Source organism: Roseomonas sp. USHLN139, from assembly GCF_037145735.1.
Taxonomy (GTDB): domain Bacteria; phylum Pseudomonadota; class Alphaproteobacteria; order Acetobacterales; family Acetobacteraceae; genus Pseudoroseomonas.
This window is the reverse complement of record NZ_JBBCWY010000007.1, coordinates 1-112,904: the sequence shown is the minus strand read 5'-3', so window position 1 is coordinate 112,904 and position 112,904 is coordinate 1. Positions and strand designations below refer to the sequence as shown.

At 72.0% G+C, this 112,904-nt stretch carries 98 protein-coding genes (1 of these 98 running past the window's edge); 53 read left to right on the top strand and 45 right to left on the bottom strand.

Annotated features, from left to right (window positions below):
* From WFI16_RS18885 to WFI16_RS18865, 5 genes are all read right to left on the bottom strand, one after another.
* Positions 1–285, bottom strand: partial view of an ABC transporter permease gene (locus tag WFI16_RS18885; RefSeq protein ID WP_419899403.1) — the beginning only. The gene continues 555 nt to the left of window position 1, outside the view; the window shows 285 of its 840 coding nt (coding positions 1–285); it begins with the start codon at positions 283–285; its stop codon lies off the left edge, out of view.
* Positions 286–525: 240 nt separating this feature from the next.
* Positions 526–1,020, bottom strand: a complete 495-nt coding sequence (locus WFI16_RS18880; protein WP_419899402.1) for an Lrp/AsnC family transcriptional regulator — start codon at positions 1,018–1,020, stop codon at positions 526–528.
* Positions 1,021–1,394: 374 nt separating this feature from the next.
* Complete coding sequence (locus tag WFI16_RS18875) at positions 1,395–3,302, bottom strand: ATP-dependent helicase (RefSeq protein ID WP_419899401.1); 1,908 nt, start codon at positions 3,300–3,302, stop codon at positions 1,395–1,397.
* Positions 3,299–3,751: a hypothetical protein gene (locus WFI16_RS18870; RefSeq protein ID WP_419899400.1), complete on the bottom strand. Its 453-nt coding sequence runs from the start codon at positions 3,749–3,751 to the stop codon at positions 3,299–3,301. Before WFI16_RS18870 ends, WFI16_RS18875 begins: the two co-directional genes overlap by 4 nt.
* The gene (locus tag WFI16_RS18865) at positions 3,748–4,470 is read right to left on the bottom strand and encodes a DUF7168 domain-containing protein (protein ID WP_419899399.1); all 723 of its coding nucleotides are present in this window, start codon (positions 4,468–4,470) and stop codon (positions 3,748–3,750) included. The genes WFI16_RS18870 and WFI16_RS18865 overlap by 4 nt, the downstream gene beginning before the upstream one ends.
* A 424-nt stretch (positions 4,471–4,894) precedes the next feature.
* Here WFI16_RS18865 and WFI16_RS18860 point away from each other — a divergent pair, with 424 nt between their 5' ends.
* Together WFI16_RS18860 and WFI16_RS18855 are read left to right on the top strand one after the other, a co-directional pair.
* Complete coding sequence (locus tag WFI16_RS18860) at positions 4,895–6,049, top strand: AAA family ATPase (RefSeq protein ID WP_419899398.1); 1,155 nt, start codon at positions 4,895–4,897, stop codon at positions 6,047–6,049.
* Positions 6,046–7,119 (top strand): ParB/RepB/Spo0J family partition protein, encoded by a 1,074-nt coding sequence (locus WFI16_RS18855; protein WP_419899397.1) that lies wholly within the window; start codon positions 6,046–6,048, stop codon positions 7,117–7,119. The genes WFI16_RS18860 and WFI16_RS18855 overlap by 4 nt, the downstream gene beginning before the upstream one ends.
* 70 nt (positions 7,120–7,189) lie before the next feature.
* Here the strand turns inward: WFI16_RS18855 and WFI16_RS18850 are convergent, their stop codons facing one another.
* Positions 7,190–8,206, bottom strand: a complete 1,017-nt coding sequence (locus tag WFI16_RS18850) for a replication protein RepA (RefSeq protein WP_419899396.1) — start codon at positions 8,204–8,206, stop codon at positions 7,190–7,192.
* A 1,016-nt stretch (positions 8,207–9,222) separates the two neighbouring features.
* Between WFI16_RS18850 and rpoD the strand changes: the two genes are divergently transcribed.
* On the top strand, positions 9,223–11,058 hold the full coding sequence (gene rpoD, locus WFI16_RS18845) for an RNA polymerase sigma factor RpoD (protein WP_419899395.1): 1,836 nt from the start codon (positions 9,223–9,225) through the stop codon (positions 11,056–11,058).
* A gap of 275 nt (positions 11,059–11,333) precedes the next feature.
* On the opposite strand, the gene WFI16_RS18840 is transcribed toward rpoD, so the two are convergent.
* On the bottom strand, positions 11,334–12,092 hold the full coding sequence (locus WFI16_RS18840) for a 2-keto-4-pentenoate hydratase (RefSeq protein WP_419899394.1): 759 nt from the start codon (positions 12,090–12,092) through the stop codon (positions 11,334–11,336).
* A 128-nt stretch (positions 12,093–12,220) separates the two neighbouring features.
* Between WFI16_RS18840 and WFI16_RS18835 the strand changes: the two genes are divergently transcribed.
* Genes WFI16_RS18835 through WFI16_RS18800 form a run of 8 tightly spaced genes read left to right on the top strand, consistent with a single transcriptional unit; the run spans position 12,221 to position 23,420 of the window.
* Positions 12,221–12,748: a chemotaxis protein CheW gene (locus WFI16_RS18835; protein WP_419899393.1), complete on the top strand. Its 528-nt coding sequence runs from the start codon at positions 12,221–12,223 to the stop codon at positions 12,746–12,748.
* Positions 12,745–14,232: a CheR family methyltransferase gene (locus tag WFI16_RS18830; RefSeq protein WP_419899392.1), complete on the top strand. Its 1,488-nt coding sequence runs from the start codon at positions 12,745–12,747 to the stop codon at positions 14,230–14,232. Before WFI16_RS18835 ends, WFI16_RS18830 begins: the two co-directional genes overlap by 4 nt.
* Positions 14,232–14,813: a chemotaxis protein CheW gene (locus WFI16_RS18825; RefSeq protein WP_419899391.1), complete on the top strand. Its 582-nt coding sequence runs from the start codon at positions 14,232–14,234 to the stop codon at positions 14,811–14,813. The genes WFI16_RS18830 and WFI16_RS18825 overlap by 1 nt, the downstream gene beginning before the upstream one ends.
* Positions 14,814–14,816: 3 nt before the next feature.
* Complete coding sequence (locus WFI16_RS18820) at positions 14,817–16,484, top strand: methyl-accepting chemotaxis protein (RefSeq protein ID WP_419899390.1); 1,668 nt, start codon at positions 14,817–14,819, stop codon at positions 16,482–16,484.
* 4 nt (positions 16,485–16,488) lie between these two features.
* The gene (locus WFI16_RS18815) at positions 16,489–18,723 is read left to right on the top strand and encodes a hybrid sensor histidine kinase/response regulator (RefSeq protein WP_419899389.1); all 2,235 of its coding nucleotides are present in this window, start codon (positions 16,489–16,491) and stop codon (positions 18,721–18,723) included.
* 2 nt (positions 18,724–18,725) lie between these two features.
* Entirely contained in the window at positions 18,726–19,808 is a 1,083-nt protein-coding gene (gene cheB / locus WFI16_RS18810; RefSeq protein WP_419899388.1) for a chemotaxis-specific protein-glutamate methyltransferase CheB, read from the top strand.
* Positions 19,805–21,520, top strand: a complete 1,716-nt coding sequence (locus tag WFI16_RS18805; protein ID WP_419899387.1) for a response regulator — start codon at positions 19,805–19,807, stop codon at positions 21,518–21,520. The genes cheB and WFI16_RS18805 overlap by 4 nt, the downstream gene beginning before the upstream one ends.
* 7 nt (positions 21,521–21,527) lie before the next feature.
* Positions 21,528–23,420, top strand: coding sequence for a response regulator (locus WFI16_RS18800; RefSeq protein WP_419899386.1), 1,893 nt, complete (start codon positions 21,528–21,530; stop codon positions 23,418–23,420).
* A 12-nt stretch (positions 23,421–23,432) separates the two neighbouring features.
* Here WFI16_RS18800 and WFI16_RS18795 read toward each other — a convergent pair whose 3' ends face one another.
* The 8 genes from WFI16_RS18795 to WFI16_RS18760 are packed head-to-tail and all read right to left on the bottom strand — an operon-like array spanning position 23,433 to position 33,290.
* Positions 23,433–25,031 carry a GMC family oxidoreductase gene (locus tag WFI16_RS18795; protein ID WP_419899385.1) on the bottom strand — a complete coding sequence of 533 codons (1,599 nt, stop codon included), beginning with the start codon at positions 25,029–25,031 and terminating at the stop codon, positions 23,433–23,435.
* A gap of 10 nt (positions 25,032–25,041) precedes the next feature.
* A complete protein-coding gene (gene fabG / locus WFI16_RS18790) occupies positions 25,042–25,830 on the bottom strand; it encodes a 3-oxoacyl-ACP reductase FabG (RefSeq protein WP_419899384.1) in 789 nt (262 codons plus the stop codon).
* Positions 25,831–25,840: 10 nt separating this feature from the next.
* Positions 25,841–26,545, bottom strand: a complete 705-nt coding sequence (locus WFI16_RS18785) for an ABC transporter ATP-binding protein (RefSeq protein WP_419899383.1) — start codon at positions 26,543–26,545, stop codon at positions 25,841–25,843.
* A complete protein-coding gene (locus WFI16_RS18780) occupies positions 26,529–28,328 on the bottom strand; it encodes a branched-chain amino acid ABC transporter ATP-binding protein/permease (RefSeq protein ID WP_419899382.1) in 1,800 nt (599 codons plus the stop codon). Before WFI16_RS18780 ends, WFI16_RS18785 begins: the two co-directional genes overlap by 17 nt.
* Positions 28,329–28,333: 5 nt before the next feature.
* Positions 28,334–29,209, bottom strand: coding sequence for a branched-chain amino acid ABC transporter permease (locus tag WFI16_RS18775; protein ID WP_419899381.1), 876 nt, complete (start codon positions 29,207–29,209; stop codon positions 28,334–28,336).
* A 57-nt stretch (positions 29,210–29,266) separates the two neighbouring features.
* On the bottom strand, positions 29,267–30,487 hold the full coding sequence (locus WFI16_RS18770; RefSeq protein WP_419899380.1) for an ABC transporter substrate-binding protein: 1,221 nt from the start codon (positions 30,485–30,487) through the stop codon (positions 29,267–29,269).
* A 29-nt stretch (positions 30,488–30,516) separates the two neighbouring features.
* Positions 30,517–31,560, bottom strand: a complete 1,044-nt coding sequence (locus tag WFI16_RS18765; RefSeq protein WP_419899379.1) for a zinc-dependent alcohol dehydrogenase — start codon at positions 31,558–31,560, stop codon at positions 30,517–30,519.
* Positions 31,560–33,290: an acetolactate synthase catalytic subunit gene (locus WFI16_RS18760; RefSeq protein ID WP_419899378.1), complete on the bottom strand. Its 1,731-nt coding sequence runs from the start codon at positions 33,288–33,290 to the stop codon at positions 31,560–31,562. Before WFI16_RS18760 ends, WFI16_RS18765 begins: the two co-directional genes overlap by 1 nt.
* 80 nt (positions 33,291–33,370) lie before the next feature.
* Between WFI16_RS18760 and WFI16_RS18755 the strand changes: the two genes are divergently transcribed.
* A complete protein-coding gene (locus tag WFI16_RS18755) occupies positions 33,371–34,063 on the top strand; it encodes a GntR family transcriptional regulator (protein WP_419899377.1) in 693 nt (230 codons plus the stop codon).
* Between the two features lie 161 nt (positions 34,064–34,224).
* Here the strand turns inward: WFI16_RS18755 and WFI16_RS18750 are convergent, their stop codons facing one another.
* Positions 34,225–34,536 (bottom strand): HU family DNA-binding protein, encoded by a 312-nt coding sequence (locus tag WFI16_RS18750; RefSeq protein ID WP_419899376.1) that lies wholly within the window; start codon positions 34,534–34,536, stop codon positions 34,225–34,227.
* Positions 34,537–34,681: 145 nt separating this feature from the next.
* Between WFI16_RS18750 and WFI16_RS18745 the strand changes: the two genes are divergently transcribed.
* The 3 genes from WFI16_RS18745 (at position 34,682) to WFI16_RS18735 (ending at position 38,369) form a co-directional block, all read left to right on the top strand.
* Positions 34,682–36,343: a dihydroxyacetone kinase family protein gene (locus tag WFI16_RS18745; protein ID WP_419899375.1), complete on the top strand. Its 1,662-nt coding sequence runs from the start codon at positions 34,682–34,684 to the stop codon at positions 36,341–36,343.
* Positions 36,344–36,453: 110 nt separating this feature from the next.
* Positions 36,454–37,137 (top strand): PRC-barrel domain-containing protein, encoded by a 684-nt coding sequence (locus WFI16_RS18740; protein WP_419899374.1) that lies wholly within the window; start codon positions 36,454–36,456, stop codon positions 37,135–37,137.
* Between the two features lie 11 nt (positions 37,138–37,148).
* The gene (locus WFI16_RS18735; protein WP_419899373.1) at positions 37,149–38,369 is read left to right on the top strand and encodes an MFS transporter; all 1,221 of its coding nucleotides are present in this window, start codon (positions 37,149–37,151) and stop codon (positions 38,367–38,369) included.
* 102 nt (positions 38,370–38,471) lie between these two features.
* Here WFI16_RS18735 and WFI16_RS18730 read toward each other — a convergent pair whose 3' ends face one another.
* Positions 38,472–38,747, bottom strand: coding sequence for a hypothetical protein (locus WFI16_RS18730; RefSeq protein ID WP_419899372.1), 276 nt, complete (start codon positions 38,745–38,747; stop codon positions 38,472–38,474).
* A 375-nt stretch (positions 38,748–39,122) separates the two neighbouring features.
* Between WFI16_RS18730 and WFI16_RS18725 the strand changes: the two genes are divergently transcribed.
* The 4 genes from WFI16_RS18725 to WFI16_RS18710 all read left to right on the top strand — a co-directional run bounded on the left by WFI16_RS18725 (position 39,123) and on the right by WFI16_RS18710 (position 42,218).
* Positions 39,123–39,356 (top strand): hypothetical protein, encoded by a 234-nt coding sequence (locus WFI16_RS18725; protein WP_419899371.1) that lies wholly within the window; start codon positions 39,123–39,125, stop codon positions 39,354–39,356.
* Positions 39,357–39,478: 122 nt separating this feature from the next.
* Positions 39,479–40,447 carry a Bug family tripartite tricarboxylate transporter substrate binding protein gene (locus WFI16_RS18720; RefSeq protein WP_419899370.1) on the top strand — a complete coding sequence of 323 codons (969 nt, stop codon included), beginning with the start codon at positions 39,479–39,481 and terminating at the stop codon, positions 40,445–40,447.
* A gap of 76 nt (positions 40,448–40,523) precedes the next feature.
* Positions 40,524–40,991, top strand: a complete 468-nt coding sequence (locus tag WFI16_RS18715) for a YybH family protein (RefSeq protein WP_419899369.1) — start codon at positions 40,524–40,526, stop codon at positions 40,989–40,991.
* Positions 40,992–41,030: 39 nt separating this feature from the next.
* A complete protein-coding gene (locus WFI16_RS18710) occupies positions 41,031–42,218 on the top strand; it encodes a trans-sulfuration enzyme family protein (RefSeq protein WP_419899368.1) in 1,188 nt (395 codons plus the stop codon).
* A gap of 120 nt (positions 42,219–42,338) precedes the next feature.
* On the opposite strand, the gene WFI16_RS18705 is transcribed toward WFI16_RS18710, so the two are convergent.
* Positions 42,339–43,298 carry an alpha/beta hydrolase gene (locus tag WFI16_RS18705; protein WP_419899367.1) on the bottom strand — a complete coding sequence of 320 codons (960 nt, stop codon included), beginning with the start codon at positions 43,296–43,298 and terminating at the stop codon, positions 42,339–42,341.
* 39 nt (positions 43,299–43,337) lie between these two features.
* Entirely contained in the window at positions 43,338–44,282 is a 945-nt protein-coding gene (locus WFI16_RS18700) for a LysR family transcriptional regulator (protein ID WP_419899366.1), read from the bottom strand.
* Between the two features lie 107 nt (positions 44,283–44,389).
* Here WFI16_RS18700 and wrbA point away from each other — a divergent pair, with 107 nt between their 5' ends.
* From wrbA to WFI16_RS18680, 4 genes are all read left to right on the top strand, one after another.
* A complete protein-coding gene (wrbA, locus tag WFI16_RS18695) occupies positions 44,390–45,001 on the top strand; it encodes an NAD(P)H:quinone oxidoreductase (RefSeq protein WP_419899365.1) in 612 nt (203 codons plus the stop codon).
* A gap of 175 nt (positions 45,002–45,176) precedes the next feature.
* On the top strand, positions 45,177–46,121 hold the full coding sequence (locus tag WFI16_RS18690) for a ring-cleaving dioxygenase (RefSeq protein WP_419899364.1): 945 nt from the start codon (positions 45,177–45,179) through the stop codon (positions 46,119–46,121).
* Positions 46,118–46,744 (top strand): alpha/beta hydrolase, encoded by a 627-nt coding sequence (locus WFI16_RS18685; RefSeq protein WP_419899363.1) that lies wholly within the window; start codon positions 46,118–46,120, stop codon positions 46,742–46,744. Before WFI16_RS18690 ends, WFI16_RS18685 begins: the two co-directional genes overlap by 4 nt.
* A gap of 112 nt (positions 46,745–46,856) precedes the next feature.
* Positions 46,857–48,947 (top strand): TonB-dependent receptor, encoded by a 2,091-nt coding sequence (locus tag WFI16_RS18680; RefSeq protein WP_419899362.1) that lies wholly within the window; start codon positions 46,857–46,859, stop codon positions 48,945–48,947.
* Positions 48,948–48,950: 3 nt separating this feature from the next.
* Here WFI16_RS18680 and WFI16_RS18675 read toward each other — a convergent pair whose 3' ends face one another.
* Both WFI16_RS18675 and WFI16_RS18670 read right to left on the bottom strand, forming a co-directional pair.
* The gene (locus WFI16_RS18675; RefSeq protein ID WP_419899361.1) at positions 48,951–49,925 is read right to left on the bottom strand and encodes a Bug family tripartite tricarboxylate transporter substrate binding protein; all 975 of its coding nucleotides are present in this window, start codon (positions 49,923–49,925) and stop codon (positions 48,951–48,953) included.
* A 186-nt stretch (positions 49,926–50,111) separates the two neighbouring features.
* Positions 50,112–51,086, bottom strand: a complete 975-nt coding sequence (locus WFI16_RS18670) for a P1 family peptidase (RefSeq protein ID WP_419899360.1) — start codon at positions 51,084–51,086, stop codon at positions 50,112–50,114.
* A gap of 146 nt (positions 51,087–51,232) precedes the next feature.
* Between WFI16_RS18670 and WFI16_RS18665 the strand changes: the two genes are divergently transcribed.
* From WFI16_RS18665 to WFI16_RS18640, 6 genes are all read left to right on the top strand, one after another.
* The gene (locus WFI16_RS18665; protein WP_419899359.1) at positions 51,233–52,042 is read left to right on the top strand and encodes an ABC transporter permease; all 810 of its coding nucleotides are present in this window, start codon (positions 51,233–51,235) and stop codon (positions 52,040–52,042) included.
* A gap of 31 nt (positions 52,043–52,073) precedes the next feature.
* Positions 52,074–53,129 carry an ABC transporter ATP-binding protein gene (locus WFI16_RS18660; RefSeq protein WP_419899358.1) on the top strand — a complete coding sequence of 352 codons (1,056 nt, stop codon included), beginning with the start codon at positions 52,074–52,076 and terminating at the stop codon, positions 53,127–53,129.
* Between the two features lie 34 nt (positions 53,130–53,163).
* Positions 53,164–54,204 (top strand): extracellular solute-binding protein, encoded by a 1,041-nt coding sequence (locus tag WFI16_RS18655; RefSeq protein WP_419899357.1) that lies wholly within the window; start codon positions 53,164–53,166, stop codon positions 54,202–54,204.
* Positions 54,205–54,208: 4 nt separating this feature from the next.
* Positions 54,209–55,039: an ABC transporter permease gene (locus tag WFI16_RS18650; protein ID WP_076958803.1), complete on the top strand. Its 831-nt coding sequence runs from the start codon at positions 54,209–54,211 to the stop codon at positions 55,037–55,039.
* A 79-nt stretch (positions 55,040–55,118) separates the two neighbouring features.
* Complete coding sequence (locus WFI16_RS18645) at positions 55,119–56,732, top strand: amidohydrolase family protein (protein WP_419899356.1); 1,614 nt, start codon at positions 55,119–55,121, stop codon at positions 56,730–56,732.
* A complete protein-coding gene (locus tag WFI16_RS18640; protein WP_419899355.1) occupies positions 56,729–57,712 on the top strand; it encodes a CobW family GTP-binding protein in 984 nt (327 codons plus the stop codon). The genes WFI16_RS18645 and WFI16_RS18640 overlap by 4 nt, the downstream gene beginning before the upstream one ends.
* A 13-nt stretch (positions 57,713–57,725) precedes the next feature.
* On the opposite strand, the gene WFI16_RS18635 is transcribed toward WFI16_RS18640, so the two are convergent.
* The 7 genes from WFI16_RS18635 to WFI16_RS18605 all read right to left on the bottom strand — a co-directional run bounded on the left by WFI16_RS18635 (position 57,726) and on the right by WFI16_RS18605 (position 64,805).
* On the bottom strand, positions 57,726–58,496 hold the full coding sequence (locus WFI16_RS18635; RefSeq protein WP_419899354.1) for an enoyl-CoA hydratase: 771 nt from the start codon (positions 58,494–58,496) through the stop codon (positions 57,726–57,728).
* An 11-nt stretch (positions 58,497–58,507) separates the two neighbouring features.
* Positions 58,508–59,461, bottom strand: a complete 954-nt coding sequence (locus WFI16_RS18630) for a Bug family tripartite tricarboxylate transporter substrate binding protein (RefSeq protein ID WP_419899353.1) — start codon at positions 59,459–59,461, stop codon at positions 58,508–58,510.
* A complete protein-coding gene (locus tag WFI16_RS18625) occupies positions 59,458–60,405 on the bottom strand; it encodes an NAD(P)-dependent oxidoreductase (protein ID WP_419899352.1) in 948 nt (315 codons plus the stop codon). Before WFI16_RS18625 ends, WFI16_RS18630 begins: the two co-directional genes overlap by 4 nt.
* 111 nt (positions 60,406–60,516) lie before the next feature.
* The gene (locus WFI16_RS18620; RefSeq protein WP_419899351.1) at positions 60,517–60,957 is read right to left on the bottom strand and encodes a hypothetical protein; all 441 of its coding nucleotides are present in this window, start codon (positions 60,955–60,957) and stop codon (positions 60,517–60,519) included.
* 379 nt (positions 60,958–61,336) lie between these two features.
* Positions 61,337–62,104 carry a GGDEF domain-containing protein gene (locus WFI16_RS18615; RefSeq protein WP_419899350.1) on the bottom strand — a complete coding sequence of 256 codons (768 nt, stop codon included), beginning with the start codon at positions 62,102–62,104 and terminating at the stop codon, positions 61,337–61,339.
* Complete coding sequence (locus WFI16_RS18610; RefSeq protein WP_419899349.1) at positions 62,097–63,263, bottom strand: FIST signal transduction protein; 1,167 nt, start codon at positions 63,261–63,263, stop codon at positions 62,097–62,099. The genes WFI16_RS18615 and WFI16_RS18610 overlap by 8 nt, the downstream gene beginning before the upstream one ends.
* A gap of 81 nt (positions 63,264–63,344) precedes the next feature.
* Complete coding sequence (locus WFI16_RS18605; protein WP_419899348.1) at positions 63,345–64,805, bottom strand: DUF4403 family protein; 1,461 nt, start codon at positions 64,803–64,805, stop codon at positions 63,345–63,347.
* A 93-nt stretch (positions 64,806–64,898) separates the two neighbouring features.
* Between WFI16_RS18605 and WFI16_RS18600 the strand changes: the two genes are divergently transcribed.
* From WFI16_RS18600 to WFI16_RS18575, 6 genes are all read left to right on the top strand, one after another.
* Positions 64,899–65,318, top strand: a complete 420-nt coding sequence (locus WFI16_RS18600) for a MarR family winged helix-turn-helix transcriptional regulator (RefSeq protein ID WP_419899347.1) — start codon at positions 64,899–64,901, stop codon at positions 65,316–65,318.
* Positions 65,319–65,374: 56 nt separating this feature from the next.
* Positions 65,375–66,676 carry an MFS transporter gene (locus tag WFI16_RS18595; protein WP_419899346.1) on the top strand — a complete coding sequence of 434 codons (1,302 nt, stop codon included), beginning with the start codon at positions 65,375–65,377 and terminating at the stop codon, positions 66,674–66,676.
* Between the two features lie 211 nt (positions 66,677–66,887).
* Positions 66,888–68,153 (top strand): glucose-1-phosphate adenylyltransferase, encoded by a 1,266-nt coding sequence (gene glgC, locus WFI16_RS18590; RefSeq protein WP_419899345.1) that lies wholly within the window; start codon positions 66,888–66,890, stop codon positions 68,151–68,153.
* 13 nt (positions 68,154–68,166) lie between these two features.
* Complete coding sequence (glgA, locus tag WFI16_RS18585) at positions 68,167–69,603, top strand: glycogen synthase GlgA (protein ID WP_419899344.1); 1,437 nt, start codon at positions 68,167–68,169, stop codon at positions 69,601–69,603.
* 46 nt (positions 69,604–69,649) lie between these two features.
* Entirely contained in the window at positions 69,650–72,121 is a 2,472-nt protein-coding gene (locus WFI16_RS18580) for a glycogen/starch/alpha-glucan phosphorylase (RefSeq protein ID WP_419899343.1), read from the top strand.
* Between the two features lie 343 nt (positions 72,122–72,464).
* On the top strand, positions 72,465–73,349 hold the full coding sequence (locus WFI16_RS18575; protein ID WP_419899342.1) for a hypothetical protein: 885 nt from the start codon (positions 72,465–72,467) through the stop codon (positions 73,347–73,349).
* Between the two features lie 55 nt (positions 73,350–73,404).
* Here the strand turns inward: WFI16_RS18575 and WFI16_RS18570 are convergent, their stop codons facing one another.
* A complete protein-coding gene (locus tag WFI16_RS18570) occupies positions 73,405–74,133 on the bottom strand; it encodes a hypothetical protein (protein WP_419899341.1) in 729 nt (242 codons plus the stop codon).
* A 246-nt stretch (positions 74,134–74,379) separates the two neighbouring features.
* Here WFI16_RS18570 and WFI16_RS18565 point away from each other — a divergent pair, with 246 nt between their 5' ends.
* Entirely contained in the window at positions 74,380–75,258 is an 879-nt protein-coding gene (locus WFI16_RS18565) for an MBL fold metallo-hydrolase (RefSeq protein WP_419899340.1), read from the top strand.
* On the opposite strand, the gene WFI16_RS18560 is transcribed toward WFI16_RS18565, so the two are convergent.
* From WFI16_RS18560 to WFI16_RS18550, 3 genes are read right to left on the bottom strand one after another with little or no spacing between them, the layout of a single operon-like run.
* The gene (locus WFI16_RS18560) at positions 75,243–76,511 is read right to left on the bottom strand and encodes a Zn-dependent hydrolase (RefSeq protein ID WP_419899339.1); all 1,269 of its coding nucleotides are present in this window, start codon (positions 76,509–76,511) and stop codon (positions 75,243–75,245) included. The genes WFI16_RS18565 and WFI16_RS18560 overlap by 16 nt on opposite strands.
* Positions 76,508–77,674: an amidohydrolase gene (locus WFI16_RS18555; RefSeq protein ID WP_419899338.1), complete on the bottom strand. Its 1,167-nt coding sequence runs from the start codon at positions 77,672–77,674 to the stop codon at positions 76,508–76,510. The genes WFI16_RS18560 and WFI16_RS18555 overlap by 4 nt, the downstream gene beginning before the upstream one ends.
* Positions 77,671–78,708 (bottom strand): pyridoxal-phosphate dependent enzyme, encoded by a 1,038-nt coding sequence (locus tag WFI16_RS18550; protein WP_419899337.1) that lies wholly within the window; start codon positions 78,706–78,708, stop codon positions 77,671–77,673. The genes WFI16_RS18555 and WFI16_RS18550 overlap by 4 nt, the downstream gene beginning before the upstream one ends.
* A gap of 85 nt (positions 78,709–78,793) precedes the next feature.
* On the opposite strand from WFI16_RS18550, the gene WFI16_RS18545 reads away from it, so the two are divergent.
* Positions 78,794–79,264 (top strand): Lrp/AsnC family transcriptional regulator, encoded by a 471-nt coding sequence (locus WFI16_RS18545; protein ID WP_419899336.1) that lies wholly within the window; start codon positions 78,794–78,796, stop codon positions 79,262–79,264.
* Here the strand turns inward: WFI16_RS18545 and WFI16_RS18540 are convergent, their stop codons facing one another.
* Positions 79,265–80,164, bottom strand: coding sequence for a GntR family transcriptional regulator (locus tag WFI16_RS18540; protein ID WP_419899335.1), 900 nt, complete (start codon positions 80,162–80,164; stop codon positions 79,265–79,267). It abuts the gene before it with no gap.
* 248 nt (positions 80,165–80,412) lie between these two features.
* On the opposite strand from WFI16_RS18540, the gene WFI16_RS18535 reads away from it, so the two are divergent.
* The 7 genes from WFI16_RS18535 to WFI16_RS18505 all read left to right on the top strand — a co-directional run bounded on the left by WFI16_RS18535 (position 80,413) and on the right by WFI16_RS18505 (position 87,041).
* Positions 80,413–81,552, top strand: a complete 1,140-nt coding sequence (locus WFI16_RS18535; RefSeq protein ID WP_419899334.1) for a mannitol dehydrogenase family protein — start codon at positions 80,413–80,415, stop codon at positions 81,550–81,552.
* Complete coding sequence (locus WFI16_RS18530; RefSeq protein ID WP_419899333.1) at positions 81,549–82,232, top strand: amino acid ABC transporter permease; 684 nt, start codon at positions 81,549–81,551, stop codon at positions 82,230–82,232. Before WFI16_RS18535 ends, WFI16_RS18530 begins: the two co-directional genes overlap by 4 nt.
* Positions 82,233–82,247: 15 nt before the next feature.
* Positions 82,248–82,901 carry an amino acid ABC transporter permease gene (locus tag WFI16_RS18525; RefSeq protein WP_419899332.1) on the top strand — a complete coding sequence of 218 codons (654 nt, stop codon included), beginning with the start codon at positions 82,248–82,250 and terminating at the stop codon, positions 82,899–82,901.
* Entirely contained in the window at positions 82,885–83,613 is a 729-nt protein-coding gene (locus WFI16_RS18520; protein ID WP_419899331.1) for an amino acid ABC transporter ATP-binding protein, read from the top strand. The genes WFI16_RS18525 and WFI16_RS18520 overlap by 17 nt, the downstream gene beginning before the upstream one ends.
* Before the next feature lie 31 nt (positions 83,614–83,644).
* Entirely contained in the window at positions 83,645–84,430 is a 786-nt protein-coding gene (locus WFI16_RS18515) for a transporter substrate-binding domain-containing protein (protein WP_419899330.1), read from the top strand.
* Positions 84,431–84,501: 71 nt separating this feature from the next.
* Entirely contained in the window at positions 84,502–85,512 is a 1,011-nt protein-coding gene (locus WFI16_RS18510; protein ID WP_419899329.1) for a zinc-binding alcohol dehydrogenase family protein, read from the top strand.
* Positions 85,513–85,517: 5 nt separating this feature from the next.
* Positions 85,518–87,041, top strand: coding sequence for a UxaA family hydrolase (locus tag WFI16_RS18505; protein ID WP_419899328.1), 1,524 nt, complete (start codon positions 85,518–85,520; stop codon positions 87,039–87,041).
* A gap of 16 nt (positions 87,042–87,057) precedes the next feature.
* On the opposite strand, the gene WFI16_RS18500 is transcribed toward WFI16_RS18505, so the two are convergent.
* The 8 genes from WFI16_RS18500 to WFI16_RS18465 form a co-directional block, all read right to left on the bottom strand.
* Entirely contained in the window at positions 87,058–88,410 is a 1,353-nt protein-coding gene (locus tag WFI16_RS18500; RefSeq protein WP_419899327.1) for a hypothetical protein, read from the bottom strand.
* Positions 88,411–88,541: 131 nt separating this feature from the next.
* Positions 88,542–90,035: a glycerol-3-phosphate dehydrogenase gene (gene glpD, locus WFI16_RS18495; RefSeq protein WP_419899326.1), complete on the bottom strand. Its 1,494-nt coding sequence runs from the start codon at positions 90,033–90,035 to the stop codon at positions 88,542–88,544.
* Entirely contained in the window at positions 90,035–90,856 is an 822-nt protein-coding gene (gene phnE / locus WFI16_RS18490; RefSeq protein WP_419899325.1) for a phosphonate ABC transporter, permease protein PhnE, read from the bottom strand. Before phnE (WFI16_RS18490) ends, glpD begins: the two co-directional genes overlap by 1 nt.
* 5 nt (positions 90,857–90,861) lie before the next feature.
* Complete coding sequence (gene phnE / locus WFI16_RS18485) at positions 90,862–91,659, bottom strand: phosphonate ABC transporter, permease protein PhnE (RefSeq protein ID WP_419899324.1); 798 nt, start codon at positions 91,657–91,659, stop codon at positions 90,862–90,864.
* Positions 91,656–92,450 carry a phosphonate ABC transporter ATP-binding protein gene (gene phnC / locus WFI16_RS18480; protein ID WP_419899323.1) on the bottom strand — a complete coding sequence of 265 codons (795 nt, stop codon included), beginning with the start codon at positions 92,448–92,450 and terminating at the stop codon, positions 91,656–91,658. Before phnC ends, phnE (WFI16_RS18485) begins: the two co-directional genes overlap by 4 nt.
* A 14-nt stretch (positions 92,451–92,464) precedes the next feature.
* Positions 92,465–93,562, bottom strand: coding sequence for a phosphate/phosphite/phosphonate ABC transporter substrate-binding protein (phnD, locus tag WFI16_RS18475; protein WP_419899322.1), 1,098 nt, complete (start codon positions 93,560–93,562; stop codon positions 92,465–92,467).
* A complete protein-coding gene (locus WFI16_RS18470) occupies positions 93,559–94,398 on the bottom strand; it encodes an HAD family hydrolase (RefSeq protein ID WP_419899321.1) in 840 nt (279 codons plus the stop codon). The genes phnD and WFI16_RS18470 overlap by 4 nt, the downstream gene beginning before the upstream one ends.
* A 49-nt stretch (positions 94,399–94,447) precedes the next feature.
* Positions 94,448–95,239, bottom strand: coding sequence for a DeoR/GlpR family DNA-binding transcription regulator (locus tag WFI16_RS18465; RefSeq protein ID WP_419899320.1), 792 nt, complete (start codon positions 95,237–95,239; stop codon positions 94,448–94,450).
* A 202-nt stretch (positions 95,240–95,441) separates the two neighbouring features.
* Between WFI16_RS18465 and WFI16_RS18460 the strand changes: the two genes are divergently transcribed.
* A complete protein-coding gene (locus WFI16_RS18460) occupies positions 95,442–96,425 on the top strand; it encodes an NAD(P)-dependent oxidoreductase (RefSeq protein WP_419899319.1) in 984 nt (327 codons plus the stop codon).
* Positions 96,426–96,437: 12 nt separating this feature from the next.
* Here WFI16_RS18460 and WFI16_RS18455 read toward each other — a convergent pair whose 3' ends face one another.
* The 4 genes from WFI16_RS18455 to WFI16_RS18440 form a co-directional block, all read right to left on the bottom strand.
* Positions 96,438–98,522 (bottom strand): HWE histidine kinase domain-containing protein, encoded by a 2,085-nt coding sequence (locus tag WFI16_RS18455; RefSeq protein WP_419899318.1) that lies wholly within the window; start codon positions 98,520–98,522, stop codon positions 96,438–96,440.
* Positions 98,523–98,696: 174 nt separating this feature from the next.
* A complete protein-coding gene (locus tag WFI16_RS18450; protein ID WP_419899582.1) occupies positions 98,697–99,425 on the bottom strand; it encodes a pyridoxine 5'-phosphate synthase in 729 nt (242 codons plus the stop codon).
* A 5-nt stretch (positions 99,426–99,430) separates the two neighbouring features.
* Complete coding sequence (gene pdxA / locus WFI16_RS18445; RefSeq protein WP_419899317.1) at positions 99,431–100,420, bottom strand: 4-hydroxythreonine-4-phosphate dehydrogenase PdxA; 990 nt, start codon at positions 100,418–100,420, stop codon at positions 99,431–99,433.
* A gap of 81 nt (positions 100,421–100,501) precedes the next feature.
* Positions 100,502–101,386 (bottom strand): neutral zinc metallopeptidase, encoded by an 885-nt coding sequence (locus tag WFI16_RS18440; RefSeq protein WP_419899316.1) that lies wholly within the window; start codon positions 101,384–101,386, stop codon positions 100,502–100,504.
* Positions 101,387–101,686: 300 nt separating this feature from the next.
* Between WFI16_RS18440 and WFI16_RS18435 the strand changes: the two genes are divergently transcribed.
* From WFI16_RS18435 to WFI16_RS18400, 8 genes are read left to right on the top strand one after another with little or no spacing between them, the layout of a single operon-like run.
* Positions 101,687–102,460 (top strand): IclR family transcriptional regulator, encoded by a 774-nt coding sequence (locus WFI16_RS18435; RefSeq protein WP_419899315.1) that lies wholly within the window; start codon positions 101,687–101,689, stop codon positions 102,458–102,460.
* A gap of 19 nt (positions 102,461–102,479) precedes the next feature.
* Positions 102,480–106,325, top strand: coding sequence for a hydantoinase B/oxoprolinase family protein (locus WFI16_RS18430; protein ID WP_419899314.1), 3,846 nt, complete (start codon positions 102,480–102,482; stop codon positions 106,323–106,325).
* A gap of 29 nt (positions 106,326–106,354) precedes the next feature.
* On the top strand, positions 106,355–107,914 hold the full coding sequence (locus WFI16_RS18425; RefSeq protein WP_419899313.1) for an ABC transporter substrate-binding protein: 1,560 nt from the start codon (positions 106,355–106,357) through the stop codon (positions 107,912–107,914).
* Between the two features lie 16 nt (positions 107,915–107,930).
* Positions 107,931–108,938 carry an ABC transporter permease gene (locus WFI16_RS18420; protein WP_419899312.1) on the top strand — a complete coding sequence of 336 codons (1,008 nt, stop codon included), beginning with the start codon at positions 107,931–107,933 and terminating at the stop codon, positions 108,936–108,938.
* Entirely contained in the window at positions 108,935–109,786 is an 852-nt protein-coding gene (locus tag WFI16_RS18415; RefSeq protein WP_419899311.1) for an ABC transporter permease, read from the top strand. The genes WFI16_RS18420 and WFI16_RS18415 overlap by 4 nt, the downstream gene beginning before the upstream one ends.
* The gene (locus tag WFI16_RS18410) at positions 109,786–110,808 is read left to right on the top strand and encodes an ABC transporter ATP-binding protein (RefSeq protein ID WP_419899310.1); all 1,023 of its coding nucleotides are present in this window, start codon (positions 109,786–109,788) and stop codon (positions 110,806–110,808) included. The genes WFI16_RS18415 and WFI16_RS18410 overlap by 1 nt, the downstream gene beginning before the upstream one ends.
* On the top strand, positions 110,808–111,617 hold the full coding sequence (locus WFI16_RS18405) for an ATP-binding cassette domain-containing protein (protein ID WP_419899309.1): 810 nt from the start codon (positions 110,808–110,810) through the stop codon (positions 111,615–111,617). Before WFI16_RS18410 ends, WFI16_RS18405 begins: the two co-directional genes overlap by 1 nt.
* Before the next feature lie 49 nt (positions 111,618–111,666).
* Positions 111,667–112,743: a helix-turn-helix domain-containing protein gene (locus WFI16_RS18400; protein ID WP_419899308.1), complete on the top strand. Its 1,077-nt coding sequence runs from the start codon at positions 111,667–111,669 to the stop codon at positions 112,741–112,743.
* Positions 112,744–112,904 lie beyond the last annotated feature (161 nt).

The window sequence follows — 112,904 nt, the reverse complement described above, 5'->3', positions numbered from 1 at the left end:
GATGGCGAGGCCGGCGCCGACCCGGCCGAGCGAGACCAGCAGATGCGACGGCAGCTCGCCCGACAGCGTCAGCTCCCAGGCGCTGGCGAGGATGGTGCTGGGCGCGGCGAGGGTGCGCGGCGCGATCAGCCCGGCCATCGAGGCCGCCTGCCACAGCAGGATGATCGCCAGCGGCGAGAGGAAGCGGCGCAGCTGCGGCGGCAGCGTCAGGCGCGGCCGGAACGAACGGCGCGCGGGGGCGGCGATCAGGGCGTGCGGCAGCCTTGCCGCATGGGTCTCGGACATGCTGGTCCTTCGCGGCGCCAGGGCCGCCTGCGGGCTGGAAGGGAGCGGCCGGGCCGGTGGGCCGCGGCGACGGGCCGGGTCAGGCCCGACAGCAACCGGGCATTCGGCGGGGGAAGGAATGGCGCTGCGTCATCGGCCCCGAAAGTATGAAGCCAGAGGCCGGCGGGAAAGAGTTGTGATTCCCAAACTTCGGCGCCCCGGCAGGATGCCCGTCCTGCCGAAGCCCGGGGCGGCGGAAAACTATTCCCGCGCCGCCTCGGCCATGCGGTCGCGGAAGGCGGCGCCGCCCAGCGGATAGGCGGTGGTGTGCTTCATCCGCTCCATGGCGAAGCGGGAGGTGACGTTGCGCGGCGCGGTCGCCGCGATCAGCTTCTTGTAGAAGGCGTCATAGGCGGCCATGTCGGCGACCGCGACGCGCAGCATGTAGTCGACCTCGCCGGCCATGCGGTAGGCCTCCATCACCTCGGGCATGGCGGCGACGGCCTCGGCGAAGCGGCGCAGCCAGGCCTCGGAATGGTCGCCGGCCTCGATGGCGACGAAGACGCTGAGCCCGAGCCCGACCGCCTCCGGCGAGACCAGGGCGACGCGGCGGGTGATCACCCCCTGCCCTTCCAGCTTCTGCACGCGCTTCCAGCAGGGGGTGGTGGACAGCCCCACCCGGTCGGCGAGCTGCGCCACGGACAGCGTGGCATCGGCCTGCAGCAGGCCCAGGATCTTGCGGTCGATCTCATCCATGCCGGCAGCCTAGCACCGCCCTGCCGCCCGCCGGCAACCCGCGCCGCCGGCCGGCGTTGGCCCTGGCATGAGCAACGCCCTGATCATCCTGCTGGTGCTGGCCGTGGTGGCGCTGCTGCTGCTGGTCGCCGAACGGCTGGAATTCCTGTCGGTCTTCAAGCGGCGCCGCTAGAGCGGGGGGGGGGGGGGGGGGCGGGGGCGCCGGGCCCCCCGGGGCGGGGGGGGCGGGCCGGCTCCGGTGTTGTGTGCGGGTGGGTCCCCGGGGGGCGGGGGTGGGGGGTTCCGGGTCCCCCTGGCCCCCGCCACCGCTCTAGCTTTTCATTCTTGCGAGCCTCTTCACCCGATCGGGTGATTCCACCTGGTCGGGATCGGCTCTAGGCAACCGCGCGGAACAGCTGCGGCGGGATCTCGGCCAGGAAGCGCGAGGGCTTCGCCGCCCAGTCGCGCCGGTGCCGCACCCAGCTGAGCCACAGCGTCTTCCGCGCCCGCGTCAGCCCGACATAGAAAAGCCGCCGCTCCTCATCGAGGCTGCCCTGCGCCTCGGCGCGGAAATGCGGGAAGACGCCATCCTCCAGCCCCGGCAGCAGGACATGGTCGAATTCCAGCCCCTTGGCGCGGTGCAGCGTCATCAGCGCCACGGCGTCCGGCGCCTCGGCCTCGGTGCCGGCACTGCCCAGCGCCAGGGCATCCGCATAGGCGGGCAGGCTGCCGCTGCGGGCGGCGGCGGCGAAGGCGGCCTCCCAGGCGGCGAGCCGGTCCGGGCTCGCCTGGCGCAGCCCATCGGCCAGCCCGGCGCCGATGGCCGCCAGCTGCAGCGCGTCGGCGGGCGATGGGCGCTGGGCCGCCAGCCTGTCGGCGATCGCCCGGGCGGTTTCGGCGACGGCCTGCAGCGGCGCGCGCTCCTCCTCGGTGGCGGGCAGCGACGGGATGGCGGCCGCGAGTGCCAGCCCGGCCCCGGCGGCATGGTCGCGCAGCCGGGCGAAGAGCCGCCCCGAAAGCCCGCGCGCCGGCATGGCGCAGGCGCGTCGGAAGGCGTCGTCGGCCGCCGGGTCCCAGGCGCCGTCACGCCAGCTCAGCGCCAGCCGCAGCCAGGCCTGCGCGGCCAGGATCTCGCGCGGCGGCTCGGGCTCGCGCTCGGCCACCAGCCCGGCCGGGATGCCGGCCTCGCGCAGCCCCTGCAGCAGCGGGTCGGCGAGGAAGCTGGCGCGCAGCAGCACCGCGGCGTCGCGCCAGGCCATCTCCGGCGTCTTCTTCCTCAGCGCCAGCAGGCGGCGGGCGACCGCCCTGCCCTCCTCCTCGGCGGTCTCCAGGATGGTCAGGCTCAGCGGCGGGCCCAGGGCCGAGGCGGCATCGGCCGGGCGCAGGGTCTTGCGCAGCGCCTCCGGGTCGCAGGCGGCCACCGCATTGGCGGCGAGCAGGATGCGGCGGGTGGAGCGGTAATTGGTCTCCAGCCGCAGCGGCGCCGGGGCGGCGGGATAATGCTCGGCGAAGCGGCGCAGCTCGGCGACCGCCGCCCCCCGCCAGCCATAGATCGACTGCGCATCGTCGCCGACGGCGAAGACCCGCCCCCCCTGCCCGGCCAGCAGCTTGACCAGCCGGTGCTGCGCCAGGTTGGTGTCCTGGAACTCGTCGACGAGGATTTCCGACCAGCGCCCCTGCCAGCGGGCGGCCAGGCCAGGGTCGGCGCGCATGGCGCGCACCGGCAGCGCGATCAGGTCGTCGAAATCCAGCGCCGCGCGCTCGGCGAGCGCCTTGCCGTAATCAGGCAGCAGCGCCGCGGCCTGGTCGAGCAGCGCGCCCTCGAAGCGGGCGAAGGCCGGCCCGCGCGGGGTCTTGGCCAGCCGGCCCTTGAGCAGGGAGATCACCTCCTGCAGGGCGGTGCCGGTCTGCGCGTCGCGGAGGCCCGCCACCTGCATCAGCAGGCGCCGGGCCTCGGCCTGCGGCATGATCGAGAAGCCGCGCGGCAGGCCGGGAACATCGCCGCCATCCTCGATCAGCAGCCGGGCCATGGCGGCGTGGAAGGTACCGACCCAGCGTGGCAGCCGGCCGGGCGGCAGGCGCTGCGCCAGCCGCGCGCGCATCTCGGCCGCCGCCTTGGTGGTGAAGGTGATGCAGAGCAGGCGCGACGGATCCTCGCCGCGCCGGCTGATCAGGTCGACGACGCGGCGGGCCAGCGTCTCGGTCTTGCCCGAGCCGGCGCCGGCGATGACCAGCTGCGGCGCCGGGGCCAGGACGGCGGCGCGCTGCGCCGGGTTCAGCCCGTCGAGATGGGAGTCACTCATGCGGCGCCGTCCAGGAAGAGCGGCCGCGCCTCCGGCTGCACGGCGATGCCTTCCGCCGCGAGCGAGGCCAGGAGCGCGTCCCGGTCGAGCCGCAGATAGCGCACCAGCAGTTGCACATAGACCCCGACGAACGCCGCGCCATGGCCGTCGGACCGGCCCTCCGCCGTGCTGGTCAGGCAATGGGCCAGCTCGTGCAACAGCACCCAGGGCGGGCATTCAGGCGGCAGGCGCAGGCGCAGCCGGTCCGCATCGGCGATGCGGCGCCGCGCCTGGTGCGGCAGCTTCTCGACCTTCGGCGGGAAGCGCAGGCCGAGCTCGCCCCAGATCGCATCGACCATCGGCTGGGCGGCGGCGAAGGCGACCATGCCCCCCGCCTGCGGCGCGACCACCCGGTCCTCCCAGGCATAGACGCGCTGGCGCTGGCTGTCCCGCGGAGGCGGCGTGCTCACTCCAGCGCCCCCTGCCCCGTGCCGCGCAGCGGGCGGTCGAGGCTGATGCGGTCGCCGGCGGCATAGCCCTGCCGATAGGCGCCATTGGCGCGCAACCCGCTGCGGCGGGCGCTGACCAGGCGGACGGAGGTTTCCTTGAAGGCATCCTCCACAACCCGGTGCTTCACCACGATCAGGGCGCTGCCGGTGCTGCGCTTCGCCGCGACCTCGGCCTCCCGCTCGGCATGCAGGGTCTCCAGGCGCTCGGCAATGCGGCTGGCCAGGCCCTGCTGGTAGCTGGTCGAGGCCTGCCGCAGCGCGGTCGCCCGCAGGCCAGGATGCGCCGCGCGGAAGCGGGCCAGCTCGGTCTGCATGCCGCGCTCGATGACGGCATAGAGATAGCTGGCCATCGCTGTGTCCTCCTCGAAGCCGAAGAAGATGTAGCGGGGGCGGTCCTCCTCCCGGGTCAGCCAGACCTTGCAGTCGCAGAAGCGGGCGATGGCCGGAACGCAGCCATCGATCGGGCGGCGCTGGCGGCCGGCCAGCGGGATCTCGACCTGCACGCAGCGGGCGGCGCGGATGTCGATCTCCTCCATGCTGAGGGCGTAGCGTTCCAGCAGCCGGCCCGCCATCTCGGCGGCGGCGAGCGCCTCGGCCTCGGTGCAGCCATTCGAGACGGTCTTTTCCGTCAGTGCCTTGATGCGCGCCTTGACCCGCGACAGCTCATCCGCCTGCTGCATCGTCCCGTCCGTCCTGCCCGTCGACATCGCCTGACCGGCCGCGCCTATAGCATGGAAGGGGCCGCGGCGCAGGCGCCGGCGGCAGTGAAAGCCGGCATGACAGGCGGCCGTTGGATGCATCCATCTTCCAGGGAATAGCGGCACGGCCATGCTCCGCATTCCGGCCCCTTCGGCTGCGCCCGGTCGATGTTGGATGCATCCATGGCCAGACCTGCCAGGGCCAGACCTGCCAGGGCCAGACCTGCCAGGGCCATGCCCCGTCTGTTTTCAGGCTCCCTTGTCAAGGAGGCCGCTCCAGACCGCTGCCGGTCTTCAGCAAGGGCGAGCAACCCCATGGATGCATCCAACCTCATTCGCCTCGACAAAGACCTCGCCAGATCGCGGCTTTGCGTTTAGGTAGGCGCCGGGGGACTTCGGGGGTAGCATGGATCAGCTCGACACCTTCCGCCGCATCGCCGAGGTGCTGCGCTCGGCGCAGCGCACCGCGATCGAGGTCGAGAACGCGCCGGACAAGCGCAAGCGGCTGCGCAGCTTCTCGGTGCAGGAGGCGGCCGCGCTGATCGGCGTGACCCCGGGCCAGCTGCGCAAGGCCGGCCGCCTGGCCCCGCAGGGCGGCGGCATCACCCCGCGCGCCCGCCTGGAATTCGAGGAAATCCTTGAGGCGCGGCGGGCGCTGGGCAGGCTGCCGCGCCGGGATCCGGCGCGCGGCGAAGGCCTGGCCAGCATCGTCTTCACCAACTTCAAGGGCGGCTCGGCCAAGACGACGTCGAGCGTGCATTTCGCCCAGTTCCTGGCGCTGGCCGGATACCGCGTGCTGCTGGTCGATCTCGACAGCCAGGCCAGCGCCACGGCGCAGTTCGGCCTGGACCCGGCCAGCGAGATCGGGCCGGAGAAATGCTTCCTGGCCTGGCTGAAGCGGGCAGGGGAGGGGGAGGGGCTCGCCGAGCGGCTCTGCCAGAGGACCTATTGGCCTGGCATCGACCTGCTGCCCGCCGGCGCCGCGCTGGCCGAGGCGGAGGAGCTGCTGGCCGCCCGCGCGGCCGGCGGCACTGCCGAGAAGACGCTGTATTTCGACGAGCTGGCGGCGCTGCTGGCGGCGACCGGCGAGCGCTACGACATCGCCGTCGTCGACACCCGGCCGGACGTCAACATGCTGATGACCACGGCGCTGCACGCGGCGACCGGGATCGTGGTGCCGACCCGGGCGACGATGACCGACCTGGCCTCGACCGGGGAGTTCTTTGCGCATCTGGCCGGCTATACCGGCGACTTCCGCGAGGCCTTCGGTCAGGGGCTGGACTTCGCCTTCAGCCGCATCCTGGTCACCGCCTTCGATCCGACCGACCGCAGCCAGGAGGCGCTGCTCGGCCTGCTGCGCGAGCGCTTCGGCGAGGCCGTGCTGCCGGAGGCCTTCCTGCATTCGCGCATCATGGGGACGGCCGGTTTCGGCAAGGAGACGCTCTACGAATACGAGCCCTCCACCGACCGCGCCGCCTACAACCGGGTGATCGCCAGCGCCAATGCGGTGAACCGCGCGATCCTGGCGCAGGTGCTGCAGCATTGGGGGCGCGCGGCATGAAGAACCGTTTCAGCAAGCTGAGCGAGGCGCTGCACAACGCGACCGCCGAGGTGGCCGCCGCGCCGCCGGCGGCCGAGCCCGCCGCGCAGCACCGCCCGGCCGCCGCACTGACCGCCGCCGCCGAGGGCCTGCGCGAGCGAATCGCCCGGCTGGAGGCCGAGCTTGCCACCAAGGGTCAGGCCGAGGCCGGGCTGCAGCGGGCGCTGGCCGCCGCCCGCGCCGTCGCCGCGAAGGCGGGGGAGGGGGCGGAGGAATTCCTGTTTGTCGATCCGGCCCTGGTCACCGACCGGCTGCCGCGCGACCGGCTGCCGGGCGCCTTCGACGGCGCCGAGTTCGAGGAGCTGCTGGAAGACATCCGCGCCAATGGCCAGAACGATGCCATCACCCTGCGCCGGCAGGGGGAGGGGTTCGAGATCGCGGCCGGGCGGCGACGGCTCGAGGCCTGCCGGCGGCTGGGCATCCAGGCGCTGGCGCGGGTGCGGGCGCTGGACGATGCGGCGATGCTGCGGGTGCAGTTCTCGGAGAATGAGCGGCGCGAGGATATCTCTGCCCTGGAGCGCGCGCGCTGGTTCGCCGAGGTGAGGGGGCGACTGCCGGGGACGGCGCGGGAGATCGCGGCGCAGTTCGGCCTCGATCCCTCGACCCTGAGCCTCTATCTGCGCCTGGCGCGCTTCCCGGCCGAGATCACCGAGAAGCTGCGCGAGCCGCGGCGGCTGGCAATGCTGCGGGCGCGGCGGGTGATGGAGGCGGTGGAAGCCGACGAGACGGCCTTGCCGCGCATCCTCTCGGCGCTCGATGCCCAGGCCCGCGCCGCCGGCAGCACGCTGGATGCCGAAGAACAGATCTCCTTGCTGATGCGCGTGTCGGAGGGCCGCGAGGCGCGTCCCGGCAGCAACCGCCCGACGATGCCGGAGCGCCGCCATATCGTGCATGAGGGCAAGCGCATCGGCACGCTGACGCGCAATGGCGGCCAGTGGGTGTTCCGCTTCGCCACCTCACTGCCCGACGAGACGGTGCAGGCCCTGGCCGACCGCCTGCCCAGCCTGCTGCCCACCGACAGAAAAAGATAAGGGAGGTCTGGAGGGAGAATTCCTTCTCCCTCCAGCCTTGCTCTTCTGGTGCGAACCCTGCCAGCCGCCGTCAGGAAGAGACCGGCGGCGGCGACGGCTCCAGCAGCAGCCCGCGATCCGACACCCGCACCTTGGCGTTCTTGTAGGCCGAGAGCGCCAGGTGCAGCGGCCCCTCGAACTGGGTCTTGAAGTTCTTCAGCGCGCCGACCTTGGAGCCGAACTGCCGCCAGAGCCGATCCCAGCCGATCGGCGTCTCCTTCGGCAGGGAATGCAGCCGGTAGGCGAGCCAGAGATAGATATCGATGGCCAGCGGCGAGGTGGTGAGGTCGCGCACCGCCGCGCGGTCCACCAGCACCGGATGGCGCCGCAGCTCGTCGAAGAAGGCCTGGGACAGCACCACGTGCTCGACCAGGCGGGAGGCCTTCTTGGAGCGGGGGTCGGGCTCGCCGATATAGCTGTAGGCATCGACCAGGCGCTGGTTGACGATGACGCCCTTCTTGTCGTTGCCGAAGCTGAAGTCGACGGCACAGGTGGCGAGGCGCTCCAGCTGCTCGGCCACCTTGCCGTTGCTCGGGCCGCCGCGGCTGATGCCGAGCCGCGCCAGCACGGCGCTGGCCGAGCGGCCCATATGGATCTCGCGCGAGCCGCGTTCCAACGCCTCGGTCTGCCAGTCGATCATCAGCAGCCGGGCATAGCTGCCGAAGGGAACGCCGATGAATTCCTGGCTGTTGTCGTCGCGCAGCCGTACGCCGGGGCGGACCAGCAGCCGGGCGTAATCGGTGTCGATCAGCCAGTTCTGGTCCTTCGGCTGGTCGCGATGCGGCAAGCCGGCCAGGCACCAGGCGGAATAGCTGTAGCCGATCTCGCTGCCGCCCTCGAATTCGCGGACGATGGCGGAGGAGGCGGTGTCGGCGATCTGCCTGCCCATGCGGCCGGCCAGGGCCTTGCTCAGGCTGGGCGGCCGGTTCTCGAGCACCGCCAGCTGCGCCGCCTTCACGGCACCCTTGGCACCCTTGGCCTCGACGATGCCATGCACATTGGCTGCACGGCCGAAGAGATCCCCTTGATCGGTCGCGGGGTGCTTCATCGGGTCATTCGTTCCGGCGGCCGAAGCCTTTGGATTCGCTGGCAGCTCAACCATGGACGGCAAACTGCCCCGGCCCGGCGACGGGTGTCGATGCGAACCTTGCCAACCGGCCTGCTGCCGGCCTGTGAACCTTGCCAGCCCAGGGCAATGGCCAGGAGTGAAGAGAGATTGTTATTGAAGAAGGGCTGGCAGGGTTCCTGTGGATAACCGATTTTCCCGTTCGATATCAGTCTCTTCGGGGAAATCGTCGCTGCTGGCAGGGTTCGCAGTTGACGCGGCCATCGACGATTCCGGCGGCTTGCAAGGTTCACAGCCTGGTCCTGCACAGAATCGGCGGGTGGCGGCGCGGCTGGCAAGGGTCACAAGTGTCTCGAATCCCTCGGCCGAGTCCCGCGGCCCTGCGGTGGCTGGCAAGGTTCACAGCTGGGAAGGTTCACCGGGCAGCGGGCAGGCTGGCAAGGTTCACAGCCCCGCCTCGGGGCGGCTGGCAAGGTTCGCATCCTGACACGACGCGGCCACCGGGGGCGGGCCGAAGCAGACCGCGAAAGCGGTGGTGAACGTCGCAGAGCAGCGCATCCACGGCGCTGCGGCATGACTCATAATCAATGCCGCGCCGGAAAAAGTGGTCGGCATTCGCATTGGGCATGGCGGGGAAGCGCGGGCGTGAGAGCAAAGCCGCTGATTTTTCACCCATTCGTCACGCAATATGCTAGTTGCCCCGTCGCGCGCGCTGCCGTCCCTTTGGCGATCCCGCGCGCCGACCCCCGGGATCAGGATGGTCTCCGCCGGGTATCGGCTCGCGAAGGGGTGTTTGCAGACGGTCAACCTTCCTAAATAGACACGCGGCCACCCTGCGGCGGCCGCCATTCCTTTTGTCACTCCGCTGATCATGCCGGCGCCCTACCAGGCGCGGTGCCGGCATTTTGGCCCCTGAAGGGCGGGCAGCGATGGTGCGACGTAAAGACCTTGTTGGGGCCTCTTCCCTGGTCCCCCAGCACGAACGAACAGGTGGATAGATGGACGGGATGTTTACCTACGGCGCGACGGATCAGGGCGACACCGAGGGTGGCGCTCCGCTCAAGGGGCGGACGGGCGCTTTTGGGGACATCCTGGCCCGCGAGACGCCGGAGGCCGAGCGTCCGGCCGGGTTGAACCGCGGCTGGCGGGCCGAGATGGGCGACGAGTTCGACAGCCCCGAGACGGTCGACGTGCGGGTCGAGGAGCATGCCGAGGAAGAGGAGGAGCGCGAGCCCTCCGAGGCCGAGGAAGGCGAGGAGACGCGCGAGACCCCGGAGGCCGAGGAGGGCGCCGAGGGCGGCAACGTCAACGAGGCCAGCCTGGCGCGTTCCGACGACCCGGTGCGCATGTTCCTGCGCGAGATGTCGGGCACCGATCTGCTGAGCCGTGACGAGGAGATCGCCCTCGCGCAGCGGATCGAGGCCGGGCGCGACGCCATGCTCGCCGGCCTGTGCGAGAACCCGATCACCTTCACCCATCTCGAGGCCTGGCGCACCGCGCTGCAGGAATCGCAGATGCCGCTGCGTGACGTGGTCGAGCTCGAGGCGATGGCCGCCGATGCCGCCCCGGCGCCGGAGCCGGAGGAGGCCGAGGAAGGCGAGGCGGCAGCCCCGCACGCCACCCTCGACGAGAAGATGAAGCCCGAGGTGCTGGCCGCCTTCGGTGCCGCGCTCGAGGCGCATGCCGTGCTGCGCGGCATGACCGCGCGCAGCGGCGACGCCCAGGCCAAGCGGGCCGAGATGGTGGTGCTGTTCGGCGCGCTGCGCCTGCGTCCCGCCCGCCTCGACCTGCTGGTGGCGCAGGTGCGCGACATGCACCGCCGCCTGCTGGGGCTGGACGGCAAGGCGGTGCGCCTGGCCGCCGCCGTCAAGCTGGACCATGAGACGGTGCTGAAGCTGTGGGACGGCAGCGAGGCCGGCGCCGTGCGCGTGCTCGACGCCGCGGCCAAGGTCCGCAGCAATGCGGCGCGCCATGCCCTGGCGCTGCGCGAGCTGCGCGACGGCCTGCCGCCGATCCGCGCCGGCATCGCCAAGCTGGAGGCCGAGAGCGGTCTTTCCGCGCCCGAGCTGCGCCGCGTCTGCGCCGAGGTCGCCCGCGGCGAGCGCGACATGCGCAAGGCCAAGGAAGAGCTGACCCGCGCCAATCTGCGGCTGGTGGTGCACATCGCCAAGCGCTACCGCAACCGCGGCCTGATGTTCGGCGACCTGATCCAGGAAGGGAACATCGGCCTGATGCGCGCGGTCGACAAGTTCGACTGGCGCCGCGGCTTCAAGTTCGCGACCTATGCCACCTGGTGGGTGCGCCAGGCGATCACCCGGTCGCTGGCCGACCAGGCCCGCACCATCCGCGTTCCCGTCCACATGACGGAGACGGTCGGCAAGGTCGCGCGCATGAGCCGCCGCTTCGCCCAGAAGGCCGGCCGTGAGCCGACGCCGGAAGAGCTGGCGGGTGAGCTGGGCATGTCGGTGGACAAGGTGCGCGCCGTGCAGCGCCTGGCGCGCGAGCCGGTCAGCCTGGAGAACCCGATCGGCGAGGATGATGACGGCCGCCTCGGCGACTTCATCGAGGACGAGAACGCGGTGATCCCCTTCGACGCCGCCGCCCGCTCCTCGATGCGCGACGCGACCATGCGCATCCTGTCCGACCTGACGCCGCGCGAGGAACGCATCCTGCGCATGCGCTTCGGCATCGGCGGCGAGAACGACCATACGCTGGAAGAAGTGGGCAAGACCTTCAACGTCACCCGCGAACGCATCCGGCAGATCGAGGCGAAGGCGCTGAAGAAGCTGCAGGTTTCGAAGCGCGGCAAGTCGCTGCGGTCGTTCCTGGCGTAAGAGAAGACAGGGGTAAGGCTGGGGGAATGAATTCCCCCCGCCAACGTATACGTTGGCGCCCTTCTTTTCTGTTCTGCTGGCTGTTGAAAGAATTGCGCCTCGCTGAGCCAGCATTATGGTGGCTCAGCGGGGTGCAGTTTTTTTGTGACGTCTGCGCTCCCTGACAGGTCGCGCTGACGACTGGCCGTTTCACGTCCTGTCGTCACGTGGACACGGCAGTCTGACAGAAAGAAGAAGGGGTCCAGGGGAATTCATTCCCCTGGCCTGTTTCTTTCTTACTTGGAGATTTCGGTCTCCACGACACCGACCCCCGCGAACTCCGCGCGGACGGCCGTCCCGGCCTCGACCAGGATGTTGCCGGTGCAGCTGCCGGTGGTGATGACCATCCCCTTCTTCAGCCCGCCGAAGCGCTTCGCCCCCTTGTTGGCCAGCCACTGGATCAGGCGGATCGGCTCGCCGGCGCTGTTGCCGCCGACATGCTCGACCGCGACCTCTCCGTTGAAGGTCAGCTTCACCGGCAGCTTCGGCGGATCGATCTCCTGCCAGGCGGCGACGGCGGGGCCGACCACCAGGGCGCCGTGGTTCACCTGGTCGGCGGCGTGGCTCAGCGGGTCGCTGATCGCCAGGCGCTCGAAGCGGGTGTCGACAATCTCGATGGTCGGGTTCAGCGTCGCGATGGCGGCCAGCACCTCCTCGCGCAAATAGGGCGCCTCGCGCGGCGGCAGGTCGGCGCCGAGGGTATAGCCGATCTCGGCCTCGATGCCGGTGATGTTGAAACCGGCGGCCGGGAAGGGGCTGGCGTCGAAGCGCAGGTCGGCCTGGTGCAGCGGCACGCCGGAGGGCTCGGCCTCCGGGCTGGCGGCGCCGACCTTCCAGCCGGCGATCGGGCCACGCTCGGCGGCGACCAGAAGCTGGATCTCCACCACCTCCCCGGCGTTCTGCGGGCGGGCGCCCTCGGGCAGGTGGGTCAGCCAGCGGCGGCTGCGGCGGGCTTCCAGCAGGGCCTGGGCGGCGGCGGCGAAATCGGTGGCCATGGCGCGGTGCTCTCTCCGTGTCGGGGGCCGCATCCTGGCGGATCGCCGCGCGTTGAGCGAGAGGGGCAGCTTATGGTCGGCCATTGCATCTGGTGGTAACCAGGGCGGGCGGCTGAGGGATACGGTTCTTGGGTGCGGTTGTCGGCGGTGACGCCTATCTTGTGTTTCGGCTGGGAAGCCGCCGCTGCGCCCTGGCGCGCGCCGCGGTGCGCGAGGTGCTGCCGCTGCCGCGGCTGTTCCGCCCTCCCTCGCTGCCGAAGCCGGTGGCCGGCTTCCTGAACCTGGGCGGCACGCCCGTGCCGGTGATCGACCTGGTGCGGCTGTTCGGCCTGGCCAGTGCCGCCGAGACCGAGCAGGCGCTGTACCGCCATATCCTGCTGCTTGACGATCCGGGGGGCGCCGCGCCGCGCGGGCTGCTGGTGGACCGGGTGACGGACCTGCAGCGGATCGCGCCGGAGCGGCTGCGGCCGGTCGCGGCCGAGGCCTCGCTGAATGGCTGCGCCATCGCCGAGCTGGAGACGGCCGAAGGCTTCGTGCATCTGCTCGACGCCGCCCGGCTGCTGCTGGAGCAGGAGGCGGCGGCGCTCTCGGCGCTGCAGGAGGGGGCGTCGGCGCGGCTGGCCGACTGGGGCCTGGCGGGAGACGGGCCAGGGTGACGCCGCAACCGGGCCGCCTGCCGGCCTTCACCCCGCATTTCCTGCCCGATGTCGACTTCACCCGGCTGAAGCGGCTGGTGATCGCGCGCACCGGGCATTTCTACTACCAGGACAAGGATGAACTGCTCTGGGAGCGGCTGCGGCGGCGGCTGCGCGAGACCGGGCTGACCAGCGCCGGCGCCTATCTGGCGCGGCTGCTGGACGAGGCGGCGGGGCCCGCCGAATGGGCGGCGCTGGAAGCCGAGATCACCATCGGCGAGACCTTCTTCTTCCGCTACGCCGAGCAGTTCGCGGCGCTCGCCGACACCATCCTGCCGGACATCCTGGAACGGCGCGGCGAGGAGAAGAAGATCCGCGTCTGGAGCGCCGGCTGCGCCAGCGGCGCCGAGCCCTATTCCCTGGCCATCCTGCTGCACCGCCTGCTGGGCGAAGATCTGCAGCGCTGGCGCCCGGCGCTGATCGGCAGCGACCTGAACGCGGCGGTGCTGGCGCAGGCGCGGCGTGGCGAATACAGCCGCTGGGCGCTGCGCAGCCTGCCGGCGGAGGAGCTGGAGCGCGACTTCACCACGGTCGAGGATGGCCGCCGCTTCCAGCTGCGCCCGCAATTCCGCGCCATGGTGCAGTTCGAGCGGCACAACCTGCTCAGCCTGCTGGATGGCAGCAGCCCGCTGCAGTTCAGCGAGTTCGACCTGATCCTCTGCCGCAACGTGCTGATCTACTTCCATCCGGAGGTGGTGGAGCAGGTGGTCCGCGCCCTGGCCGAGCGGCTGCGCGAGGGCGGCTGGCTGCTGCTCGGCCATGCCGAGCCCAACCCGGCCTTTGCCGGGTTCCTCGAGGTCGTCCAGCTGCCCGGCACGGTGGCCTATCGGCGCGGCGGCATGCCGCCGCGGCCGCCGGCCGGGGCCGCCCTGCCGCTGCCCCTGCCACTGCCCCTGCCGGTGATCGCGCCGCCGACGCCCTTCGTCCCGCCGCTGCTGCCGGTCGCGCCGCTTCCGCCCGTGCCGCCGCCCCCCTCGCTGTCGCCCCCGCCGCCGCCGGTGGCGGCGCCGGGGGAGACGGTGCCGGACACCAGCTGGCAGGCGGAGCTCGCCATCGCCCGCGACCGGGCGGATGCCGGCGACCTGGAAGGGGCGCAGCGGGCCTGCCGGGCCGGCCTGCTGCTGCAGCCGACCGCCGCGGCGCTGCACTATTATGACGGGCTGATCCGCCGCGCCCTGGGCCAGCCGGGCGAGGCCGCCCAGGCCTTCCGCCGCGCGCTCTACCTGCAGGGTGACTTCGCCATGGCGCATTACCAGCTCGGCCTGCTGCTGCTGGACGAGGGCGAGCGGGCCGCCGGGCGCCGTGCCCTGACCGTCGCCGCGCGCATCGCCCAGGGCCAGCCGCAGGCCGCCCTGCTGGCCGAGGGCGATGGCATGACCGCCGGCGCGCTGCGCGACCTGGCGCGGCTGCAGCTCGAGGCCGCCGAACGGAAGGGCGCCGACTGATGCCGAAGACCCTGCAGAACCTGCCCTCCTTCGCGCATCGGGCGGAGCGCATCCTGGAGGAGCGCACCGCGGCCCTGGCGGCGCGGCCGGCGCTGCGCGCCGCGGAAGCGCCGAAGCTCGCCCTGCTGGCCTGCGCCGTGGGGCCGGAGCTGTACGGCCTGCCGCTCACCGCCGTCGCCCATGCGGTGCCGCAGGGGCCCTGCGCCCGGCTGCCCGGCGCGCCGCCGGCGCTGCTCGGCCTGTTCGGCCAGGCCGGCCAGATCTTCTGCGTGCTCGACCTGGGCACCGCCTTCGGCCATCCGGCCGGGGCCGGCAGCCCGGGCCATTTCCTGCTGCTGCGGCAGGAGCGGGGGGCGACGCGCTTCGCGCTCCGCGCCGACCGGGTGCTCGGCGCGGTCCGCGTCACCCCGCCCGACGAGGCCGACGGGATCAGCCGCCCGGCCGGCAGCCCGGTCGCCGGCCATGCGCGGCTGGAGGACGGGCGGCTGATCGCGCTGCTGGTGCTCGACCGCCTGCTGCAGCCTTATCTTCCGGCGGCGCCCGCCGCGCCGGCCCCTTTCCAGACCCCTCGCGGAGCCTGAGCCTTGAGCATCGCCAATCGTATCCTTCTCGGCTTCGCCGCCCTCACGATGCTGCTGATCGGGCTCGGGGTCTATGGGCTGAACCAGATCAGCGTGGTCACCCGGGCCACCGACACCATCGTCAGCCGCGACCTGCTGATGCTGCGCCAGCTGATGGAACTGCGCGACGCCGAGGCCGACATGCAGGACGCCCGCAGCCGGACCAGCTCGCGCTTCCTGGTGCGCAGCCTGGGCCGCGAGATCTCGGGCGACGATCCGGCCCAGACCTGGCCGGGCCATCTGGCCCGCGCCGAGGGGCTGCTGCAGCAGATGGCGCAGACCGCCAACCAGAATGCGGCGACGGCGCAGAGCAATGATCGCCGCGGCGGCTGGACCCAGATCGGCCAGCTGCTGGCGCAGGCGCAGACGCCGCTGCGGCAGATCCGCGAGGCGACCCAGGCGCAGTTCGCCGCCATCCGCGACAATGACCTGGCGCGGGTGCAGGGCCTCGGCGAGAGCGTCGTCATGGCGCGCACCGAGCTGGGCCGGCTGATCGACCGCCTGCAGGAGGCGGTGAATGGCAGCATCGCCGCCGGCCAGGCGCGCGGCAGCGAGATCTACGAGGAGAGCCGCCTGTCGGTGACGCTGGTGCTGGCCGCCGCCGTGCTGCTGGCCATCGCCATCACCCTGGTGATCCGCCGCTCCATCGTGCAGCCGCTCGGCGCCTTCATGGCCTTCGTCGAGCGGGTCGGCCGCGGCGATCTCAGCGGCGAGGCGGCGCTGACCGGGCGCGACGAGCTCGGCCGCCTCGGCGTCACGCTGAACGCCATGGTCGAGGGGCTGCGCCAGCTCGCCCGGCAGAGCCGCGAGGCGACCGAGAACCTGAACGCCGCCGCCGCCGAGATCCGCGCCTCCACCCAGGAGCAGGCGGCGAGCGTCGAGGAGCAGCTGGCCGCCGTGCAGGAGACCGCGGCGACGGTCGACGAGATCACCCATTCCGGCGTGCAGATCGGCAAGCGGGCGCAGGAGGTGATCGCCTCGGCCCAGGCCACCGCGCAGACCTCGACCGCCGGCCTGCGCGCCGTCGACGAGACGGTGCGCTCGATGGACCTGATCCGCGACCAGGCCGAGGCGGTGGCCGGCAACATCGTCGCGCTGTCGGAGAAGACCCAGGCGATCGGCGAGATCATCGCCAGCGTCAACGACATCTCCGAGCGCAGCCACCTGCTGGCGCTGAACGCGGCGATCGAGGCCGCCGCCGCCGGCGAGCAGGGCCGCAGCTTCGCCGTCGTCGCCGCCGAGATGAAGACCCTGGCCGACCAGGCCAAGGAGGCGACCAGCCAGGTGCGCTCGATCCTGGGCGACATCCAGCGCGGCATCAATTCCTCGGTCATGCTGACCGAGGAGGCGGTGAAGCGCGTCGCCGCCGGCCGCGAGCGCACCGACACCACGCACACGACCATCACTGAGATCAGCAGCCGCATCCAGGAGAGCGTGCAGACCTTCCAGCAGATCGTCGCCAGCACCAACCAGCAGCAGCTGGGCATCGAGCAGGTGATGAGCGCGCTGCAGAACATCCGCCAGGCCAGCCAGCAGACCGCCGCCGGCACCCGCCAGCTGGACACGGCGGCCGCCAACCTGTCGCAGCTGTCGCAGCAGCTGGTCGGCCTGGCCGACCGCTACCGCCTGTGACGGCATGACCGACTTCCGCCAGGAGCTGCTCGCCGCCTTCGGCATCGAGCACCAGGAGCATCTGGCCGCGATCCGCGCCGGCCTGGCGGCGGCCGCGCGCGGCCAGGAATTCGACCTGCGCGACGTCTTCCGCCGCGCCCACAGCCTGAAGGGGGCGGCGCGCGCCGTCGACCTGCCGGTGGTCGAGGAGCTGGCGCACCGGCTGGAGGCGGTCTTCACCGCGGTGGGGGAGGCGGGGCTCGCCCTCGACGCCCCCGCCATCGCCGCCATCCAGCTCGGCCTCGACGGGATCGAGGGCTATGTCGCGGCCCTGGCCATCAGCCCGCAGCCGGCTGCCCCGGAGGCGGCGCTGCGCGCGCTGGAGGGGCTGCTCCCGTCCCCCCCTTCGGCCGCAGGGCCGTCGACGGTGCCTGCCCCGCCCGCTTCCCCGGTGCCTCCTCCGGCGGCGGCCGAGCCGGCCGTGGCGCCGGAAGCGCCGCCGCCGGCCGAGGCGGGCCCGGCGATCGAATATCTGCGCATCCCCGCCACCCAGGTCGAGGCGCTGGGCAGCGCCGTGCATGTCCTGTCCGACAGCCTGGGCCGCCAGGCCGGGCTCGATGCCGGGCTGCACGGGCTGGCGGCGGCGATGCGCGGGCTGCGCCGCGACTTCGACGGCCTCGCCCGGGCCGCGATCAGCCCGGCGCGGGCGGAACACTTCGGCCGCGAGCTGGACCGGGTGGCGCGCGAGCTCGGCCAGCTCGCCCGGGCCCGGCGCGAGGCCGCCTGGAGCGCCGAGGCCGCCGCCGCGCAGCTGCGGCTGGAAGCCGGCCGCATCAGCTTGGTGCCGGCCGAGAGCGTGCTGGGCTCGCTCGGCCGCATGGCGCGCGACCTGGCGCGGGATGCCGGCCAGCCGGTGGCGGTGCGGCTGGAGGGGCTGTCGCTGCAGGCCGATCGCCGCGTGCTGCAGGCGCTGAAGGACCCGGTGACGCATCTGCTGCGCAACGCCATCAGCCACGGGCTGGACAGCCCGGCCGAGCGCGCCCGCCGCGGCAAGCCGGAGACGGCGGAGATCACCCTGGCGCTGACGGCGCGCGGCGGCCTGCTGGTGCTGCGCGTCGCCGATGACGGGCGCGGCCCCGACCTGGCGCGGATCGAGGCGGTGGCGGTGCAGCGCGGCCTGCTTCCCGTCCGCGACCCGGCGACGCCGCCGCCGCCCGCGGAGCAGCTGCTGTCCCTGGTCTTCGAGCCGGGCTTCTCCACCGCCGGGGCGGTCGACCGCCTGTCCGGCCGCGGCATCGGCCTGTCGGTCGTGGCCGAGGTCGCGCGGTCGCTGCGCGGCGCCGCCAGCCTGCGCCCGCGCTTCCCCTGGGGCGCCGAGGTCGAGATCGCCGTGCCCTTCTCCGCCGCCCGCCAGCCGCTGCTGCTGGTGGAGGCCGCCGGCCAGAGCTACGGCCTGCCGAGCCATGGCGTCGAGCGGCTGCTGCGCCTGCCGGCCGCGGCGCTGGAAACCGTCGAGGGCCAGCCGGTGCTGCGCATCGAAACCGAGGGTCGCGACGTTATCGCCCCCGTGATGGCGCTGCCTGTTCTGCTCGGCGAGCCGGCGACACCGATTCCGGTGGAAGCCGGCCATGTGAAGGCGGTGCTGCTGAGGAGCGGCGACCGGCGCTGCGCCGTGGCCGTCGACGCGCTGCACGACCTGCGCGAGCTGGCGGTCGAGGCGCTGTCCCTGCCGGGCGTGGATGCCGGTCTGGTCACCGGCGTCACCCAGCCGGAAGGCGCGCTGCCCGCCCTGGTGCTCAGCCCCGAAGGGCTGGTGGCACGCTGGCTGCGCGATGCCGGGCAGCTGGCCGGCGCCGGCCTCGGCCTCGCCGCCGCGCCGCAAACCCGTCCGGCGGCGACCATCCTGGTGGTCGATGATTCGATCACCACCCGGACCCTGGAGAAGAGCATCCTCGAGGCGCAGGGCTTCCGCGTGCTGCTCAGCGTCGACGGGCTCGACGCGCTCAACCTGCTGCGCGCCGGCGACGCGCCGGTCGACCTGGTGGTCGCCGATGTCGAGATGCCGCGCATGGACGGCTTCGGCCTGCTGCAGGCGCTGAAGACCGATCCGCGCCTGGCCGCCATCCCGGTCATCCTGATGACCAGCCGGGCCGATCCCGAGGATGTCCGCCGCGGGCTGGAGCTCGGGGCCGGGGCCTATATCACCAAGCAGAAGTTCGACCAGCGCGAGCTGCTGGCGACGATCGGCCAGATGCTGTGACCATGCTGCCTCTTCCTGCCCTCGGCGGCGCCGCCGTGCGCGTCATGATCGTCGAGGATTCCCTCGTGGTCCGCCGGCTGCTGGCGCATATCGTCTCGCGCGATCCACGGCTGACCCTGGTCGCCGCCGTCGCCTCGGCCGAGGAGGCGCTGCAGGAGCTGCCGCGCATCCGCCCCGATGTGATCTCGATGGATATCCGCCTGCCCGGCATCGACGGGCTGGAGGCGACGCGGCGCATCATGGCGGAGCAGCCGACGCCGATCGTCGTCATCGCCGACAGCGTCGAGGATGCCTCGCTGCACATCTCGATGAACGCGCTGCGCGCCGGCGCCCTGTCGGTGGTCGAGAAGCCGGTCGGCATGGCCACCGGCGGGCATGAGCGGATCGCCGAGACGATCTGCACGCAGCTCTACATCATGAGCCAGGTGCCGGTGATCCGGCAGCGCGGCGCGGCGCTGGAACGGCCGCTGGCGCCGCGCCCGGCGCCGCCGCGCGCCGACCAGCCGCCGAAGCGGCCGGGCATCGTCGCCATCGCCGCCTCCACCGGCGGGCCGCCTGCGCTGGCCCAGGTGCTGGGCGCCCTGCCGGCCGGCTTCCCGCTGCCGGTGCTGGTGGTGCAGCACATGGGCGGCGCCTTCATGGAAGGCTTCGCCCAGTGGCTCGACGGGCTGGTGCCGCTGCCGGTGGCCATCGCCCGCGAGGGCGAGGTGCCGCTGCCGGGCCGGGTCTATGTCGCGCCGGGCGACCGCCACCTGATGGTCACCGCGCCGGGGCGGCTCCGGGTCAGCGCTGACCGGCCGCTTGGCAGCCAGCGCCCGGCCGCGACGCTGCTGTTCCGCTCGCTGGCCGAGCATTGCGGGCCGCAATCGATCGGCGTGCTGCTGACTGGCATGGGCGAGGATGGCGCGCTCGGCCTGGCCGAGCTGCGCCAGGCGGGCGGCTATGGCATCACCGAGCATGAGAGCACCGCGGTCGTCTATGGCATGCCGGCGGCGGCGGTGCGGCTCGGCGGCTCCAGCCTCAGCCTGCCGCTGCCGATGATCGGGCCGCGCCTGGCGCAGCTCGCCGGTTCCGCCACGCCATGAACCTGCCCCTGATCCTGCTGGTCGAGGATTCCGACACCCAGGCGCTGCAGATGCGCCGCCTGCTGGAGGCGCAGGGCTTCGCCGTCACGCGCGCCGCCAGCGCCGAGCTGGCGCTGGACCAGCTGAACGAGGCGCTGCCGGCCCTGGTCATCGTCGACTACCACCTGCCGGGGATGAATGGCGACGAGCTGGCGCGGCAGATCCGCCTCAGCAGCCGCACCCGCGCCATCCCGGTGCTGATGCTGACCGAGGCGCGCGAGGGCGACCTGGAGCGCCAGGGGCTGGAATCCGGCGCCGATGCCTATGTGCCGAAATCCGCCGATCCGGCGCTGCTGCTGCTGCGGCTGCGCGCCCTGCTGCGCCGTCACGAGGCGGCCGCTCCCGAGGCGCCCGCCGCCACCCCGCAGGCCGATGGCGCCTTCCGCCGCGCCCGCCTGCTGGTGGTCGATGACAGCGCCACCTACCGCGCCTATCTCGCCGGCCTGCTCGGCCGCGACGGCCATGCGGTGCAGGCGGTGGACAGCGCCGAGCTGGCGCTGGAGGCCGTGGCCGCCGGCCCGTCGGCGCCGGACTGCGTCGTGCTGAACGCCTTCAGCCACCGCTTCGACGGCATCGCCCTCTGCGCCCGGCTCAACGCGCTGCGCGGCGCGCCCGGCGAGAGCACCGGCTTCCAGATCGTGGCGCTCGGCCATGAGGGGGCGGCGGGGCGGGAGATGCTGGCCGGCATCTTCGAGGCCGGCGCCGACGACCTGATCCCGGCCACCGCGGAAGCCAAGGTCCTTTCGCTGCGCATCCGCGCCGCGCTGCGCCGGAAGTTCCTGCAGGACGAGGACCGCCGCGCGGTCGCCGAGCGGCGCGAGCGTGAGCTCTCGGTGCGCCATGCCCAGGCCGAGGCCGCCGCCGCCCAGGCCAAGGCGGCGCTGGCCGGGGCGCTGGCCCGCGCCAATGGCGAGCTGGAGGAAGCCAACCGCGCGCTGCGCGACACCCAGACCAAGCTGGTGCAATCGGCCAAGATGGCCTCGCTCGGCGAACTGGTCGCCGGCATCGCGCATGAGATCAACAACCCGCTCGCCTTCATCGTCGCCCACCAGGCGACGGTGGAGCGCCTGCTCGGCCAGGTGCAGCCGATGCTGGCGGAGGGCTCGCCGGCGGTGCCGCTGGTCAACCGCTGCCGCGACCGCTCGCAATCCATGACGCTGGGGCTGAAGCGGATCCAGGACCTCGTGTTGAACCTGCGGAAATTCTCTCGCCAGGACGACGCCTTCCAGCGGGTCAACGTGCCCGATGCGCTGGACACTGTGCTGGCGCTGCTGGCGCACAAGCTGACTGACCGGATCGAGATCCGCCGTGACTACCGGGCGGTGCCCGAGCTGCGCTGCTCGCCCTCTCTGCTGAACCAGGTCGTGATGAACATTGTCAGCAATGCCGCCGACGCGATCCCTGAGCGCGGCAGCATCACCGTGGAAACCGACAACGACGCGAAATTCTACCGCATCAGCGTGACGGATTCCGGCCCCGGCGTGCCGGAGGACTTGCGCGAGCGGATATTCGAGCCATTCTTCACCACCAAGCCGGTGGGCGCCGGGACCGGTCTCGGTCTCGCCATCGCCTATAACGTGATCCAGGCGCATGATGGCACGATCAGCGTCGGCAGCGGCCCGCAGGGCGGCGCCTGCTTCGTGGTGACAGTGCCGATGCAGCCGGGACGCTGAGACGCCGATGACCATGATGCCGGACCCGCCTGCCACCCTGCTGCTGGTCGATGACGAGCCGGAGATCCTCGTCGCCCTGTCCGACCTGCTGGAGGACGAGTTCCGCATCCTGACCGCGAGCTCCGGCGCGGCGGCCCTGGCGCTGCTCGAGCACCAGCCGCCCGGTGCGCCCGAGGTGCATGCCATCCTCTCCGACCAGCGCATGCCGGAGATGACGGGCGATGTCTTCCTCGCCCGCGCCCGCCAGGTCTGCCGCGCCGAGGCGCTGCTGCTGACCGGCTATGCCGACCTCGAGGCGGTGATCAGCGCGGTCAACCACGGCCGCATCGCCGGCTATGCGCCCAAGCCCTGGGAGCCGGCGGCGCTGCTCAGCATGGTGCGCAGCGCCGTCGAGCGCTTCCGCCTGGCCCGCGCGCTGGAGACCGAGCGCGCTTTGCTGCAGGGCCTGCTGGCGTCGTCCGCCGATGCGCTCTCCTTCAAGGATCGCGGCGGCCGCTTCATCCGCCTGAACGCCGCGAAGGCGCAGTCGCTCGGCCGCAGCGTCGAGGCCAGCCTCGGCCTGGAGGAGGCGGCGCTGCTGCCCGAGCCCGGCCGCAGCGCCCTGCACAGCGCCGAGGCCGAGGCCTATGCCGCCGGCCGCGCCACCGAGACCCTGGAGCAGCGCCATCCGCCCGGCGGCGCCGCGCCGCGCTGGATCCGCACCATCCGCATCCCGGTGCATGACGGCGACGGCGAGGCGCGCCATCTCGCCACCATCGAGCACGACATCACCGAGCAGCGGCTGATGGAGGAGCGGCTGCATCAGGCGGAGAAGATGCAGGCGCTGGGCACCATGGCGGGCGGCGTGGCGCATGACTTCAACAACCTGCTGACCGCCATCCTGGGCAGCCTGGAGCTGCTGCTGCACAGCAACCTCGCCGAGCCGCGCCAGGCCCTGCTGGTGCGCAATGCCATCAAGGCGGCGGAGCGCGGCTCGACGCTGACCCAGCGCCTGCTCAGCTTCAGCCGCAAGCGCGAGCTGCAGCTGCGCGCCACCGACGTCAACCAGCTGGTCACCGAACTCGACGACCTGCTGCTGCGCTCGATCGGCCAGGCCAAGCTGCACCGCCGCCTCGATGCCGATCTCTGGCCGGCCATGGTCGATCCCGAGCAGCTCGGCCTGGCCCTGCTCAACCTCTGCATCAACAGCCGCGACGCCATGCCCGAGGGCGGCAGCATCACCATCGCCAGCGGCAACCGCCATATCCTGGAAGACCAGGTGCCCGACCTGGCGCCCGGCGACTATGTCTCGCTGCGGGTGATCGACACCGGCAGCGGCATGTCGCCGGCGGTGCTCGGCCAGGCCTTCGAGCCCTTCTTCACCACCAAGGAGGTGGGCAAGGGCACCGGGCTCGGCCTGTCGATGGTCTATGGGCTGACGCGGCAATCGGGCGGCACCACCACCATCGTCAGCGCGGCGGGGCAGGGCACCACCGTCGAGCTGCTGCTGCCCCGCGCCACCCTGCCCGCCGAAGCCCCGGCCGAGGGCGACCCCACCCCCGTGGCGCCGCGCCGCCAGGCGACCGTGCTGGTGGTCGATGACGATCATGGCGTGCGTGGGGTCACCGCGACCTTCCTCGCCGATCTCGGCCATCGCGTGCTCGAGGTCGCCGATGGCGAGGCGGCGCTCGCCGTGCTGCAGCAGGGGGAGGAGATCGGGCTGCTGGTCACCGACCTCGCCATGCCGCGCATGACGGGCACCGAACTCGCCGAGCGCGCCCGGGTGCTGCGGCCGGCGCTGCCGGTGCTGGTGCTGACCGGCTATGCCGATGCGCTGCCGCTCGCGGCCGGCCAGCCGGTGCTGCGCAAGCCCTTCCGGCTCGGCGACCTCGCCCGCAGCGTCGAGGCGCTGCTGACCTAGCCGGCGCGCCGCCTATCGCTGCAGGATCAGGGCAGCCGCCTTCTCGCCGATCATGATGACGGCCGGCTGGATATTGGTCGACGGCACCAGCGGCATCACCGAGGCATCGGCCACCCGCAGGCCCTCCACCCCGCGCACCCGCAGCGCCGGATCGACCACCGCCTGGTCGTCGCTGCCCATGCGGCAGGTGCCGCAGGGATGATAGACCGTGGTGCCGGCCCGGCGGATATAGGCGAGCAGGCTGTCGTCGTCGTCATGGTCGGCGGGCGGCGCGATCTCCTCCTCCACCAGGTCGACGAAGGGCGCGGTGCGGCCGATCCGCCGCCCCAGCCGGGCCGCCGCCAGCATCGCATGCTGGTCCGAGGGCGCCGACAGGTAGTTCGCCTCGATCACCGGCGGCGCCGCCGGATCCGGGCTGCGCAGCCGGATCTCGCCGCGGCTGTCCGGCCGGCACTGGCCGAAATTGATCATCACCCCGGGATGCTTCGGCAGCACGTAGCCGGTGCTGGCCAGGCTGAAATTGATGAACTGGAACTGCACCTCGGCCTCCTCGGCGCCGGGCGTGACGCGGGCGAAGCTGGTCGCCTCCGTCGCGCCCACCGCCAGCGGCCCGTCGCGGCGCAGCGCATAGCCCATCGCCGTCGCCGCCAGGCGCAGCGGATTGGCCATCACCTCGTTCACCGTCCCGGCCGCGCGCGTGCGGAAGTTCAGCCGCGCGATCAGATGGTCCTGCAGGTTGCGGCCGACGCCCGGCCGGTGCAGCTGCACCGGGATGCCCATCGCCTGCAGCGCCGGGCCGTCGCCGATGCCCGACAGCATCAGCAGCTTCGGCGAGACGATGGCGCCGGCGCTGAGGATGACCTCGCGCCCGGCGAGGAAATGCTCCTCCCCCGCCTGGCCGGCCCGCCGCGCCGCGACGCCGATCGCCCGCCCGTCGCGCAGCAGGATGCGGCGGACATCGACACCGGTCAGCACGCGCAGATTCGGCCGCTTGCGCGCCGGCGCCAAATAGGCCCGCGCCGTGCTGACCCGCCTTCCGCCGCGCACATTCATCTGGATCGGCATGACGCCGTCGATCGGCCCGTCATTCATATCGGCATTGAACGGCAGGCCGGCCGCCTGGCAGGCGGCGATGAAGGCCTGCGCGCCGGGCGACATCCGCTTCACCTGGCCGACGGGCAGGGGGCCGCCCTGGCCGCGCGTCTCGCCGGAGGGGCCGGCCCAGTCCTCCATCTTCCGGAAGAAGGGCAGCACCTCGTCATAGGACCAGCCCCGGGCGCCGGCCTGGGCCCAGCGGTCGAAATCCCGTGGCGAGCCGCGCAGGAAGACCAGCCCGTTGATCGACCCCGACCCGCCCAGCACCTTTCCGCGCGGCCAGTTGATCCGGCGATCCGCCAGCCCGGCTTCCGGCTCGGTCGCGAATTTCCAGTCGTAGCGGCCGCTGGCGAAGAGCCGCGCATAGCCGGCCGGCACATGGATCCAGAGGTCGCGATCCTCCGGCCCGGCCTCCAGCAGCAGCACCCGGTTGGCCGGATCCTCCGACAGCCGCGCCGCCAGGACGCAGCCGGCCGAGCCGCCGCCGACGATGATATAATCCGCCGATCTGTCCACGCTGTCCGCCTCAGGTCATCATCATGCCGCCGGCGACGTCGACGACCTGGCCGGTGACGAAGGAAGCCTCCTCCGAGCTGAGGTAGAGCGCAAGGTCCGCGACCTCGTCCGCCCGCCCGAGCCGCCCGAGCGGCGTCGCCGCCACCTGCCCGGCATTGACCGCGTCCCCCACGCTGCGGATCAGCGGCGTGTCGATACGGCCCGGCGCGATGGCGTTGACGCGGATGCCGTAGCGGCCGAGCTCGCCTGCCAGATGCTTGGTCAGCCCGATCAGCGCCGCCTTGGTCGCCGCGTAATGCGCGCCGACCACGACCGAATAGGTGCGGCCGGCGACGGAGGACATGTTGACGATGGCGCCCTGGCCCGCCTCGCGCATGGCCGGCGTCAGCAGGCGGATGGCGTTGAAGCAGCCATTGAGGTTGACGGCGACGACCCGCTCCCATTCCTCCGGCGCCATCTCCCAGGCCTCATGCGCGCGGCCCTCATGCTTGGGCGAGATGCCGGCATTGTTGACCAGCACGTCGAAGCGGCCGCCCAGCGCTTCCTCCAGCTGGCTGACGGCGACCGAGAGCGCGGTGAAGTCGGCGACATCGGCGGCGGCGGCCGCCGCCCGGCCACCGGTGGCGGCGATCGCGGCGGCGGTGGCCGCGGCGCGCTCGGGATAGGCATCGAGCACGCCGACCGCGGCGCCGCGGCGGGCGAAGGCCTCGGCGATGGCGGCGCCGATGCCCTGGCCGGCGCCGGTGACGAGGACGAACCGCCCGGCATGGCTCGGCCGGGACTGCAGCGCTTGCGTCATGACGCCTCCTTCAGATGCCGAGATAGGCGCGGCGGACATGGTCGTCGCGCAGCAGCGCGGCGCCGCTGTCCTGCATCACGATCTCGCCGTTCTCCAGGACATAGCCGCGATCGGCGATGCTGAGCGTGCGGAACACGTTCTGCTCGACGAGCAGCACGGTGACGCCGGTGGCGACGATCTTCTCGACCACGTCGAAGACCTGGGAGACGATGATCGGCGCCAGGCCGAGCGAGGGTTCGTCGAACATCAGCAGCTTCGGCCGCGCCATCAGCCCGCGGGCGATGGCCACCATCTGCTGCTCGCCGCCGGAGAGCGAGCCGGCATGCTGCTCCAGCTTCTCGCGCACGCGGGGGAAGAGGTCCATCACCTCGTCCATCGTCGCCGCCATCCGGGCGCGCGCCTGCGGCGTATAGGCGCCCATGCGCAGATTGTCGCGCACCGACATGAAGGGGAAGAGCTGCCGCCCCTCCGGGATCAGCGTGATGCCGCGCGCCACCACCTCGTGCGGCGCCAGTTTTTCTATCCGTTCGCCCTCAAAGGTGATGGTCCCGGCAGTTGGGCGAACCAGGCCGGCGATGCTGCGGAGCGTCGTCGTCTTGCCGGCACCGTTGGCGCCGACGATGGTGACGACCTCGCCCTGCCGCACCTCCACCGTGATGCCGTGCAGGATGGTGGTGCGGCCATAGCCGGCCTGGACATTACTCAGCGTGAGCATGGGAAAAATCCTTCCCCAGATAGGCCTCGACCACCACCGGGTCGCGCACCACATCGGCCGGCAGGCCCTCGGCGATGACGCGGCCGGAATTCAGCACGACGACACGGTCGGACAGCGCCATGATCGCCTGCATCACATGCTCGATGGCGATGATGCTGACGCCGCTGTCGCGGATGCTCTCGACCAGCTGGATGGCGCGGCGGACATCGGTCTGGTTCAGCCCGGCCATCACCTCGTCCAGCAGCAGGATGCGCGGCTGCATCGCCATGACGCGGGCGATCTCCAGCCGCTTCAGCCCGCCGATGGTGAGGCTGCGCGCCTCGACGTCGCGCTGCGCCCAGAGGCCCATGCGCTGCGCCGTCTCCAGCGCCGCCTCGCGCGCCGCGGCGCGGCCGGGATGCCTGTGGAAGGCGCCGATCATGATGTTCTCCAGCACCGTCATGGCGGCGAAGGGCTGGACGATCTGGAAGGTGCGGCCGATGCCGGCCTGGGCATAGCCATGTGGCGTGCGCGGTGTGGCGAAGCTGCCGTCCGCCAGCCGCAGTTTGACCAATCCGCTGTCGGGCGCCAGGAAGCCGGAAAGCTGGTTGAACAGCGTCGTCTTGCCGGCGCCGTTCGGTCCGATGATGCCCAGCACCTCGCCCTGCCGCAGCGTCAGGCTGACATTCTGAGTCACCGCCAGCCCGCCGAATTTCTTTTCCAGATTCTCGGCGACGAGGAGGGGCTCGCCGATGGCGCGTGGCTCTGCCGGGCGCGGCGTTGCGGGGAGGGGGGCCGCCGCCTCGACATCCTGGCGCGGCGTGGCGGGGCGCCGCCGCAGCAGGCCCGCCAGACCGTCGGGAACAAACAGCACGATGAGCACCAGTACGGTGCCATAGACGAAGCCGTGCAGCCCGAGCGCCGAGGCGCCGAGCCAGCCGCGCGCCAGCTCGGTCAGCGGCACCACCAGCAGCGTCCCCAGCAGCGGGCCGATCACCGTGCCGATGCCGCCGATCAGCGCGAACATCGCGATCTGCACCGAGAAGGCCAGCGAGAACATCGCCTCCGGCTCGATGAAGGTCAGGTACATGCCGTGGAAGGTGCCGACCATCGAGGTCAGCGCCGCCGACAGCGCGACGGCGTAGAGCCGCATGCGCAGCGTGTCGATGCCGGCCGCGGCGGCGGCCGCCTCGCGCTCGCGCGTTGCCACCAGGTAGTAGCCGAAGCGCGCATGGCGGATCCAGGCGGTGATCCCCACCGTCAGCGTCAGCAGGCCGAGCGCGATCAGCAGCGAGGGCCAGCGCTCGAAGAAGATCATCCAGGCCCAGCCGGTCTGCAGCGGCACCATCAGCCCGACGGCACCGCCGGTGAAGCCGGTGAAATGCAGTGCCAGCAGCCGGATCACCTGCAGGAAGGCGATGGTGGCCAGCGCGAAGAAGGGCCCGCGCAGCCGGAAGCAGGGCAGGCCGATGGCGACGCCGACCATCGCCGAGATCGCCGCCCCGCCCAGCATGCCGAACCAGGGCGAGATGCCGAGCGGCACCAGCAGCCCCGCCGTATAGGCGCCGATGCCGTAGAAGATGGCATGGCCGAGCGAGAGCTGCCCGGCAAAGCCGCCAACGATGTTCCAGGCGGTGGCCAGCGCGCCGTAGAGGCAGATGGTGATGAAGACATGGAAGACGAAGTCGTCGCCGATGGCGTAGGGCACGGCGAAGAGCGCGATCAGCAGCGCGGCGATGCCCAGCGCGCCGGGATCGAGGCGGCGGCGCGGCGGCGTGGGCGCTTCGAGGGTCGTGTCGCTCATGCGCCTCACTCCGAGCCGCGGCCGAGACCGAACAGGCCGGTCGGGCGCAGCAGCAGGATCAGGATGAACAGGCCGAAGATCACCACCTCCTTCAGGTCGGGGGCGATGTAGTAGCCGCTCAGGCTGTCGACCAGGCCGATCAGCAGCGCGCCGATGAAGGCGCCGTGCAGGCTGCCCATGCCGCCGAGCACGACGACGACGAAGGCGGTGAGGACGAAATAGGTGCCGACGGTGGGCGAGGTCGGATAGACCGGCGCCACCAGCGCCGCGGCCAGCCCGACGCAGCCGGCGCCGATGCCGAAGGTCACCATGTAGATGCGGTTGACGTCGACGCCCATCAGCTGCGCCGCCGCCCGGTGCTGCGCGGTCGCGCGGATGGCGCGGCCGAGGAAGCTGCGCTCCATGAACAGGTGCAGCGCGGCGACCACGGCGATGCCGGCCAGGAACATCACCAGCTGGCCCAGGATGATGCGGAAGGGCCCGAAGGTGATCGGGTCGCGCACATGCGCCGCCGGCGTGGCGTAGAGGTCGGCGCCGAACAGCAGCAGGGCGAGGTTGATCAGCGCCGTGGACAGGCCGACGGTGGCAAAGATCTGCACATGCGCGTCGCGCGCCTCCAGCAGCGGCTGCAGGATGAAGCGCTGGACGGCGACGCCGATGACGAAGAGCACCAGCACCAGCGGCGGCGCCAGCACATAGGGGTGCAGGCCGAGCTTGGTGGTGCCGAGCCAGGTCAGGTACATGCCGGCCATCAGCAGCTCGCCATGCGCGAAGTTCACCAGCCGGATGATGCCGAAGATCAGGGTCAGGCCGACGCTGATGATGGCGAAGAGCCCGCCCAGCATCAGTCCGTTCAGCACCAGCTGCAGGAAGGTTTCCATCGATTTCCCCTCGGGCGCGCGGCGGCGGCGGGGGCGTGCCCCGCCGCCCGGGACGCGTCAGCGGCGCAGCCGCATCTCGGCGACGGCGGCGTTCGGCGGGAAGACGGTGACCAGGCGGCCGTCCTGCCACTGCATGCCCATCATCTTGGCGCGCTCGTTCTGCCCGTCGGGGCCGAACTTCACGCCCCAGCCCTCGGCGGTCTGGCCATCGGGCACGTCGACCGCGGCGACGGCGGCGCGGATGTCATCGGCCGAGAAGGACTTCGCGGCGGCGATGGCGTCGAGAAAGACCTTGGCGCCGACATAATTGCCGAGGCTGTGGCCCGAGCGCGGCTCCATGTTGTAGCGGGCGCGATAGGCGGCGACGAAGGCCTCAATGCCGGGCGCGGCGGCCGGGTTGATGGCGAACTGGGTGAAATCGATGTTCAGCGCGCCGTCGATGACATCCTGGCCCACCGCCTGCATGGTCTCGCGCAGGGAGTAGCCGCCGCCGCCGCCGATGATGGCGCGCGGGCGGAAATTGGCTTCCCGCGCCTGGCGGAAGAACAGCACCGTGTCGTTCTGGTACGACGTCTGCAGCACCACATCGACCCGCGCCGCCTGCAGCCGCAGGATCAGCGAGGACATGTCGACGATATTGGCCGGGTAGGGCAGGGTCTCGACCACGTTCAGCCCGTGCTCGCGGGCGAAGCCGGCCTGGAAGCGGCCGACGGTGGTGCCGTAGAGGCTGTCCTCATGGATGATGGCGATGCGCAGCGCCTTCGGCTCAACCGACAGGCCGGGGGCCACGGCATTGACCACCATCTCGATGGCGCGCGCCGCCATGTCGCGCGCCGTCGGATTGGTGCGGAACAGGTAGCGGAACTTGCGGTCGGTGATCGCGTCCGACACCGCGCCCATCTCGAAATAGGGGATGCGGGCCAGCTCGGCGACCTGGCTGGCCACCTGGCTGCGCGCCGAGGAATAGGTGCCGAAGATGGCGCGCACGCTGTTCACCGAGATCAGCCGCCGCGCCTCGGCCACCGCCTGGTTGTTGTCGACGGCGTCGCCGCGCACCAGCACGATCTTCTCGCCGCGGATGCCGCCCGCCGCGTTGCGCTCCTCGACGGCGAGCTCGAGGCCGCGCCAGCTCTCGTCGCCCAGCACGGCGAGCTCGCCGCTGAAGGGGAAGAGCGCGCCGAGGCGCAGCTCCGCCTGCGCGGCCGTTGCGGTCAGTCCGAAGCCAAGTCCAGCCAGAGCGCCGAGCATCAGCCGGCGGCCGCCTTTCCAGTCGATCATCCCACCCTCCCGTTGATTGCGCCGGCGCTTCAAGCGTCGCCTGGTCGCAGCAGTATCTTGATCGCGCCGCGCTGCCGCGCGGTCTCGAAGCCTTCCAGCGCCGCCGAGAGCGGCAGCTCGGCCGAGATCATCGGCGCCAGCTGGGCGCGATGCGCCGGATCGGCCAGCAGCGCCAGCACGCCCGGCCAGGCGGCGCGCACCGTGTCATGCGCCGCGCGCAGCTGCTGCTTGTTGCGGACGAATTCCGTGACCGGCAGCGGGAACGGCGCCGCATGGATGCCGGCGATGGTGAAGACGCCGCTGGAGCGCAGCACCGACAGCCCCTCGGCGATCGAGGCGGTGACGCCGGTCGCCTCGATCACCCGGTCGACCTTCTCGCCGAATGTCTGCTGCACCGCGGCGGCCAGGCTGATGCCCGAGAGGTCGACCAGGTCGCGCAAGCCCATGCGGGTGGCGCAGTCGAGCCGCAGCTTGTCGTTGTAGCCGGCCAGCAGCACACGGGCGCCGCGCTGCTGCGCCATCCAGGCGATGGCCAGGCCGATCGGGCCGGGGCCGAGCACCAGCACCGCCTCGCCGGGCTGCACGCCGGCCACCTCCACCGCGTTCCAGGCGATGCTCAGCGGCTCCGCCAGGGCGCCCAGCTCGATGGGCACGCCGTCGGGCAGCCTGAAGCAGTTCGCGGCCGGCGCCAGGACGACCGACGCAAAACCGCCATCGCAATGCAGGCCCAGGATGCGGCGGGCCTGGCAGTCCTGCGTGCGGCCTTCGCGGCAGGCGCGGCAGGTGCCGCAGCCGATGGTCGGCCAGGCGGTGACGGCATCGCCGACCGCGAATCCCGTCACGCCCTCGCCCAGCGCCGTGACCCGGCCTGCGAATTCATGGCCCAGCGTGAAGGGCATGTGGGGCGCCATGAATTCGTAGCCCGGCGTCCATTCATAGGCATGGATGTCGCTGCCGCAGATGCCGGCGGCGGCGATGCGGATGGCCAGCTCGCCCGGGGCAGGGGGGCCGGGCGGGGCCACCTCCTGCAGGGTCAGCCCCGGCGCCGGGGCCAGCTTGCGCAGCGCCAGCATCAGAAGGGCGAAGGATAGGTGTTGTCGTAGAAACTCACCGGCGGCCGCGCATCCGGGTCGGTGATGACATCGACCAGGCTCGGCCCCTTCTGCGCGAAGGCTTCTGCCAAGGCTTCCTGCAGCATCGCCGGATCGTCCACGCGCAGCCCGTGGCAGCCGCAGGCCTGGGCGATGACGGCATGGTCGACCGGCTGGAAGTAGCAGGCCTCGGTATGGGCGCCGAACAGCACGTCCTCGGCATGCTTCTGGTAGCCGAGGATCTGGTTGTTCAGCACGATCACCGGAATGTCGAGGCCGAGGCGCCGCGCCGTCTCCAGCTCGGCCCAGGTGTGCGCGAAGCCGCCGTCGCCGGCCAGGCAGACGACCTTCCTGTCGGGCGCGGCCATCTTCGCGCCGATGGCCAGCGGCAGGCCCCAGCCCAGCCCCGCCAGCCCGCGCGGCGTCAGGAAACGCTGCCCCGCCGCCCGTGCCGTCAGGTAGTTGGTGATCCAGATGGAAGAGTAGCTGGCATCGGCGACGACGATGGTGTTGGCGTCGATCATCTGGTCCAGCAGCTGCATCACCCGCTCCGGGCGGATCGGCGCGCGGTCGCTCTCGCGGATGCGCTGGGTGAAGCTCTTCCAGTCCTCGACGCCGGCGCGGATCTGGCCTTCGACCGCGGCGCGGGCCTGGGCGCGGCGCTCGACGCCCTCGGCCAGCATCGCCTCGCGCAGGGCAGCGAGCGTCAGCTTCGCATCGCCCATCAGCCGCAGCGCCTCGTAGTTGCGGCCGATCTCGGTGCCGTCGATGTCGATCTGGATGAAGCGCGCGTTGGGCGGATAGAGCTTCCAGCTGTCGGTGCCGTTCTGGTTGGCGCGGTTGCCGACCAGCAGCACGACATCGGCCTCGGTCACCAGCGGCCGCAGCGCCCGGCCGCGCGCGCCATCGCCCATGAAATAGCCGACCACGCCGAGCGAAAGGGCATGGGTCTCGTCGACGGTGCCCTTGCCCATCACCGTGGTGGCGACCGGCAGGTGGCAATCCTGCTGCAGGGCGGCGAGCTCGGCGCAGGCGCCGGAGGCATGCACGCCGCCGCCCGCGATCACCAGCGGCGCCCGGGCGCCCGCCAGCAGCCGCGCGGCCTCGCGGAGGCGGGACGGATCGGCCAGCGACCGGTCAAGCGGGAAATGGCCCAGCTCGGCCTTGCGGGTCTCGGCGGCGGCGGCGGTCTCGGTCAGCAGATCGGCCGGGACGATCAGCGCGACCGGGCCGGGCCGGCCGCTGCAGGCCTGGACGAAGGCCAGGTCGACCATCTCCTCGACGCGCGAGACATGGTCGATGCGCCGCGCCCACTTCGTGCAGCCATCGAACAGCCGCAGATGGTCCAGCTCCTGGAAGGCATTTTTTTCTGTTGTGTTGCGAGCGACGTCCTGGACCAGGGCGACGATGGGGATGGAGGCCTTCAGCGCCTCGGCCAGCGGCGGCACCAGCAGGGTGGCGGCCGGGCCGTTCTGCGCCGTCACCACGCCGACCTTGCCCGAGACCCGGGCATAGCCGTCGGCCATGGTGCCGCCGGCATTCTCGGCGCGGTAGGTGGCCTGGCGGATGCCGGCCTGGGGGGCGGCCAGGAAGAAGGCGCTGGGGATGCTCTGGCCGAACACGGTGTCGACGCCATGCCGGCGGAAGGCATGGGCCAGGCGCAGGGCCACGGATTCGTTCACGCCCCCGCGGGCGTGCACGGCGCTGTCCATCACGTTTCCTTCCCTGGTCACGACGCTTGTTATGCGTCATTTGATATAACACTGCGGATCGAGGCCGGGGCCTGTCAACCATGAACGAAATGATCAAGGCGGCCGGCCTGCAGGAAAGCCCCGGACCGTTCCGCCGCCTGACCCGCGACAGCCTGAGCGAGCGCGCCTACCAGGAGGTGCGCACCGCCCTGATGCTCAGCCGGCTGGCGCCGGGCGAGAAACTGCTGCTGCGGCCGCTGGCGGCGCAGCTCGGCATCAGCGCGACGCCGGTGCGCGAGGCGCTGCTGCGGCTGGTCTCCGAGCAGGCGCTGCAGATCGACGAGCGCGGCACGGTGATCGTGCCGCGCATCGACCGCGCCCGCTTCCTGGAGATCCGGGCCCTGCGCTGCGGGCTGGAGGGCCAGGCCGGCGAGGCCGCCGCGGCGCTGGCGACGGAGGCCGATATCGCGGCGCTCGCCGGCCTGCATGCCCGGCTGGTGGCGGCGGAACGGCAGCGCGATTTCGCCACGGCCCTGCAGACCAACGAGGCCTTCCATTTCGGCCTGTGCCGGCTGGCCGGCATGCCGGTGCTGCTGGGCCTGCTGGAGATCCTCTGGATGCAATGCGGCCCGCTGCTCAGCCATCTCTATGCCGGCGGGCCGGAGAACCCGCCGCGGCACGGCCATCTGGAGGCGCTGGAGGGGCTGCGCCGGCGCGACGGCGCCCTGGTGCGGGCCGCCATCATCCGCGACATCGAGGAAGGCGGCCGGCCGCTGCTCGATTTCCTGCCCTGAGAATCAAAAGCCGAGGCGGCGTCTCAAAAGCCGCAGCCGGCGGCAGCGTCCCTGCCGGCGTCACCGGGGAGCCAGCGGGCAGCAGAAAGCCCGGGGAATCACCGATCCCCCGGGCTTGGTCAGCGCAGATGCCGATCGCCGCCCTTCCGGGCAGCGGAAAATCAGGCCTTGGCGGCCTTGCGCTTGTTCTTCTTCAGCGCGGCATGGGCCGCTTCCTTCAGCGCCGGCGACGGCTTGAAGCGCACCGTGGCGCCGGCCTTGACCGCCACCTTCTCGCCGGTGCGCGGGTTCATCGCCTGGCGCTTCGGCGTGTCGCGCACGATGAAGGCCCCGAAATCGGGGATGGTGAAGCGGCCGGTCTTCACGATCTCGGCCTTGATCGCCTCGATGATATCGCCGGCCAGCGCATTCGCGCCGACGCCGGTGATCTCGATCGAATTCTGGATGGTGTCAGCCAGGAACTTCTTCGACATGATCTTGCCTTTCGCGCAATGCCCCACCCAAAGCACAGGCGGCGGCAAGAGTGAAGTCCTGTTTATGCCTGCGATCAGCAGAAAGCGTCTTGATGTGACCGGAGGGCACCGCCACCCTCGCGCGGCTGGAGGGGAGACGCCCGCAATGAAAAAGCTGATCAACGACCCGCGCGCCGTGGTGCGGCAGATGCTGGAGGGGCTGGTGGCCCTGGCCCCCGGCCAGGCGCTGCTGGCGGCCGAGGATGTGGTGCTGCGCCGCGACCCCGGCCCCGCCGCCACCCGCCGCGTCGCCGTGCTCTCCGGCGGCGGGGCCGGGCACGAGCCCGCCCATGCCGGCTATGTCGGGCCCGGCCTGCTGGCCGGGGCGATCACCGGCGACGTCTTCACCTCGCCCTCCACCGATGCGGTGCTGGCCGGCATCCGCGCCGCCGCCGGCCCGGCGGGCGCGCTGCTGGTGGTGAAGAACTACACCGGCGACCGGTTGAATTTCGGCCTGGCCGCCGAACTGGCCCGCGGCGAGGGCATCCCGGTCGAGATCGTCGTGGTGGCCGATGACGTGGCGCTGCGCGACACCGTGCCGCCCGAGAAGCGGCGCGGCATCGCCGGCACGGTGCTGGTGCACAAGGTGGCCGGCGCCGCCGCCGAGGCCGGCCTGCCGCTGGCGGAGGTGGCCGCCGCGGCGCGCGCCGCCGCCGCCGCGCTGGGCTCGATGGGCGTGGCGCTGGGCGCCTGCACGGTGCCCGCCGCCGGGCGCCCCGGCTTCACGCTGGGCGAGGCGGAAATCGAGCTGGGCCTCGGCATCCATGGCGAGCAGGGGGTGCAGCGGGTCGGGCTGGCCCCGGCGGATGCCCTGGTCGCGCGGATCCTGGAGACCATCAGCGCCGACCTCCGCCTGCAATCCGGCGCCCGCGTCGCCCTGCTGGTCAACGGGCTGGGCGGCACGCCGCCGATGGAGCTGGCCATCGTCGCCCGCGCCGCGCTGGCCTGGCTGCGCGGCCAGGGCATCGAGGTGCTGCGCGCCTGGTCCGGCAACTACCTGACCGCCATCGAGATGCCGGGCATGTCGCTCTCGGTCATGGCGCTGGACGAGGCCCGGCTGGCCTTCCTCGATGCCCCAGCCAGCGCGCCGGCCTGGAGCGGCGATGGCCGCATCCCGGAGGCGCCGGCCATCATCCCCGCGCCGGTGGTGGCCGGGGAGGCCGCCGCGGCGCCCGGGCCGCTGGCGCCGGCGATGCGGCGCCTCGTGCTGGCGGTCTGCGCCGCGCTCGAGCAGGCCGAGCAGGAGCTCACCGCGCTGGATAGCGCCGCCGGCGACGGCGATCTCGGCATCAGCATGCAGCGCGGCGCCGCCGCCCTGCGCGCCCTGCCCGACGGCGCCTATGCCAGCCCGGCCAGCCTGCTGGAGGCCATGGGGCAGGCGCTGCGCCGCGCCATTGGCGGCAGCTCCGGCCCCTTCTATGCGGTGGGCCTGCTGCGCGCCGCCCGGCGGCTGGACGGCGTCTCCCGCCCGACGGCCGCGCAGCTGGCGGAGGCTTTCGCCGACGCCGTCGCCGCGATCGGCGAGCTCGGCGGCGCGCGGGCGGGCGAGCGCACCATGCTGGACGCGCTGCTGCCGGCGGCCGAGGCGCTGACGGCGGGGCAGGGCCTGCCCCAGGCCCTGGCCGCCGCCGAGGCCGGGCTGCAGGCGACCGCCGGCATGCGCCCGCGCCAGGGCCGCGCCGCCTATCTGGGTGAGCGGGCCGTCGGCACGCCCGATGCCGGCGCCGCCGCCGTGGTGGTCTGGCTGCGCGCCCTGGCCACGGCCTGACGCTGCCGCGCCGGGGAGATCGTTCCCCGGCGCGATCTTTTCTCAACCCGGCCCGCCCCCGCGCCGTTAGAGGCGCGGATGGCAATGGCCATTCCCCCGTGGAGAGGCGCATGCACCGCCATGTCACCTGGCGGCCGGCCCTGCTGGCCCTGACGATCACCATGGCCGCCACGCCGCTGGCGGCGCAGGAGGCGCGCGCCCCCGAGGCGGCGCGCGAGACCCTGGCAAAAGGCAGCGTCTTCCGCGTGCTGGGCCAGGAGGTGCGCGGCGTCACCAACATCGTGGTCGCCCAGGTGGTGAACGTGCTGGTGGATGCGCAGGGCGAGCCGCGCGCGGCGGTGCTCGACTATGGCGGCTTCCTGGGCGTCGGCAAGCGGCGCATCGCCGTCGGCTGGCAGGCGCTGAGCTTCGGCCCCGAGGGGATCCGGCTGTCGATCAGCCGCGACCAGATGAAGAATTTCCCGGACTACAAGGAAGGCGAGGAGGTGGTGATGGCGCTGCCCCCGCACGGTCCCGAGGCCGCTTCCGGGGCCTCGCCCGCCGAGGCGCCGCCGGCGGAGGCCGCGCCGGCCGCCGAGCCGCCGGCGGAAGCCCCCGCCGCCCCGCCGCCGGCCGAGGCGCCGGCCCAGATGCCCCCCCATACGCCCACGCCCGCGCCCGCGCCGGCACCCACCCCGCCGCCCGCCGAACAGCCGCCGGCCGCCCCGGCCCCCACGCCGGCCCCCGCGCCGGCGCCCGCTCCGGTGCCGGCACCGGCCCCCTCTGGCGCCGCGGCGCCCCGCCCGGTGCCCTGAAGGATGCGGGCATGACGGCGGGCCGCAGCCGGCGCAGCCTCGACTGGCTGAACTTCTTCGTCGCCGACGTGCAGACGGGGTTCGGCCCCTTCGTGGCCGTCTACCTGACCACCCAGGCCTGGACCGAGGTGGAGATCGGCTTCGCCCTCAGCCTGGGCACGCTGACCGCGATGATCAGCCAGCTGCCCGCCGGCGCGCTGGTCGATGCGCTGCGCAACAAGCGGCTGGCGGCGATGCTGGCCCTGCTGGCGATCGCGGTGTCGGCGGTGCTGCTGGCGGCGCTGCCCTTCACCCTGCCGGTGCTGATCTCGGAGGTGCTGCACGGCTTCGCCAGCTGCGTGCTCACCCCCTCGATCGCGGCGATCAGCCTGGCGCTGGTCGGCCGCGCCGCGCTGGGCGAGCGGCTGGGGCGCAATTCGCGCTACCAGGCGCTGGGTGGCGCGGTGGCCGCCGGCGTCATGGGGCTGGTCGGCACCTATGTGGCGCCGGCCGCCGTCTTCTGGCTGACCGCCGCCCTGACCGTGCCCAGCCTGCTCTGCCTGGCGATGATCCGCGGCGAGGACCTGACCCAGCGGGCGGTGCCGCTGGCGGCCAGGGGCGAGGGCGGCGGGCGGGTCATGGACCTGCTGCGGCAGCCCGGCATCCTGGTCTTCGCCGGCTGCTGCCTGCTGTTCACCCTGTCGAACGCGGCGATGCTGCCGCTGGCGGCCTCGATGGTGACCCGGCAGACCGGCGACGAGGCCAACCTGATCATCGCCGCCTGCCTGGTGGTGCCGCAGCTGGTGGTGGCGGGGCTGGCGCCGCGCTTCGGCCGCCTGGCCGAGACCCGCGGCCGCCGGCTCGTGCTGATGATCGGCTTCGCCATGCTGCCGCTGCGCGGGGTGCTGCTGGCGGTGGTCGGGCATCCGCTGGGGCTGGTGGTGGTGCAGGCGCTGGACGGGGTCAGCGCCGCGACGCTGGGCGTCATGCTGCCGCTGATCGCCGCCGACCTGACCCGCGGCAGCAACCGCTTCAATCTCTGCATGGGGATCTTCGGGCTGGCGGTGGGGCTGGGCGGCACCTTCAGCACCAGCCTGGCCGGCCTGGTCGCCGGCTGGCTGGGGGCGGGGGTGGCCTTCGGCATGCTGGGCGGCATCGGCCTGGCCTGCCTGCTGCTGGCCTGGGCCGCCATGCCGGAGACCCGCGCGCCGGCGCCGCAGCTCGCCGGCGGCGAGGCCGCCGCCCGGGCCTGAAGCCGCCTGGGCCTGACGCCGCGGGGGCCTGAAGCCGCGCGGGCCTGAAAAAGCCCGGCTCCTTGCGGGGCCGGGCCGGTTGGGCGCTGCCTGGAGCGGCGCTTATTCCTTCTGGTTCTTCATCAGGTTGCCGAGCTCGCCCGGACCGGTGGTCTTGCTGCCGGGGCGGGTGGTGTCGGGGTCGCGCGTCGAATGGCCGGTCAGCATCCCGGTCCATTCGCCGATATGCAGGCCGGAATGCAGGCCGCGATCGTCGACCGCCGGGTTGCCGGGCTTGCCGGCGGGCTGGCCCGGGGTCTTGCCAGCAGCCGGGGTCGCGGCCTGGTCTGCCCCGGTCCCCTCGGCCGGGGCGGCGCCGGGATGGCGTTGATCGGTCATCGCACTGTCTCCTTCAGTCGGGGCTGACAAGGCAACGGGGGCCGGCGCCTGCGGTTGCGCTGGCGCTATTCCACGCCCCATCATGGGTTAATATGTATAAAAAATCGTAAAATACTTGATTGCACGCTTTTGATGTGGTGAAAGGGGCGCGTTCCGGGCGGATGGGCCGCCCCGCGGAGATTTGAGATGCAGCTTGCACCGCGTCACGAAAAGCTAAAGCGCCTTGTCCTCCTCTCCGATCGGTCTGCCGGCATGCCCGGCGGCGCGGCGATGCCCGGCTGTCGCTGTCGGCGCTGACGCCTGCCGCCCGCCTGTCCTGACAGCTTCCCCGGTTCCGAGGGTCCGGCGCGCCGCGCCAGGGCCAGGAGAGAGAACATGATCGCTTCCCGTCCCGTCGATATCGGCGGCCGCTTCGTCGGCGTCGCCGTCTCCAGCCATGGCGGCTGGCGCTTCAAGGCGGTCGATCCCGTGGTCGACGACATCGACGGCGCCCGCTTCGACAGTCCCGCCGAGGCCGCCCGCGTCGCCCGCCTGGTGGTGCAGCGCGCCCAGGACTGGCAGCCGCAGCATGGGCAGCCACCGCATGGGCAGCCGGCCCGCCGCGGCTGACGCGCCGGGCGGCATGCCGCCCGGAACCCTCGTTTCCCTTTGCCGGAGCTTCGCCGGGCGCCGCATGATCGCTGTGCTGCCCGGCGGGGTTTCCGCCGCTTCCGATTCTCCGAGGAATTTCCATGCATCGCAGAGAGCTGCTGGCCGCCGGTGCCGCCGCGTCGCTGCTGGCCCGCCCGGCCATCGCGCAGAATCCCTGGCCGAACCGGCCGATCCGCATGGTCGTGCCCTATACGCCGGGCGCCGCGACGGATGCCATGGCGCGGCTGGCGGCCCTGAAGCTGCAGGAGCAGCTGGGCGTCACCGTGGTGGTGGAGAACCGCACCGGCGGCAGCGGCACGGTGGGCGGCCAGGCGGTGCTGCAGGCGCCGCCCGACGGCTATACCCTGATGGGCTCGGCCTCGATCCATCCGATGGCGCGGCATGTGATGAAGGTCGTGGGCTATGACCCGGTCGCCGATTTCCTGCCGATCGCCCGCACCGCGCGCGGCCCCTGCGTGCTGGTGCAGGATCCGCGCCTGCCGCAGCAGACGCTCGCCGAGGTGATCGCGGCGGCGAAGGCGGAGCCGAAGCGCTGGTCTTTCGCCACCTCCTCGCTGGGCGCCGCCGGGCATCTCGCCTCGATCGAGTTCAACCGCCAGGCCGGCACCGAGATCGAGATCGTGCCCTATCGTGGCTCGGCCCCGGCGCTGACCGATGTCGCGGCCGGCAATGTGCAGCTGATGTTCGATCCGGTGCTGGCCACCCTGCCGATGATCCGTGGCGGCCAGCTGCGGGGCTTGGGCATCGCGACGCCGGCCCGCACCGGGCTCGCCGCCGAGTTGCCGACGCTCTCCGAGAACGGGCTGCCGGGCTTCACCTTCTATTCCTGGTACGGCGTCTGGGCGCATCGCGGCATCCCGGCCGAGATCGCCACCCGTCTCAACGCCGCCCTGGTCAAGGGCCTGCACGAGCCAGAGACGGTGCAGCGCCTGGCCGGCCAGGGCTTCGAGCCGGTGCGCGAGAGCATCCCGGAGATCGAGCGCGCCATCGCCGCCGAGGTCGAGCAGAATGCCGCGCTGCTGCGGCTCGCGAAGTTCGAACCGCAATAGCCATGGCGGCCGCGCCCGTCTTCCGCTTCGCCGCCGGCTGGCGCAGGCTGGCGGTTCTTCCGACCGAGGATCTTCCATGACCGTCAAGGCCACCGCGCCCGTCGACCCCGCCGATCACACCCGCATCCAGGACTGGTTCCGCGAGCTGTCCGAGCATGTCCAGGCGGTCGATTTCGCCGCCGCCCGGCATCTCTTCTCCGACGACTTCCTGGCCTTCGGCACCTTCTCCGACTTCGTCTATGGCCAGGCGCCGGCCGAGCAGAACCAGTGGCGCAAGGTCTGGCCGACCATCGACGGCTTCACCTGGCGCCTCGACGACGTGAAGTCGATCGTCTCGCCCGACCGGCTTTTCGCCGTCGGCCTGGGCATCTGGGATTCGACGGGCTATCAGCCGGATGGCATGCCGTTCGACCGCAAGGGACGCGCCACCGTCTCCTTCGGCCGTGACGCGGTGGACCAGCCCTGGGTGGCGACGCACACGCATATGTCGCTGTTCCGCGGCACGCCGGATGTCTCGCACGGCAACAAGCCGTCGCGCAGCTGAGCGGAGGGGCGCTGACCTCTCCGCCGAGAGGAGGGAAGATTGCGCCCCGCCACCCTGGCACTCCATGCCGCCGAGCCGGCGCGCGCCATCGGCGCGCCGGTGACGCCGCCTCTGGTCACCGCGACCAGCTTCCACACCGATCCCGACGCCATCGGCTTCTCGGCCAATGACCTCGGTGCCGATGCGCCGATGTTCTACACGCGCTGGGGCAATCCGACCGTCGCCCTGCTGGAGCAGCGCCTGGCCGCCCTCGAAGGCGCCGAGGCGGCGCTGGGCTTCGCCAGCGGCATGGCCGCCACCGCCGGGCTGTTCCTGCACCGCCTGGCGCCCGGCAGCCACCTGCTGCTGAGCGATGTCTGCTACGCCGGCGTCGCCGAATTCGCGCTGGAGACGCTGGCCCGCTACGGCGTCGCCGTCAGCAGCGTCGACATGTCCGACCTGGCCGCCGTCGCCGGCGCGATCCGCCCCGGGACGCGGCTGCTGCATGTCGAGACCCCCGCCAATCCGATCCTGAAGCTCGCCGATATTGCGGCACTCGCCGCCATTGCCCATGAAGCCGGCGCGGAACTGTCGGTCGACTCCACCCTGGCGACGCCGGTGGCGACGCAGCCGATCGCGCTTGGGGCCGACTGGGTGATCCACTCCCTGACCAAATATGCCTGCGGCCATGGCGATGCGCTGGGCGGCGCGGTGATCGGCCGCGCGGCCCCGATCGCCGCCCTGCGCAAGGAGGCGGTGATCCATCTCGGTGGCGCCATCAGCCCCTTCGCCGCCTGGCTGATCCTGCGCGGCCTGGAGACGCTGCCCGCCCGCATGGCGCTGCACGAGCGCAATGCCCGCAGCGTCGCCGATTTCCTGTCGGCGCATCCGCGCATCCGCCGCGTCTATTGGCCCGGGCTGGAAAGCCACCCGCAGCACGCGCTGGCGAAGCGCCAGATGGCCAATTTCTCCGGCATGGTCAGCTTCAGCGCCGATGACGACAAGAACCTCGCCCGCCGCCTGGCCGAGCGGCTGACGATCTGGAGCTACGCGGTGTCGCTGGGCAAGGCGCAGAGCCTGCTGTTCCACATCCCCGCCGATGACGTGGTGCGCGGCTCCTTCCGCCTGGAAGGCGCGGCCGCGGCGGCCTATCGCGACTGGACGGGGGACGGGACGTTCCGGCTGTCGGTGGGGTTGGAAGATCCGGCGGATCTGATCGAGGATCTGGAGCAGGCTATCAGGGACTGAAGAAGGTCGCGCTGCGCCTTGGCCGTGTCATGTCCCGTCGCCACCTGGACACGGCAGTCTGACAGAAAAAAGAAGGGGTCCAGGGGAATTCCTTCCCCTGGCCTTCACTCTGCCTTCTGCCTACCCGAAAGCTTTCTTCAGAGCCGCCACCACTTCCTCCCGCGCGTCATTGGCTTTCGACAGAAGCGCCGTCTGCCCGATGAAGCCATGCGGCACGCCTTCGTAGAGCGTGGTCGTGTGCGGCACCCCCGCGGCGTCGAGCTTCTTGTCGAGGGCCAGCGTGTCGTCCAGCAGCGGGTCCAGCGCGGCCGCCTGCAGCAGCAGTGGCGGCAGGCCGGCCAGCTGGGCGTACAGCGGCGCCACGCCCGGGTCGCTGCGCTGCGCGGCATCGGGGGCGTAATGCGACCAGAACCAGTCGAGCTTCGCCGTCGACAGGCCGAAGCGGCCGTCGCCGCGCTCGCGGTGCGAGGCGGTGTCGTGCTGGGCGGAAAGCATACCATAGACGATGACGCCGAGTGCCGGCAGGGGCTCGCCGGCGTCGCGCAGGCGGATCAGCGCGTTCAGCGCCAGGTTGCCGCCGGCCGAATCGCCGCCGACCGCCAGGCGCGTGCCGTCGATGCCCTGCGCCGCGCCGTGGTCGCGCAGCCAGCGGAGGGCCGCCAGCACCTGGTCGATGGCGGCGGGATAGGGGTGCTCGGGGGCGAGCGCATAATCCAGTCCGACGACGACGAGGCCGGCCTGGTCGGCGATCTCGCGCTTCCAGCGGTCCAGCGAGTCGATCCCGCCGATGGCGAAGCCGCCGCCATGGATGTGCAGATAGGCGGGCACGGCAGCCGCGCCGGCGCCGCGCGGACGGTAGAGGCGCAGGCGCAGCGGCGGGCTGGTGGTCTCCAGCACGGTTTCCGTCACCGAGGCCATCTCGGGGCCGCCGGCATTGAGGAAGGCCTGGAAGGCGCTGGCCTTCTCGCGCGCCTCGGCGATCGGCTGGGTCAGCACGTCGCCATTGGCGACGCCGGCCTCGCGGCAGCGCGCCTGGGCGGCGGTCACTTCGCTGTCGGGCAGCAGGGGGGCGAGGCTCATCGGGATCTCCCGCATCGGATCGGCATTGTCGTCCGGCAGTCAAGCAGCGGCGTGGCCCAGGGGGAAGGGGGCGTCCCAGTCGAAGGGCTCGCGCAGGCGCGCGGCCAGGTGCTCGATCAGGGTGCGGGCCTTCAGCGGCAGGGCGGCGGCGGGCGGCCAGACCAGCTGGATGGTGTCGGGCTCGGGCATCCAGCCGGGGATCTGCAGCGGCACCAGGGCGCCGGCCCGCACCTCGGCCGAGAGCAGGAAGGTCGGCAGCACGACCAGGCCGATGCCGGCGCGGGCGGCTTCCAGCAGGGCCTCGCCGCTGTTGGCGGTCAGCCGGCCGCCGAGCACCAGGGAGCGCGCCTCGCCGCCGCCATCGGCCGGGATGAAGCGCCAGATATGCCCGGAGGAGGCATTGGCATAGCCCAGGCAGGAATGCCCTGCCAGCGCCTCCAGCGCGCCGGGCGCGCCATGGCGGGCGACATAGTCCGGGCTGCAGCAGAGCGCGCGGCGGCTGGTGCCGAGGCGGCGGGCGCGCAGGGTGGAATCGCCGAGCCGGCCGATGCGCAGCGCCAGGTCGTACTGCCCGGAGAGCAGGTCGACATGCCGGTCGTCGAAGTCGAGCGCCACCTCGATGCCCGGATAGTCGCGCAGGAAGCCGGCGATCAAAGGTCCGAGATGACGCGCCCCGAAGGAGAGCGGGGCGGCCAGCCGCAGCTGCCCGGACAGCGCGCCGGAGCGGGCCATGACCTCGTCGGCCACGGTGTCGAGCTGCGCCAGCAGGGCGCGGGCGCGGGCCACCAGCAGGGCGCCGCTTTCGGTGGGCGTCACCTTTCTCGGCGCCCGGTGCAGCAGCTTCGCGGACAGCTGGGCCTCGAGCTGCGCCATGCGCTTGCTGACCACCGACTTGGCCAGGCCCATGCGGGCGGCGGCGCCGGTGATGGTGCCGCAATCGACCACCTGGATCAGCGTGGCGAGGGCGTCGATATCCGGCCGCATCGTTCGTCTCCGGAGAACGGAAGGTTTCCCAGGCGACGCTTGCCGGAAACGACCGGGCTGCGCAACTCTTCCCCCAGACGAACCCCACCCCGAGACGGAGACCCGCGATGAGCAAGATCCTGGTTCTGTACTATTCCAGCTACGGCCATATCGAGACCATGGCGAAGGCGGTGGCCGAGGGCGCCCGCGCCGTCCCGGGCACCGAGGTGGTGATCAAGCGCGTGCCCGAGACGGCGCCCGCCGAGGTCGCCAAGGCCGCGCATTTCAAGCTGGACCAGGAAGCGCCCGTCGCCACCGTCGCCGAGCTGGCCGAGTACGACGCCATCATCTTCGGCACGCCGACCCGCTTCGGCCGCATGGCCTCGCAGATGGCGAGCTTCCTCGACCAGGCTGGCGGGCTGTGGTTCGGCGACAAGCTGGTCGGCAAGGTCGGCTCGGTGTTCAGCTCGACCGCGACCCAGCATGGCGGGCAGGAGACGACCATCGTCTCGACCATCGTCAACCTGCTGCATTTCGGCATGACGGTGGTGGGGCTGCCCTATACCGAGAAGCGCATGCTGGACAACAGCGCCGTCAATGGCGGCACGCCCTACGGCGCCACGACGATCGCCAATGGCGACGGCTCGCGCCAGCCCTCCGAGGCGGAGCTGGAGATGGCCAAGAGCCAGGGCCGCCACGTGGCCGAGGTGACCGGGCAGATCCTGCGCGGCCGCGCCTGAGGAGTTTTCAAGCGTGTGATCGCCTGAGACGGAATCGTCGACGGCGTGAATCACCCGCTCAAACATGAAGCTGGAGGGTGATCGGCGCGCCTGTCAGCGCTGACCACCCTCCAGCGAGCCCGGCGGGGCGGCGGCAGGGGCCGTCCGTCCCGCGACGAGGGCAAGGACGACGATCATGCAGCTGCATGGCATCCATCACCTGACCGCTGTCTCCGCCGATGCGCGGGGCAACCATGACTTCTACACCCGCGTGCTCGGCATGCGGCTGGTGAAGAAGACGGTGAACCAGGACGACACCAGCGCCTATCACCTGTTCTATGCCGATGGCGAAGCCAGCCCCGGCAGCGACATTACTTTTTTTGACTGGCCCGTCGGCCCGGAGCGTCGTGGCACGCATAGCGTGACCCGCACCGGCCTGCGCGTGTCGGGCGAAGACTCCCTGAAGTTCTGGGCCGCGCGCCTGGCGGAGCAGGGTGTCAAAGCCGAAAAAATCCGCGAGATCGACGGTCGGCTGCAGCTCGACTTCGAGGACCCCGAGGGCCAGCGCCTGGCGCTGGTCGATGATGGCGGCCGCGGCGAATCGCATCCCTGGGCGCGCAGCCCGGTGGACGCCGCGCAGCAGATCCGCGGCCTCGGCCCGATCACCATGAGCGTGCCGGACCTGCGCCGCTCCGACGCTTTCGCGACCGACGTCATGGCCATGCGCCGCACCCGCAGCTATCGCAGCGACGACGCCCGCCCGGTCGATGTCCATGTCTATGAGATGGGCGAGGGCGGCCCGGCGGCCGAGCTGCACATGCGCGTCGAGCCCGGCCTCTCCCCGGCCCAGCCCGGCGCCGGCGGCGTGCACCATGTCGCCTTCCGCGTGCCGGATGCCGATTACGGCGCCTGGGTGGACCGCTTCAACAGCCTGCGGCTGCGCTCCAGCGGGCCGGTCGACCGCTACTACTTCCGCAGCCTCTATGTGCGGGAGCCGGGCGGCATCCTCTACGAGATCGCGACCGACGGCCCCGGCTTTGACGCCGACGAGCCGAAGGACCGGCTGGGCGAGAGCCTGTCGCTGCCGCCCTTCCTGGAGCCGCAGCGGGCGTCGATCGAGCGCGGGCTGAAGCCGCTGTGAGCGCGAACCCGCATGCCGGCCGGCCCCTGCTGCGGGCCGGCGTCGCGGCGGGGCAGGCGCCACGGGCGCTGGTCCTGCTGCATGGCCGCGGTGGCAGCGCGGCCGACATCCTCGGCCTGGGCGGGCATCTGGCGGTGCCGGGCTATGCCCTGCTGGCGCCGGAAGCGGCGGGCAGCAGCTGGTATCCGCACCGCTTCATCGAGCCGGTGGCGCGCAACGAGCCCTGGCTCTCCGGCGCGCTGGCGGTGGTGGAGGCGGCGGTGGCGGCGACCGGCCTGCCGGATGACAAGGTCGCGCTGCTCGGCTTCAGCCAGGGCGCCTGCCTGGCGCTGGACTACGCCTGGCGCAGCGGCCGCCGCTTCGGCGCGGTGATCGGGCTGAGCGGCGGGCTGATCGGCGACCAGCTGCCGCCGGTCACCCCCGGCGCGCGCTTCGACGGCGTGCCGGTGCTGCTCGGCTGCAGCAGGCAGGACGGCCATATCCCGCTGTCCCGCGTGCTGGAGACCGAGGCCCGCTTCAAGGCCGAGGGCGCCACGGTCACCACGCGGCTCTACGAGGGCGGCCATCACGGCGTCACCGAGGACGAGGTGATCCTGGCCCGCCAGCTCCTGGCCGGGATCTGAAGGGCGGGCCGGTGCGGGGTGCGACCCCTCGCACCGGCCGAATGAATAATTCGTAACTATTATAGTATAACATACCAAACTAAGCCTGGGCGCCGCCTTCCGGAGACCGCCCATGCCGTGCCGCCGCTTCCTCCTCTGTGCTTCCGCCACGCTGCTGCCAGGGGTCGGCCTTGCCCAGGACGCCATTCCCCTGGCGCCGGTCGCGGTCACCGCCAGCCCGGTGCAGACCGGCCAGGCCGGCAGCTTCGTGCCGCTGACCATGGTCGAGCAGCCGGCGATCGCCGAGGCCGGCGCGCGCAGCCTGGCGGAGCTGCTGGCGCAGGAGCCGGGCCTCGCCGCCACCAGCTTCGCCCCCGGCGCCAGCCGTCCCATCATCCGCGGCCTCGACAATTTCCGGGTGCGGCTGCAGGAGAACGGCTTCGCTGCCGGCGATGTCTCCGCCTATGGCGAGGACCATGCGCCGCCGCTCGACCCCTGGGCGGCGGAGCGGGTCGAGGTGATCCGCGGTCCCGCCTCGCTGCGCTGGGGCTCGCAGGCGATCGGCGGCGTGGTCAATGCCATCAACAACCGCATCCCGACCGCGCTGCCGGAGCGGGACGTGCAGGGCCGCGCCGGCGGTGGCTGGAGCAGCGGCAGCCGCGGCTGGGATGGCGGCGCCAGCGCCGACATGCGCGCCGGCAACTGGGTGCTGCATGGCGATTTCTCGGGCCGCAAGGACCATGACTACCGCCTGCCCGGCGGCGGGTCGCAGGCCAACAGCTTCGTCCGCAGCGACGGCCAGGCGATCGGGCTGAGCTATATCGGCGAGCAGGGTTTTATTGGTACCTCGATCTCGCGGTTCCGTAGCCTCTACGGCATTCCGGGTGGGGAGGAGGCGGCGCTGGGCACCGCCATCGACCTGGAACAGACCCGCTGGGCCAGCCGCGGCGAATACCGACCCGCCGGCGGGCCACTCCGCAGCATCGCCTATTGGCTCGGCTTCTCCCGCTATCGCCACGAGGAGATCGGGCTGGAGCATGAGGACGGTGAAGAGCAGGGCCAGGCCGAGGGCGGCCCGGTGGTGCATGGCGGCTTCCGCAACATGACCTGGGACGGCCGGCTGGAGCTGCAGCACCAGCCGATCACCACCGGGCTGGGACCGCTGGACGGTACGCTGGGCTTCTCGGTCGAGCGCGAGCGGCTGCGCACCACCGGCGAGTTCCTGGAATTCCTGCCGCCCGCCCGCACCGACCGCTATGCGGCCTATCTGTTCGAGGAGATGCGGCTGACGCCGACGCTGCGGCTGCAGGCGGCGGCCCGCATCGAGGCGGTGCGCATCACCGGCGAGACCGCGGATTTCTCCGGCGGGCTGCTGCCGGCCGATGCCGAGCAGGAACTGGAGAATTCAGGCCGGCGCCGCAATTTTGCCCCCGCCAGCGCCAGCCTCGGCCTGCTGCAGGATCTGCCCTGGGCGATGCAGGCGCGGCTGACCGGCGCCTATGCCGAGCGCGCCCCGAGCGCGGCCGAGCTGTTCTCGCGCGGCGCGCATGACGCCTCCGGCACCTTCGACATCGGCGATCCCGGGCTGCGCAAGGAGCGGGCGATGAGCGCCGAGCTCGGCCTGGCGCGGCAGACCGGCCGCTTCCGCTTCGACACCAGCGCCTTCCTCTCGCATTTCGACGGCTTCATCTATCATGCGCTGACCGGCAATTCCTGTGGTGAGGACTTCGCCTCCTGCTCGGCGGGGGGTGGCGGGGAATTCCTGCAATCCGCCTATGGCCAGCGTGACGCCCGCTTCTACGGCCTCGAGGCCAAGGCGGAGCAGGATCTGTTCCGCCTCGGCGCCGGGCAGTTCGGTGTCTCGGCGCGCTATGACTTCGTGCGCGCCGAATTCTCGGGCGGTGGCAACCTGCCGCGCATCCCGCCGCACCGCCTGGGCGGCGGGGTGTTCTGGCGAGGCGGCGGCTGGAACACCGGCGTCGACTACCTGCATGCCTTCGACCAGAACCGCGTGGCCGAGGCGGAGACCTCGACCAAGGGATACGAGCTGCTGAATGCCCGCATCGCCTATACCGCGGCGCTGGATGCCGATCGCGCGCTGACGCTGGCCGTGCTTGGCAGCAACCTGCTGGACCGCGACATGCGCAATGCGGCCTCCTTCAAGAAGGACGAGGTGCTGCTGCCGGGCCGCGCGATCCGCTTCATGGCCAGCCTCGCTTTCTGAACCCTATTGGGCGGTCGCCCCGGAAATGCGCACCAGCTCGCCGGCCTTCTCCAGCTCGGCGAGCTGGAAGGTGGCGAATTCCTCGGGCGTGCTGCCGACCGGCTGGTAGCCGAGCGCCTCCAGCCGCGCCCGGGTTGCGGGCTGGCGCAGCACCCCGGCGATGGCGCCGGCCATGGCGGCGACGATCGGCGCCGGGGTGCGAGCCGGGGCGAAGACGCCCTGCCAGGTGTTGAAGACATAGCCGGGCACCGCCTTGCCCACCGGCGGCACGCCGGGCAGGCTGGGCGAGGGGTCCTGGCGGGTGACGCCGAGGGCGCGCAGCTGGCCGCTCTGCACGAAGGCCATGGCCTCGACGATCGGCGAGAAGACCAGGTCGATGCGGCCGCCGACCAGGTCGGCGATGGCCGGCGCGCCGCCGCGATAGGGGACATGGGTGAATTTCACCCCGGCCTGCTGCTCGAACAGCGCCGCGCCGAAATGCTGCGAGCTGCCGGGGCCGGCGGTGCCGATGTTGATCGCGCCCGGATTCGCCCGGGCGAAGGCGACCAGCTCGGCGACCGAGCGGCAGGGCGTCGCCGGATGCACCACCACGACGCAGGCGTTCAGCAGGGTCAGGGAAACCGGCGCGAAATCCCGCACCACGTGGAAGCCCATCTCGGGGTAGAGGAACTGGTTGGTGGCGTGCGTCCCCACCGAGGCAGCGACATAGGTGTAGCCGTCGGGCGCGCTGCGGGCGACGAATTCCGAGCCGATATTGCCGGCCGCGCCGACGCGGTTCTCGACCACCACCGGCTGTCCGAGCGGGCCGCCCAGTGCCTCGGCCAGGATGCGGGCGGCGGTGTCGGTGCTGCCGCCGGGGGCGAAGCCGACGACCAGGCGGATCGGGCGGGTGGGGGTCCAGGCGGCGGGTTGGGCACGGGAAGTGGCGGGCAGCAGCGGCAGTCCCGCCAGGGTGGCGAGGATCGGGCGGCGTTGCATGGGCGATTCTTCCGGTTCTGGCTTGGTTGGCTCCCGGCGGCCGGCCTCTGCGGGCCGGGCCACCGGGACCAAGCTTGCCGCCGTGACGCCCGTCTGGCCAGGCATTCGGCCCGTGCCCCGGCGTCCCGCCCCGAAACGGCCCGCGGCAGCACCGACAGAAGGAAAAGAAGGGGGTTCAGGGGGAATTCATTCCCCCTGATACTTGTCCTTCCAGCTCCGGATGGCGCCCGGATAGGGCAGGGCCGTCGCCTCATAGACCCCGCGCGCGATGGCCCGCGCCATGACGATCCCGGCGAGATGCCCGAGCTCGACCAGTGATCCGCCCGGCTTCTCCCCGGTGGCGGCCGCGAAGACGGTGTCGCCGTCATTCGGCGCATGGGCCGGCAGGATGGCGCGGGCCAGGCCGTCATCGGCCATCAGCGCCAGGCGGCGGCATTCGGCCTTGGTCAGGGTCGCGTCGGTGACGACCAGGCCGATGGTGGTGGCGGTGGGCGCGCCGCCCTTGATCCGCAGCCGCAGGTCGAAGCTGCTGGGCAGCCCGAGCCCGCCGAATTCCTGGTCCTGCTCATAGGGGGCGGCCCAGAAATGCGGCCCGTCGCCGACCAGCGGCGAGCCCACCGCATTCACCGCCACCAGCGCCGCGATGACATGGCCGCTGGCGGTGCGCGCGCTGGCGCTGCCGAGGCCGCCCTTGACCAGCGGGGTGGTGGCCCCGGTGCCGGCGCCGACGCTGCCCAGCGCGAAGCCGCCGGGGCGGGCGGCGAGGGCGGCCTGGTAGCCCATCTCGCGATAGGGGGCGAAGCGGCCCCAGTCCTTGTTGCCGCCATTGGCCAGGTCGAAGAGGATGGCCTGGGGCGCCAGCGGGATCGGCATGCCGCCGAAGACCTGGCCGCGCCCGGCCTCGCGCAGCGCCGCCTGGACCCCGCCCGCCGCGTCCAGCCCGAAGGTGGAGCCGCCGGAGAGGGTGATGGCGTCGATCCGCTGCACCGTGGCGTCGAGATCGAGCAGGGCCGTGTCGCGCGAGCCCGGGGCGCCGCCGCCGATCTGCACGGCGGCGGTGGCAGGGGGCTCGAAGATCACCACGGTGACGCCCGAGCCGAGCGCCAGGTCGGTGCTGTGGCCGAGGCTGACGCCGGCGACATCGGTGAGCAGGTTGCGCATGACGGCCATCATGCGCGCAGGGCGGGCGGGTTCAAGCCCGTCATCGCCTTGTTGTTGCGTGGTGGCGGGGCTATCGCTCCCGCACCCGTGAAGGAATTTTGACGTTTGGCCCGCCAGCGGGCAGTTTGCGCGCCGGAGGTCGCCTGATGAACTTGCCCACCCCCAGCCGCCTGCTGTTCCACCTGGCCGTCGCCGCCGCCTTCGCGCTGATCCTGGCGCCGGTGGTGATGGTCATGGTGATCAGCGTCTTCCGCCAGGAGATCGTCAGCTTCCCGCCGCCGGGGCTGACGCTGGACTGGTACGTCAATGCCTGGGACCGGCAGGAATTCGCCCGCGGCTTCGTCTCCAGCCTGCAGGTGGCGCTGCTGGCCACCCTGATCGGCGTGCCGACGGGCACGGCCGCCGCCTATGCCATCGCCCGCGGCTGGCTGCCGGGGAAGGGCGCGGTGAACACCCTGCTGCTCAGCCCGCTGGCGGTGCCGGGCGTGGTGGCGGGCACAGCCCTCTACATGTTCTACCTGCGCGCCGAGTTCTGGGTCGATGCCGACATCACCGCGACCCTGCAGGGGCTGGTCGCGGCGCATGTGCTGCTGACCATCCCCTGGACGGTGCGGCTGGTCTCGGCGAGCCTGGCCAATCTGGACCGCTCGGCCGAGGAGGCGGCGGCCAATCTGGGCGCGCGCCCCTTCACCGTGTTCCGCCGGGTGACGCTGCCGATGCTGCGGCCGGGCATCGTCGCCGCCTGCCTGTTCTCCTTCATCCAGAGCTTCGAGAACCTCGAGCTCTCGCTGCTGCTGGTCGGGCCGGGGCGGACCACGCTGCCGGTCGCCATGCTGAGCTATCTCGAATTCCGCATCGACCCGACGCTTGCCGCCGTGGCCACGGTGCAGATCCTGCTGGTCGCGGGGCTGATGCTGCTGACCGACCGCTTCGTGAAACTGTCGAGGGTCGTGTGACGCGCTTGCACCACGCCGAAGGAGAGCATTGATGGGCAATCTGGTGCTGGAAGCGCTGTGCAAGCGCTATGGCTCCTCCACCGCGGTGGAGCGGGTCGACCTGGAGGTCCGGCAGGGCGAGATGGTGGCCCTGCTCGGCCCCTCGGGCTGCGGCAAGACCACCACCTTGCGCATGGTCGCCGGCTTCATCCCGCCGAGCGAGGGCCGCATCCTGATCGGCGGCCAGGACGTGACGCGCCGCCCGGCGCATGCCCGCGACACCGGCATGGTGTTCCAGTCCTACGCCCTGTTCCCGCACATGACCGTCGGCCAGAACGTGGCCTTCGGGCTGGAGATGCGGAAAGTGGGTCGTGCCGAGCGCGACAGCCGCGTCATGGAGGCGCTGCGCCTGGTGCGCCTCGACCACCTGGCCGACCGGCTGCCGCGGCAGCTCTCGGGCGGGCAGCAGCAGCGCGTGGCGCTGGCCCGCGCCCTGGTGGTGAACCCCGCCGTCTTCCTGCTGGACGAGCCGCTGTCCAACCTCGACGCCAAGCTGCGCGGCGAGGTGCGGATGGAGATCCGCGCGCTGCAGCAGCGCCTCGGCCTGACCACCCTGATCGTGACGCATGACCAGGAGGAGGCGCTGACCATGGCCGACCGCCTGGTCGTCATGGAGCGCGGAAGGGTGCGCCAGGTCGGCACGGCGGAGGAGCTCTACGAGAACCCCAGCGATCCCTTCGTCGCCGGCTTCGTCGGCCGCTGCAACCTGATCGAGGGCCGCATCGAGGCGGCGGGCGGCTTCCGCGCCACCAGCGGCGCCCTGCTGCATTGCGACCCCGCCGCCGTCGCGGTCCGCCCCGACGCGACCCTGCTGGCGCTGCGCCCCGAGCGCATCGCGCTGCAGCCCGACGCCGAGGGCGGCGGCCGTGTCACCGCGGTCACCTATCTGGGCGCGCTGACCGAGTATCTGGTGGAGCAGGACGGCACGTCCCTGTTGATCATCCGCCCGACGCCGACGCTGGCCGACCCGCTGCGGCGGCTGGCCGTCGGCGATGCCGTGACGCTGAGCTGGGAGGCCGCGGCCGCCCGCCTGCTGCCTGCTGCTTGAACCGACCCGAACCCCTCATCCTGGGAGAGCTGGCATGAACATCACCCGTCGCGCGACCCTGGCCGGCGCTGGCGCCGCCTTCGCATCCATCACCGCGGGCCTGCCGGGCCTCGCCCGGGCCCAGGCCAAGCAGGTCGTGGTGGGCACCTGGGGCGGCGATTACGGCGAGCTGCTGCGCGCCAATATCGACCAGCCGATGATGGCGCCGCAGGGCATCGAGGTCCTGCAGGACATCGCCAATGCCGATCCGCGCAAGACCAAGCTGCTGGCCGAGCGCCAGGCCCGCCGCGGCACCTTCGACGTCGCCTGCCTGTCGGACACCGACATGCACATGATCTCGGCCCAGGGCGTCTTCGACAATCTCGACATGGGCAAGCTGAAGCGCGGCGCCGCCATCCTGCCGGCGCTGGCCAAGCCCTATGCCGTGCCGCACATCTATTCGGCCCTCGTCCTGCTCTACAACCCGAACAAGATCACGACGCCGCCCAAGGGCTTCGCCGACATGTTCGACCCGAAGTATCGCGGCCGCGTCGGCTTCTCCGACATCCTCTACAGCACCAACACCTTCGCGGCCGCCATGGCCGGCGGCGGCGCCTTCAACAACTACGCGCCCGCGCAGAAGAAGCTGATGGAGCTGCGCTCGCTCGACGCCAAGGTCTATCCCTCCAACGAGGCGCTGGCCGCCGCGCTGAAGTCGGAAGAGGTCTGGATGACGCCGATGTGGCTGGCGCGCGGCTTCATGTGGCAGAAGGCCGGCATCCCGGTGAAGCATGTCGTCCCGTCGGAAGGCGCCTATGCCATCGTCTTCGAGATGGCGGTGCCGAAGAACAGCCGCAACAAGGACAATGCCTACGCCTATATCGACGCCGCGCTGCAGCCGGCGGCGCAGGCGGCCTTCGCGGACCGCATGGGCTACCTGCCGACCGTCAAGGACGCGCCGCTGCCGGCCGCGATCGCCAGCCAGATCAGCCTGACCGAGGCCGAGCAGCAGCGGCTGCGCGCCCCGGACTACGACTATCTGCTGAAGACCCATTCCGAGATCCTCGACTTCTGGAACAAGCAGTTCAAGGCGTAACCCGATGGCCGCGCTCGTCCTTCCCGCCGGATTGCTGGTGCTGCTGCTGCTGGTCGCGCCCATGCTGCTGCTGGCGCGCATCTCCCTGAACCAGTTCAGCCCCACCGAGATGATGGTGGAAGCGACGACCGCGGCCAATTACCTGCGGGCGATCCAGGATCCCTACTACCAGCAGGTGATGGCGACGACGCTCGGCGTCGCCCTCGGCTGCACCCTGCTGACCCTGGCGCTCGGCTTCCCCGCCGCCTACTGGCTGGCCCGCATGCAGAGCCGCTGGAAGAGCCTGGCCACCATCCTGGTGCTGTTCCCGCTGCTGGTCGGCAACGTGGTGCGCGCCGCCGGCTGGATGGCCCTGCTCGGCAATGAGGGGGCGATCAACGCGGCGCTGAAGGGCCTCGGGCTGATCACCACCTCGCTGCCGCTGCTCTACAACACCGGCTCGGTGGTCACCGGCATCGTCGCCGTGGTGCTGCCCTACATGATCCTGACCCTGGCCTCGGTGATCGAGAGCATCCCGCGCCAGGCGGAAGAGGCGGCGTCCAACCTGGGCGCGAAGCCCTTCACCGTGTTCCGCCGCGTCGTGCTGCCGCTGGCGCTGCCCGGGGTCGCCGCCGGGTCGGTGCTGGTCTTCATCCTCTGCATGAACACCTACGCCTCCGCCGTCCTGCTCGGCGGGCCGCAGTTCAAGATGATGGCCCCCGCCGTCTATGACCAGTTCGTCCGCGGCAACAACTGGCCCTTCGGCGCGGCCCTCGCCTTCATCCTGCTCGGCGTGACCTTGCTGCTGACCGTGGTCGGCAGCACACTGCTCGGGCGCAAGTACAAGACGGCTTGAGAGGGGCGCCGCCCCTCTCAACCTCTCCCCGCCAGGAACCTCAGGTTCCTGGACCTCCCATCCAAGAGGGACCAAGAAGATGGACGCGAAGCCGCAGACGGGTGAGGAAATCACCGGGCGCAACCAGAAGAACGGCATGCCGCCGGTGCCGGCCTCGACCGGGCGCGACTGCGGCTCGGGGCCCTTCAGGCGCCTGGTGCTGCGCGGCGCGACCATCATCGACGGCACCGGCGCGCCACCCTGGGGCCCGGCCGATATCGTCATCGAGAACGACCGCATCGCCGCCATCGTCGCCGTCGGCACGCCCGGCAAACCGATCAGCCCGTCGCGCCGCCCGCCGGCCGGCGACGAGGAAATCGACTGCCACGGCAAGTTCGTCACCCCAGGCCTGATCGACTGCCACGCCCATGCCGGCGTCCCCTACCACGCCCTGCACGGCACGCCGGCCCCGGCCGACTATGTCTACAAGCTCTGGCTGGCGCATGGCGTCACCACGGCGCGCGAGATGGGCGGCTTCAGCGGCCTCGGCTGGATGGTCGAGCAGCGCAAGGCCTCGCAGGAGAACCGCATCGCGGCGCCGCACCTGGTGGTGCATTCCTACTTCCCCGCCGTCAACGACATGCTGAAGACCATCCACACGCCGGACGAGGCGCGCGCCTGGCTGCGCGACCTGAAGTCGCGCGGCGCGGATGGCGTGAAGTTCTTCGGCGCGCCGCCGGCGATCATGAAGGCGGCGCTGGCGGAATGCCGCGAGCTCGGCCTGCGCAGCGGCTGCCACCACGCGCAGCAGGCGGTGACGCGGATGAACGCGCTGACCACCGCCGAATGGGGCCTGACCAGCGCCGAGCATTATTACGGCCTGCCCGAGGCGCTCTACGACAACCGCGTCGTGCAGAGCTACCCGGCCGGCTACAACTACAATGACGAGTATTTCCGCTTCTCCTCCGCCGGCCAGACCTTCCAGCAGGCGGCCGAGCCGGGCAGCGCGAAGTGGAACGAGGTGATGGAGCGCTTCCTGGCGCTCGACTTCACCTTCGTGCCCACCTTCTCGATCTACGACGCCAACCGCGACGTGATGCGCACCCGCCGCGCCGACTGGCATGAGGACTATACCTGGCCCAGCATGTGGCGCTTCTTCCAGCCGGCGCGCGGCGGCCACGGCTCCTACTGGTTCAAGTGGTCGACCGGCAACGAGATCGACTGGAAGCAGCACTACCGGCTGTGGATGGCCTTCATCAACGAGTACAAGAACCGCGGCGGGCGGGTCTGCACCGGCAGCGATTCCGGCTTCATCTTCCAGACCTATGGCTTCGGCTTTGTGCGCGAGCTCGAGCTGCTGCAGGAAGCCGGCTTCAACCCGCTGGAAGTCCTGCGCAGCGCCACCATCCAGGGCGCCGAACTGCTCGGCATCGACGGCGAGACCGGCAGCGTCGAGGTGGGCAAGCGCGCCGACCTGCTGGTCTTCGACGAGAACCCGCTGGAGGATTTCAAGCTGCTCTACGCCACCGGCGCGCTGCGTCTGAACGACGCGACCGGCCAGGTGGAATGGCGCCAGGCGCTGCGCCACACCATCCGCGCCGGCCTGGTCTTCGACATCCCCGCCATGCTGGCCGACATCCGCAGGATGGTCGCCGACCAGAAGGCGATCGAGGCCGAGGCGGCGGCGAAGACCCCGGAAACCGCGCCAGCATGACCGATCCCAAGGCGCCGGCCGAGTTCATCCTGCTCGCCGGCTTCCTGGGCAGCGGCAAGACCACGCTGCTGCGCGACTGGCTGGCCCTGCCGGAGGCCGCGGACACCGCGGTCATCGTCAACGAGGCCGGCCAGATCGACATCGACGGCGCCGTCATCGCCGACAGCGGCCCGCTGCCGCTGGCGATGCTCAGCAATGGCTGCGTCTGCTGCTCGCTGACCAACGACCTGGTCTTCACCGTGCAGTCGCTGCTGGAAGGCCGCGAGAAGGCCGGGCTGCCGCCCTATCGCCGCATCATCCTGGAATGCAGCGGGCTGTCGCGCCCGGGCCCGATCCTGCGCAGCCTCGGCCCGCTGGCGCCGCTTGGCCTGCGGGTGCGCGCCGTGGCCACCTGCGACGCGGCGCAGGCCGAGGCCCGCGCCGCGCATTTCGACGAATTCGCCGCGCAGATCGCCGCCGCCGATGTGGTGGTCATCACCAAGCTCGACCAGGCCGCGGGCGAGGCGGCGGCCGCCCTGGCCGCCGGCATCAACCCGCTGGCCGCCCGCGTGGTCGAGCCCGACCCGGCCCGCCGTGCGCTGGCTGCCTTCACCACCCCGCCCGGCGCCGCCCTGGCCTGGCCCGAGGCCGCCGCGCCGCATCCGCGCATCGGCGTGCATCTGGTGGAGTTCCAGGACGGCGCCAGCTGGGACGACCGCCTCGACTGGATGGAGAATCTGGCCGCCTTCGCCGGCGAGCGGCTGCTGCGGATGAAGGGCTTCCTGCACCCCGCCGATGACCCGGGCGCCGCGCTGCTGGTGCAGGTGGTGGGCACCCTGTTCAGCCCGCTCGCCCGGCTGACGCGGACCGAGCGCACGCCCGAGGCGCTGGTGGTCATCGCCCGCGACCTCTCGGCGCAGGATCTCCGGTCGATGGCGCCCGACGCGCCGGTGCGCATCTCGCGCCCTGCCGGTGGCGCCCGCCGGGCCAGCGCCGCCTGAGCGGAGGCGGCGCTCAGCGCCGCTTCCGCGCCACGAAGGCGCCCAGCATCCGCGCCGGTTCCTCGCCTTCGAAGGCACGGGCGAAGGCCGGGATGCCGGCCTCGGCGCCGTCATCCGGCGTCATCGATTCCCATTGCCGGATCAGCGCCTTCTGCGACCGGATGGCGGCGGGACCGTTCTTCAGCAGCAAGGCGAGCCAGTCCTCCAGCGCCGTGTCCAGTGCCTCGGGGGCAACGCAGCGCTCGACCAGCCCCCAGCGTTCGGCCTCTTCCCCGGTGATCGTCTCGCCGAGCAGCAGCAGCCGCCGCGTCCGCCCCCAGCCGATCAGCCCGGGCAGCAGCGAGGCTTCCACCACCGAGGGGATGCCGACCACCACCTCTGGCATGCCGAGATGCGCGGCGCTGCTGGCCAGGCGCAGGTCGCAGGCGGCGGCCAGCTCCAGCCCGGCGCCCAGCGCCAGCCCCTGCAGGCGCGCGATCGCCGGGACCGGCAGGTCGCGCAAGCTGCGGCAGGCGGCATGCACGGCGGAGATGAAGCGCTGGGCTTCCGCCGGCCCCGCCAGCCCGGCCATGACGCCGATATCGGCGCCCCCGACGAAGGCGCGCTCGCCCGCACCCTGCAGCACCAGCGCGCGAAGCCCCGGATCATCCGCATAGCCGGAGACAATGGAGGCGAGTTGCAGGAACATCGCCTCGGTCATGGCGTTCAGCTTGGCCGGGCGGTCGATGGTGACGCGGGCGATGCCCTGCGCGTCGCGCGCGTGGCGGATCATGCCTTCGCTCATGCCCCCAGGGCTCATGTCGGCTCGATGTTCAGGCGCTTCACCCGATCGCCCCAGAGGTCCAGCTCCCGCCGCATCACCGCGGCGAATTCCAGCGGCGACATGCTGCGCGGCGCCAGGCCCTGCGACGCCAGCCGGTCGCGCAGCTGCGGCTGGGCCAGCACCTCGGCCAGGACGGCATTCGCCCGGGCGATCACCGGCTCGGGGGTCGCGCGCGGCGCCGCCAGGCCGAACCAGACCGACAGGTCGTAGCCCGGCAGGGTCTCCGCCACCGTCGGCGTGTCGGGGGCGAGCGAGAAGCGCTGGCCCGAGGTGACGGCGAAGGCCTTGATGCGGCCTTCCTTCAGCTGCGCCGGGCCGTTGACGAAATCGGTGAAGGTGGTGGTGATGCGGCCGGCGACCACGTCGGTCAGCGCCTCGGCGCCGCCGCGATAGGGCACGCCCAGCATCTGCACGCCGGCCATCTGCGCCATCAGCGCCGAGCAGATCATCGCGCTCTGGTTGCCGTAGCTGTAGGTCAGCTGGCCCGGCCGGGCGCGGGCGATCTCCAGCAGCTGCGCCAGGTTGGCCGCCTGCAGCCCGGGCGTCACCGCCAGCATATAGGGGCAGTCGCAGAGATAGCCGACCGGCGCCAGGTCGCGCAGCGGGTCATAGGGCAGGTTGCGCAGCACATGCGGGTTCAGCGAGGCGGTGGAGACGCTGATCGCCACCATGACGCTGCCATCCGCCGGCGCCTGGATCGCCGCCTGGGTGCCGACCACGCCATTGCCGCCGGCGCGGTTCTCCACCACCACCGGCTGGCGCAGCGCCTGGCCCAGCGCATCGGCCACGGTCCGCGTCATGGCGTCGGTGATGCTGCCGGGCGGGAAGGGGACGATGATGCGCAGCGGCCGCTCGGGCCAGGCCGCGGCGGCGGGCAGGGCGCCCAGCAGCGCCGGCGCCGCCAGCAGGGAACGGCGGGCGATCATGGCGCGGTCTCCTGGCCCAGGAACTGATGGATCGCGGTGTTGTCGACCTGCGGCCCCAGCGCCTCCAGCGCCGCGCTCCAGCGGGCCCGGCAGGTGGCCAGGGCAGCGGCGGGGAAGCTGGTCTCCTCGGCGATGCCGCCCGCGGTCTCCAGGTCCTTGCGCATCAGCCCGAGCTGGAAGCCGGCATCGTAGCGGCGGTTGTTGATGGCCTGGCGCAGCTTGGTCTCGGTGGCGACGTTGCGGCCGGAGGAGGCATTCAGCACCTCGGTGAAGATCGCCGGGTCCAGCCCGAGCCCTTCCGCCATGTGCATCGCCTCGCAGGCCGCCAGCAGCCCGGCGGCATAGACGAAATTGTTCAGCGCCTTCATCGCATGCGCCGAGCCCACCGGGCCGGTGCGGATCACCTGGGCGCCGAGCCGCGCCAGCACCGGCCGGGCACGCTCGCAATCGGCCTCGGCGCCGCCCAGCATGATGGCCAGCGTCCCGTCGCGCGCCTTGGGCACGCTGCCGGAGACCGGGGCATCGAGCAGCGCCGCGCCGCGTGCCGCGACCGCCGCCGCCCAGCGCCGCGTCTCGGCCGGCCGCGAGGAGCCCATGTCGAGCAGCAGCAGGCCGGGGCGCAGATGCGGCAGCAGCCCCTCCATCACCGCCGCGACTGCTTGGCTGTCGGGCAGCATCAGCAGCAGCAGGTCGACCTCGGCCGCCAGTGTCGCCAGATCGCTGGCCAGGCGCGGCGCCCGGCCCGGGGGGGAGGCGGCGGCGAGGCCGGCGAAAGCCTCGGCGCTGCGGTCGGCGACCCGCAGTGGCGGCTCGTCGGCGGCGGCGGTGGCGAGCAGACGCAGCGCCATCGGCCGTCCCATCATGCCGAGGCCGATGAAACCGATTCGCGCCGGGGGGGTGGAGGCAAGGCAGGCGGCGGCCGTGGCCGCAGGCAGGCTGTCCATCGACGTTTCCCTCGCATTCTTGCTTGCGCGGGATGATCCACCCGGTCGCCGCTGCTTGCCAACCGCTTTCGCGCGGGGCCGCCCGGCGTCCGGGTGGCCACGGGCGTGGTGTCAGATGGATTGGCCGGCCGGCGGCCGCGGAGCCTTCGCGTTGCCGGCCGGCGCGGCCCGCTCGCTGCGCGGCGCCAGCGGGGCGGCCGCGTCGCCGCGTCCCAGCTGGCTGGCCAGGCTGACGCCGAGGAACAGGGCGGCCAGCAGCGACAGCACCGACCAGTATTGCATCGGGATCCAGAACAGCGCGTGGCGCGGCCGCAGCAGCACCCGCTGCCCGGTGCGGGCGTCGATCAGCTCCCGCCCCGGCCCGCCATTCAGCCGGCGGCCGACCCACCAGTTGAGCGCGCCGCCGAGCAGCACCAGCGCCAGCGTCGCCAGGGTGAAGGGCAGCGGCGCCGGCCTGCTGCCCATCGCCGCGCCGAGCAGCGCGACGCCCAGCGCCGGCACACCCCCCAGGATCAGCAGCGTCAGGATGCCCCAGCCCTGCCAGATGATCATCGCTTGGTCCTCGCGCTTGCCCCGCCGGCCGTCGCGGCGGGTTCTCCGGCGCCCGTAACGCCTGCCGCGACCGCCGCCCAGGCCGGGCAGGCCCGGTGTCGCGCGCTTGTGCGCTCACGAAATGGCGGGCCGGACGCGGGGTCCTGGCAAAGGAACTGGCGATGGAGGCCATCCTCGCCAGCAGCCAAGCCCAGGCGAAAGGCCGCTGGTGCCTCCGCCACAGCGTCTCGGACAGCAGCAAGGCCGAGCGCCATGCCGTCAGCCATGACAGCGTCGTGCCGCTGCGTCGTGACGCTGGTGCGCGTCGGGCACCCGCCATCGCCCAGGGCAGCGGGGCCCGCGGATCGCCGAGCGGACAATCCAGCCGGGCTGAGGCGCCTCAGGCCGGGCCCGGCAGGGCGCCGCAGGCGAGCGGCGAGGGGGCGAAGCACCAGCCGTTCCGCCCATGCGCCTTGGCCTGGTAGAGGGCGGCATCGGCGCGCGCCATCAGCGCGTCGAGCCCCTCGGGCTGCGGCCCTTCCTGGCGGCTGCTGAGCGCGACCCCGATGCTGACGCCGACAGAGGCGGGATTGCCGGCCAGGTCGAAGGGCTGCGCCACGGCCTCGACCAGGCGCTGGGCCAGCCGGGCGGCCTGCTCGGGGTCGGCGAGCGGCTGCAGCAGCAGGCCGAACTCGTCGCCGCCGAGGCGGGCCAGCAGGTCGCTGCCGCGCAGCTGCGCCCGCATCCGCGCCGCGACCTGCACCAGCAGCGCATCGCCCTGGCCATGGCCCAGCGTGTCGTTGACCTGCTTGAAGCGATCCAGGTCGAGGGCCAGCAGCGCGAAGCCCTGCCCCTCCACCCCCGGGCCGCCACGCGCCCGCAGCGTCGCCTCGGTCAGCTTCTCGCGGAACAGCAGGCGGTTGGGCAGGCCGGTCAGCGCGTCATGCAGCGACTGGTGGCGGAAGCGCTCGGCGAGTTCCTCCATCTCCTCGCACATCAGCTGGGCGACGCGGTCGATGCGGCGGCGTTCGCGATCGGCCTCCTCATAGGCGGCGCTGACCGCGGCCAGCAGCAGGGGGAGGTCGTAGCTGCCATCCGGGCGGCGGGCGCGGCGCAGCTGGCGCGCCAGCAGGCGGTGGCAGCCCTCGATCATCACGCCCTCATCCATCCGCCACCGCCTCACCGAGCAGCAGGACGGTCATGGTCTGGTTGTGCAGCTCGGTCTGCGCCCCGCCGCCGGCGCAGCAGATCTCGCCATAGCTGTAGAAGCCGATCGGCGCCGCGCCCCCGCCCTCGCCCAGGGCCAGCGCCAGGGCGGCATCCTCGACCTCCTCGGCGGTGCGGCCGCCCAGCAGCTGCAGCCGGCCGATGCAGCTCACCAGCAGGGCCAGCCGGTCGCCGGGCAGGGCGGGCAGGCCGGCGCAGGCCTGGCGCGCGGCATCGGCCGCGGCCATGGCGACCCGGTCCAGATTGCCGCGCATCAGCCGCGCCAGATGGCCGGCGGGCACGTTGCCGGCGAAGCGCAGGCTGCCGCGGGCCGGGTCGAAGTGGATCAGCGTGCGCACCACCGCCTGCTCCGGCTGGCCGGGGGGCCAGACCAGCAGCGGAAAGGTCAGCGCCGCGCTGGAGCCGACGAATTCCTCGCCCAGGTAGCGCCGGTAGAGCTCCAGCGCCGGGCGGCCGTCCAGCGCCTGCAGCAGGCTGCCGCTGGCGCAGGTGATCAGGCGGCGCGGCCCGAAGGCGTCGACGCCCGAGGCGGCGCCGGCCGCGATCCGCACCTGCGGGCCGTAGAAGCCGATGGCGGCGGCCAGGCCGTGGCGCGGCGGCCCGTCGATGCCGAGGCCGGGCGGCCCCGGCTCCTCCGGCCGCGCGGTGTCGGACAGCATGCCGCCGAACAGCGCACAGCCCTGGCCCAGCCGGTCGCGCAGCCCGGCCAGCAGCTCGCTGCCATTGACCGTTATGCCGTCGGCCAGCACCAGGATTCCGGCGAGGTCGGGGGCGGAGAGGGCGGCGCCCAGCGCCTGCCCCGCGCGGCGGTCGTCGCCGGTGCCGGCGACCACCTGCTCGACGATGCGGAAGGGCGTGGCCGCGAAGCGCAGCGCCACGGCGACGGCGCCTTCCTGCTGCAGTTCGGCGCCGCGCATCATCGCCTGCGCGCCGCCGGCCACCAGCCGTGCCGCCGGGCAGGCCTGCCGCAGCGGCGCCAGCGCCTGCTCCAGCACGGCACCGCGGCCGAAGCAGAGGATCAGCCCGGGCTCGAAGCCAAGCGACCCCGGCGGCGGCGACCAGCCGCGATCCGGCATCCAGTGCAGCTGGCCAAGGCGCATCGCTCGCGAGGTCCCGTCATGCGCCGCCAGGGAAGCATGCGGGGGCTGAGGGAAGGGTGAAGAGCCGGCGCTGGCCGGCGCTCAGGGCAGCGCCGTCACCTCGGCCTCGATGCCGGCCTCGGCGGTGCCCAGCACGGTCAGCGCGTCGTTCTCCATCACCAGCCGCTCCAGCCGCATCGCCGGGCGGGTCAGCGTCACCCGCAGCCGGCCGGTGACCGCCGGATCGGCCAGGCGGCGGCGCAGTTCCGCCTGGGCGCCGGCGATGATGTCCTTGAGGTCGTAGACGGCGACCTCCGAGAGGGCGGCGCGGATGCGGTCCTCGAAGGTGGCGGTCGCCAGCGACCAGAGCGGGTTGTCGAAGTCGCGCGCGAACTGGATCTCGGTCAGCCGCACCTGGCTGCCGCGCTGCTCGACGACGGGCTTCGCGGTGAAGGTGACGCGGCCGGTGGTGTTCAGCACCCGGCCGGGCAGGGCGGCCGAGAATTCCACGGTCAGCGCGATGTTCGGATCGGAGGGATAGACCGTCAGTGCCTGGATGCGGAACACGGCGGTGAGGCCGCCCAGCGGCACCGGGATGTCCTGGTTGCCGAATTCGCGCATGATCCAGTCGCGGATCATGTCGTAGCCGGCGCGGATCGGCAGGGACAGGGCGATCCGCCCGTCGCGGTCCGGCACCTGGCGCAGCGGGGGCAGGAAGATCTGCCGGGCCGGGGTGGCGGCGGCGCGCTCGGTCACCGCGGTGCGCGCCTGCAGGGCGAGCACCAGGCGCAGATGGTCGGGCTGCACCGCCAGCTCGGAGCTGCCCAGCGCCTGCGGCTCGATCTGCACCAGCAGCGGCGGCGCGGCCGGCAGCTGGACGGGAATGTCGTGCCGGCGCCACTGCTCGGCCGCCGCTTCGCGCAGCCGCTCGCAGGGGATGTTTTCCTTCAAGGTCTGCGGCAGGTTGCGCAAGGCCTCGTCGACCAGGGCGCGCACCCGTTCCTCGATGCCGACCCAGACGCCGCCGATGATCTCGAGGCGCGGCGCCTTGCTCCACTGGTAGCCGATGCGCACGGCGACCGCAGGACACCAGTCGGCATCCAGCGTCGCCTGGATCTCGGCCTCGATATCGGCCGCCGCGTCGAAATTCTTGGCGTCCAGCCCGAGCAGGCTGGCGACCCCCCCGGTCAGCCCGGCCTGGCCATTGACCTGCAGGCTGGTGGTGGCCCGCAGCTGGCCGTCCACCGCGCGGAAGCGGATCGGCGCGGTGCGGCGCAGGGTGAAGCTGTAGCGGGTGCCGTCGCCCTCGCCGCTTTGGCTGAATTCGGCGGGCAGGTCGCGCTCGGCCGCCTGCTGCAGCACGGTGAAGGGGATGCGCAGCCGCACCGAGCCCTCGCTGTCGCGCGGCGGCAGGGCGAGCTGCGCGGCGCGGCGCGGCGGGTCGCCGGTCAGCCGCGCGTCACGCTCCTGATACCAGGCCTGGCCGGTCCAGAGCACGGCGCCCCAGAGCGCCAGCGACACCGCGAGGCCGCTGAACCGGGCCCAGGCTTTCCATCCTCTCATCGCCGCGGTTATGGCACCGCCACCGCCGTGCCGCCGCACACTTTTCTTCCAGTCCGCTTGCGCGACGACCAGGTCCGGGCATATACCCGCGTCATGTCGGCCGCTCCCGCTCCCGCCCGTTCCGCCTGCTACTGCATCACGCTGCGCGGCGCCGCGCGGAAGATCAGCGCCATCTATGACGCGGCGCTGGCCCCGGTCGGCGTCAATATCGGCCAGCTCAGCCTGCTGCGGCGGATCCGCCGGCACGGGCCGGTCTCGCTGACCGAGCTGGGCAGGCTGGCCGAGCTCGACCGCTCCACCATCGGCCGCAACGCCCGGGTGCTGGAGAAGATGGGGCTGGTCGAGGGCCGCAGCGGCGCCGACCAGCGCGAGGCGCCCCTGGCGCTGTCCCCGGCGGGGGAGGCGCTGCTGGAGCGGGCCGCGCCGCTCTGGGACGCCGCCCAGGCCGAGATCGAGCACCGTTTGGGCGCCGAGGGCCTGGCCGCCCTGGCCCGCCTGGCCGAGGATTTCTGACCGGTTTTCTTGCGACGAAATGCGGGCATATACCCGTTTAATGGGGATGAAGGATGATGCAGGCAGCCCTGGCCCGGTGGCTGAGCGACCGGAAGATCTATTACGGCTGGGCGGTGGTGGCGGCGACCTTCGCCACCATGCTGGCCACCGCCGGCGCCATGGGCTCGGCCGGCGTGCTGCTGGCGCCGCTGCAGGCCGAGTTCGGCTGGAGCAATGCCGAGGTCTCCTCGGCCATGGCGCTGCGGCTGGTGCTGTTCGGGCTGATGGGGCCCTTCGCCGCCGCCTTCATGAACCATTTCGGCCTGCGCCGGGTGGTCAGCGTGGCGCTGCTGATGATCGGCGGCGGGCTGGCCGCCTCGATGCTGATGACCGAGCACTGGCAGCTGCTGCTGCTCTGGGGCGGGGTGGTGGGCCTCGGCACCGGCATGACCGCCCTGGTGCTCGGGGCGACGGTGGCCACCCGCTGGTTCGTGCGGCGCCGCGGGCTGGTGGTCGGGCTGATGACCGCCAGCAACGCCACCGGCCAGCTGGTCTTCCTGCCGCTGCTGGCGGCGCTGACCGAGGCGATCGGCTGGCGCGCCGCGCTGGCCTTCGTCGTCGCCATGCTGCTGCTGGCCCTCGCCCTGGTCACCCTGCTGATGCGCGACCACCCGGCCGAGCTCGGCCTGGCGCCGCTCGGCGGGAGCGGGGTCGTGCCGCCGGCGAAGCCCAAGGGGGGGCTGCTCGACCTGCTGGCCTCGCCGCTGCGGGCGCTGCGGGAGGCGTCCGCCAGCCGCGCCTTCTGGGTGCTGTTCGGCACCTTCTTCATCTGCGGCCTCAGCACCAACGGGCTGATCCAGACGCACTGGGTCTCGCTCTGCGGCGATTTCGGCGTGGCGCCGGTGGGCGCGGCGGGCATGCTGGCGGTGATCGGGCTGTTCGACCTGGTCGGCACCGTGGCCTCGGGCTGGCTCGCCGACCGCTACGACAATCGCTGGCTGCTGTTCTGGTTCTACGGGCTGCGCGGGCTGTCGCTGCTCTACCTGCCCTTCACCGAGTTCAACCTGATCGCGCTGGGCTTCTTCGCCGTCTTCTACGGGCTGGACTGGATCGCGACCGTGCCGCCGACCGTCCGCCTGGTCGCCGAGCGCTTCGGCGCCGAGCGCGCCGGCCTGGTCTTCGGCTGGGTCTTCGCCGGCCACCAGCTGGGCGCCGCGACCGCCGCCTTCGCCGCCGGCAGCGCCCGCAGCGCCTTCGACACCTATCTGCCCGCGCTCTTCGTCGCCGGCGGCTTCTGTCTGCTGGCCGCGCTGATGGTGCTGTCGCTGCGGCGGCCGGTGCCGCAGAATGTGACGGAACCGGTTCCGGCGCGCGCCTGAACCGGGCAGACTGCCGCCTCGGCGTGACGCGCCGATGTCACGCCGGGGGGTGAAAGCATGAAAAGCGACAGCGTGGCTGAAACTTTCGCCCCCCTTGCATCGTCTGCCTGTCGCCGGCCATCGGCATCGGCCTATCCTGACCCGGTGCCGTGCCATGGCCTAGAGGGGATCGGGGGAGCCAGCTGCCAATGAACACCAAAGTCACCAGCGCATGCTGAAGCCGCAGACGCCCGCGCCGCTGGCGCGCCACGCCATGGCCTATGTCCTGGCCGGGGGCCGCGGCACCCGCCTGATGGAGCTGACCGAGCGCCGGGTGAAGCCCGCCGTCTTCTTCGGCGCCAAGTCGCGCATCATCGATTTCGCGCTGTCCAACGCCCTGAATTCGGGCATCCGCCGCATCGGCGTCGCCACCCAGTACAAGGCGCACAGCCTGATCCGCCACCTGCAGCGCGGCTGGAACTTCATGCGCGCCGAGCGCAATGAGAGCTTCGACATCCTGCCCGCCAGCCAGCGGGTCGAGGGCAGCGGCTGGTACTCCGGCACCGCCGACGCGGTCTACCAGAACCTCGACATCATCGAGGCCTATGGCGTGCGCTACATGATCGTGCTGGCCGGCGACCATGTCTACAAGATGGACTATGAGGTCATGCTGCAGCAGCACGAGGCCTCGGGCGCCGATGTCACCGTGGGCTGCATCGAGGTGCCGCGGATGGAGGCGACCGCCTTCGGCGTGATGCAGGTCGACGAGGAGGACCGCATCGTCTCCTTCCTGGAGAAGCCGGCCGATCCGCCGGGCATGCCCGACAAGCCGGACTGCGCCCTGGCCAGCATGGGCATCTATGTCTTCTCGACCAGCTTCCTGACCGAGCAGCTGCGCCGCGACGCCGCCGACCCGCAGTCCAGCCACGATTTCGGCTCTGACCTGGTGCCCTATATCGTCAGGCATGGCCGGGCCCAGGCGCACCGCTTCACCGACAGCTGCGTCACCACCGGCGAGGAGGCGTCGTCCTACTGGCGCGACGTCGGCACGGTGGATGCCTATTGGCAGGCCAATATCGACCTCTGCGACGTCGTCCCGCCGCTCGACCTCTATGACCGCGACTGGCCGATCTGGACCCATAGCGAGCTGGCGCCGCCGGCCAAGTTCGTCTTCAACGACGACCAGCGCCGCGGCATGGCGGTGGATTCGCTGGTCTCCGGCGGCTGCATCGTCTCCGGCTCGCATGTCGAGCGCTCGGTGCTCTCGACCAATGTGCGGGTGCATTCCTACTGCGACCTGAACGGCAGCGTGCTGCTGCCCGGCGTCACGGTGAACCGCCACACCCGGCTGACGCGGGCGGTGGTCGACAGCGGCGTCCGCCTGCCCGAGGGGCTGGTGGTCGGCGAGGACCCGGAGGCCGATGCCCGCCGCTTCCGCCGCACCGCCGGTGGCGTTACCCTGATCACCCAGCCGATGGTTGACGCCCTTACCGCGTGAGTGCTGCCTGCCCATGACGTTCACTGTCCTCTCGGTCGCTTCCGAGCTCTATCCGCTGATCAAGACCGGGGGGCTGGCGGATGTCGCCGGCGCCCTGCCCGGGGCGCTGGCCGCCGAGGACATCACCGTGCATTCCCTGCTGCCGGGCTATCCGGCGGTGATGCAGAAGCTCGAACAGGCGGAGCCGGTCCTGCACTGGGACGACCTGTTCGGTGGCGGCGCCCGGCTGCTGGCGGCCCGCGCCGCCGGGCTGGATCTGTTCGTCATCGACGCGCCGCATCTCTATGACCGGCCCGGCAGCCCCTATGCCGGGGCGGAGGGCGACTTCCGCGACAATCCGCAGCGCTTCGCCGCGCTGGGCTGGGTGGCGTCCGAGCTCGGCCTCGGGCGGCTCTCGGGCTTCCGCCCCGATGTCGTGCACGCGCATGACTGGCAGGCCGGGCTGGCGCCGGCCTATCTGCACTATGCCGAGGCCAGCCGCCCCGGCACGGTGATGACCGTGCACAACCTGGCTTTCCAGGGGCAATGCGCGCCGGAGCTGCTCTCGGCGCTGCGGCTGCCGGCCCATGCCTGGGCGATCGACGGCGTCGAGTATTACGGCGGCATCGGCTTCCTGAAGGCCGGGCTGCATTTCGCCGACCGTATCACCACCGTCTCCCCCTCCTACGCGGCGGAGATCCGCACCGAGGAAGGCGGCATGGGCCTGGGCGGACTGCTGCGCGCGCGCGCCGCCGATCTCTCGGGCATCCTGAACGGAATCGACACCGAGGTCTGGAACCCGGAGGCCGATCCGGCCCTGCCAGCGCCCTATTCGGCCGACACCCTCTCGGCGCGCGAGGCCAGCCGCGCCGCGCTGCGCCGCCGCCTCGGCCTGGCCGAGCGGCCGGTCGCCCCGCTGCTCGGCATCGTCAGCCGGCTGTCCTGGCAGAAGGGCATGGATGCGGTGCTGGAGGCGCTGCCGGCGCTGCTCGGCCATGGCATGCAGCTGGCGGTCCTTGGCAGCGGCGACCGCGCCCTGGAAGAGGGCTTCGCCGCCGCCGCCGCCGCACATCCCGGCCAGGTCGGGCTGCATCGCGGCTATGACGAGGCGCTGGCGCATCTGGTGCAGGGCGGCAGCGACGCGCTGCTGGTGCCCTCGCGCTTCGAGCCCTGCGGCCTCACGCAGCTTTGCGCCCTGCGCTATGGCGCCGTGCCCGTGGTCGCCCGCGTCGGCGGCCTGGCCGATACCGTCATCGATGCCAATGAGATGGCGCTCGCCGCCGGGGTCGGCACCGGGCTGCAATTCGCCGCTGCCGCGCGCGCGCCGCTCGAGGCGGCGCTGGGGCGGCTGGCCGCCCTGTGGCAGGATCGCGCCGCCTGGCAGCAGCTGCAGCGCAACGGCATGGCCGCCGATGTCAGCTGGCGCCGCCCGGCCCGTCACTACGCGGCGCTCTACCGCGCGGTCGCCTGACCGCCGGCGGGGCGCCCGCCCGCCACCGCAGAAGGGACCGCGCCGCATGACCGAGGACAGCCTGAACCGGGACGCCGCCGCCACGCCCGGCGGCCCGGCGGCCGATGTCTCGCCCGAGGTGGCGGCGCTGCGCGCGGCGGTGCTGGACAAGCTGATCTACCAGGTCGGCGGCCGCGACGAGCGCGCCAGCCCGCGCGACTGGTTCCTGGCGGCGACGCTGGCGGTGCGCGACCGCATCATGGACCGCTGGCGCGCCGCCAATGACCTTTCCGCCGCCGAGCACCACCGGCAGGTCTGCTACCTGTCGATGGAATTCCTGATCGGCCGCCTGCTGTCCGACGCCCTGGGCAATCTCGGCCTGACCGAGACGATGCGCGAGGCGCTGTCCGGCCTCGGCGTCGATCTCGAGGAGATCTATGCGCAGGAGCCGGATGCGGCGCTCGGCAATGGCGGCCTCGGCCGGCTCGCCGCCTGCTTCATGGACAGCATGGCCAGCCTCGCCATCCCGGCCTTCGGCTATGGCATCCGCTACGAGCACGGGCTGTTCCGCCAGCTGATCCAGGACGGCCGCCAGCGCGAGGTGCCGGAGGACTGGCTGAGCCTGGGCAACCCCTGGGAATTCGAGCGCGCCAACATCGTCTGCGATGTCGGCTTCGGCGGCCATGTGGCGCCGCGCGCGGAGGGCGGCGTGGTCTGGCATCCGGGCGAGGTGGTGCGCGCCATCGCCTATGACACACCGGTGGTCGGCTGGCGCGGCAAATGGGTCAATACGCTGCGGCTGTGGTCGGCGCGCGCCACCGATCCGCTGCAGCTCGACGCCTTCAACAGCGGCGACCATGTCGGCGCCCAGCTGAACCGGGTGCGGGCCGAGGCGATCTCGCGCGTGCTCTATCCCGGCGACGACAGCGCGGCCGGCCAGGAGCTGCGGCTGCGGCAGGAGTATTTCTTCGCCTCCGCCTCCCTGCAGGACATGATCCGCCGGCACAAGCGGCTGCATGGCGATGTCGCGACGCTGGCCGAGAAGAATGCCGTCCAGCTGAACGACACCCACCCCGCCATCGGCGTCGCCGAGCTGATGCGGCTGCTGATCGACGTGCACGACCTGGACTGGGACACCGCCTGGCGGATCGGCGTCGCCACCTTCTCCTACACCAACCACACGCTGATGCCGGAGGCGCTGGAAAGCTGGCCGGTGGCGCTGATGGAGCGGCTGCTGCCGCGCAACATGCAGATCATCTACCTGATCAACGCGCAGCACCTGGAGGCGGCGCGGAAGGCCGGGGCGGATGACGGCATGCTGGCCGCCATCTCGATCATCAACGAGCATGCCGGGCGCCGCGTCCGCATGGGCCATCTGGCCTTCATCGGCTCGCACAAGGTCAATGGCGTCAGCGCGCTGCACACCGGGCTGATGAAGACCACCGTCTTCGCCGAGCTCGACCGCGCCTGTCCCGGCCGCATTACCAACAAGACCAATGGCATCACCTTCCGCCGTTGGCTGCTGCGCGCCAATCCCGGGCTGACGCGGCTGATCACCGACAGCATCGGCCCACGCTTCCTCGACGATCCCGAGCGGCTGGCCGACCTGGTGCCGCTGGCCGGCGACGCGGCCTTCCGCCAGGCCTTCGAGGCGCAGCGGCTGGCCGCCAAGCGCCACCTGGCCGAGGTGGTGCGCGCCCGCACCGGCGTCGCGGTCGATCCGCAGGCGCTGTTCGACGTGCAGATCAAGCGCATCCACGAATACAAGCGCCAGCTGCTGAACATCCTGCAGACCATCGCGCTCTACAACGCCATGCGGGCGCAGCCGATGTCGCACTGGGCGCCGCGGGTGAAGATCTTCGCGGGCAAGGCGGCGCCGAGCTACCACCAGGCCAAGCTGATCATCCGGCTGGCGAACGACGTGGCCCGCGTCGTCAACAGCGACCCGACGCTGCACGGGCTGCTGAAGGTCGCCTTCCTGCCCAACTACAACGTCACCCTGGCCGAGAGCATCATCCCGGCGGCCGATCTGTCGGAGCAGATCTCGACCGCCGGGCTCGAGGCCTCGGGCACCGGCAACATGAAGTTCGCGCTGAACGGCGCGCTGACCATCGGCACGCTGGACGGCGCCAATGTCGAGATCAGCGAGCGCGTCGGCCTGGACAATATTTTCATCTTTGGCCTGAAGGCGGATGCCGCCGGCGCGATGCGCCGGGATGGCTTCGACGCGCGGGCGGCGGTGGCCGCCTCGCCGGAACTGCAGGGCGTGCTGGATTCGCTGATGGGCGGCGTCTTCTCGCCGGAGGAGCCCGACCGCTATTGCGGCCTGGTCGAAGGCCTGCTCAACCATGACAGCTTCCTGGTCACCGCCGATTTCGACAGCTACCAGCGCAGCCAGCGCCAGGTCGCCGAGCGCTGGCGGCAGCCTGAGGCGTGGTGGCGCAGCGCCGTGCTGAACACCGCCCATGTCGCCTGGTTCTCCTCCGACCGCACCATCCGCGACTATGCCGAGGAGATCTGGGCGGTGCCTCTGGGCTGAGCCCGCCCGGGGCGCATCCGTGGTGCGGCACGTCCAGGCCGGCGGCCGCCACCGGGACGCGCAACCAGGCCGGCGGCGATCGCCCGGCGGCTTGCCCTGCCGCGCGAACCCGCCGGGCCGGGCTGGTGCAACAACCGCGAAGTCCTGGATGGAAAACGGTTTTTCCGCATGACCATTCGGTCATGCGGCAACCCGCTGCGCCTGCCGGCGTTGGCTCCCTGGATATCAAAGGCCGGAGGAGCCATCACATGGGTCGCGGAATTCTGCTGTGGTTGCTGGGCATCCCCATCCCGGTGATCATCATCCTTATGCTGCTGTTCCGCTGAGCAAGGAGGGCGCCGTCATGGCCAGCACCTCCTATCCCGGCGGCACGCAGGGCGGCCGGCTCAGCCTCGGCGAGACCGAGCTGCCGGCGTCCTACCAGTCTCCCGTCTCCGCCATCTCCTGGGGCGCCATCCTGGGTGGTGCGGCGGGCGCGGCGGCGGTTTCCCTGATCCTGGTGCTGCTTGGCACCGGCTTCGGCCTCGCCATCGCCTCGCCCTGGTCCGGGCCGACGGCGACGGCGGTCGGCGTCACCGCGGCCGTCTGGCTGGTCATCACGCAGTGGCTCTCGGCCGGCATCGGCGGCTACATCGCCGGCCGGCTGCGCACCCACTGGGCCTCGGTGCATGCCGATGAGGTCTATTTCCGCGACACGGCGCATGGCTTCCTGGCCTGGGCCGTGGCGACGCTGCTGACGGTGGGCGTGCTGGCCTCGGCGGCCACCGGGGCGATCGGCGCCGGCGCGCGGGCGGTCTCCGCGGTCGGTGGCGGTGCGGTGCAGGCGGCGGCGAACACCGCCGGCCCGGCGCTGGCCCGCAGCTACGATGTCGACACGCTGTTCCGCCGTGCCCAGCCGGTGGCGCAGGGTGAGGAAGGCCAGGCGGTGGCCGAAGCCGGCCGCATCATCGCCAATGGCATTGCCCAGGGCGAGGTGCCGGAGGCGGATCGCGCCTATCTGGCGCAGCTCGTCGCCGCGCGGGCCGAGATCCCGCAGCAGGAGGCGCGGGCCCGCGTCGATGCCACGGTGACCCGGGCGCAGCAGGCGGCCGAGCAGGCCAAGCAGGCGGCGGAGACCGCGCGCAAGTCGGCGGCGACGACCGCGCTGTTCACGGCCCTGTCGATGCTGATCGGCGCCTTCATCGCGGCCACGGCGGCCGCCCTGGCTGGCCGGTCGCGCGACACCTGAGACGTCGCGACACTGTCCTGAACAGGCCCGGAGGCAGCAGCCTCCGGGCCTTTTTTTATGCGCCGGCCTGCTGTCCCGGCGAAGCATGGCGGCCGCCCGGGGAGACCAGCGGGGCCAGGTTGACGAACCGCTCCGTGCGGACCGCGACCGGCGCCAGGCGATGCGCCTCGCTGGTGGCGGCGACGGTCAGGGCGGGCAGGCTGATGCTGCGCGCCGCGGCGGCCTGCAGCGCCGGCAGGTCGACATGGCGCGGCAGGCTGCTGGCCATGGGCAGCGGCGCCAGGTCGATGAAGCGCGGCGCCGGGGCAGGAGTGGCCAGGGGCGCCAGATCGATGAAGCGCGGCTCGGCGGAGGGGGGCGCGAAGGGCGCCAGCGCGGCCGGCTCCGGTAGGGTGATGCCGGTCACCGGGGCAAGGTCGAGGAAGCGGTCGGCGGGCGGGCTGGCGGGCAGCGGGGCCAGGCCCAGGAAGCGGCTGAGGCTGGAAGGCACCCCGACCAGGGGCGCCAGGCCGAGGAAGCGGCGCAGACCGGCCGGCGGCGGCGCGGTTACGGTCCTGTCGGCGGGCGCCTGGGGGGCGGGCGGCGGGGTCAGGCCCGCGGCATCGGTGGGCAGCCGGCTGCGGATCTCCTCGGGGAAGGAGTCCGGGGCCGCGCCGCCGCGTTCCGGTGCCAGGCCCAGGAAGCGGCGCAGCCCGTCGCGGGCATGGGCCAGGCGGGACAGGCCCAGGAAGCCGCGTGTGCTGTGCTGGCTGTCCTGCTCGCGCTCGATGGGGCCAAGATGCATGAGGGAGCCTCCCGCAAGGGGGTGGGGCGGCAGGCAGCCTGTCCTAGACCGTCCTGGTTCCGTGCTTCCTCAAGGTTTTCCCAGGACAGCGTTGAAATCCGGTAAACGCGCGGGGCATGCGCCGGCCGGGCGTCCGGGCCGCCGCCGCCACCGCCACCGGCGGGGATCGACGGCAGCGAACCCGCGGCCGGCAGCCCTGTTGATCCGGCAGGACGGCATAACGCCGACCCGCAGGAGTGCAGGCCCTTGGTCCAGCAGGTTCCCCTCGACCCCGCCGCCGTCGCGGCCAGCGCGCCGGAGGGTGGCGTGATCCCCCTGCGCGACGACCTGGCCTACAAGCAGCTGGTTTTCGTCAATATCGCCTTCTTCGGCCGCGCCGGTCAGCACCGTTGGGTGCTGATCGATGCCGGCATCCCGGGCAGCGCCGGCCGCATCCGCCGCGCCGCCGCCGAGCGCTTCGGCGAGGGCGTGCCGCCGGCCGCGATCATCATGACGCATGGCCATTTCGACCATGTCGGCATGGTCGAGACGCTGGCGGCCGAATGGCAGGTGCCGGTCTATGCGCATCCGCTGGAGCGGCCCTATCTGGACGGCAGCAGCGCCTATCCGCCCGCCGACCCGACGGTGGGCGGTGGCGCCATGGCGCTGCTCTCGCCGCTCTATCCGCGCGCGCCGGTGAATCTGGGCGGGCTGCTGCGCGACCTGCCGGCGGATGGCAGCGTGCCGGAGATGCCCGGCTGGTGCTGGCTGCACACGCCGGGCCATTCGGTCGGCCATGTCTCGCTGTGGCGGGACAGTGACCGCACGCTGATCGCCGGCGACGCGGTGGTGACCACGGCGGCCGAATCCGCCTATGCCACCGCCACCCAGGCGCCGGAGCTGCACGGCCCGCCGAAATACTTCACGCATGACTGGCTGGCGGCCGAGGCCTCGGTCGCCACGTTGGCCGCGCTCGAGCCGGCGCTGGTGCTGGCCGGCCATGGCCAGGCCCTGGAAGGACCGGCGGTCGCCCCGGCGCTGTACCGCCTGGCCGCGGAATTCCGCCGGCTGGCGGTGCCGCCGCAGGGCCGCTTCGTCGAGGCGCCGCGCCGCGCCGAGGATGGCAGCGCCTACGACCCGCCCTGAGCGGCGCCTGCCGGGCCGGGCGGGGCGGCCAGCGCCGCCACGCCGTCCAGCAGCACCGCGGCGCCATCGGCCAGCTGCCGGGGGGACGTGAACTCGCGCGGATTGTGGCTGATGCCGCCCTGGCTGGGGACGAAGATCATCGCCGCCGGGCAGATCCGCGCCAGCATCTGCGCATCATGCCCGGCGCCCGAGGTGATGCGGCGGCAGGACAGTTTTCGCCGTGCCGCGCTGGCCTCGATCCGGGCGACGAGGCCGGCATCGAAGAGCACCGGCGCGAAGCGGGCGAGGCGGGTGGTCTCGACCGTGACCCCCTCGGCCTCGGCGAGCTGGCGCAGGGCCGTGGCGAAGCGCTGTTCCGCCGCAGCCAGCCGCGCCTCGTCGGGATCGCGCAGGTCGAGGGTGAAGCGCGCCGTGCCGGGAATGACATTGATGGCGCCGGGATCGAGCGAGAGCGTGCCGACCGTCGCCAGCGTCGTGCCGCCGCGCGGCGCGATCGCCTCGCGCAGGAAGGCGATGGCCTGCGCCGCGACCAGGCCGGCATCGCGGCGCAGCGCCATCGGCGTGGTCCCGGCATGGTTGGCCTCGCCGCTCAGCCGGAAGGACTGCCAGGAGATGCCCTGCAGCCGGTCCACCGCGCCGATGGCGATGCCCTCATGCTCCAGAACCGGGCCCTGCTCGATATGCAGCTCCAGATAGGCATGCGGGCGCAGGAAGCCGGGCGCGGCCTCGCCGGCATAGCCGATCGCCGCCAGCGCCTCGCGCAGCGTCACGCCATCGGTGCCGCGGATCGCCAGCGCTTCCTCCGGCGCCATGCCGCCGGCATAGACCAGCGAGCCCAGCATGTCGGGGGCGAAGCGCACGCCCTCCTCATTGGTGAAGGCGGCCAGCGCCACGGGGCGCGCCAGCCGGGTGCCGGCGGCCTGCAGCGCCTCGATCACCGCCAGCCCGGCCAGCACGCCGTAGCAGCCGTCATAGATCCCGGCATCGATCACCGTGTCGATATGCGAGCCGATCATCACCGGCGCCGCGCCGACGGGTGCCGATCCCTGCCACAACCCGATGAGATTGCCGACGGCATCGATGGTGACCGCCAGGCCCGCCGCGCGCATCCAGCCGGCGACCAGGTCGCGCCCGGCGCCATCGGCCGCGCTGCCGGCCAGGCGGGTGAGGCGGCCATCGGCGCCACGGCCGACCTCGCCCAGTTCGCGCAGCCGCGCCAGCAGCGTCGCGTCATCGAGGGTGGGCCGGTTCATGCGAGGGGCTCCGACCCCGGCGCGAGGCGCTGGCGGGCGAGGGCGGTGAAGAAGCCGACGCCCTGCGGGATGGCGTCGTCGCAGAAATCGTAGCGCGGATTGTGCAGCGGCGCGGACTCCTCGCCATTGCCGAGGAAGGCGAAGCAGCCCGGCCGCAGCGCCAGGAAGCGGGCGAAATCCTCCGAGGCGGTGATCGGCTCGGCCATTTCCTCCACCGCCTGGCCTGCCGCGGCAGCGCGGGCCGCGGCCAGGGCGGCGGCGGTGGCGCCGGGATGGTTCAGCGTCGGGATGAATTCGCGCGCATAGCCGACCTCCGCCCGGCAGCCATGCGCCAGCGCCACCCCCTCGGCGATCCGCCGCATCTCCCGCTCGATGGTCGCGCTGATGCCGGGCAGGAAGCTGCGGGCATCGCCCTGGATGCACGCCTGGCCGGGCAGCACGTTGCGCGCGCCATCGGTGGTCAGCTCGGTCACCGAGACCACCGCCGCGGCAGCGGGCGGCAGGCGGCGGCTGACGATGGCCTGCAGCTCGACCACCAGCGCGCAGGCGGCCAGCATCACCTCGCGCCCGGCATGCGGCTGCGAGGCATGGCCACCCCGGCCGGTGAGGCGGATATCGAAGATGTCCTCGGCCGCCATGACCGGGCCGGCCCGCGTCGTGAAGGCACCGGCGGCGAGACCTGGCATGTTGTGCAGGCCATAGATCTCGTCGAAGGGAAAGCGCGCCAGCAGCCCGTCATCGAGCATCGCCTGGGCGCCGCGGCCCCATTCCTCCGCCGGCTGGAACAGGAAGCGGAGGGTGCCGCTGAAGCCGCCTTCCGCCGCCAGAAGCTGGGCCGCGCCGAGCAGCATGGTGACATGCCCGTCATGGCCGCAGCCATGCATCAGCCCGGGCGTCGCCGAGCGCCAGGCGCCCTCGCCCTGCTCGGCGATGCGCAGCGCATCCATGTCGGCGCGCAGCGCGATGCTGCGCCCGCCATCGCCCCGCCGCAGCGTGCCGACGACCCCGGTGCCGCCGATGCCCTCGGTGACCTCCAGCCCGAAGCCGCGCAGCCGCTCGGCGACCAGCCGCGCGGTGCGGCGTTCCTCGAAGCCGAATTCCGGGTGGCGGTGGAAATCCCGCCGCCATTCGGTGAGCTGCCGCCAGAAGGCCCCGTCGCTCACGCCAGCGCCCTTTCGCTGATCACCAGGATGACGCGCGCCTGCGGCCCGGGATGGTGGCCCTCGGCGATGTCCTGCAGCAGCCCGGCGAAGCCGGTGGCGCCGGAGGGGGTGCTGGCCGGGCCGCCGAATTCCTGCAGCAGCCGCGGCGCCTCGGCCAGCCGCGCCTCGGGCACGGCGACGGCGCGCGGCGCGCGCGGCTGCAGCAGGGCGAGGGCCGGCGCGCTGGCCTCGCCGCAGGAGAGCATTTCCGCGACCGAGTGCAGCGCGCCCGGCAGGCGCAGCACCCGGCCGGCGGCAAGCGCGGCGCCGACCGAGGCGGCCTCGGCCGGTTCCGCCACCGCCATGGCGGCGGGCGCCGCCAGGAAGCCATCCAGCCCGGCGACCATCGCCGCCGCCAGCCCGCCGACGCCGGCCTGGATGTAGAGATGCGTCGGATAGGGTTCGCTCGCCTGTTGGCGGATCTCGGCGGCGATGACGCCATAGCCGGCCATCACGTCGCCGACGACCGGATCGGCCGGATCGAGCGCGGTATCCGCCACCAGCAGCCCGTCGCCCTTCCCGGCGGCCAGCACCGCGGCATCGACGGCGTCGTCATAGGTGCCCTGGATCCAGGTGATCGCCGCACCCATGGCGGTGATCCGCGCGGCGCGTGCCTGCGGCACGCCGGAATGCAGGAAGACCGTGCAGGGCGCGCCGGCCGCCCGCGCCGCCGCCGCCACCGCCAGCCCGTGATTGCCGTCGCTGGCGCAGAGCAGCGCCGGCAGCCCGCCCGGCCGCGTCGCAGGGTCGAGCAGCGCTTCCGGCGCCACCCCGGCCTGGCGTGCCAGGGCGCGCAGCCCGGCATAGGTGCCGCCCAGCGACTTGAAGCTGCCCAGGCTGCGGGCGCCCTCCTCCTTCACCCAGAGCGCGGCGATGCCGAGCTTTTCGGCAAGCGCCGGCAGGCTGCGCAGCGGGGTGGGCGCATAGGCCGGGTCGAGCCGGCCCAGCAGGCCAGCGATCCGGTCGGGGGAGGGAGGGGTGTCGTTCGGTGCCATGCCGGGAGACTGCCGCAGCCGGCTTGCGGGATGTCGCCGATTTCCGTCTAAGCTGTGCCTGTTTCAGGCGGAAGACGGTAGAATCGTGACGGAAACCGGCATTGAGCTGGATGGCTTCGACCAGGCCCTGCTGGCCGAGGTGCAGCGCGACAACCAGACCCCGGCGCGTGTCCTGGCGGAGCGCGTCGGCCTGTCGGAAAGCGCCGTGCTGCGCCGGCTGCGGCGCCTGCGCCAGACCGGCGTGATCCAGGCGGATGTGGCGGTGGTGCATCCGGCGGTGCTCGGCCGGCCGCTGACCCTGCATGTGCTGGTCTCGCTGGAGCGCGAGGGCTCGGCGCTGCTTGATGCCTTCACCCGCAAGCTGCGCGGGCGGGAGGAGGTGCGCCAGGCCTGGTATGTCACCGGCGAGGCCGATTTCGTGCTGCTGCTGAACCTGGCCAGCATGGAGGCCTATGAGGCCTTCACCCGCGAGGTCTTCCTGGACGATCCCAATGTGCGCGGCTTCCGCACCATCGTCGCGATGCGCGAGGTGGTCGGGCCTGCGCATCGCCGCTGATCAGCCGAGCGGCCCGGCCTCGATCGAGCGCAGCAGCGTCGCGCGCGCCGTGCGCAGATGCGCGCGGCAGGTGCTGTCGATCGCCCGCCAGTCGCGCGAGCGCAGCGCCGCGATATAGGCGAGATGCTCGTGGATGGCGACGATGTTGCGCTGCTTCTCATCCGCCTTGTTCCACTGGTAGTGGTAGTGGAAGATCATCGCGATCAGCTGGTGGAATTCCTGGATGAAGCGGTTGCAGGACGCGCTGTGGATCAGCCGGTGCAGCCGCTCGTCGAGCGGGGAGAAATCACTGTAGCGGTCTTCGATCTCGCCGAGCAGCGCGTGGTGCTGCTGCTCGATCGCGGCCAGCTCCGCCCAGGGTAGCGCCTCCGGCGGCAGCTCCGCGAAGCGGCGGGCCGAGCGCAGCTCGAAGATCTCGCGGATCTCGTAGATCTCGGCGGCGAAGTCGCGGGTGATGCCCTTGAAGATCCAGCGGCTGTTCGGCCGCCGCTCCAGCAGCCCGTAATGGCGGAAATGCGTGAGATACTCGCGGATCGCCGTGGTCGAGGTGCCGAATTGCCGCGCCAGCTCAGAGGCGTTGATCGACTGCCCGGGCCGGCAATCCCCCATCAGCACCCAGTTCAGGAATTTCCGCTCGACCACATCGGCGACGGCTTCGGTCTGCGGCTCCGGGAAGAACTCGTCGGCACGGGGATGGCGCAGCAGGCACCGCTTGCCGCCCTCCTGCCCCAGGATGCCGGAGGACTGCAGCGCCGCCAGCACCGCGCGTACCGTGGTGCGGCTGACAGCGAGGCTCTGCGCCAGCTCGGCCTCGGAGCCGAGGGGTTCTCCCAGCGCCCGCTGCCGCAGCAGCGACAGGCAGCGGTTATGCGCCCGCTTGTAGACGGTATTGGCCTTCATTCGTCGCTCGATCCTGGAGCCGGCATGAAACATGGCGAGGGTCCTGCGGTCCAGAGGCGCTGGCCCGGCTGTCGGCAAGGCAGTTTTTTGCGCATGGAATACCGGTTGACAGGCCAGGGGGGATCGGTTTTTTAAGCTCAATCAACAGGAACCCATAAGCCTGGAGAGGATGTGTCCGCCCAATCCCCCGACCGCCGGGTGACCGGCCTGTGCCTGCGCGCCGCCCCTCGCATCTTGTGCGGTGCAGCATGAGCGCGCGCCTGATCATCCAGTTCGGCACCAGCCGCTTCCTGCAGGCCCATGCCGCGCTGTTCCTCCACGAGGCGCGGGCGCAGGGGCAGGTGGCCGGCCCGATCGTCGTGGTGCAGACCTCCGGCGCCGCCGACCGTGCCGGGCGCGTCGCCGCCTTCGGCCGGCCGGAGGGCTATCCGGTCATCCTGCGCGGCATGCAGGACGGCGTCGCGGTCGATCGCCAGGTGCAGGTCACCAGCGTGACGCGCGGGCTTTCCGCTGCCACTGGCTGGGAGGAGCTGCGCCGGCTGTTCGCCGCCGAGGCGGGCTATGTCATCTCCAACACCGGCGACGCCGGCTATGCCATCGCCGAGAGCGATCGCGGCCCGGCGCTGCTGCAGGGCGGCGTGCCCGCCAGCTTTCCCGGCAAGCTCGCCGCGCTGCTGCACCATCGCTGGCGCCAGGGCGCGGCCCCGCTCACCGTGCTGCCCTGCGAGCTGCTGAACCGCAATGGCGCCGTGCTGCAGGGCCTGGTCATCGAGCTGGCCGAGCAGGCCGGCGCCGAGGCCGGCTTCGTCGTCTGGCTGCGGGAGGCGGTGATCTGGGCCGACACGCTGGTCGACCGCATCGTCTCCGCGCCGCTCGAGCCGGTCGGCGCGGTGGCCGAGCCCTATGCGCTCTGGGCCGTCGAGCGCCGCCCCGGGCTGGTGCTGCCCTTCGAGCATCCCAGCCTGGTGCTGGCGGATTCGCTGGAGCCCTTCGAGCGGCTGAAGCTGCATATCCTCAATCTCGGCCATACCTTCCTGGCGGAGATCTTCCAGCGCGACGGCCTCGCCGCCGGCACCACGGTCAAGGACATGCTGGCCGATCCGGCGATCGCGGCGCGGCTCGAGGCGCTCTATGCCGGCGAGGTGCTGCCCGGCTTCGCAGCCCATGGCATGGAAGACGCGGCGCGCGACTATGTCGCGACCACGCTGGACCGCTTCCGCAATCCCTTCCTCGAGCATCGCGTCGCCGACATCGCGCAGAACCACGCCCTGAAGGTCGAGCGGCGCATCGCCGCCTTCCTCGACTGGGTGGCCGAGCGTGACCCGGCGCTGCCAATGCCGGTGCTGCGCGGGCTGGTCGCGCGCCACGCCGCGCGGGAGCAGGCATGACCTACCAGTTCGACTTCTCCTCGCTGCTGCCCTACTGGCATGAATTCGCCGAAGGGCTGTGGCTGACGCTGCAGCTTTCGGCGGTCTCGACGGTGCTGGGCTTCGTCGGCGGCGCGCTCTGCGCCATTGCCCGCGCCGATGGCCCGCCCTGGCTGCAGCGCGTGGTCGGCGCCTATGTCGAGGTGATCCGCAACACGCCGCTGCTGGTGCAGGTCTTCCTGGTCTATTTCGGCATCGCCAGCCTCGGCCTGGTGGTCGATGCGAATGTGGCGGCGGTCCTCGCCCTGGTCATCAATGTCGTCGCCTATACCTGCGAGATCATGCGCGCCGGTATCGAGAGCGTGCACAAGGCGCAGATCGAGGCGGCCGAATGCCTCGGCCTGAACCGGCGGCAGACCTATTGGCACGTGGTGCTGCGGCCGGCGATCGAGCGCGTCTATCCTTCGCTGGTCAGCCAGTATGTGCTGCTGATGCTGGCCTCCTCGATCACCTCGCAGATCTCGGCGGAGGAGCTGACGGCGGTGGCCAACCGCATCCAGTCCGACACCTTCCGCGCCTTCGAGACCTATATCGTCGTGGGCCTGCTCTATCTCGCGCTGTCCTTCGTGGTGCGCTGGGCCTTCTGGGGCTTCGGCCTGCTGGTCTTCACCCGCCGCCGCAAGCTCGGCACGGCGCTGTAAGGGAGGGCCGTCACCATGCCGAGCTTCGGCCTCGTCCATCTCGAATTCCTCGCCGTCGCCGCGCTCTGGACGATCGGCCTGTCGGCGGTCGCCTTCATCGGCGGCGGCCTGCTGGGCTTCGTCGTCGCGCTGATGCGCGTCTCGCCGCTGCGCTGGGTGCGCGGCCTGGCGATCGCTTATGTGCAGGTGGTGCAGGGCACGCCGCTGCTGATCCTGCTGTTCCTGATCTATTTCGGCCTGGCCATCATCGGCTTCGACCAGCTGCCGGCGATCATCGCCGCCGGCGCCGGGCTGATCATCTATTCCTCCGGCTTCCTCGGCGAGATCTGGCGCGGCTGCATCGAGAGCGTGCCGAAGACCCAGTGGGAGGCAGCGGAATGCCTGGCCATGACGCGCTGGCAGCGGATGACCCGCGTTATCCTGCCGCAGGCGCTGCGCATCGCCACCGCGCCGACCGTCGGCTTCCTGGTGCAGATCGTCAAGAACACCTCGCTCGCCTCGGTGGTCGGCTTCGTCGAGCTCGCCCAGGCCGGCAAGCTGATCAACAACTCGATCTTCCAGCCCTTCGCGGTCTTCATCACCGTGGCGGTCTTCTACTTCATCATCTGCTTCCCGCTGTCGGCCTGGAGCCGCGGGCTGGAAAGGAGGCTCAATGTCGGTCGTCGTTAAGCTCTCCAACGTCCACAAGAGCTTCGGTCCGCTGAAGGTGCTGGACGGCGTCTCCTTCGAGGTGGCGCGCGGCGAGGTGGTCGCGGTGATCGGCCAGTCCGGTTCCGGCAAGTCCACCGCGCTGCGCTGCATCAACGCGCTGGAGACCATCCAGCAGGGCAGCATCGAGGTCTGCGGCCATGCCGTGCATGACGAGAAGCTCGACAAGCGCAAGCTGCGGCTCGATGTCGGCATCGTCTTCCAGAGCTACAACCTGTTCCCGCATCTAACGGCCGAGCAGAACATCATGCTGGCGCCGACCTGCGTGAAGGCGCTGGGCAAGAAGGCGGCGCGCGAGATCGCCCGCGACTGCCTGGCCCGCGTCGGCCTGTCGGAGAAGGCGGACCACTACCCGGAGCAGCTCTCGGGCGGGCAGCAGCAGCGGGTCGCCATCGCCCGCTCGCTGGCGATGCAGCCCAAGGTGATGCTGTTCGACGAGGTGACCTCGGCGCTCGACCCGCAGCTGACCGGCGAGGTGCTGAAGGTCATGGAAGATCTCGCCCGCGGCGGCATGACCATGATCCTGGTGACGCATGAGATGGCCTTCGCCCGCAAGGTGGCGAGCCAGGTCGTCTACATGAACAAGGGCCGCGTCTGGGAGACCGGGCCGGGCAGCATGCTCGACGCGCCGACCACCCCGGAACTGCGTGATTTCGTCGGCAGCGGCCTCTGACCGCGCCATCTCTCTGCTGGAGGAACCAAGAATGAACCGTCGTACCCTGCTCGCCGCCGGCACGGCCCTGGCCCTGGCGCCGCTGGCCCGCCCGGCCCTGGCCGATGCGCTGGACAGCATCCGCGCCCGCAAGAAGCTGCTGATCGCCATCGACCTCGGCAACCCGCCCTTCGGCCAGTCGGATGCGCAGATGCAGCCGACCGGCTCCGACGTCGAGACCGGCAAGCTGCTGGCGGCCGACTGGGGCATGCCGATGGAGCTGGTGCAGGTCACCGGCCCGAACCGCGTGCCCTTCCTGCTGACCGGCAAGGCCGACATGGTCATCGCCTCCTTCAGCGTGACGCCGGAGCGCGAGAAGGTCATCGACTTCTCCGCCCCCTACGGCGTCATCCAGATTGTCGTCGCCGCCAAGAAGGGCGTCGAGATCAAGGATCTGGCGAGCCTGGCCGGCAAGCGCGTCGGCACCACCCGCGGCAGCTCCAACGACAAGGAGTTCACCGACCGCAACACCGGCGCGCAGATCATCCGCTACGATGATGACGCGACGCTGATCACCGCGCTGGTCTCCGGCCAGGTGGACATCATGGCGACCTCGCCGCAGGTCATGCAGGCGGCCAATCAGCGCCACCCGCAGGCGCCCTTCGAGGTCAAGATCACGCTGAAGACCAACAACTACGCCATCGGCATCCGCAAGGGCGAGACCGCCCTGCAGACCGAGCTGAACAGCTGGATCAGCGCCAATCTGAAGAACGGCAAGCTGAACGAGATCTACAAGAAGTTCCTCGGCGTCGACCTGCCGCCGGCGATGCTCGCCTGATTGCCTGCCCGGCGCCCGGCCTCCATGCCGGGCGCCTTCCAATTTTCCGCTGACCCTGGAAAGAGATTCCGATGAAGGCCTTGATCTGCGACGAGCCCGGCAAGCTGTCGATCATCAGCCGCGCCGAGCCGAAGCCGGCCGCCGGCGAGGTGCTGGTGCGCATCCGCCGCGTCGGCATCTGCGGCACGGACTTCCACATCTTCCAGGGCAAGCACCCCTTCCTCGAATATCCGCGGGTGATGGGGCATGAGCTGTCCGGCACGGTCGAGAGCGCCCCGGCCGGGAGCGGCCTGCAGGCTGGCCAGAACGTCTATATCGTGCCCTATCTCTCCTGCGGGAAATGCGTCGGCTGCCGCAAGGGCGTGACCAATGCCTGCCAGAACATCCGCGTCCTCGGCGTCCACTGCGACGGCGGCATGGCCGAATACCTGTCTGTGCCGGCGCAGAACGTCGTCCCGGTCGGTGACACCTCGCTCGACGATGCGGCGATGATCGAGTTCCTGGCGATCGGCGCGCATGGTGTGAAGCGCGGCGGCATCACGGCGCAGGACCGCGTGCTGGTGGTGGGCTCCGGCCCGATCGGCATGTCCGCCATCATCTTCGCCAAGGCGCGCGGCGCCCATGTCACGGTGATGGACATGCGCGAGGACCGGCTGGCCTTCACCCGCGAGCAGCTTTCGGCCGATGCCATCCTGCTGGCCGATGCCGACGCCGAGAAGAAGGCCGCCCGCCTGACCGATGGCGATTTCTACGACGTGGTGATTGACGCCACCGGCAATCGCGGCGCCATGCAGCGCGGCTTCGGCTTCGTCGCGCATGGCGGACGCTATGTGCTGGTCAGCGTCGTCCGCGAGGACATCACTTTCAGTGACCCCGAATTCCACAAGCGGGAAACCACGCTCTTCGCCAGCCGCAACGCGCAGCCGGACGATTTCACCGAGGTGGTGAAGCAGATGCAGGCGGGCAAGGTGCCGACGCGCGCGCTGAACACGCATCGCGGCCCGCTGGACGAGGCACCGAAGCTGTTCCAGGACTGGCTGCGGCCCGAGGCCGGCGTCATCAAGGCGATCCTGGAAGTCTGACGCGCATGACGGAACCCCGCACCCTCCGCCTGAACGCGGCGGACAATGTCGTCATCGCCATCGACGCGCTGGCCGAAGGCATGCAGGCCGCAGGCGGGGTTTCTGTCAGCGGCCGCGTGCCGAAGGGGCACAAGCTGGCGGTGGAGGCGATCGCCGAAGGCGCACCGATCCGCAAATTCGGCCAGATCATCGGCTTCGCGGCGAAGCCCATCGCGGCGGGCGACTGGGTGCATGAGCACAATGTCGTCCTGCATGATTTCGAGCGCGACTATGCCTTCGCCACCGAGGCCAAGCCGGATGAAGGCCTGCGCCCGGGCGAGGCGCCGGCGAGTTTCCAGGGCTTCCTGCGTCCCGGCGGGCGGGTGGGGACGCGCAACTACATCGGCATCCTCAGCTCGGTGAACTGCTCGGCCACCGTGGTCGACTTCATCGCCGAGGAGATCCAGCGTTCCGGCATTCTCGCCGACTATCCGAATGTCGATGGCGTGGTGCCCTTCACCCATGGCACCGGCTGCGGCATGGCCTCGAAGGGCGAGGAGTTCGACCTGCTGGCGCGCACCCAATGGGGCTATGCCAGCCATCCGAATTTTTCCGCCATCCTGATGATCGGCCTGGGCTGCGAGGTCTTCCAGATCCCACGCCTGAAGGCCGCCTATGGCATCGAGGATGGCGCGCATTTCCAGAGCCTGGTGATCCAGGAAAGCGGCGGCACCCGCAAATCCATTGAAGCCGGCGTCGCGAAGATCAAAGAGATGCTGCCGCTGGCCAACCGCTCGGTGCGGAGGACGGTGCCGGCCTCGGCGCTGACGCTCGCGCTGCAATGCGGCGGCTCGGATGGCTATTCGGGGCTGACCGCCAATCCGGCGCTGGGTGCGGCGGTCGACCTGCTGGTGCGGCATGGCGGCACCGCGATCCTGTCGGAGACACCGGAGATCTTCGGCGCCGAGCATCTGCTGACGCGGCGTGCCGAAAGCCGGGAGGTCGGGCAGAAGATCGTCGACCTAATCGAGTGGTGGAAGGACTATGCCGCCCGCGCCGGCGGCGAGCTGAACAACAACCCGTCGCCGGGCAACAAGGCGGGCGGGCTGACCACCATCCTGGAGAAGTCGCTGGGCGCGGCGGCCAAGGGCGGCACCTCGACGCTGCGCGGCGTCTATCGCTATGCCGAGCGGATCGACCGCGCCGGCTTCGTCTACATGGACACGCCGGGCTATGATCCGGTGGCCGCGACCGGGCAGGTGGCGGGCGGCGCCAATGTATTGTGCTTCACCACCGGCCGCGGCTCGGCCTATGGCTGCAAGCCGACGCCCTCGATCAAGCTGGCGACCAATTCCGACCTCTACCGCCGGATGGAGGAGGACATGGACATCGATTGCGGCGACATCCTCGACGGCGTCTCGATCGAGGAGAAGGGCCGCCAGATTTTTGAGCATGTCCTGGCGGTGGCTTCCGGGCAGCGCAGCAAGTCGGAACTGCTCGGCTACGGGCGCAATGAATTCGTGCCCTGGCAGATCGGCGCGGTGATGTGAGGCCGGCGCCGGGGGGTCAGCCCCCCGGCGGCTGGTCCACCAGCTCGACGAAGGCGGTCAGCAGCGGCGGCATCTCGGCCGCCGGCACCGGCAGCTGGTCCGCCTCGATGCGCAGCTCGTCGAGGAAGCTGCCGCCCTCGGTATAGAGCGCCAGGCGCAGCGCCTCGCCCTCGACCTGCGGCACGCAGACCACCTTCTCGCCGCGCGCCTCGTCGCGGGCGACGGCGACGAAGGTGCGGATCTCCTCGATGCCCTCGCTGCGGCTGCCGGCCTCGGCCAGGAAATCGGCGATCTCGGCGCCGGTCTCCGAGGCCGCGACCAGGCCGAGCGGCACGCAGCCGCCGCTGCTCTCGAAGACGCCGGCGCGCCAGCGGTCGAACAGCTGCATGCGGGCGTGCTGGGCCGGTGTCAGCTCGGGCTGCTCGCCTTCAGGCGGCTCTTCCGGCGCCTCGGGCAGGCCGTTCAGCACGACCTCCTCCCAGACCGGGATCTCCCAGTCGATCTGCAGGCCGAGCAGCAGCGCGAAGTCCTGGCCCTGCAGCGACGCGGCCGGCGGCATGTCCTTCGGCGACCGGCCCTCCAGCATGTCACGCAGCACGCGGCGCAGCGCCACCGGGGAGAGGGCGGCCAGACGCTCGGGCGCGCGCCATTCGGGCAGGAAGCGGATTTCCAGCGCCTCCTCCAGCAGCCCGGCGGCGACCATGCTGGCGCCGATGGCCTGCGGGTCGGGCAGCGGCCCGGGCTGCAGCGCCACCGGCAGGGCGACCAGCGAGGCCCAGCCGGAGGGGCCCAGCTCGGCGCCCTCGGCGAGCGTCAGCAGGCTGGCGGAGAAATCCTCGGCCGCCTCGTCGCCGAAGCGGTCGGCGATCTTGCGGCGGGCGACGTCCAGCACGCCGTCGCGGCCGGCCTCCAGCAGCTCCTCCGCCAGGTCGTCGAACTCGGCGCCGCCGCCATCGCCGAAGGCGCGGGTCAGGCGGTCGGCCGGGCTGCCGGTGATCCGCGCCGCGCTGGGGCGGGGCCGGGCCTGCTGCGGGTCGATGCCGAGGGCCTTGAGCGCCACGTCGCCCTGCAGCAGGCGGTCGCGGTCGCGCCAGGCCAGGCGGTTGGCCTGGCTGTCCTCGCGCCCGTCCATGTAGCGGCGGAAGGCGCCGCGGTCGGCGCGCTGGGCGAAGATCTGCACGCCCTCGCGGGCCAGCACGGCGGCGGCGGCGCGGTTGGCGGCGTTGACGCTGTCAGGGTCGGTCTGGCCGGGCCGCAGCGTGTCGAGGCTGTCGGCATCGGGATAGATGGTGAAGAGGATGGCGCCCAGATCGGGGGCGAATTCCTCGGCCAGGGCGGCGGCCTGCGCCGCGGCATCGTGATCGGCCATAGGGTCTGTCCTGCGCTTTGGCCGAACCTATGGCCCTGGACGCAGCGATGCAACATGGCGGCCCCGTGGCGGCACCAGGAGAGGCGCCCCGGGGGATGTCGCACCCCCGGGGCCGTCCTGATCGCCTGCCGTCAGGCGGCGACCTGCAGCGCCGCGAAGGCGCTGGCGAAGTCGTCGCGCTGCTGCGGGGTCATGTGCAGCCCGCGCTTGGTCCGGCGCCACAGCGCATCCTCGGCCGAGCGCACCCATTCCTGCGTCACCATCCAGTCGAGCTCGCGCTCGGTGATGCCGCCGCCGAGGTCGCGGCCGAGCTCCTCCGCGCTGCGCGCCGGGCCGAGCACCGCCGGCAGGTCGCTGCCGTAGCAGTGGAACAGGCGGCGCAGCTGATCGCCCGGCAGGAAGGGATAGCGGGCGGCGAAATCGGTCAGCAGCGCCGTCGCGTCGCGGCCGCCGAAATCGCCGCCGGGCAGGGCCGGGCCGCTGGTCCAGGCCGGGCGCGGCTGGCCGAGGGCCTGGCAGAGCTGCGTCGTCGCATCCTCGGCCAGGCGGCGGAAGGTGGTGATCTTGCCGCCGAAGATGGAGAGCATCGGCGCGCCGTCGCGGTCCAGCTTGAGCACATAGTCGCGGGTGACGGCCGAGGGATTGTCCGCGCCGTCGTCATGCAGCGGCCGCACGCCGGAATAGGTCCAGACGATGTCGGCGCGGGTCACCGGCTTGCGGAACTGGCGCGACACGGCGCGGCAGAGATAATCCTCCTCCTCCGCCGTGCAGCGCGGCGGGCCGGAGGCCGGGTCGTGCGGCACGTCGGTGGTGCCGATGAGGGAGAAGCGGCCCTCATAGGGGATGACGAAGACGACGCGGCGGTCGTCATTCTGCAGGATATAGGCCTGCTCGCCGTCATGCAGCGCCGGCACCACGATATGGCTGCCGCGCACCAGGCGGACGCGGTCGGGCGCCGGCACGCCGGTCGCGCCCAGCGCCTGCATCACCCAGGGGCCGGCGGCATTGGCGATGGCCCTGGCGCGGATCTGCGTCTCCCGGCCGGCGGCGTCGCGCAGGGTCGCCGTCCAGCCTTCGGCGTCGCGCCGGGCGGTGACGAATTCCGTGCGCACCATCACCTGCGCGCCGCGCGCGGCGGCGTCGCGGGCATTGAGGATCACCATGCGGGAATCCTCGACCCAGGCGTCGGAATAGGCGAAGCCGTGCCGGGCGTCGTCGTTCAGCGGCGCGCCCCAGGGGTGCTTGCGGAAGTCGAGCGACTGGCTGGCCGGCAGGGTGACCCGCTTGGCCAGGTGGTCGTACAGGAAGAGGCCGGCGCGCAGCATCCAGCGCGGCCGCATCTCGGGCGCATGCGGCAGCACGAAGCGCATCGGCCAGGCGATGTGCGGCGCCAGGCGCAGCAGCACCTCGCGCTCGGCCAGCGCCTCGCGCACCAGGCGGAACTCGTGGTGCTCCAGGTAGCGCAGGCCGCCATGGATCAGCTTGGAGGAGGCGGCCGAGGTGGCGCCGCCCAGATCGCCGCGCTCCACCAGCGCGACGCGCAAGCCGCGGCCGGCGGCGTCGCGGGCGATGCCGGCGCCGTTGATGCCGCCGCCCACCACCAGCAGGTCGAAGGCGTCGTGCATCAGATCAGCCTCGCGCGGATGCGGGTGACCACCAGCTCGGCCAGCAGCACCACGGCCAGGATGGCGAGCAGCACGGTGGCCACGCGCTCCCATTGGAAGAAGTTGATGGCGTCGTCCAGCACGAGGCCGATGCCGCCGGCGCCGACCAGGCCGAGCACGGCGCTCTCGCGCACATTGATGTCCCAGCGGAACAGGGCGATGCCCCAGAAGGCCGGCTGCACCTGCGGCCAGACGCCCTTCAGCATCTCGGCACCCCAGCTCGCGCCGGCGGCGCGCAGCGCCTCGCGCGGGCCGTGGTTGGTCTCCTCCAGCGCCTCCGACAGCAGCTTGCCGACGAAGCCGACCGAGCGGAAGGCAATTGCGAAGACGCCGGCGGCCGCGCCCGGGCCGAAGATGGCGACGAAGAGCAGCGCCCAGACCAGCGAGTTGACCGAGCGGGACGCCACCAGCCCGAGCTGCGCCAGGGTGTTCAGCGGCCGGATGGTGCAGATGTTGCGCGCCGCCAGCAGCGCCAGCGGCACCGCGAGGAGGAAGCAGAAGACGGTGCCGAGGGTCGCGATATGCAGCGTCTCGATCAGCGCCTCATGCACCGCCGGATAGTAATGCGCGATATCGGGCGGCCACATGCGGACCAGCAGGTCGGCCATCTGCTCCGGCGCATCCTCGAGGAATTCGGGGATGATGTCGATCGAGCGGACGGCCCAGGCGACGGCGGCGACGATGACCAGCCAGACCAGCCAGCGGCTGATCCGCTGCGCCGCAGTCAGGCGGGTCCATTCGCGCCGCAGCGGCGCCACGGGGTCGGGGTGGGCGGCAGGCATGGCGTTCATCGCAGGGCGGCCCGGACACGGCCGGAGATGATCTCGGCCAGGAAGATGAGGGCGATGATGGACAGCAGGATGGCGGCGACGAAGTCGTAGTCGAAGCGCTTGAAGGCCGCGAAGAGCGTGCCGCCGATGCCGCCGGCGCCGACGATGCCGACCAGCGTCGAGTTCCGCAGGTTGCTGTCGAGCTGGTAGAGGCAGAAGCCGATGAAGCGCGAGGCCACCTGCGGCAGCACCGCATAGGCGATCACCTTCATGGCGCTGGCGCCGGTGGCGCGGATCGCCTCCACCTGCTTCATCGAGATCTCCTCGATGGCCTCGGCGAAGAGCTTGGCGATGAAGCCGATCGAGGCCACCACCAGCGCCGCCGTGCCGGCCAGCGCGCCGAAGCCGATCGCCTTGACGAAGAGGATGGCGACGATGACGTAGTGCAGCGAGCGGCAGATGGCGATCACCGCGCGCACCGGCCCGGCGATGAACCAGGGCGACAGGTTGCGGGCGGCGAGCAGCCCGAGCGGCAGCGACAGCAGGATGCCGACGGCCGAGGCCAGGACGGCGATCTGCAGGGATTCCAGCAGGCCTTCCAGCAGCAGCGACCAGCGCTCGAAATTTGGCGGCACCATGCGGGCGAGCAGCTTGCCGCCCTCGCCGAGCCCGTGCGCGACACGGTCCCAGGTCAGGCCGAGCCGGGTGCAGGCCCAGATCGTGTAGGCGGCCAGCGCCAGCAGCGCCAGCCGCATCGCCCAGTTCGGCGCGAAGGCGACGCGCCGCGGCGGGGTGGGGGAGGTGGTCGCGCTCACATCCAGTCCTCGCCGCCATAGATGGCGCGCAGATGGTGCGTCTCCAGCTGCTCCGGCGGGCCGTCGAAGATCACGCTGCCGCCCGACATGCCGACGATGCGCCGGGCATAGCGCTTGGCGAGATCGACATTGTGGATGTTGATGATGACCGGCACGCCCTCGGCCGCCGTCAGCCGGGTCAGCAGCTCCAGCACCTCGACCGCGGTGCGCGGGTCGAGCGAGGAGGTCGGCTCATCGGCCAGCAGGATGTCCGGGCGCTGCATCAGCGCGCGGGCGATGCCGACGCGCTGGCGCTGGCCGCCCGAGAGGGCGTCGGCACGGCGCGTCGCATGCTCCGGCAGGCCGACCGCGTCGAGCAGCATGAAGGCGCGGTCGATATCGGCCTGCGGGTACTTGCGCAGCCAGGCGCGCCACAGCGGCACATAGCCGAGCCGGCCGCTGAGGACGTTCTCCATGACCGACAGCCGCTCGACCAGGTTGTATTCCTGGAAGACCATGCCGATCCGCCGCCGGGCCAGGCGCAGGCCGCGCCCGCGGAGGCCGGTCAGCTCCTCGCCATGCAGCTTGATCGAGCCGCGCGTCGGCTCGACCAGGCGGTTGATGCAGCGGATCAGGGTCGACTTGCCGGTGCCGGAGGGGCCGATGATGGCGGTGATGCCCTCGGCCGGCACCGCCAGGTCGACACCCCGCAGCACCGGCTTGCCGGCCACGTATTCTTTGACGAGGCCCCGGATCTCCAGGGCGCTCGCCAGGCCGGCAGCCGGTGCCGTCGCGGTCATGGTCGCAGACATTCTTCTTCCGGCTCTCAGGGCTTCGGCGTGGCGGGGGCGGCACCCGTGGGCGCCACATGGGTCGGCGCGGCCGGCTGCTGGCTCTGGGCGCGCTTGCGGGCCTCGGCCTCCAGCTCGCGGCGGCTCTCGGCGTCGAAGGCGGCGCGGTTGTAGGGGGCGTTCACCGCATCGGCGACGGCGCGGACCGGCGCCCACTGCTCGGCATAGGTCGCCGGCCAGAAGCGGTCATTGCCGCCCAGGTCGCGCGCCATCTGCTCGGGGAAGCGATAGTCGAGGAAGCACTGGCGGATCTTGTCGGCCAGCTCCGGCTTCAGGTCGTGGGCGAGGGCGAAGCCGCTGGTCGGGAAGGGCTGGCTCTCCCAGATGACGCGGAAATTCTCGCGTTTCACCTGGCCGCGCGCGACCATGCGGGTCCAGACGTCCGAGGCGACCGGCGCCGCGTCGTAGTCGCCGGCATTGACGCCCATCACGCTGCGGTCATGGCCGCCGGAATACAGCACCTGGTAGTCCTGGTCCGGCGTCAGGCCGAGGCCGGGGAAGAAGGCGCGCGGCGCCAGGTTGCCGGAATTCGAGGTGGCCGAGGTATGCGCGACGCGCTTGCCGCGCAGATCGGCCAGCGTCTGGTAGGGGCTGTCCGCCCGCACCAGCATGACCACCTTGTAGCTCTCATAGCCCGAGGCGTCGCCCTTCACCGCGAAGGGGATGGCGCCGGCCAGGTTCACCGCGAAGGCGGTCGGGCCGGTCGAGAAGCCGGCGACATGCAGCCGGCCGGAGCGCATCGCCTCGACCTGCGCCGCGTTCGAGGTCACCTGGAAATACACCGCGCGCTTGCCGGTGCACTTGCCGAGATAGTCGAGGAAGGGGCGGAACTGGCTGGCGTAGAGCGCCGGATCCTCGACGGGCGTGTAGGTGAAGACGATGGTCGAGGGATCGCGCAGCTTCGACGGGTCGGTCGGCGCATCGGCCACCATGTCGCGGTTGGCGTCGCAATAGGCCTCGTCGAGCGCGCCGCGGAAGGCGCAGGCCTGCTGGGCGGCGGCCGGCGAGGCGACAAGGGCCGAGAGGCCGAGCGACAGCGCCAGGGCCGAGCTGGCGAGCAGGATGGTTTTCATGCGGCGGTTTCCTCCGGGACGGCGCCGCGCGCCTTGAGCAGCGCGTCGGCGAATTCGGCGAAGCCCGCGCCGCCCTCGGCGCGGGTGATATAGGCCGGCGGCGTGGTCATGCCGGCGAGAAAGGGGGCGACATTGGCGACGCCCACCGAGCAGGGCACGGCGGCGAACAGCGGCGCGTCGTTCAGGCTGTCGCCAACGAAGGCGATGCGCGGCGCGAGGGCCGCGAAATCGCCGAAGCGGGCGGCGAACAGCGCCTCGATCCCGGCGCGCTTGTCCCAGGCGCCGATCCAGGCATTGACGTGGATCGAGGAGACCTTGGCCTCGGCGCCGCCGGCGCGGAAGACGCGGGCGATGGCCTCGGCCGCGTCGAGCCCGAGCGGCCCGGCATCCTCGCAGAAGTCGATCGCCATGTCGAAGAGGCGGAAGGGCTGGTCGGCGGCGATCGCCGAGCCCGGCACCGCGGCCATCGCCGCCTCGGCCAGGGCCTCCAGCCGGGCGCGGCGCAGGCGGCGCTCGGCCTCGGGCTGCGCCTGCCAGCGCAGCATCCGCCGCGCGCCGCGGTCGAGCGCGTACCACAGCGCGCCATTCTCGCCGACCACGCCGGCCACCGGCCAGTGGCGGGCGATGGCGTCGCACCAGCCGGCCGGGCGGCCGGTCACCGGCACCACGGCGATGCCGGCGTCATCCAGCGCCTCCAGCGCGGCATAGGCGGCGGCGGGCAGTCTTCCGTCGCTGGTCAGCGTGTCGTCGATATCGGTCAGCACCCAGCGAAGCCCGGCGAGCTCGGTCTGGGGGGCCACGGCGAGAGGCCGCGGCCGGGCGGAATCTTGTGTCATATACATGTTGCACTTGCCACTATCCGATGTGGCAGGTCAAACATGTTTTTTACAGTTCCGTGGCAATGGTCAGCCGCAGCCCGCGCTGGCCCAAGGCGACGGCCAGCGGCACCGGCGGATCGGCCTCGGTGACCAGGTCGGTGATCTCGGCGGCGGGGCAGACGCGCTCCAGGAAGACCCGGCCGAATTTCGAGGAATCGACCAGCAGCACGCGCCGCTCGCCGCGCTCCAGCATGGCGCGCTTGACCCAGGCGGCGCGGCTTTCCGCCTCGCTCGGGCCTTCCTCCGACAGGCCAGAGGCGCCGATCACCGCGAGGTCGACATTGAAGCGGCGCAGGAAGGCATGCGTCTCGGCGCCATAGAGGCCGCGCTCGACCAGGCTGAGCTCGCCCGGGGCGACCAGCACGCGCAGGGATTCGCTGGCGCCGGCGGCCAGCGCCGCATCCAGGCTGTTGGTCAGCAGCGTCGCGCGCACGCCGCGGGCGGCGAGGGCGCGGGCGAAATGCGTGGTGGTGCTGCCGGCGTCCAGCATCACCACCGCGCCATCGGCGACCAGGGAAGCGGCGGCGCGGCCGATCCGGGCGCGCTCGGCCACCAGCACCTGCTCGCGCTCGCTGAGGCCGGGCTGGATGGCGGGGAGCGAGGCGGAAGCGCCGCCATAGGTCCGCCGCACCATGCCGCGCGCCGAGAGGTCCTCGATGTCGCGCCGCACCGTCTCGGTCGAGACCGCGAATTTCTCCGCCAATGTGCTGATGCGCACCAGGGGGTCGGTGGACAGCGCCTCGAGGATGGCCGCGTGGCGGGCGGGCTTGCCGAGGGCATGGGTGTTGCGAGGGGCCATGGGTTGGAACCTGCCACATTCCTCCACAGCTTCCCAGCCGGGGATGTGGGACTTTCCAAATACGCCGCCGCTTCCCGGCTGGCGCCGGCTTGGATAAGCTCGGCGCCGCAACAAAGCCCGGCCCCACAACAAAGCCCGGCCAGGGGCGACGCAGGAGGAAGCCATGCCGCAGCAGCCAGCAGCACCGGGACCGCGACGTCCGATGCGGGTCTTCCTCACCCATACCGAGGCCGAGTTCGAGGGCTATTACGGCGAGCGGGCGCTGGCGGCGCTGTCGCGCCATGCCGAGGTGGTGCGCAACACCACGGGCCGCGTGCTCTCCGGCGCTGCCCTGGCCGCGGCGGCGGCCGGCTGCCAGGCGATCGTCGCCGGCCGCGCCACGCCCGGCACGGCGGAGACCTTCGCCGCCGCGCCGGAGCTCCGCGCCTTCCTGCGCGTCGCCGTCGACATCAGCACGATCGATGTCGCCGCCGCCTCGGCCGCCGGGGTGCTGGTGACGCGGGCGACGCCGGGCTTCGTCGATGCGGTGGCCGAGCTGGCGCTCGGCATGATGATCGACCTGGCGCGCGGCACCTCGCGCTATGCCGCCGCCTACCATGCCGGCCAGCCGCCGAAGCCCTTCATGGGGCGGCAGCTCTCGGGCAGCACGCTGGGGCTGATCAGCCATGGCCGCATCGCCCGCCGCCTGGCGGCGATGGCGCGGGCGATCGGCATGAACGTGCTGGTGCACGATCCGCAGCCGCAGCCCGATGTCAGCGTCATGCGGCTGGAGCCGATGCTGGCCGAATCCGACTTCGTCGTCTGCCTGGCGCCCTCGACGCCGGAGACCCACGAGCTGATGAATGCCGAGCGCTTCGCCTGCATGCGCCCGGGCAGCTTCTTCCTGAACCTGGCGCGCGGCGAGCTGGTCGAGGATGCGGCGCTGCTGGCGGCGCTGGAGAGCGGCCGGCTGGCCGGCGCCGCGCTCGATGTCGGCCGCGCGCCGGACCAGATGCCGGCGCTGGCGCTGGCCCGCCATCCGCTGGTGGTGGCGACGCCGCATGTCGGCGGGCTGACCCGCGCCGCCACCGAGCACCAGGCGATGGACACGGTGCGCCAGGTGGCCGCCCTGGCCGAGGGCCGCCTCCCCGAGGGGGCGGTCAATGCCGAGGCGGCCTATCGCCTGGACGCCGCCGCGGCGCGCTAGGCTGCCCCGGCGCTAGCGCAGGCCGGCCAGGCTGCGGTCGTCATCGGCCGTGCCGGCGCCGCGCAGCACGCGGTCGGCGGCGATGCGCAGCCGGCAGATCAGCCCGGTCGTCTGCCATTGCAGCTCGACCTGGCCGCCCAGCTGCCGGGTGATGGTGTTCTCCACCACGCGCAGGCCGAAGCCGCGCCGCCCCGGGGCGCTGACCGCCGGGCCGTGATGCTCGTGCCAGGACAGGCTGAGCACGCCGCCCTGCACCAGCCAGGACAGCACCACCTGGCCCTGCCGCTGCCCCGGCGGCCGCGACAGCGCGCCGTGCTGCGCGGCATTGGTGGCGAGCTCGTGCAGCACCATCGACAGCGGCTGCACCGCATGCGCCGCCAGATCGACCGGCCGGCCGCGCAGCAGCACATGACCGCTCTCGACATGGGCGCCGAGCGTCTCGCGGGCGAGGGCGAAGAGCTCGCCGCCATCCCAGCGTTCGCGCGCCAGCAGGGTATGCGCGCGGGCGAGCGCCGCGACGCGCCCCTGCACGGCGGCGGCGAAATGCGCCGGATCGTCGGCGCGGCTCATCTTCAGCAGCGACTGCACCACGGTCAGCACGTTGCGGGCGCGGTGGTCGACCTCGGCGACCAGCAGCTTCTCGCGCTCCATCGCCGCCTGCGCCTCGGTCACGTCCATGACCACGCCGGAGAGCCGCAGCGGCTCGCCGCCGGGACCGCGCTCCATCACGGCGCCCTGGCTCTGCAGCCAGCGGATGCGGCCATCCGGCCAGACGGTGCGGGCGGCGACCTCGAAGACGCCGCTGCCGGCCGGGTCCCTGCCGCCCTGCATCGCCTGGGCCAGCCGGTCGCGGTCCTCGGGATGGGTCGCCGCCAGCAGGCCGGGCAGGTCGCGCAGCGTGCCGGCCGGGCGGCCATAGAGCGCCTCGCGCCCGCGCGAGCCGGCCAGGCTGTCGGTCGTGACCTCCCATTCCCAGGTGGCGATGCGGGCGGCCTTCAGCGCGCGGGCCAGCCGCGCCTCGCTCTCGGCCAGCGCCCGCTCGCGCGCGCGCAGCCTGATGCTGGCGGCGGCCATGGCGGTGCCGACGGCATGCAGCTCCTCGATCGAGGCCGGCGGGGTGACGACCGGCTCGCCGCGGCCCAGCGCATGCGCCGCCTGGGCCAGGGCGCGCACCGGCCGGGCCAGGCCGCGGGCGAAGAGCACCGCCAGCCCCGCCGCCAGGGCGATCAGCCCGGCGGCGCCCAGGCCCAGCAGCAGCAGCGAATGCTGCAGCCCGCCGTTCCGCGCCAGCGGCACCAGCACGCTGGCGCGCCAGCCGCTGGCCTGCAGCATGACATAGGCCAGCATCACCGGCTGGCCGTCCAGCGCGGTCGTCGTCCAGGTGCCGCTCGGCCCGGCACGGTTCCGCTGCGCCTCGAAGGCGGTCGGCTGTCCCAGGAAATCCCCGTGCCGCGCGCTGCGGGCGACCACGGTGCCGCTGCTGTCGACCAGATTGCCGATCCAGCCGCGCGGCAGCGGCACGCCGGCCAGCGTCTTCAGGAAGGCCTCCGGACGCAGCATCAGCCAGAGCAGGCCGCGCAGCTCGTTCTGCCGCAGCACCGGCACCGCGAGCAGCACCGCATATCCCGATTCGCCGGGCATCGGCAGCAGGTCGGAGACGGCCGGCAGGTGGTGGCGCAGCACGCGCTGCTCGACGCTGGCGATGCCGGTGGCCAGCGCCGCCGGCAGCGCCTCGCGATCGCCGACGCCGGCCAGCGGGCGCGGTGGCTGCAGGGTGACGCTGCCGCCGAGCAGCCGCGCCACCGCCTGCAGCTGCGGCCCCACCGCCTCGGCATCGAGCGGGTCGAGCGCCGGCGCCTCGGCCAGCACCTGCAGGGCGGCCAGGCGGCGGGCCATCGCCTGCTCGAAGCGGCTGGCGATGACATGCGCCTGTTCCTGCGCCTGGCGCCGCTGCAGGTCGTGCTCGGCCTCGACATAGGCATGGGTCAGCGCCACGGCCAGCAGCACGATCGGCGCCAGCAGCACGAAGCTCAGCAGGGCCAGATGGGAGGCCAGGGGCCGCCTGCCGCCGCCGCGCGCCAGCGCCGTGAGTGGCATGGCTAGCTTGCGTCCGAACGAACAACAGGGCCATCAGGCCGCGCCGCGGGACTCCTGGACGTCACCACGTCTCCCTCCGCCCGCGGCCGGCCGGGGATCGGCCGTGCCCTGCTCTGTCCCCGACAGACTGCACCGTTGCGATATCGATACGCAATGCCCGTCGACGCGGCGATGTCAGGCGAGACGCGCCCGGCCCTCGGCGATGGCGCCGCGCATGCGGGCGATGGCCGCCGGCAGGCCCTCGAAGACCGCGGCGCTGATCAGGAAATGGCCGATGCTGACCTCGACCACCTGCGGCAGCGCCGCGATGCCGACGACGCTGACATAATCCAGCCCGTGGCCGGCATGGCAGGACAGCCCGGCCGCCTCGGCAGCGCGCGCGCCCTCGGCCAGCCGGGCCAGCAGGGGGCCGCGGGCCTCCAGCGCGGCATCGGCATAGGTGCCGGTGTGCAGTTCCACCGCCTGGGCGCCGAGCCGGGCGCAGGCCTCGATCTGCGCCGCATCCGGCTCGACGAAGACGGAGACCTCGACGCCCTCGCCGGCCAGGCGGCGGATCGCCTCGCCGAGCGCCGGGCCGGCGCGCAGCACGTCGAGCCCGCCCTCGGTGGTCAGCTCCTGCCGCTTCTCCGGCACGATGCAGCAGGCGGCCGGGCGCAGGCTGGCGCAGAGGCCGACCATCTCCTCGGTCGCCGCCATCTCGAAGTTCAGCCGCAGCCCGGGCTCGGCATGGATGCGCCGCAGATCCTCGTCGCGGATATGCCGGCGATCCTCGCGCAGATGGATCGTGATGCCGTCGGCGCCGGCCGCCAGGCTGGTGCGCGCCGCCTCCAGCGGGCAGGGGAAGCGGCCGCCGCGGGCATTGCGCAGGGTGGCGACGTGGTCGACATTGACCGAGAGGCGCAGCGGCTTCACGCGGGCTTCCTTTCCAGGCGATGCGCGGCGAGCTCGGCCGCGAGACGAAGGGCGGCGACCAGGCTGCCGGCATCGGCGCGGCCCTGGCCCGCGATGTCGAGCGCGGTGCCATGGTCCGGGCTGCTGCGCACCACGCCGAGATTGAGCGTGACATTGACGCCGCCGGCCATGTCCAGCGTCTTCACCGGGATCAGCGCCTGGTCGTGATACATCCCCAGCGCCACGTCGTAGCCGGCGCGGGCATGCGGGGTGAACAGCGTGTCGGCCGGGAAGGGGCCGCGCGCGTCGATGCCCTCGGCGCGCAGCTGCGCGATGGCGGGGGCGATGATGTCGCGATCCTCGAGCCCCATGGTGCCGGCCTCGCCGGCATGCGGGTTGAGGCCGCAGAGCGCCAGGCGGGGCGCGGCGATGCCGAAGTCGCGCGCCAGCCCCGCCGCCGTCGCCCGCGCCACCGTGACGATCTTCTCCACGGTCAGGCTGTCGATGGCGCTGCGCAGCGACTGGTGGATGGTGACCGGCACGGCGCGCAGCCCGGCCGCCGCCAGCAGCATCACCGGCGGACCCTCGCCCGGCGCCAGGGCGGCCAGGAACTCGGTATGGCCGGGATAGGCGAAGCCGGTGGCCGTCAGCACGGATTTCTGGATCGGGTTGGTCACCACCGCCGCCGCCGCGCCGGATTGCGCCAGGGCGACGGCGCGCTCGATGGCGGCGATCACCGCCGGCGCGTTGCGCGGGTCGAGCTGGCCCGGCACCGCGGGCACCGCCAGCGGCAGCGGCAGCACCGGGATGGCGTCGGCGAAGAGGCCAGCGGCCTCGGCCGGATCGGCGATCGGCCGCCAGGGCGCCTCGCCCAGCAGCGCGGGATCGCCGATGTAGAAGAAGCAGGGCCCGTCCTGCCGCAGCGCCTGCCAGGCACCCACCGAAATCTCGGCGCCGATGCCGGCGGGTTCGCCCATGGTGAGCGCGAGGGGCGAAATCTGGGGCATGACAGGACCCGATCCAGGCGAGGCGACCCGCCCATGGGCGACCGCGCCGCCGCTTTCGTCAAGCGGCAGCGGCCGGAAAACTCAGGGCAGGCCGGAAAATGTGTCGCAGGCGGCGAAGTCGCCGCGCTGCAGCCCGGTGCGGAACCACTGGGCGCGCTCGGCGGCGGTGAGCGGCGCCGGCGCCTGCGGCACGACCGCCGCCGAGGCCGCGGCATCGGTGGCAGGGCTGCCGGCAGCGGGGGCGCCGGCCGCGGGGGCCGGCTCGGCCGCCGGGCGCGCCGCCACCGCCGGCGGCGCCGGGCGTGCGGCATCCTCGCGCATGGCGGCGAAGGCGGCCTCCTGCGCCGCGGTATCGGCCATGCCGGTGATCAGGCTGCTGGTCTTGGCCCAGAGCCCGGCGAAGCAGTCGGCCTGCAGCTCGACCCGGCGGCGCAGGGTGCCGGTGCCCTCGGCCTCCGGCTGGCGCGCCTGCAGCCCGCGCACCAGGTCGAGGATGCCGAGCTGCTGCTGCACATGATGGCCGACGGCATGCGCCAGCAGCAGGGCGACGGTCATGTCGCCGCCGGCCCGGCTGCCCTGCGTCAGCTTCGCCTGGCGGTCGAGGTCGACATAGATGCGCGCATCGGCGGTGCAGTAGAACAGGCCCGACGGCGCCGGGGCATTGTCGCAGGCGGTCGGCGCGATGCCATTGGCGAAGATCGGCGCGGCGGGCTGGAAGCTGCGGCCGAGCAGGCGGAACTGCGCGGTCCAGCTGCGCGTCGTCTCGTCCAGCAGGCGGGTGGCGAATTCCTGCTCCACCGCCCCGCCCTTGGCCGGCGCGGCGGCCGGGGCGGCGGCCTGCGGCGCCGGCGCCGCGCCGCCGCGGACCAGGCCGACGATCCCCCAGACCGCCAGCAGCGGCACCGCCAGCAGGAGCAGCAGCAGGCCGATCTGCACCGGCAGGCGCAGGCTGTACCAGATATTCACGCCCCGGCGTAACGCGCCATCCAGCCGCATCGGTCATCCCCATCGGCCGACCCCGTGGCCGGCCCCCGCAGCAGGCCATGGCGGCCTGCAGGGCAGGGGTCAAGGTGCTTTCGCAGCGCCCCTTTTGCTGCGCTGCACAGGAAGCGGGCAAAAAGCGCGGCAACTGCCATGCTGCGGTGCAAGGCGCGGCCGGCTGCCGCATTCGGCAGCGGCAAAAACCCATCTCCGGGCTTGCGGCCCGGCGCGGCCCTGCGTAGCGTTTCACTTACAGGAACCGTTGTTCCACTTATTGGAACCGCCATGACGACCTTGTCCACGGCCGGCCAGGTGCTGCGCTGCTTCTCCGCCCGGCGGCAGGAGTTGACCGTGACCGAGGTCGCGGAGCTGCTGTCGCTGCCCAAGAGCAACGTCTCCCGCCTGCTGCGGGCGATGCGCGAGGCCGGCTTCCTGGAGAGCGTGCCCGACAGCCGCGGCTACCGCCCCGGCATCCTGATGTTCGAGCTGGGCCACCGCTACCGCCGCGATTCGGCGCTGGTGGCGCGCGCCCATGCCGCGGTCGGCCGGGTCAGCCGGCAGTTCGGCCATAGCGGCTATGTCAGCCTGCGCGACGGCGCCGACGTGATCGGCCTGACCTTCCACGAGGGCAGCCGGATGCTGCGCGTCGGCACGCCGGTCGGCCAGCGCCTGCCGGCCTTCGCCGCCGCCTCCGGCCGCTCGCTGCTGGCGCGGCTGACGGATGAGGAGGTGCGGCGGCTGCACCCCGCGCCGCTGCTGCCGCCCAGCCCGAACGCGCCGCAGGACATGGCCGAGCTGCTGCGGCGGCTGGAGGCGGTGCGCCGCGACGGCTTCGCCACCGCCGTCGACGAGAGCAATCCGGGCGTCGGCAGCATCGCCGTGGCGGTGGGCGGCCGCCAGCCCGACGAGGATGCCTGCCTCTGCATCGTCTATCCGCTGAGCCTGGTCGACGAGCCGGAGCGCGAGCGCATGACCGCCGCCCTGCTGGCCGAGGCCCGCGAGATCCAAGCCCGACCCGGCGCACCCGAACGCGCCGCCCCGCGCAGCGCCGCCGCCTGACGCCTATCGAGGACGCCCGATGAACACGACCCCCTCCGCCGCCACCCTGGGCCATCGCTGGCGCATCGGCTTCGACATCGGCGGCACCTTCACCGATTTCATCCTCTATGACGCGGCCGCGGGCAGCGTCCGGCTGCACAAGCGCCTGACCACGCCGCATGATCCCTCGGAAGCCGCGCTGCTCGGGCTGCAGGAGCTGGTCGAGATGGCCGGGCTCCGTCTCGGCGATGTGGGAGAAATCCTGCACGGCACCACGCTGGTCACCAATGCGGTGATCGAGCGCAAGGGGGCGCGCCTCGGCCTGATCACCACCGCCGGCTTCCGTGACATCCTGGAGATGGGCACCGAGCAGCGCTACGACATCTACGATCTCTTCCTCGGATTCCCGGAGCCGCTGGTCTCGCGGGAACTCCGCCGCGACGTGCCGGAGCGGATGGATCGCGACGGCCAAGTGGTCGAGGCCCTGGACGAGGATGCTGTCCGCCTCGCATTGAAAGAAATGCTGGCGGAGGGGGTCGAGGCGGTCGCCGTCTGCTTCATCAACGCCTACCGCAACCCCGCCCATGAGGCGCGGGTGGGGGAGATCGTCCGCGCCGAATTCCCCGAGCTCGCCGTCTCGCTCTCGGCCGAGGTCGTGGCGGAGATGTGGGAATACCAGCGCTGCGTCACCACCTGCGCCAATGCCTATGTGCAGCCGCTGATGGACCGCTACCTGAAGAAGCTGGAGCGCGAGCTGGCCGCGCGCGGTTTCTCGGGCGCGCTGCGGCTGATGCATTCGGCCGGTGGGCTGGTCTCGCCGGCCACCGCCCGCGCCTTCCCGATCCGGCTGCTGGAATCCGGCCCTGCCGGCGGCGGCCTGGCCACGGCGCTGTTCGGGCGCCTCGCGGGCAAGGAGGACGTGATCTCCTTCGACATGGGCGGCACCACCGCCAAGGCCTGCATGATCGAGGGCGGCCGCGTCGAGATCGCGCCGATGCTGGAGGCGGGCCGCGTGCACCGCTTCAGCAAGGGCTCCGGCCTGCCGATCAAGGCGCCGGTGATCGACATGATCGAGATCGGCGCCGGCGGCGGCTCGATCGCGCAGATCGACGCGGTCGGGCTGCTGAAGGTCGGGCCGCATTCGGCCGGCTCCGATCCGGGCCCGGCCTGCTACGGCATGAGCGGGGTGAAGCCCACCGTGACCGACGCCAATCTGGTGCTGGGCTATTACGATCCGGGCTTCTTCCTGGGCGGCCGCATGGCGCTGGACCGCGACGCCGCGGTCCGCGCGGTGGAGACGGTGGCCGCCCCCCTGAAGCTCGACGTGATGGACGCCGCCTGGGGCATCCACAAGGTCGTGGTCGAGAGCATGGCCGCCGCCGCCCGCGTCCATCTGGTGGAGAAGGGCAAGGACCCGCGCAGCTACGCCATGGTCGGCTTCGGCGGCGCCGGCCCGGCGCATGCGGCCGATGTGGCGCGGGCACTCGGCGTGCGCGAGGTGATCATCCCGCCGGCCTCGGGCGCCGCCTCGGCGCTCGGCTTCCTGGCCGCGCCGCTGTCCTTCGAACTGGCCCGCTCGCTGCCGGTCGAGTTCTCCGAGGGCTTCGATGCGGCGCTGGTCAATGGCGTGCTGGACGGCATGGCCGCCGAAGGCCGCGCCCGCCTGCTGGAGGCCGGGGTCGACCCCGCCGCCATCACCGTCGAGCGCAGCGCCGACATGCGGCTGGTCGGGCAGATGCACGACATCAACGTGCCGCTGCCCGGCGGCGCGCTGGAGGCCGGCAGCCTGGCCGCGATCCGCGCCGGTTTCGCCGCCACCTACGCGGCGCGCTACACCTCGGTCTATGAGGGCGCGCGGCTGGAGGCGATCAATTTCCGCGTCCGCTGCGTCGGCCCCGAGCCGGTGCTGTCGCTGACCGGCGCGGTCGGCGGCGGCGATGCCGCGGCCCGCGTCAAGGGCAGCCGCCGCGCCTGGTTCGAGGGCGGCTGGCAGGAGGCCACGGTCTATGACCGCTACGCCCTGGTCGCCCGCGACCGCATCCCGGGCCCGGCGATCATCGAGGAGCGCGAATCCACCACCATCGTCCCGCCCGGCGACGTGGTCGAGGTCGATGCCGGGCTGAATCTCCGCATCAGCATCGCCGCCTCCGCCCAGGGCAGCGCGCTGGTCACCCCCGGCATGCCGCTGGAAGAAGCCTGCGCCCGCATCGAGGCCGATCCGATCGCGCTGGAGATCATGTGGTCCCGCCTGGTGACCGTCGTGGAAGAAATGTGGCTGACGGTCTGCCGCACCGCCTTCTCGCTGGTCATCTCGGAGAGCCAGGACTTCGCCTGCGAGCTGCTCGACCCCGAGGGCGAGACGCTGGCGCATTCGCCGCGCGCCATGCCGGTCTTCAACCTGACCCTGCCGCGCGCGGTGAAGGCGCTGCTGCAGAAGTACCCGGCCGAGACGCTGCAGCCGGGCGACGTGCTGATCACCAATGATCCCTGGCTCTGCGCCGGGCATCTGTTCGATATCGCCATCGTCACCCCGGTGTTTGCGGACGGCCAGGTGGTCGGGCTGATGGGCACCGTCGGCCATGTCTCCGACATCGGCGGCACCAAGGATTCGCTGCGGGCGCGCGAGATCTTCGAGGAGGGGCTGCAGATCCCGCCGATGAAGCTGTTCGAGGCCGGGCGGCCGAGCGAGGCGCTGTTCACCCTGATCCGCGAGAATGTCCGCAACCCGGACCAGGTGCTGGGCGACATCCATTCTTTCGTCGCCGCCAACCGCCTGGGCGCCGAGCGGCTGCTGGCCTTCATGGGCGATTACGGCATGCGCGACCTGCGCGCGCTGGCGACCGTCGTGCAGGGCCGCTCCGAGCGCGCCATGCGCGACGCCATCGCCGCCCTGGCCGACGGTGTCTATGAGGCCGAGATCCGCAACAACCCGCTGGGCGAGGTGCTGCGCTATCCGCTGAAGCTGACGGTGGCGGGCGAGGAGATCCATCTCGACTTCGCCGGCGCGCCGCCGCAGCTGCCGCAGGGCGGGCTGAACTGCACGCTGAACTACACCGCGGCGCATGCGACCTATCCGCTGAAATGCATGCTGACCCCGGGGGTCCGCGGCAATGCCGGCTGCTACCGCCCCTTCACCGTCGAGGCGCCGGAAGGCTCGGTCCTCAATGCCCGGCGGCCGGCGGCGGTGAACATGCGCACCCGCACCGGCTGGTACCTGGCGCCGAACATTTTTCGCGCGCTCGCGAAAGCGGCTCCCGACAAGGTGCAGGCCAATACCGGCCTGCCGATGGCGGCCTATGTCTATGGCCAGGACGCCGAGGGCCGCACCTATTCCGACATGCTGTTCATCGGCGGCGGGCAGGGCGCTTCCGCGGCGCGCGACGGCAAGTCCGGCCTGCTCTGGCCGACCAGCGCGTCGAACACGTCGATCGAATTGTTCGAAGCCCGAGTGCCGGTCATCGTGCTGGAAAAAACCTATCTGGCGGATAGCGGCGGCCCGGGCGAGCATCGCGGCGGCCTCGGCCAGCGGGTGCGGCTGCGCAAGCTGCGCGAGGACGGGCTGGTCAGCTTCGTCTCGGTCTATCCGGAAGGCGTCGGCAATCCGATCGACGGGCTGTTCGGCGGCCAGGCCGGGCGCGGCGCCCAGGGCCGGGTGGTCGATGCCGCCGGCGGCGTGCTGGAGGATTGCGGCACCGGCCGGCTGGTGCAGGTGCAGGGGCCCGGGCAGATCGTCGAGATCTGCATCAGCGGCGGCAGCGGCTATGGCGATCCGGCGAAGCGCGCGCCGGAGGCCCTGGCGCGCGACCGCCGCCTCGGCCTGGTCAGTGACGAAGGGGCCGCGCGGGATTACGGCGCGGCGGTGGGGCAGCAGGCGGTGCCGGCCTGAGCAGGCGGCGCGCGAAGGGGGATCTGAGCATGACCGACATGACGAGGCGCGGCATCCTGGCCGGCAGCGCGGCCGCCGCGGCCCTGCTGCTGGGGGGCGGGGGGGCGATGGCCCAGTCGCGCCGCATCCTGGTGCTGACCAGCAACCAGGACATCCCGAATTTCGACCCGCATCTGGCCTCGGGCTATTCCACGGCCTGGATGATGCGCAATGTCTATGATTCGCTGGTGCGGGTCGAGGGCAATCCGCCGAAGCCGGTGCCGCATCTGGCGCAGTCCTGGACCATCTCGCCGGACGGCACCGAATACGTCTTCAAGCTGGACCCGGGCGCGAAGTTCAACGACGGCTCGCCGGTCGACGCGGCGGCGGTGGTCTATTCCTTCGAGCGCATCCTGCGCCTGAACCGCGGCAATGTCTGGATGATCGCCGGCATCGTGAAGCCCGGCAGCATCGAGGCGGTGGACGCGCAGACCGTGCGCTTCCGCCTGGCCACCGCCTTCGTGCCCTTCCTGCAGGTGCTGCCCTGGATCTGGATCGTCAATCCGAAGCAGGTCGAGGCCAACAAGGGTGGCGATGACGGCCAGGCCTGGCTGCGCGCCAATGTCGCCGGTTCCGGCGCCTTCGCCGTGCGCCGCGCCGAGCCGGGCAATCTCTATGAGCTGGAGCGGGTCGCGGGCAACTGGCGCCAGGGCGGCGGCAATCTGACGGGCGCGATCTGGAAGATCACCCGCGAGACGGCGACGCAGCGGCTGATGATCCAGCGCGGCGAGGCGCAGATCGCCCTCGACCTGACCAGCGAGGACATGGACACGCTGAAGAACCGCCCCGGCGTCGATCTGGTGATCGAGCCGGAATACCGCACCTTCCAGATCAAGATGAACACGCGGCATGGCGCGCTGATGGACGCCAATCTGCGCCGCGCCATTTCCTGCGCCTTCAACTACCAGGCGATGCTGGATGTCGCCGGCTATGCCGACCTGATGACCGGCCCGCTGCCCGAGAGCATCGACGGCTTCGACAAGTCGCTGCAGCCCTGGCGCACCGACCTGGCCCGCGCCAAGGAGTTCCTGGCCAAGTCGGCACATCCGAATGGCGGGATCAAGCTGACCATCACCCATGTCTCCGGCCTGGAGCAGCAGCGGCGCTGGGCGCTGGTGCTGCTGGACAGCCTGCGCGCGCTGAACATCGAGCTGGAGATCCGCTCGGCGATCTGGCCGGACCTGGTGGCCTCCTGCCGCTCGCCGGAGACGCTGTCCGACTTCTTCCCGGTCTATCAGACGGCCAATTACGGCGACGCCGACAACCTGGCCTATGCCGGCTATCATTCCTCGCGCAACGGCAACTGGCAGAACCCGGTCTACAGCAATCCGAAGGTCGACGATCTCATCACCCGCGCCCGCGCCGAGGCCGATCCGGAGAAGCGCCGCGCCCTCTATGCCGAGTTCCAGCGCACCGTCATGGAGGATGCCTGCGACATCTTCGGCGTGCTGGAGCGGCGCAAGCTGGCGCTGCGCAACACGGTGAAGGGCTTCGCCTTCACGCCGGTCGCGTCGAACGCGCCGGAGCTCTTCCCGCTGTCGCTCGGCTGATCGCGGGGGCCGCCGCATGATCCGCTACATCCTGCGGCGGCTGCTGCTGCTGGTGCCGGTGCTGGTCGGGCTGTCGATGCTGGTCTTCGCCATCGCCCGGCTGCTGCCCGGCGATCCGGTGCGGCTGGCGGCGGGGCCGAATGCCACGCCGGCCGACATCGCCTCGGTCGCCAAGGAATTCGGCCTCGATCGGCCGCTGCTGGTGCAGTACGGGGACTATGCCAGCGGGCTGCTGCGCGGCGACTGGGGCGTCTCGATCTTCAGCCGCCGCCCGGTTCTGGAAGACCTTTCCACCTATCTTCCGGCGACGCTGGAGCTGGTGCTGGCGGCGATGATCCTGGCGGTCGCCATCGGCATCCCCGCCGGGCTGATGGCGGCGGTCTATCGTGACCGCTGGCCGGACTTCCTGTCGCGGGCGGTGTCGCTCGGCGCGATTTCCATGCCGCGCTTCTTCCTCGGCCTGCTGTTCCAGCTGGGCTTCGCCATGTGGCTGGGCTGGCTGCCGCTCTCGGGCCGGTTTCCGCTGACCGAGGACCCGCCGGCGACGATCACCGGGCTGCTGACCGTCGATGCGCTGCTGACCGGCAATCTCCACGCCCTCGGCATCGCGCTGCAGCATCTGGCGCTGCCGGCCATCGCCATGTCGCTGTCGCCGCTGGCCACCATCACGCGGATGATGCGCGCCTCCACCATCGAAGTGCTGCAGCAGGACTACGTCACCACCGAACGCGCCCTCGGCCTGTCGCGGGGGAAGATCCTGTTCAAATACGTGCTGAAGAACGCGGTCTCGGCGACGCTCACCGTCATCGGGCTGTATTTCGGCTGGCTGCTCGGCGGCACGGTGCTGGTGGAGACGGTCTTCGACTGGCCCGGCCTCGGCCTCTATGCCACCCAGGCGGTGCTGACCCAGGATTTCATGCCGATCATCGGCGTCACGCTCTGCATCGGAACGCTCTTCGTGCTGGTCAATCTGCTGGTCGACCTGGTCTATGGCCTGCTGAACCCGCGGGTGCGGCTGCGATGAGCGAGCGCCTGCGCCGCGGTCTCTACCGCTTCCGCCGCAGCTGGGTTTCGGTCCTCGGGCTCGGCATTGTCCTGCTGTTGCTGGTGATCGCGCTGCTGGGGCCGGCGATCGTGCCGCATCCCGAGCATGTCGCGGGGCTGGTGCAGACCGGCACGCGCTTCCAGCCGCCCTCCGCCGCCTGGTGGTTCGGCACCAACGAGGTCGGCCAGGATGTCTTCTCGCTGACCCTGGCGGGGACGCGGGTCTCGCTGCTGGCGGGGATGGCGGTGGTCATGGTTGGCGCTGTCATCGGCGTCTTCGTCGGTGCCATTGCCGGCTTCTTCGGCGGCTGGCTGGACGAGGCGCTGATGCGCCTCTCCGACCTGATGCTGACCGTGCCCAGCCTGATCCTGGCCATGGCGGTCGCCGCCGCGCTCGGTCCGGGCACCGGCAACATGATCTTCGCCATCGCCCTCTCCTGGTGGCCCGGCTATGCGCGCCTCGTCCGCGGCGAGGTCATGGCCAAGAAGGAAGAGCAGTTCGTCACCGCGGCCCGCGCCATGGGGGCGGGGCCGGCGCGGCTGCTGCGCCGGCATGTGCTGCCCAACATCGTCTCGCCGGTCATCGTCAAGATGTCGCTCGACATGGGCTTTGCCATCCTCACCGTGGCCTCGCTGGGCTTCGTCGGCATCGGGGTCAAGCCGCCGACGCCGGAATGGGGTTCCTTGCTGTCAGTCGCGCGGGCCAACATGCCGGACTACTGGTGGACGGCGATCTTCCCGGGGCTGGCCATCTTCCTGGCGGTCTTCGGCTTCAACCTGCTGGGCGACGGCTTGCGCGACCTGCTCGACCCCAAGGCGCGCCGCTGATGGCCCTGCTCGAAATCCGCGACCTGCATCTGCACATGCGCTCCTTCGACGGCGAGGCGCATGTGCTGAACGGCATCGACCTGACCGTCGAGCGCGGCGAGATCTGGGGCATCGTCGGCGAGACCGGCTGCGGCAAGTCGCTGACCGGTCTGTCCGTCTCGCGCCTGGTGCCGGCGCCCCCGGCCCGCTATGCGCGCGGTTCGATCCGGCTGGATGGCGAGGATCTGCTCCAGGCCGATGAGAAGCGGCTGCGCGCCCTGCGCGGCCGTCGGATCGGCATGATCTTCCAGGACCCGACCACCAACCTGAACCCGGTCTTCCGGGTCGGCGAGCAGCTTCTCGATGTCGCCCTGCATGCGGGCCGCGCCGATCCGTCGCTGCTGGGCCTGGCGCCCGGCGCCTCGGGGCGGGCGGTGAAGCGGGCGGCGCGGGAGCTGGCGCTGGCCATGCTCGACCGCGTCGGCATCCCCAACCCTGCGGCGCGGCTGGACGACTACCCGCACCAGTTCTCCGGCGGCATGAAGCAGCGCGTGCTGATCGCCATGGCGCTGATCGGCCGCCCCGACCTGCTGATCGCCGACGAGCCGACCACGGCGCTCGACGTCTCGGTCCAGGCGCAGATCCTGCGGCTGATCCATGACCTGGTGCGCGAGCACGGGCTGGGCGTGATGTTCATCACGCATAATCTCGGCGTGGTGGCGCAGCTCTGTAGCCATGTGGCGGTGATGTATGCCGGCAATGTCGTCGAGGCCGGGCCGGTGCGCGAGGTGCTGAAATCGCCGCGCCATCCCTATACCGGCGCGCTGCTGGCCGCCCTCCCCACGGCAGGGACGGCGCGCGGCGCGCTGCAGGGGCTGGCGGGGACGGTGCCCTCGCTGCTGGCGCCGCCACCGGGCTGCCGCTTCGCCAACCGCTGCCGGCTGGCGGAGCCGGGCTGCGCCCGGGCCACCCCGCCGCTGGTCGGGCCGGCGGGCGGGCATCGCGTCGCCTGCCCGGTGGTGCTGCGCGGGGAGCCAGCGTGATGCTCGAGGTCGAGGGCGTTTCCAAGATCTATGGCGGCGAGCGGCGCGGGCTGTTCGGCCGGGCGCCGCAGGTGCAGGCCCTGGCGGACGTGTCGCTCTCGGTGCGGCGCGGCGAGAGCTTCGGCCTGGTCGGCGAGAGCGGCTCCGGCAAGACGACGCTGACGCGTTGTCTTCTGCGGCTGGAAGAGGTCTCGGCGGGCTCGATCCGCTTCGACGGCGGCAACATCGAAAAACTGTCGGCGGCCGGGCTGCGCGAGATGCGGGCGCGGATCGGCATGGTCTTCCAGGATCCCTATGCCTCGCTGAACCCGCGCATGAGCGTGGCCGAGATCGTCGGCGAGCCGATGGAGATCCACCGTGCCCGCCTCGGCCTCGATGCGCGCGGCCGGCGCGACCGGGCGGCGGCGCTGCTGGAGCGCGTCGGCCTCGGGCCGCAGCATCTGGGGCGCTTCCCGCATGAATTCTCCGGCGGCCAGCGGCAGCGCATCGGCATCGCCCGGGCGCTCGCCACCGGGCCGGAGGTGCTGATCCTGGACGAGCCGACCTCGGCGCTCGACGTCTCGGTGCAGGCGCAGGTGCTGAACCTGCTGCACGACCTGCAGGCGCAGCTGGGGCTGACCTACTTCTTCATCAGCCACGACCTCGGCGTCATCCGCTATGTCTGCGACCGCGTCGCGCTGATCCATCGCGGCCGGCTGGTCGAGCAGGGCGAGACCGAGGCGGTATTCCAGGCCCCCGCCAGCGACTATGCCCGCAGCCTGATCGCCGCCATGCCCGATCCGGACCCGGACCGCTCCCCCTTCCGCTGACGCTTCGGCGGCTGACAGGGCCGCGCCGGCGCGGCTATCCTGCGCGGCCATGCCCACCGCCGCCGATGCCTCCCTCGCCCTGGCCCTCGCCGCCTTTCCCTCCGCCGAGGGGGGCGCGATGCGCTTCGACGGCGCCTCGCTGGGCGGGCCGGAGGAGGCCTTCTGGGCCTGGCGCCGCATCGCCGGCATCTTTTTCGACGTCGCCCTGCCGCGGCCCGAGGCCATGGCCGGTTTCGCCGCGCGGATGGAGAGCCACAATCTGGGCGGCGTGGTGATCGGCCGCATCGCCGCCAGCGCCCAGGTGTTCCGCCGCAGCGCCTTCACCATCGCCCGCACCGGCATGGACCACTATCTGGTGCAGCTCTATCGCCGCGGCGGCTATGCCGGGGTGGCGGGGGAGCGCCGGCTGCTGGTGCGGCCGGGCGATACCAGCATCCTCGACATGGCGCAGACCCTGCACACCGAGGCCAGCGACTTCGAGAACATCACCCTGGTCATGCCGCGCGCCAGCCTGGCGCCGCTGGTGCGCCGCGCCGAGGCGCTGCACGGCGTGGTGCTGGGCGGCGACACGCCGCTGGGCCGGCTGCTGGCCGACCATCTGGTGGGGCTGCAGGAGAGCGCCGCGCAGCTCAGCCAGGCCGAGGCGCAGCCGCTGATCCAGGCCACCGCCATGCTGGTCGCCGCCTGCGCCAGCCCCTCGATCGCCGCGCGGCCCGAGGGGCAGGAGACGGTGCATGCGCCGTCGCTCGTGCTGATCCGCCGCTTCATCGAGGGCAAGCTGGCCTCCCCCGAGCTGTCGCCGGAGCTGCTGACAAAACAGTTCGGCGTGTCGCGGCCGACGCTGTACCGGCTATTCGAGCCCTATGGCGGCGTCGCCAGCTATATCCGCCGCCGCCGCCTGGACCGCTGCTTCCAGGAGATCACCGCCCCCGTCGCCGAGCGCCGCCGCATCGCCGAGATCGCCTATGGCTGGGGATTCCGGAATGAGGCCGCCTTCAGCCGGTCCTTCCGCGAGGCCTTCGGCATGTCGCCGCGGGAGGCGCGGCTGGCCCGCGCGTCCCGCCCCGCCGGGGTGCCCGGGGGGGAGGGGGTGCCGGCGACGACGGATTGGATTAGGCGGTTGTAAATGGGGGTTAAAGTAATTGAAATTCACAATTCACGCAGATCTAATTTCATTTAGAGCATGATCCGACCTGTTTGACTCGGACGGGGATTCCCGGGCGGCTGGAAATCTGATTCACCCTGTTGGCCGGGAGGAGGCCGGTGGTGATGAGCAGAGCGCTGTCG

Excerpts from the sequence above, each read along its gene's own strand:
- WFI16_RS18880 (WP_419899402.1), bottom strand. The coding sequence starts at position 1,020 with ATGGATGAGATCGACCGCAAGATCCTGGGCCTGCTGCAGGCCGATGCC.
- WFI16_RS18875 (WP_419899401.1), bottom strand. The coding sequence starts at position 3,302 with ATGAGTGACTCCCATCTCGACGGGCTGAACCCGGCGCAGCGCGCCGCC.
- WFI16_RS18865 (WP_419899399.1), bottom strand. The coding sequence starts at position 4,470 with ATGCAGCAGGCGGATGAGCTGTCGCGGGTCAAGGCGCGCATCAAGGCA.
- WFI16_RS18860 (WP_419899398.1), top strand. The coding sequence starts at position 4,895 with ATGGATCAGCTCGACACCTTCCGCCGCATCGCCGAGGTGCTGCGCTCG.
- WFI16_RS18855 (WP_419899397.1), top strand. The coding sequence starts at position 6,046 with ATGAAGAACCGTTTCAGCAAGCTGAGCGAGGCGCTGCACAACGCGACC.
- WFI16_RS18850 (WP_419899396.1), bottom strand. The coding sequence starts at position 8,206 with ATGAAGCACCCCGCGACCGATCAAGGGGATCTCTTCGGCCGTGCAGCC.
- rpoD (WP_419899395.1), top strand. The coding sequence starts at position 9,223 with ATGGACGGGATGTTTACCTACGGCGCGACGGATCAGGGCGACACCGAG.
- WFI16_RS18840 (WP_419899394.1), bottom strand. The coding sequence starts at position 12,092 with ATGGCCACCGATTTCGCCGCCGCCGCCCAGGCCCTGCTGGAAGCCCGC.
- WFI16_RS18825 (WP_419899391.1), top strand. The coding sequence starts at position 14,232 with ATGCCGAAGACCCTGCAGAACCTGCCCTCCTTCGCGCATCGGGCGGAG.
- WFI16_RS18815 (WP_419899389.1), top strand. The coding sequence starts at position 16,489 with ATGACCGACTTCCGCCAGGAGCTGCTCGCCGCCTTCGGCATCGAGCAC.
- cheB (WP_419899388.1), top strand. The coding sequence starts at position 18,726 with ATGCTGCCTCTTCCTGCCCTCGGCGGCGCCGCCGTGCGCGTCATGATC.
- WFI16_RS18805 (WP_419899387.1), top strand. The coding sequence starts at position 19,805 with ATGAACCTGCCCCTGATCCTGCTGGTCGAGGATTCCGACACCCAGGCG.
- WFI16_RS18800 (WP_419899386.1), top strand. The coding sequence starts at position 21,528 with ATGACCATGATGCCGGACCCGCCTGCCACCCTGCTGCTGGTCGATGAC.
- fabG (WP_419899384.1), bottom strand. The coding sequence starts at position 25,830 with ATGACGCAAGCGCTGCAGTCCCGGCCGAGCCATGCCGGGCGGTTCGTC.
- WFI16_RS18785 (WP_419899383.1), bottom strand. The coding sequence starts at position 26,545 with ATGCTCACGCTGAGTAATGTCCAGGCCGGCTATGGCCGCACCACCATC.
- WFI16_RS18780 (WP_419899382.1), bottom strand. The coding sequence starts at position 28,328 with ATGAGCGACACGACCCTCGAAGCGCCCACGCCGCCGCGCCGCCGCCTC.
- WFI16_RS18775 (WP_419899381.1), bottom strand. The coding sequence starts at position 29,209 with ATGGAAACCTTCCTGCAGCTGGTGCTGAACGGACTGATGCTGGGCGGG.
- WFI16_RS18770 (WP_419899380.1), bottom strand. The coding sequence starts at position 30,487 with ATGATCGACTGGAAAGGCGGCCGCCGGCTGATGCTCGGCGCTCTGGCT.
- WFI16_RS18765 (WP_419899379.1), bottom strand. The coding sequence starts at position 31,560 with ATGCTGGCGCTGCGCAAGCTGGCCCCGGCGCCGGGGCTGACCCTGCAG.
- WFI16_RS18760 (WP_419899378.1), bottom strand. The coding sequence starts at position 33,290 with ATGGACAGCGCCGTGCACGCCCGCGGGGGCGTGAACGAATCCGTGGCC.
- WFI16_RS18755 (WP_419899377.1), top strand. The coding sequence starts at position 33,371 with ATGAACGAAATGATCAAGGCGGCCGGCCTGCAGGAAAGCCCCGGACCG.
- WFI16_RS18750 (WP_419899376.1), bottom strand. The coding sequence starts at position 34,536 with ATGTCGAAGAAGTTCCTGGCTGACACCATCCAGAATTCGATCGAGATC.
- WFI16_RS18745 (WP_419899375.1), top strand. The coding sequence starts at position 34,682 with ATGAAAAAGCTGATCAACGACCCGCGCGCCGTGGTGCGGCAGATGCTG.
- WFI16_RS18740 (WP_419899374.1), top strand. The coding sequence starts at position 36,454 with ATGCACCGCCATGTCACCTGGCGGCCGGCCCTGCTGGCCCTGACGATC.
- WFI16_RS18735 (WP_419899373.1), top strand. The coding sequence starts at position 37,149 with ATGACGGCGGGCCGCAGCCGGCGCAGCCTCGACTGGCTGAACTTCTTC.
- WFI16_RS18730 (WP_419899372.1), bottom strand. The coding sequence starts at position 38,747 with ATGACCGATCAACGCCATCCCGGCGCCGCCCCGGCCGAGGGGACCGGG.
- WFI16_RS18725 (WP_419899371.1), top strand. The coding sequence starts at position 39,123 with ATGATCGCTTCCCGTCCCGTCGATATCGGCGGCCGCTTCGTCGGCGTC.
- WFI16_RS18720 (WP_419899370.1), top strand. The coding sequence starts at position 39,479 with ATGCATCGCAGAGAGCTGCTGGCCGCCGGTGCCGCCGCGTCGCTGCTG.
- WFI16_RS18715 (WP_419899369.1), top strand. The coding sequence starts at position 40,524 with ATGACCGTCAAGGCCACCGCGCCCGTCGACCCCGCCGATCACACCCGC.
- WFI16_RS18705 (WP_419899367.1), bottom strand. The coding sequence starts at position 43,298 with ATGAGCCTCGCCCCCCTGCTGCCCGACAGCGAAGTGACCGCCGCCCAG.
- WFI16_RS18700 (WP_419899366.1), bottom strand. The coding sequence starts at position 44,282 with ATGCGGCCGGATATCGACGCCCTCGCCACGCTGATCCAGGTGGTCGAT.
- wrbA (WP_419899365.1), top strand. The coding sequence starts at position 44,390 with ATGAGCAAGATCCTGGTTCTGTACTATTCCAGCTACGGCCATATCGAG.
- WFI16_RS18690 (WP_419899364.1), top strand. The coding sequence starts at position 45,177 with ATGCAGCTGCATGGCATCCATCACCTGACCGCTGTCTCCGCCGATGCG.
- WFI16_RS18680 (WP_419899362.1), top strand. The coding sequence starts at position 46,857 with ATGCCGTGCCGCCGCTTCCTCCTCTGTGCTTCCGCCACGCTGCTGCCA.
- WFI16_RS18675 (WP_419899361.1), bottom strand. The coding sequence starts at position 49,925 with ATGCAACGCCGCCCGATCCTCGCCACCCTGGCGGGACTGCCGCTGCTG.
- WFI16_RS18670 (WP_419899360.1), bottom strand. The coding sequence starts at position 51,086 with ATGCGCAACCTGCTCACCGATGTCGCCGGCGTCAGCCTCGGCCACAGC.
- WFI16_RS18665 (WP_419899359.1), top strand. The coding sequence starts at position 51,233 with ATGAACTTGCCCACCCCCAGCCGCCTGCTGTTCCACCTGGCCGTCGCC.
- WFI16_RS18660 (WP_419899358.1), top strand. The coding sequence starts at position 52,074 with ATGGGCAATCTGGTGCTGGAAGCGCTGTGCAAGCGCTATGGCTCCTCC.
- WFI16_RS18655 (WP_419899357.1), top strand. The coding sequence starts at position 53,164 with ATGAACATCACCCGTCGCGCGACCCTGGCCGGCGCTGGCGCCGCCTTC.
- WFI16_RS18650 (WP_076958803.1), top strand. The coding sequence starts at position 54,209 with ATGGCCGCGCTCGTCCTTCCCGCCGGATTGCTGGTGCTGCTGCTGCTG.
- WFI16_RS18645 (WP_419899356.1), top strand. The coding sequence starts at position 55,119 with ATGGACGCGAAGCCGCAGACGGGTGAGGAAATCACCGGGCGCAACCAG.
- WFI16_RS18640 (WP_419899355.1), top strand. The coding sequence starts at position 56,729 with ATGACCGATCCCAAGGCGCCGGCCGAGTTCATCCTGCTCGCCGGCTTC.
- WFI16_RS18635 (WP_419899354.1), bottom strand. The coding sequence starts at position 58,496 with ATGAGCGAAGGCATGATCCGCCACGCGCGCGACGCGCAGGGCATCGCC.
- WFI16_RS18630 (WP_419899353.1), bottom strand. The coding sequence starts at position 59,461 with ATGATCGCCCGCCGTTCCCTGCTGGCGGCGCCGGCGCTGCTGGGCGCC.
- WFI16_RS18625 (WP_419899352.1), bottom strand. The coding sequence starts at position 60,405 with ATGGACAGCCTGCCTGCGGCCACGGCCGCCGCCTGCCTTGCCTCCACC.
- WFI16_RS18620 (WP_419899351.1), bottom strand. The coding sequence starts at position 60,957 with ATGATCATCTGGCAGGGCTGGGGCATCCTGACGCTGCTGATCCTGGGG.
- WFI16_RS18615 (WP_419899350.1), bottom strand. The coding sequence starts at position 62,104 with ATGGATGAGGGCGTGATGATCGAGGGCTGCCACCGCCTGCTGGCGCGC.
- WFI16_RS18610 (WP_419899349.1), bottom strand. The coding sequence starts at position 63,263 with ATGCGCCTTGGCCAGCTGCACTGGATGCCGGATCGCGGCTGGTCGCCG.
- WFI16_RS18605 (WP_419899348.1), bottom strand. The coding sequence starts at position 64,805 with ATGAGAGGATGGAAAGCCTGGGCCCGGTTCAGCGGCCTCGCGGTGTCG.
- WFI16_RS18600 (WP_419899347.1), top strand. The coding sequence starts at position 64,899 with ATGTCGGCCGCTCCCGCTCCCGCCCGTTCCGCCTGCTACTGCATCACG.
- WFI16_RS18595 (WP_419899346.1), top strand. The coding sequence starts at position 65,375 with ATGCAGGCAGCCCTGGCCCGGTGGCTGAGCGACCGGAAGATCTATTAC.
- glgC (WP_419899345.1), top strand. The coding sequence starts at position 66,888 with ATGCTGAAGCCGCAGACGCCCGCGCCGCTGGCGCGCCACGCCATGGCC.
- glgA (WP_419899344.1), top strand. The coding sequence starts at position 68,167 with ATGACGTTCACTGTCCTCTCGGTCGCTTCCGAGCTCTATCCGCTGATC.
- WFI16_RS18580 (WP_419899343.1), top strand. The coding sequence starts at position 69,650 with ATGACCGAGGACAGCCTGAACCGGGACGCCGCCGCCACGCCCGGCGGC.
- WFI16_RS18575 (WP_419899342.1), top strand. The coding sequence starts at position 72,465 with ATGGCCAGCACCTCCTATCCCGGCGGCACGCAGGGCGGCCGGCTCAGC.
- WFI16_RS18570 (WP_419899341.1), bottom strand. The coding sequence starts at position 74,133 with ATGCATCTTGGCCCCATCGAGCGCGAGCAGGACAGCCAGCACAGCACA.
- WFI16_RS18560 (WP_419899339.1), bottom strand. The coding sequence starts at position 76,511 with ATGAACCGGCCCACCCTCGATGACGCGACGCTGCTGGCGCGGCTGCGC.
- WFI16_RS18550 (WP_419899337.1), bottom strand. The coding sequence starts at position 78,708 with ATGGCACCGAACGACACCCCTCCCTCCCCCGACCGGATCGCTGGCCTG.
- WFI16_RS18540 (WP_419899335.1), bottom strand. The coding sequence starts at position 80,164 with ATGAAGGCCAATACCGTCTACAAGCGGGCGCATAACCGCTGCCTGTCG.
- WFI16_RS18535 (WP_419899334.1), top strand. The coding sequence starts at position 80,413 with ATGAGCGCGCGCCTGATCATCCAGTTCGGCACCAGCCGCTTCCTGCAG.
- WFI16_RS18530 (WP_419899333.1), top strand. The coding sequence starts at position 81,549 with ATGACCTACCAGTTCGACTTCTCCTCGCTGCTGCCCTACTGGCATGAA.
- WFI16_RS18525 (WP_419899332.1), top strand. The coding sequence starts at position 82,248 with ATGCCGAGCTTCGGCCTCGTCCATCTCGAATTCCTCGCCGTCGCCGCG.
- WFI16_RS18520 (WP_419899331.1), top strand. The coding sequence starts at position 82,885 with ATGTCGGTCGTCGTTAAGCTCTCCAACGTCCACAAGAGCTTCGGTCCG.
- WFI16_RS18515 (WP_419899330.1), top strand. The coding sequence starts at position 83,645 with ATGAACCGTCGTACCCTGCTCGCCGCCGGCACGGCCCTGGCCCTGGCG.
- WFI16_RS18510 (WP_419899329.1), top strand. The coding sequence starts at position 84,502 with ATGAAGGCCTTGATCTGCGACGAGCCCGGCAAGCTGTCGATCATCAGC.
- WFI16_RS18505 (WP_419899328.1), top strand. The coding sequence starts at position 85,518 with ATGACGGAACCCCGCACCCTCCGCCTGAACGCGGCGGACAATGTCGTC.
- WFI16_RS18500 (WP_419899327.1), bottom strand. The coding sequence starts at position 88,410 with ATGGCCGATCACGATGCCGCGGCGCAGGCCGCCGCCCTGGCCGAGGAA.
- glpD (WP_419899326.1), bottom strand. The coding sequence starts at position 90,035 with ATGCACGACGCCTTCGACCTGCTGGTGGTGGGCGGCGGCATCAACGGC.
- phnE (WP_419899325.1), bottom strand. The coding sequence starts at position 90,856 with ATGCCTGCCGCCCACCCCGACCCCGTGGCGCCGCTGCGGCGCGAATGG.
- phnC (WP_419899323.1), bottom strand. The coding sequence starts at position 92,450 with ATGTCTGCGACCATGACCGCGACGGCACCGGCTGCCGGCCTGGCGAGC.
- phnD (WP_419899322.1), bottom strand. The coding sequence starts at position 93,562 with ATGAAAACCATCCTGCTCGCCAGCTCGGCCCTGGCGCTGTCGCTCGGC.
- WFI16_RS18470 (WP_419899321.1), bottom strand. The coding sequence starts at position 94,398 with ATGACACAAGATTCCGCCCGGCCGCGGCCTCTCGCCGTGGCCCCCCAG.
- WFI16_RS18465 (WP_419899320.1), bottom strand. The coding sequence starts at position 95,239 with ATGGCCCCTCGCAACACCCATGCCCTCGGCAAGCCCGCCCGCCACGCG.
- WFI16_RS18460 (WP_419899319.1), top strand. The coding sequence starts at position 95,442 with ATGCGGGTCTTCCTCACCCATACCGAGGCCGAGTTCGAGGGCTATTAC.
- WFI16_RS18455 (WP_419899318.1), bottom strand. The coding sequence starts at position 98,522 with ATGCCACTCACGGCGCTGGCGCGCGGCGGCGGCAGGCGGCCCCTGGCC.
- pdxA (WP_419899317.1), bottom strand. The coding sequence starts at position 100,420 with ATGCCCCAGATTTCGCCCCTCGCGCTCACCATGGGCGAACCCGCCGGC.
- WFI16_RS18435 (WP_419899315.1), top strand. The coding sequence starts at position 101,687 with ATGACGACCTTGTCCACGGCCGGCCAGGTGCTGCGCTGCTTCTCCGCC.
- WFI16_RS18430 (WP_419899314.1), top strand. The coding sequence starts at position 102,480 with ATGAACACGACCCCCTCCGCCGCCACCCTGGGCCATCGCTGGCGCATC.
- WFI16_RS18425 (WP_419899313.1), top strand. The coding sequence starts at position 106,355 with ATGACCGACATGACGAGGCGCGGCATCCTGGCCGGCAGCGCGGCCGCC.
- WFI16_RS18420 (WP_419899312.1), top strand. The coding sequence starts at position 107,931 with ATGATCCGCTACATCCTGCGGCGGCTGCTGCTGCTGGTGCCGGTGCTG.
- WFI16_RS18415 (WP_419899311.1), top strand. The coding sequence starts at position 108,935 with ATGAGCGAGCGCCTGCGCCGCGGTCTCTACCGCTTCCGCCGCAGCTGG.
- WFI16_RS18410 (WP_419899310.1), top strand. The coding sequence starts at position 109,786 with ATGGCCCTGCTCGAAATCCGCGACCTGCATCTGCACATGCGCTCCTTC.
- WFI16_RS18405 (WP_419899309.1), top strand. The coding sequence starts at position 110,808 with ATGCTCGAGGTCGAGGGCGTTTCCAAGATCTATGGCGGCGAGCGGCGC.
- WFI16_RS18400 (WP_419899308.1), top strand. The coding sequence starts at position 111,667 with ATGCCCACCGCCGCCGATGCCTCCCTCGCCCTGGCCCTCGCCGCCTTT.